This window comes from Peribacillus suis (assembly GCF_059384845.1).
The window spans coordinates 922,092-1,036,935 of record NZ_CM182019.1; the positions used below are offsets into that span (position 1 = coordinate 922,092).

Here is a 114,844-nt window from a genome sequence, read left to right on the forward strand (position 1 = left end):
ACCGATGTTGAAGAGAAAGCTAGTTTCTTTTTTAAGGGAGTCAACCTACCAAAAAATCACCATGGTTTATCAAGATCTTAGTATGGCGGCTGTCGGGTTCTTTAGGGCGCAGATTGTATTGAGTTTATTCACGTTCTTGATGGCCTATGCGGGACTATGGATCCTAGATGTGAAATACACCTTGATCTTGGCTCTTTTAATCGTCATCGTCGATATTCTCCCGATATTGGGAACAGGGTCAGTGCTCGTTCCTTGGGCTGTCATTGTATGGACGCAAGGAAATCATCACCTTGGCATTGGTCTAATCATCTTGTTCCTGGTCATAACCGTTGTCAGGAGGACCATTGAGCCAAAAATCTATTCAGCAAATATGGGTTTAACCCCGCTAGCGTCGCTTGTCAGTCTTTATTTAGGATTTAAAGTGCTGGGGGTAATCGGACTTTTCCTAGGGCCGGCTATCCTCATCGTTTATAATACATTGAAGAGGGCTGGTGTCATCAAGCTTCATCATTTTAAAATATGAGCCATTGTTAGAAATTCTTAATGGAGTTTACTGAATTGGACATATCTTTAACCGTTTTACCTTTTCCTTTACAATGATTGCAGTTCCGTGAAAAGAACTGTAGATAGCGAGTTTTGCCTTTCCCTTTGCATTGCTGGCAAATGGTTATAACTTTCATCAGTCTTCACTCCTTAATTATGATGATGTTTCTTTAACAGTATGAAACAAGAAAGGTAGAACTATACCTCAATCACTATAAATAGAGGGGGATTTCTTACTATAATATGAAAGTTTTTTGTCTCATGTACCATAATGAAAGTGAAATCATGGAAGATGCCATGATGTAGGGTAGAAAAAACCCCGTCCTAATAAACTAGGGCGGGGTTTTCCATTAAGAAACGATTTCAGTCTGCGACATTAAAGGAAATTCCTTTACTTCGCTTACTGCTTTTGCAGGTTTATAAATCTCGATATAGCTGATATGGTGGTCTTCCATTTCTTTTATTTTAAAATGGTAAGGTCCATAATTCAGAATATCGCCTTGTTTGGCTTCGTAGTTCTCGGTAAGAATCCAGCCACCCATCGTATCGATATCTTCATCGTTGATATCGATGCCAAGTAAATCATTTATTTCACTGACCAATACCTTTGCATCGATAATATAATGATTTTCCTTCACTTTACGAACGTCAGGGACTTCATCTAAGTCGAACTCATCCCGAATATCACCGACAATCTCTTCCAGGATATCTTCAACGGTCACTAATCCCGATGTGCCGCCATATTCATCCATGAGGATTGCCATGTGTACACGTTCTTTTTGCATCTTTAATAGTAAATCGTGGATGGGGATGCTATCGATGACACGAATGATCGGACGAACATAACGATTGATCGTAGATGTTGCCTGATTTTTCTTGTCTATCATTTCCGTGAAAAGTTCCTTGATATTGACCAGTCCGATGATATGGTCTTTATCACCATCGATAACTGGGTATCGAGTGAAGTTTTCTTCAGCCATGATGGAAAAAAACTGCTGTATGGTATCATCTTTGGAAATCGTGGCGATTTCGGTACGAGGAACCATGATTTCCTTTGCTATGCGATCATCGAATTCAAAAATTTTATTCACATATTTAAACTCAGATTGGTTAATTTCGCCGCTTTTATAGCTTTCTGAAACAATGATGCGAAGCTCTTCTTCCGTATGAGCCAAGTCATGCTCAGAAACTGCTTTTAATCCAAACATTTTTGTTAGCACTCTTGCAGAGCCATTAAGTACCCAGATGAAAGGATACATGACTTTGTTAAATCCAATTAGCGGTTTGGCAATGAATAATGTTACTTGCTCTGCTTTTTGAATGGCCATCGTCTTTGGTGCCAGTTCTCCCACCACCACATGAATGAAGGTGATCAAAGAAAAGGCAATCGCGATTGAAAGGATATGTGAAGCAGATTCAGGGATATTTAATTGAGTGAGAAGCGGGCCCAAAATACTTTCAACTGTCGGTTCTCCCAGCCACCCCAGTCCTAATGCCGTAACTGTAATTCCCAGTTGGCATGTTGACAGGTATTCGTCGAGATTGGATGTGACCTTCTTTGCTGCTAGGGCATTCGGCTTACCTTCTTCAATTAATTGATCGATCTTCGTGCTCCTCACTTTAACAATCGCAAACTCCGAAGCTACAAAAAATGCTGTTAAAGCAATTAAAATGGCAATAAGTACCAAGTTTATTATGTCCAAAAAGTCTCCCTTACATCGCCTATGAGACGAATAAGGAGTCCACCTCCTACATTTTTAAAATATACAAGTATATTTTTTTTGTCGTGCTAAATAGCTAAAACGTACTGGAGTCGTGCATGAAGGCTGCAAGTTTACACTCCGTTTTTAAATGAATAGAGTACTAGTATATGTGTATTAGCGATACGTAGACGGGAAATAGAAGAATTTTGCAAGGAAAATGCAATCAAGATTATTTAATACCGTGCACTTTTTCGCCAGGCAAAGCAGCGTCCGTCCGTCACAACGAACGTTCTTTAATGTCCCATCCAATCACCTCAGTTTAATTGATTTAAATACTTTCATTATAGAAAGAGTTAGTCATCCAGTCAAATTGCCTAATACTCGCAAAATGGTGGAAATGGCTTGTAAAAGGTTCATTTGTTTCACTATTTGACGGTTTTTGACCAATTCCTTTCCTATAACCATTATATAATGGAATATTCAGAAAATTAAAGGTCTATGCCTATAAAAAATAAAAAAGGCCTTTTATTAATTTTTAGCTTCTCTGTACATAGGATATAGGATTGGGACAAGATTATCCATTATAAAGGATGTGGGAGTCATGATGATCATCGAAAAGATGGCAGCCATACTGGCCGGAAGTATGCTTGTGGGTGTAGGAATTAATTTTTTTCTCATTCCTTATCACTTGTTGGATGGTGGCATGATTGGGATTGGTTTAATCATTCATTATTTTCTAGGGCTTCCAACTGGGTTAGGCGTTATTCTGAGCAGTATTCCCCTATATATATATGCTTGGTATTACGAAAAAAAACTATTCCTCAACAGTTTGCATGGCCTACTTTTCTCTTCGTTATGTATCGATATTTTTTCCGAGGCTGTCATCGATTGGAATCTTCCCATCTATATAAGTGCCATAATCGGAGGGGGATTAATCGGGCTGGGAATCGGGCTCATGCTCCGGTATGGTACATCAACAGGCGGGACCGACATGCTTGCACAGATCATTTCCAGGAAAAGCGGGCTTAATGCCGGCATGTTAATTTTCTTCATAGATGGATGTGTCCTCATTGTGGGCCTGAGCGTGGTGGACCTGACTGTGTTTTTCTATTCATTTTTGACCATCATCGCGGTGGCGATGCTGACTTCGGTAACCGTGATGCGGACCGCAACTTAATAGAATGTATATATTTCAGTTATCTGGGAAGGATGGTGTATAAAACGACCGTCTTATCGGTTAATTATGAAAAAGAAGGAAGTTTTCGATGAAGAAATTTTATTTGTCAGCCATATTATTGTTTGCGTTAGCAGGATGTCAGGAAACCGAAAAGCCAGAAGATAAAGAAGTGAGCAATGCCATACCTGAAACCATGGAGGCCACTATATCCGTTAAAGGGACATTAGTCTCCGGAAAAGAGGTCATCCTTGAAACCACAGTGAAGGAAGGAAGCCAACTTGTAAATGAAGCTGGTGAGGTTCTTTTTGAAGTGAGGAAATCCGGACAGGATAAACGGGAAATGTTAGATGCAAAGAATACGGGAAGCGGGACATATCAAGTGATGCACACCTTCAAGGAACAAGGGAAGTATCATGTAATTGCCCATGTAACAGCTAAAAATCAACATGTGATGCCGGAAAAAGAAGTGGTCATTACTGATAATGAAAGTGAAAACACCTCGGTACACCCAAGGTCGAATGTCTTGATCGAGTTTCATAACAATCCTGTGACGGCGGGGAACAGTTCCACCTTTGAAGCCAATGTGCATTTGGATGGGAAGGCTTTGACTGATGCAGATGTAAATTTTGAGGTGTGGAAAGAAGGCAGTGAAGAAAGTTATTTCACCAAGGCGAAAGAAGAGGGAAAAGGGACTTATCTAAATAAATTGTCCTTTGACGAGGCGGGAACTTATAAGATTCAGGTGCATGTGGAAAAAGAAGAAGTGCATGAACATCAGTTACAAACGATACAGGTTAATTGATGAGAATATCTACCCTTTTTGGCGAGTATTTATCCAGATAGGTTTTAGCCTTACTTTTAATGGGAACGTAAAGGATAACGAATACAGCAGGAAGGGAGGGTAAGCATGAAAAATGAAATAATCAACAAGTACAAAAATCTCGGGGTCCATATTCAAAAAACGAAATCACGTCAGGAGATTTTCACGAATATTTCTCACACTGATTCATCCTTACTCACCTTAGAGTTCGCAATTGCTTTTTCAAACGATGTACAAAAACAGGAAATAAAAGAATATTAATCACAAGGAGACCGGGAAAGACAAGCTGGTCTTTTTTTTGTTATCTAAAATCATATCCCAATCTGACTGTTCCTTTTTTCAGGAAAATGAATAGAACGGATTTTTCCGCAATAGGATAGAAGGACAACCAAGTCAAAATTAGCGGAAAAGGGAGTCATTACATGATGTCAGAGCTGATTATGAAGATACTGAATTGGTTTGCGGAGATGGGATATATCGGTATTTTATTGGGGTTGATGGTGGAAATCATCCCCAGTGAGCTCGTACTTGGATACGGTGGCTATTTGATCGGAATGGGTAAGATGAACTTTTTGGGTGCCGTTATCGCAGGTGTAGTGGGAGGTACGATTGCCCAATTATTCCTTTATTGGGCTGGTTATTATGGAGGACGGACATTCCTTTTAAAGTATGGAAAATATATATTCATTAAAGAAGCTCATATGATAATGGCCGAAGAATGGTTCCAACGGTATGGGGTGGGGGTGGTGTTCACAGCTCGCTTCATTCCTGTCGTACGACATGCCATTTCCATACCAGCTGGGATTGCCCGGATGTCCGCCTGGACATTCACTTTTTATACAGTGGCAGCCGTCATCCCTTGGACGATATTGTTCTTGTCATTGGGTCGGATTTTGGGGGAGAATTGGCAACAAATTAGAGAAATCACTGCACCTTATTTGATTCCTGTAGCAGGTTTTTCATTCATCTTGATCATGTTGTATATCATTTGGAAGAAAAAGAGCCCGCCGCCAATCGTGACGGTCAAAAAGGTTGGGTCTGATAAAAGAATATAAAAAAATGGCCCCGGTAAGAATACTAGGGCCATTTTTCTTATTCTTAATCTTGTGGAAGGTTCTCCTCAAGTGTCAGCTGTTCTACTTTTTTTGTCACTTCAATAAAACGGATGGCGTGTTCATCCATCTCAATGACTTTGAAACAGAAACCATCTTTTTCCATGATGTCGCCAACTAGTACATCATAATTTTCCGTTAAGATCCAGCCACCGATTGTATCTACATCCTCTTCATCCAGGTGAATGCCAAGTAAGTCATTCACGTCTTTTACTAGAAGTTTGGAATCCAAGATATAGTGTCCATCCTTGATCTTACGAATGGAAGGAACTTCATCGATATCGAATTCATCACGAATTTCCCCGACGATTTCCTCAAGGATATCTTCAACGGTGACGAGACCGGAAGTACCACCATATTCATCCATCAAGATGGCCATGTGAATCCGCTCTTTTTGCATTTTTAGCAGTAATGTGTGAATGGGTATATTCTCCATGACCCGAATGATCGGGCGGGTATATTGTTCAATGGTTTTGGACTGGATATCCCGGTCCTTAATTAGGTCAGAAAAAACTTCTTTCAGATTGACCAAGCCAATCACATGATCCTTATCACCTTCGACAACGGGGTAACGCGTGTATTTTTCCGTTTTGGCAACATCGACGAAACCTTGTACGGTTTCATCTTTGGAAATGGTAAGGATTTCTGTTCTTGGAACCATGATTTCCTTGGCTACCCGGTCATCAAAATCAAATATATTGCTTACATATTTGAATTCGGATTGATTGATTTCCCCACTTTTATAGCTGTCCGAAAGGATGAAACGCAATTCTTCCTCCGTATGAGCAAGCTCGCTTTCCGAAGCGGATTTGAAGCCGAATAATCCAACGACAAACCGAGAGGAATGATTCAATAACCAGATGAACGGAAACGCGATCTTATGGAAAAGGATCAGAGGTTTGGCGATGGCCAAGGCAACCTCTTCCGCTTTTTGTATGGCAACCGTTTTAGGTGCGAGTTCACCTACGACGACATTCAAGAAGGTCATTAGGGAAAATGCAATGATAAAGGACAAAATACCTGCCACTTTGTTCGGAATATGTAATAGCTCGAATAAAGGTTCTATCAATTTATAGATTGTCGGTTGCCCAAGCCACCCAAGTCCAAGGGCGGTCACGGTAATGCCGAGCTGTGTTGCAGATAGGTATTCATCGAGATCGGATGTCACCTTTTTTGCAGCTAAGGCTTTCCTGTTTCCTTCTTCTATCAATTGGTCGATTCGCGAGCTTCGTACCCTAATGATTGAAAACTCGGAAGCAACAAAAAAGGCGGTTAAAGCGATTAAGATAATGACTAAGGCTAAACTAAATATGTCCAATAGTGAGGGATGTAATTGAACCGTTTACTTTTACCAAACGGGTTAATTATCCCAGTCACCTCCCAAAAACAAAAATGAATAAAATGTATAATGACTGTAAAAAAAGTAGATGGAATGATCTTGAAATGAATGTCTTCGAGCTTTTATTTACCAATCTTTAGATTTATTCATCACGATTATACAAGTCACCTAATTATAGTATAAGGAACTACCAGGGAATCAGTCAAAAATTACACACTACATCCCCTTGATTTGGTGACTTTTACTTATGATTTTGTTTTTACGCGTATGGAGAATGTAGTTAAGAAGTCTGTTGAATGACAAGTCAAGGTGCCCTGATGCTTCAGGATGATTTCCTTGCAAACGAATAGTCCCAACCCTGTGCCCCTTTTTTTCGTTGTGATGAAGGGTTCAAAGATGCTAGGAAGCACCTCGGAAGGTATCTTTGGACCGTTATTAGAAATATTCAAGGTTAAGAAACCTGATGCGACCGAACCGGAAATGTCTATGGATGGATTTGGCGTTTCCGTAACCACATCCAGGGCATTCAATATGATATTGAGTAATACTTGCCTGAATTCCTCCTTGGAGCCGGCCAACTGGGCATCGCCCTCGATATTACAGGAGACGGTAGCATTTACTTCCAAGATGCTAGGGTATAGGAATTCAATCACTTCATCTACCAGGGGGGCGATTGGAAATATTTCATTTTGTGTAGTATCCGTTTCCCTCTTGGAAAGGTTAAGAAATTGTGTAATCCGATAATTAAGCTGATCCAATTCCTTTGAAATGATGTCCAGATACTTAATCTCTGGCTGTTCGGCTTGTAATAATTGAATGAAACCCATGATGGAAGTAAGGGGATTCCGGAACTCATGGACAAAACTTGATGTCATCTGGCCTAAAAGGGTCAAACGGTCTTTATGATTTGGATTGATCAGCTGATATTGCTCCGCAATCTGCTTCGTCTTTAAATCGGTATAACTGGATAAAGCGAAATAAATGAGTTTATCGAAGTACGCATTTATTTGGTGGATAACCGCAGATAGTTCTCCTTTGATGGCTTCGTAAGCGAGAAATTGATCAATGATGATCGATCTTCCGGTAGAGGTTATGGAAAAGAACATATCCATATTCAAATGCTGTTTAACCCGGCCGGCTGAAATCTTTTCCCCTAAATCCTTCAGCATATCATCTATGTTAGTATCTGTATTTTTCAGTTGTTTCATCAGTGAATTTAGAATTTTTTCTATTTCTTCTTCAAAATATTCTATATAGCCATCTGATAAATGCTTTAATCGCTCTTTCCATTCGGTAAGGATAGTAGTTTTATGAGAAGATAGGAAGTGAAGAGTCATTTCTCGATTCAATACCATTTTGCCCTCCATGTGTAGGAAAATGAATTTATCTTACTTAATTATGAATGAATTAGAATATAATTCCAAAATGTAATATATGGTTTTAATAATAACAGATTGAAAGCGTTCTTTAAATACTCATTCATGCGGTAAATGATTGGTAAAAGGGGAAAGGCTTTGTTTATATTAGGTAAACATTGTATTAATAGGGGGTTTACACATATAAAAAAGGCACCGTTCATTATTGACGGGTACCTTTTTTTTGAAATGTATAGGGTTCGATATGGACAATGACATGTTTGATGTCATGTTCCTTTAATAAGTTTTCTTCAACTTTCACTGTAATGTCATGACTTTGGATGACGGTCAAGAGCGGATTGACATGCACGGTTGTTTCAACCAGAATTTCATTCCCATGCATCCGAGCTTTAATTTCACTCATGTCTTTCACCCCATCCGTCAACAGGATGGTTTGACCTATTTGTTGGAGATGCTGTTCATCGAAACCGTCGGTCAAGGAAAGTGAAGCGTCGTGGAAAATATCCCAAGCCGTTTTGCAGATCATCAGACCTACCACTAAAGCCGCAACCGCATCCAACCAGTCTATGCCGATTGTGGTACCGATAATACCTACGAAAGCACCGATACTGACAAGAGCATCAGAACGGTTGTCCTGTGCGACAGCATGGATGGAGGCGCTGTTTATTTTTTTGCTTAAAGCCAAGTTGTAACGATAAACCCCGTACATGAAGATGGCGGAGAATAAAGCGACATAAGCTGTGAACATATTTGGTACAACTGTCGCGTCCTGCGAAAAGAATGATTCGATGGCGCTGTATATGACCTGTAATCCGACGGTGATCATAATGAAGGCGGCAACCAGAGAAGCTACGGTTTCAGCTCTCAGATGACCGTATGAATGATTATTATCAGGTGGTCGCCTTGATATTTTTAAGCCTATTAATACAGCGACAGAGGCAATGATATCGGTCGTGTTGTTTAAACCATCTGCCCAAAGTCCTTTCGAGTCTCCAAAGTAACCAAACGTTAATTTGAGGGCCGACAAGAATATGTATGCGGCTATACTGATATAGGCGCCCTTTTCAGCAGAAATTGAATGTTTATCCATGTCTTTTCCCCCTCGTGCAAAATAACCTTTATAAAGATATCAAATTGAACCCTAGTGAGTCTATAGAAAAATTGTCGTCTTTATCCATCTAACTTGGCATATGGCATGTGTATTGAGGCCATGTAAAGAAGTTGGCTGGATGAAAAAATATAACCAGTAATAGGGAAAAACGCTCGTGGATATAATAGTGTTATTTACTTGTCAATTAGAGAAACTAGTAGTATATTCTAACCGAGGAACAAAAATTAAATACTTCCACAAGGGGAGCCAAGATGGCTGAGAGTGAACGGTTGAGTTCAGACCCTATGAACCTGTTAGTTAGTACTAGCGTAGGGATGTGGTTTTGGATAGCAATACTGGGCATCCATTACCGCCCTGGTGTTGCTTTTTTGCATGCCGAAAAAGCGACACGGGACTCATGGGCACTTTTGCACGTGGAGAAGGGTGAGAGATGATGAAACATAAAACATTATTCATGACAGAGGTCGCGATTTTTTCTGCATTGGCATTACTGCTGGATATAGTATCCGGTTTTGTCTTTGCAAGGATATGGCCACAGGGGGGATCGATTTCCATTGCCATGGTACCGATATTCTTAATGGCCTATCGTTGGGGAATCAAGGGCGGAATGGCCACCGGTTTACTATTGGGGCTTTTACAGATTGCCACTGGTTTGGCATTTCTGGCAACGCCGCTTCAAGGATTTATCGAATATTTCCTTGCTTTTACCGCCGTGGGATTATCCGGGTTGTTCATGAATAAATTTGTGAATAACCGTAAAGGGGGAAAACGGTTAAGAGGGGATATATATGCGGTTTGTGGCATGTTTGTGGGGAGCTTCCTGAGGTTTCTTTGCCATTTTACAGCAGGTATCGTTTTCTTTGGGGAATATGCGCCAGACGGGCAACCAGTCGTCCTCTATTCCTTGATTTACAATGGGACATATATGCTGTTTAGTTTTATTTTATCAGCAATCGTGGTAATGGTGCTCTATTCGGCTGCTTCGAATGTCTTGTTGAAGAAAGCCATCTAAAGACAGACCTTTTAAAAGGGCCGGCTCGATTATGAGCCGGCCCTTTTCTCCATTATTTTGCAATAAATACCGAGCATGGTGCCTGCTTGGCTATGGAACTGCTGGTGCTTCCGAGGAAGAACTTTTCCAGGCCGCTTTTTGCACTGTTGCCGACGATGATTAAATCGGCGTTCGCCCGCTTTGCATAGTCACATATGCTATCCGTGGCATTTCCCTCTAAAATCTCGATATTTCCATTAACCTGGCATTCACTGAGCAACCTCATCATATTGCTTTCAGCCATCCTCACATTGTTTTCATGAACGGTGGGAGTATCGTTCATGTGCATTTGACTTTGTTGTTCTACTTCTGTTACGGGATGCGTTTGTGAAGGGTCGACATAAAATCCTGCTGCCGGTACGAACCCAGGAGCGGATGCACTCTCGATGATGCGGCTTTCACCTTTTGGATTCAGAACTTGAACAATGGTCAATTCAGCTTCCGGAAAGGCCTTTTTTAATGAAGCTCCATATTCCACTGCGCGGTTGCTCTCTTCATTTCCATCATAAGCGGCGACGATACGTTTTAATTGTTTCATCTAAGATCATCTCTCCCCATAATTTGTCATTATAGGTTATATACCCGTTTTTATTGGTTTCATGCCTTTTTCAGGTGTATATTGATTTATAAATGTGGGTAAAGGGTATGGAAAAAGAAAAGACTAGGCATGAAAGGGAGAAATATTGTAGGCACTTTGTATGGAAAAGGATAAGGGGAAAAATGTTGTGGAATTTGTTTTCCCTTTTAGCCATTGCAAGAGTTTTCTTTCATAAAAAGGGCAAAATATTTTTAATGGAGCATGTCGCATCTGGGAAAATGGGGGTACAAATGAGAGCGTTATTGAAAATAGGTCTTATAATTATATCAATCATTGTCGTAGTGGGAGCCGGTTTGTTCATATATTTTAAACAAACTGTGGATATAAGCAATCTCCAGGATCAACTTCAGCAACCGACCAAGATTTATGACGAGGATGGGAACTTAGCCAGTACCGTCACGGCTAATAAATCGGAAGGCGTCGCGATAGAGGAGATCCCGGAACATCTCATTCAAGCGGTCGTATCCATTGAGGATCACCGTTTTTATGAACATCATGGCATAGATTATCAAGCGATCATGCGTGCGATGGTGAAAAATGTCAAGGCGAAAAGCGTTGTTGAAGGTGGGAGCACACTTACCCAACAACTTGTAAAAATCACCATGCTTGAATCAGATCGGACCTTGAAAAGAAAGATAGAAGAGTTTTTCATCGCTCAAGAATTGGAACGTACGTATACAAAGGATGAAATTTTGGAAATGTATGTGAATCAAGTTTATTTTGGACATGGAGCATGGGGACTCAAAAAGGCAGCGAACATATATTTTTCAAAAGATGTTTCTGAGTTAACCGTCGCCGAAGGGGCTTTGCTTGCTGGGGTCATTAACTTGCCTTCCAAGCTTGATCCGTACAAAAATCCAGAAGGGGCGGTTAAACGACGGGATTTGGTACTGTCTAGAATGACCGAACACGGATATTTGACCGAAGAGGAAGCGGCTTCTGCCAAAAAGGATGAAGTATCACTACAGTTAGGTGAAGATACAGATCCTTTAAAAGGGAAGTATCCTTATTATATAGACCATGTCCTATCTGAAGCCTCCACCATGTATGGATTGGAGCTCCAGCAATTACTCACTAGGGGCTATAAAATATATACCACATTAGATCAACCGATGCAGCAGGCTGCCGAATCAGTCTATAGTCAGGATGCCAATTTCCCTTCTGGGACAAGCAATGACATATTGGTGCAAAGTGGGACGGTCCTTCTTCATCCTAAAACAGGCGGCATTAAGGCACTTGTTGGGGGGAGGGGCGAGCATCAATTCATGGGATATAATCGGGCGACGCAACTGAAAAGATCTCCTGGTTCGTCGATTAAACCGCTCGCTGTTTATACACCGGCAATTGAAGAAGGATATGAAATGACCGACTCTTTAAAAGACGAGAAGATGGAGTTCGGGAATTATGAACCATCGAATTTGAGCGGCACTTATAAAGGGGAGGTCCCAATGTATGAAGCCGTGATGAATTCCTTGAATGTACCAACCGTTTGGCTCCTGAATGAAATTGGAATCGACAAGGGGCTGGATGCGCTCAAACGGTTTGGGATTCCTTATGACAAAAAAAATGACCGAAATCTATCGATAGCCTTAGGCGGGATGGATAAAGGGGTGTCCCCACTCCAAATGGCAGGAGCTTATGCGGCGTTTGCAAATGAAGGAAAGCGAAACGAAGCGCATGCCATTATAAAAATAGAAGACACGGATGGGAAAGAAATAGCAGCCTGGAAGGAAAAGAAGACAAAGGTGGCTTCGAAGGATGTCGTCGATAAGATGAATGCGATGCTTCTTGGGACAGTTAACTATGGAACGGCTAAAAATGCCGCGGTCTCTGGCTATGAAATCGCAGGAAAGACAGGATCCACACAGGTCCCGATCGAAGGCATATCAGGTGTGAAGGATCAATGGTTCGTGGGATACACCCCTTCTTTAGTAGGAGCTGTATGGGCTGGCTACGATAAAACGGATAAAGAACATTATTTAACCACTAACAGCAGCCAGGGAAGTACACTCATCTTTCAAAAAATCATGGCTCAGGCCTTACAGAACGAAACGGCTGAATCATTTCATGCAGAAGACATCGGACCATTGATAGCAGAACAGCAGGAAAAGGAAGAAGAAGAGGAAAGGAAGCAATATTGGATTGATAAGGGGAATGAAATCAAGGAGGGGCTTGGTAAGTGGAAAACATGGGATTTTCCTTGGTGATGATATATTCCCAGTAAATGAAAAAAAGCTGTCATTATTGACAGCTTTTTTTCCCTCATTAAAAGATGAAATTTACAACTAAACCGATAACGACGATAGCCCCGATAATCATTAAAATGGTTCTCATATCTATACACCTCATTTATATGTAATTTTTTTTTCGTATATTAAATCCCAACGGTTTGGTTGGAGTGAAATCCTATTTTTTCATCATTTTCTTTACAAATGGCCTGAACCTTTTCCAGCATTGCATGTACATTTTGTCCTTCTAGGATCACTTTCATATCCACACACTCTTGTAGAATGAGAACGAATGATACAAATGTTGAAAGTTTTGTGGCATCGACCATTTTATGATTGCAGATAAAGTAGATGTTTCCTTTGAATTCTTTTGTCACTTGGTATAAGTTCATGATTTGACGCATGGATAATCGTGTATTTGTTTTAATATCAGCAGAAATTACTTTGTTCATGGTTGTTTACTCCTTTAATTTTTATATAATTAAATGTTTGTGCCGTAATACTTATAAGATAGAAAAACTAAGTTAAGTTCTTTTGAATTCATGTAATTGGGTTATGGTGTATATTTACCCGCGTATATCGTTTTGAAACCTATTAGAATATTTAAACTTGGAGGGAGTTTGGCCCTATGCTGACACTGATAAAGAATGGTGAGGTTTATACGCCGGAATACATAGGTAAGAAAGACGTTTTGTTGGTCGGAAAACAAATTGGCTTCATCGAGGATAAAATCGACGTCCCTGCCAATTTCGTTGAAATGCAAGTGATTGACGCGAACGGTCGAATCATTGTACCAGGTTTTATCGATGCACATGTTCATATCATCGGTGGCGGCGGTGAAGGGGGATTCAAAACAAGAACGCCAGAAATTCAGTTGACCGACGCGACGCTAGCCGGTATCACGACATTAGTCGGGGTCATTGGCACGGATGGAACGACAAGGACGATGCCGGACTTGCTTGCTAAAGCGAGGGCCCTAGAAGAAGAAGGGATTAGTTGCTTCGTTCAAACAGGTTCGTACCAAGTCCCGGTGAAGACCCTAATGGACAAGATTGAAGATGATTTAATCTTAGTGGATAAAATCATTGGAGTTGGTGAAATTGCCATTGCCGATCACCGTTCTTCACAGCCAACCGTGGCAGAGCTTGCAAAACTTGCGTCGCAGGCCAGGAATGGAGGACTTTTGTCCGGGAAAGCCGGTATCGTTAATATACATGTCGGGGATAGCCTGGATCATGTACAGGTAATCGAGGAAGTCGTCAGGACGACGGAAATACCGATTACACAGTTCTACCCTACACATATGAACCGGAACCCGCATTTGTTTGAGGCCGGGATACAATTTGCCAAAAAAGGCGGGTACATCGATTTCACGACAAGTACCATTCAAAAATTCCTGGATGAAGGGGAAGTAAAAGCAAGCACGGCAATAAGGAGAGCCCTCGACGAAGGTGTTGATATCCGCAACATCACGCTTACATCAGATGGACAGGCTAGCCTTCCGGCATTTGATGGCAACGGAAATATATCCGGACTGAGTATGGGGACCTGCATGTCGCTGTATGAATCGGTTGTCGATGCGATTATCGATGATGGAGTTTCGATAGAGGATTCCATCCGTGTGGTCACGGAAAATCCCGCGAATATTTTGAAGCTAACTAATAAAGGACGGGTGGAAACGGAAAGGGACGCAGATATACTGATTTTGAAAAAAGAGACCTTTGAAATAGATACCGTCATCGCAATGGGTCAGATTATGGTCAGTGAGGGCAAAGCGATGGTGAAGGGCACATTTGAAAAATAATTCATTGATTTCTCTTTCTTGAATTGGAATTTTTGGGTAAAATTAACCAGAAAGTCGGATGAAGGGGGATAGAAAGATAAAACTTTTTAACAATCGAAATTATACGAAATTATTTTTAGCGAACGTAACATCACAAATGGGCGGGACCATCGGCATGACTGCATTTATGTTTTATTTACTGGACCGCTTCACCAATCAGCCGATTTATGCGACGGTTACGGAATTAATGTATTCTTTGCCTACCCTTGCTGTTTTCTTACTGGTGGGGGTTTTTGCTGATAGATTGGACAGGCAAAAGATTGCTTTGTATTGTGATTGGATTTGCGCAGGGTTGTCTGTTTTATTCTTACTTTCGTTAGAGCTAGATGCTCTCATGGTATCGTTTGCCGTCATTTTTCTGAGAAGTGCCGTCAGGAATTTCTTTGTGCCAGCGGAGTCAGCGTTGATTCAAGGCATTTTGCCTAAAGAGGATTATACGATGGCGGCTGGTTTAAATCAGATGGTATCGAGTCTGTTCATGCTTTTCGGAAACGGAATCGGCATTTTTATCTATTGGTCAGTCGGCATCGAGGGAGCCATTATCTTCGATGTGAGCGGATTTATAATCAGTGGTTTCTTGATCCGTTCCTGTCGGATTTCAAAAGAAGTCAGACAGCCGAATGGAGTTTACAATTTGAAGGAACTGAGTGTAACAGGCGTTTGGGCAGATTTTAAAATTGGCTGGCAATATATATGGCAGTATAAGCTATTGTTCACGTTAATCAGCGGTTTTCTAGTATTTGGGATTGTGAATGGTGGATTTTCCGTGATGCAGGTTTTTATCTTGAAGTACAAACTTGAACCTGTTGATTATGAAAAGTATGCCGTCATCTTTGGTGTCATTTTCGGGACTGGAGTATTGCTGGGAAGCATCTTAGCTTCGGTACTGGCCAAAAAAATGAAGCTTCATCATATGATGGTCGTAGGCTTGCTGATATCGGGAGTGGGCACGGTGGCCAGTGGCCTTGTCGAAACAACCCTGCAATATATGATTGGGTTAGCTATCGTGGCTCTATCGCTTCCCATACTTAATGTGTCCCTTGGCGGGTGGCTGCCAAGCCTCGTTGCTCCCAAAATGATGGGGAGGGTCCAAGGATGGATCAACCCCTTGGTGATGTTATCGCAATCAATCACGTTATTCTTGATAGCCGTTGGATTCCCCACCTACATAGCAGTAGAAACGTTATATTGGGTAGTGGGAGGGTGTCTGATCTTCGTAGGCTTTCTATATATGGCCATCATACCGAAGTTCATCCATGAAAAGGCGCCAGAAGCTACTGTGATGATGAAGGATCAAGCGAAGTAATTAAGCAAGTAAGGAATGGAACAAGGAACTTCTTGTTCCATTTACCTTTTCTAAACGGTACAGGTTCAACTTCAATCCGAGAAAATGTCTTGCTAACTATCGGGGTTTATATAAAGAGCGCAAGGTTATGGGGGGAGACCATGAAATCGAAGCTAATCATCATACGAGGGAACTCTGGCAGTGGAAAAACAACGATAGCAAAGAGCCTTCAAAATCAGTTAGGAATAGGTACCCTATTGGTTTCTCAGGATACTGTTCGCCGGGACATGTTGAATGTTCGTGATAGAGAAGGCAACCTTTCAATTGATTTGATCCGTCAAATTACGGAATACGGAAAAGGAAAATGTGAATATGTCATTTTGGAAGGAATCTTACATAAAGATCTTTATGGTGATATGCTACATCACTTAATACGGTTCTATAACGGAAAGGTTTTAATTTGTTATTTTGATTTATCCTTTGAAGAAACCGTCAAACGTCACAACTCTCGTTCAAAAAAGATGGTGTTTGGAGAAGAGTCTTTACTTGCTTGGTGGAAGCCGAATGATTATCTAGGTATCAAAAATGAAATGATATGGACTAACGAAATGTCACAAAGTGATGTATGGACTCTGGTTATGGATCATGTAGAAGATTAATTGATGTAAAACGAGAATGAATATAAAAGCAGAGTGAATTCACTCTGCTTTTATATATGTATAGCGAAACGGTGTGTACCTTCTTACACTATATTCAACGCATGTACGAATCAACTGCAAATCCCAGAAATTGTGACTGAATGCAGACGTTATTTTAATCCCATCATGGCCCCGAAGTATTGTTGTGCAGTGGAAAAACAAATGAAGGCTATTAATTCTGATATTTCTTCGTCGCTGAATACTTCCTTTAATACTACAAAAAAACGTTCTTCTGTTTTCTCGCGTTGCAATAAAAATACCTCTGCAAAGGCGATTGCGTAGCTTTCTTTTATATCGGCCGGTGCCATTGGAATGCCTTTGGCCTGACAGTACGCACAGCCATTTCCATAGGCTAGAATTCTTCTGACATTTTCCTTCAATTGCTTTGTAAGCACTCCATCAGCAGAAATGGTTTCTGAGAGGTCATTCCAATTATGCGCAATTCCTTCGTTATGAAACAATTGCTGAAATGGACTTGTTCCAAATTGTGAACTTTTAATTCTTGGCATCGATATCTCCCCTTTGAGATAATCATAATCTAGAAGAAATGAAAAATTAATCGCATATGAAAAGTGATAGGAACAAAAAAATACTAGATGAATGGAAAATAAGGAGAATAGTATTCATATGAAATTAGACGATAAAGACCGCAGCATTTTAGCCGTACTGAAGAATGATAGCAGGGTTTCCATGAGAGAATTGGCAAAGAAAGTGGAGATGTCAGCACCCGCCGTTACAGAACGTGTCCGGCAAATGGAGTCTTTTGGTATCATCAAGGGTTATGGAGCCGAGATTGATTATAAAAAAATGGGCTTTCCGATAGAATGCATGATTGAAGCGACGGTGAAAAATGGGGAATATGACCGATTCAGAAAGTTTATCTTGGGTCAAGAAAATGTGGAATTTTGCTATCGAATCGCAGGAAAGGCTTGTTTCATGCTCAAAATTCGCTGTGAAAGCCTTCAAAGAGTGGAAGAATTCATTAATCTCGCCATTCCTTTTGCATCGACGGTGACGCATGTAATTCTTTCTGAAGTAGAGAGACTTTCTGAATGAAAAATTTTTTTACAAGTCAGTGAACGAATTCATTTCCTTAACCGTCATATAAGTAACAAGCTAAGGATCAGGGAGCAGGTGATGATAGATGGAAGAACGGGAGCTGATTAAAGCGGCGAAAAAGGGGGATGATCAGGCGTTAGCCTCACTATTTCAAAACACGTATCCTTTTCTGCTAAAATACTTGCTTAAATTGACTTATGATTTACAAACTTCAGAAGATGTAGCTCAGGAAACCTTTTCTAAGGCCATCGAGAATCTTTCAAGGTACAAAGGGACTTCCAAGTTTTCCACATGGCTGATTTCCATTGCGACTCGGGTTTACTTGGATCAGAAGCGGAAGGAGAAGCGAGAAGAGTCCTGGTTAAGACAAGAACAATCGGTCAGAAAGCTCAAATGGGAGACGCAGGCCAACAATCAAGCATGGGATGATGTAATGGAAGCATTGGGGAATGTAGAGGATGATCTGCGAATTCCAATCATCTTGAAGCATTATTACGGATTTTCTTACGAAGAGATTGCGAAAATCATCAAGATACCAGAAGGTACCGTGAAGTCACGTGTCCATATTGGATTAAAGAAGATTAGAAAGGAGTTGGTCAGTAACGATGAAAAAGAACCATCCGGTTTATCAAAACCACTCAGACAAGAGTGATCAAGAGACGGTTAGTCAAATCAAGAAAAGCTTGGAGGAATTTGACGATACGATTTCCATCGATGTCCCACAAGTATCTTTTTTTGAGCAAACCATTAAACGAAAGCGTCAAAAATCCAGAAGGGAATGGCGGAAAGAAGTGCTTATGTTTCTAGTGACGGCTGCTCTCATTCTCTGCTTCTTGTTTCTATCTTTATTTCATCAACCTGAAGTATTTCTCACATTACAAGTGTTGAGCGTGATTTTCATCGGCATATATACGTTTTATGTAAAAAGGAAGGTGGAAAGCAGTCATGGATAGAATGCAGATGTATGTATTGATTATGTGTGGGCTTATCTTGTTGGCCCAAAGCATATATTTATTCACCGATGCAAAGAAGAATGGTTTCAATCATTGGTTATGGGGCATTCTTGGTTTGATTCAAGCACCGGTTCCGCTAATTTTTTATTTAATCGTAAAAAAAATAAGAAAACGGGAAGAGGATGAGCTCAATGATTATCGTGACTACTAATGAAGTGCCAGGTAAAGAAATAAAGGAACTGAAGGGACTCGTTAAAGGGAACTCGGTCCAATCAAAGCATATCGGGAAAGATATTATGGCGGGTTTGCGGACCATTGTCGGTGGGGAAATTTCCGAGTATACGGAAATGATGAAGGAAGCTAGGCAAAAGGCCATTGGCAGAATGGTGGATGAGGCGAAGGAAAAAGGAGCGAATGCCATCGTTGCGATGCGCCTTGAAACATCCGCTATCATGCAGAACGCTTGTGAAATCATTGCCTATGGAACTGCCGTATATGTTGAATGAAGGTATTTATAAGTAATTAGTCATGGGCATTTAAGCTTATTTCTTTTGTTCCTTCTATTCCTATCGTATAATTCTAGATAGAAATATAAGGGGGAATGAAGAGTGGGGATTTATGAATTTTCTGCAGAGCGAATCAATGGACAGGAAGTTTCTTTAGAGAAGTATAAAGGTGAGGTCCTTATCGTCGTCAATACGGCAAGTAAATGTGGGTTTACCCCGCAATACGAGGATTTACAAAAGCTTTATGACCGATATAAAGATAAAGGATTGAACATTCTTGGCTTTCCTTGTAACCAGTTTGGAGAACAGGAACCAGGTCAAAACCAAGAAGTGGAAACATTTTGTCAGTTGAATTACGGCGTGAATTTCCCACTATTCAGTAAAGTGGATGTCAGGGGAAGCCAGGCACATCCATTATTTCACTATTTAACAATGAATGCGCCATTTACGGGACTTGTCGATAAGCCAGGCGGAAGAATGCTGCATGCAAAATTGCAAGCGGAGCATCCAGAGTTTTTGATAGATGATTCAATTAAGTGGAACTTCACGAAGTTCCTTATCGACCGCGAAGGGAATGTCGTGAAGCGTTTTGAATCGGTAGAAGCCCCATTTGATATGGAACAGGATATTGAAGCCCTTTTATAAAACCCTTATGGAAAAACGGCAGCGCTTGGATTCTTTCAGGCGTTTTTGTCGTTTTCACGTTAAAAATATCTGCATATGGAAATAAAGAGAAGGACGATGTGTTATCCTGCGTTTTATATGGAATAGACAATCGAGATTGAGGGTACTGGTAAAAGATAACTTTAGCGGAAAGAAGGGTGATGAACGTGGAAAATGAAAAGGCAAAACCCGAATTAGCTAATCAGGCGGTGGATGCCATTGAAAAAGTCGTGGGTACGTTTCCGGGTAATCGTCGAGCTCATGCGAGGGGGAATTACTATGAGGGCGTGTTTACCCCAAATGGTCAAGCCGCATTGTTAACTGACGCACCACATCTTCAGAATCAGGCAGTTAAGGCCACCATCCGATTCTCCAATAGTTCCCCGAACCCCAATCATACGGATGCCCATTCTCCCGTAAAAGGGATGGCTGTCAAGTTCCATTTGCCTGATGGGGAGGAAACAGATCTTATTGCTGTGACGATTCCTTTGTTCTTCGCGAAAAAACCAGAAGCGTTTGTTGAGATTCTTGAGTTTGTCAAATCGGCCAAAGATGGTTTCCCGAATTTGAAAGAACTCGCAACGATTGCGATGAAATACCCTGAAAGCAAAGCGGGTCTACAGATGATTAAAGAAATGCGTTCCCCTGCCAGTTATACAATGGCACGATACTTTTCCATACACGCCTATTATTTCGTGAATGAAAATGGGAAGCGCCAGGCCATCAAATATCAGTGGGAGCCGGATGCCGGGTTAAGTATGCTGGAAAAGGATGAATTGGCCAAGCTTCCACCAGATTTCTTGACTGAAGACATGGAAGAAAGGCTGAAACGAGGACCAGCCAGCTTTAATTTAAACATTCAAATCGGTAAGGAAAATGCCCCGACTGATGATCCTACCGTCGTATGGCCGGAAGATAGTCAAATCATTACGGTTGGGAAGTTATCCATCACAGGTAAATTGGACTCGCAGAATGAGGCAATCCGGTTCGATCCAACGAATGTGACGGATGGGATTGAGTGTTCGGAAGATCCCATCTTGAATTTCCGTCATAGCGCCTATGCCGTATCATATGACAGACGCACACATAACCAGTGAGTGGGCAGGCGAATTTGTGAATGTCCATGAAAAAAAGAGAAAATGCCAAGAAGGGATTTTCTCTTTTTTCATGATGAAACTACATTCTCCCCGATCTAAAGATGGTATAGATCATCAATAAGAACATGAGGGTTGCGACGACAAACCCGATTTCGATGGCCGGTATATTCCAAAGGATGTTTGCTTGGCCGGCAATGGCAGAGCCGACGATTAGACCGACCATGATGATGCTAAAGGCCAACAGGATTATACTGAAAGACAGCCGATTCGAGATTTGATCAAGTTTATGTAAGAAAACCTGGAGTTCGGGGATGTTGATGTCCAACCGTAACTTTCCTTTTTTGATGATATCTGAAACGTCCCTTATATCCTTAGGAAGCTCGGAAATTGCTTCTGCGGATTCAATAAATTGATTCCATGTTTTCTTTGCAAGGTTCTTAGGATGGAAACGCTCTTTCAATAGCCTTTCACCAAAAGGTTCTGCGGCTTTCATGATACTGAAGTTCGGGTCCAATTCTTCGACGATGGCTTCCATGGTGAGCAAAGCCTTGCCAAGCATCGTGAATTCGGGTGGAATCATGACCTTGTGTTCATTGGCCACGGAAAACAGATCATTGACTGCACCACCCAAGCTTATCTGGCTCAAGGGGATGTCATAATATTTATTCCGCAATTCATCAATATCATATCGTAACGAAGACATATCCGTTTCGTCCGTGAGAAGTCCCATATTGGAAAGGGTATTGATCAATCCAGTGGTGCTTCCTCGCTTTAGATTTATGACAAGGGAAGCAAACTGATACTTCATCTCTTCCTCAAGACGGCCGACCATACCGAAATCCATCAGAGACACTACATTCCCAGGTAAGATGACGATATTCCCTGGATGAGGGTCACCGTGATAAAAACCATCAATCAAAATCTGCTGAAGAATGGAATTGGCTAATCTATCCGCGATTATCCTGCGATCATATCCTTCTTCATCAAGCTGTTTGTAATGATTGATCTTTATGCCTTTGATGAAGTCCATCGTCAGGACCTTTTTGGTTGAGTAATCCCAGTGGATCTTCGGTATCTTGATACCTTGATTGTCGATGAATTGCTTGGCTATCCTTTCTCCGTTCCGCCCTTCTGAATTATAATCGAGTTCAGCTCGTAGAGACTTAGCGAACTCATCAATCATTTTTCTGATTTGATATCGCCTTGCCCAAGGTATCCGGGCTTCCATAAGCCTGGTCAAATCATCGAGGATTTCCAAATCCGTTTCCACGTTTGGCAAAATGTCGGGTCGTTGGACCTTGATGGCGACCACTTCCTGTGAGTGAAGCCGAGCAACGTGGACCTGACCGATTGAAGCGGTCGCAAGAGGGGTTTCTTGAAATTCAAGAAAAAGGCTTTCCAAGGAATCCCCCAATTCAGCTTCAACAATCTGGCGTGCTTTTTCAAAAGGGAAAGGTGTGACCTGATCCTGGAGCTTCTCTAGCTCGCGGACAATTTCTTCCGGTACAATGTCACGTCTGGTACTGGCAATCTGACCAAGCTTGATGAAAGTCGGGCCTAAACTTTGTAATATCTTATGTAGCCGTTCCCCGATCGACCGCAGGTTCAGGTTTTCTTCGGGTGCGACTTTCGATGTGGATTTTCCATCAGATAATCCCAATCGATAGATGAAATAACCCATGCCGTTTTTTAAAAAGGCATTCGTGATTTCCTGATACCGATGTGCATGTTTCAATCGCTTGCCAAACATTCATTTTCCTCCAGATCAAGGTTGTATGGATTGGTTTTTTTGTTCTAAAGCAGCTATCCGGCGCTCTAATGCCTGAACTTCTTCTCTTGTGGCCAAATTGAGGCCATTCAAAGCCTGGTTGACTTTCACTTTGACTGAATCATCGATTTGCTTTTGGGCCTGTTCTCCTTTTTCTACCCACTGTTTAATAAGGTCCTTTGATTCTTCTTTACTGATATCGCCTTTTTTTACCAGGGTATCCACCGTTTTCTCAATCTGCTCTTTCGTTGCTGCAGCAGCACCTATGCCTAAGGAAAATATGTGTTTTATTAAGTCCATGTTTACATTCCTCCAATATAAAGTTTTTTACACCTTAATCTCCAAGAGTAAACCATGCTTTTCTTCTATCATACATGAATCATGAACACTACTAAAATATTATGGGTCAGAGTATTCGAAATGATGGGAAGAATGTGTCTACAAGGTGAAAGGTGAACATGCACTAAAGATTTGTTAGAAACCGACTTGATACGGAGAACCATTCAATATGAAAGCCACTGACAAGATAAGTAGAATGAATGTCATTTTTTACGGTAGAGGTATTGCCATTCGGTTCCGAGCTCCCGGTTAAGCAGTCGTTCCATTTGTTCGAGTTCGTTTCTGCCAACAGGCTCATCGGCAGGTGTCCACTGAATGGTGTAAACAAAATAGTACTCTCTTATTTTTCTGAAGATGACGGGGGAGTTGGGGTATTGGTCAAAAATCGCTTTGATATTGTATCGTCTCATGTAGGACCATTTAACAAGCTGCATGTCGATTCCACCCTTTTCTGCTAGATGATATCTGTGGCCGAAAAGCCTGCCGGCCACAGACTGCATCAATTATTTATCGTTGAATAAGCCGAACAAGCCTTTTGCTATGCTTCCTTCATCGGATGACCCGCCATTTTGTGGCATCGCAGCAAACACACGGCTGGCCAGGCGGCTGAACGGAAGGGATTGAATCCAGACGGTTCCAGGACCCTTCAATGTCGCAAAGAAAAGACCTTCTCCGCCGAATAGCGCAGTTTTTACACCTTTGACGAATTCGATGTTATAATCCACCCCGCTGGTCATGGCGACTAGACAGCCGGTATCCACACGGAGTACCTCACCTGGGGCCAATTCCTTTTGGTGGATCGTACCCCCTGCATGGACAAAAGTCATTCCGTCTCCTTCGAGTTTTTGCATGATGAACCCTTCACCACCGAAAAAGCCTGTCCCAATTTTCCTCTGAAATTCGATTCCAACCGATACACCTTTCGCTGCCGCTAAAAAAGCATCTTTTTGACAAATGATTTTTCCGCCGAGCTCACTCAAGTCCATAGGGATGATCTTACCTGGATAAGGGGAGGCGAAAGAAACATGCCTTTTTTCATGACTTTCATTGGTAAAGGTGGTCATGAATAAGCTCTCGCCTGTAAGCAGCCTTTTACCGGCACCAAAAAGTTTTCCCATCATCCCTCCATCACTGCTAGATGACCCATCGCCAAAGATCGTTTCCATTTTGATTTGATCTTCCATCATCATTAAACTGCCTGCTTCGGCAATCACCGTTTCTTTGGGATCCAATTCGACCTCGACAAACTGCATGTCATCCCCGTGTAATTTGTAATCTATTTCATGATTATTCATTGTTTATCCTCCATTCTTATCTTATTTTCATTGTAAAAGAAATTCATCCAATCTTCCAATATTATTCAATGATTTGTTTTACGGAAAAAGAGGGGGCTGATTATCCAATAAGAGGGTGGGGCAGATGAAAGTAGAAAAATTGACAAAGAATGCACAAGTACCAATGTTTTTTAATGGTATGATTAAATGGAAAGTAAGTGAAAATATAGATATTGGAAATGGAAAATCAACTTAATAAAAGGGGTGGTTGGATGTTAGTCAAGGATTATATGATCAAAGAGGTATATGTGGCTCGCCCGAATTTTACATTAAAGGAAATCATGGGGCTCTTTATAGAAAATAAGGTTGGTGGGGTTCCTGTGGTCGATGATCAGGATAAGCTTCTAGGGATGGTATCGGATGGAGATATTTTACGTTACCTGGCACCCGCGGAAGAATCCGTCAAGGGATATTACACGTACATCACGATTTTGCCTGGCGAAAACCTGGACGAAAAGGTCGCCTCTAAAATGAATGATAAAGTCTCGCAAATTATTAAGAATAAGAAAATCACGAAGTTATCCCCGGAAGATCCATTGTCTGATTTGATAAAGGTTATATCTAAACACCACTTCAAGAAAATCCCGGTGGTGGATGAACATAATAAGGTTGTCGGGATAATTAGCAGGGGAGATGCGCTACGGGCCCTTTATAAAGAGTTCGTCCAAAAGCTATAGTATTAAGTATGAAAATGAAATGGCCTGCTCGGATGAGCAGGCCATTTTTGTCGATTCACCCGATTTGGATCACTCGGGATTTGAATCAACCGCCTTGTCTTTCTCTGTATCTCCTTTTAATCTTTTTTCCTTTAATTTGAAATAAGCATCCATCGCCCTTTCACCAATCCGCTTGTTGATATCATCTGCGGCGGAACCTTGGTAAACCCATGGTGCTACGACGGAAAACGCCACTTCTGGTTTATTGTGTGGGGCGTAGCCTACAAGCGTTAGATTGATAGTTGGTTCGGGTTCGCTATATTCATTTCTTCGAGGCCCGTCATAAAAGGCCTGGGCCGTCCCTGTTTTCGCAGCCGGGCGGTATGACTTGCCGGCAAAAGCACTATATGCCGTTCCACCAGGTTCCTGTGCAACCTGTCTAAAGCCTTCTTGGACACGTTGAATCCAAATTTCTTCCCCGCCCAGATCGTTTAAAACTTTCGGACTCACCGATTGAAATACAGATCCCAATTCCCCATGCTTATCGGAAGGATTCCTGATTTCCTTAACGACATGAGGCTCAAGTCTTTGTCCACCATTAGCAATCGTCGATACGTACTGTGCCAATTGCATCGGTGTATAGGTATCATACTGTCCAATGGATAAATCGAGTAGCAATCCATCTGTCGAAGTATCGACCCCTTTAAATCCTGCCGATTCATTGGGAAGGTCGATGCCCGTACGAACGCCTAAACCAAATTGGGCATAATGGTTTCTTAGTGTGGTAAAGGACCCACTCTTAAGACCTAACTTTTGATGTGGACTATAATGACCCCCGCCAATCTTGATTGCCGTTAGGAACATATAAACGTTCGATGATTTTTTTAATGCAGTTACATCTGATAGATACCCCAAGTTGCTATATGACTTTTTGGGTTTAGCCCCAGCCAGATAAAGTGGCTGGTCATACAAGGTTGTCCCGGGAGAGATGACCCCTGTTTGAAAACCTGTGTAAACCGTCGCCCCTTTTACAGAGGAACCCATCGTATAAGATGTGGTAATTGTTCCAAGGGCAAAATCGTTAATCTCGGTCACACCTGTTTTAGCGTTGTGCCCGTATTGTTTCCCGGACATTGCCAGGACTTCGCCAGTATTAGGATCCATTAAAACGACGAAGGCACGATCTAACAAATATGTATTACCCTTTGCTTTCGTTCTTCTTAACTCCGTTTCAATGATTTCGTCTACTATTTGCTGCAGCTCCATATCGATGGTCAGGACCAGGTCCTTTCCACTTTCTCCGTCAGTCACGGGAATCGTGTCAACCACTTCGCCTTTACTTAAGATGTTTTCCACTTTCGCCTTTTTCCCACGGAGGACATCTTCATATTGTTTCTCAATATAACTTTTTCCGACTCGATCATTCCGGGTATAGTCACGGGCTAGATAATAGTCTAGATTTTCGCTAGGAAGCCCTTCTTCGGAAGAGGACACTTTTCCGAGTACCGACCGCAACGTTTCATCATATTTATAGGTCCTATCCCAATCCGTCGTAACATCGACACCAGGGAGGTCGGATAAATGCTCACTGACCCTGGCGAATTCTTTTTTGGTCACGCCTTTATTCTTAACGATGGATGGGGTAAGTGCGTATCCACTATTAAACTCTCGAAAAATTGCGAGAACTTCCAATTCATCCTTGGTGAATTCTTTGATGTTTTCTTCGGTTATTCGCTCTAATTGAAGTTCATATAACTTTTTTTCTTTCCACTTATTTTCTTCGACTTTCTTCCGTTCCGCTTTTGTAATCAAAGCCTCCGCTTTTTTAGGATTTTTTAAGATCCAGAAATCCTTCCTATCCCGCTCCGTAATTTTTTTCGTATCCTTTTTTATCAAGGTAGCGAGGATTTCGGCCGTTTCTAGCATTTCTGCTGTCTTTGTATTTGGATATTTCGTATAGGTGATCGCATTAAGAGGATCATTATCGACGACTGGGTTCAAGTACCGGTCGTACATTTTACCACGGGGAACGGGGCTGTTGACCACATCATTTTCGGTTCGATCCACCTCGCGTAAATAATTATCTCCATAAACAATTTGAACGATACCCAGCCTTATAACCAGGGCGGAAAATAATATGAATATGAAAAAGAACATAAAGTTCAGTCGGAAAGGAATTGGATTCTTTTTTTTCTTTTCTTTCTTCATTTAGGTCATTCCCTTCTTAATCAAAAGTAAAAAATTCCTAAATCTAATGATATATAAAAACAGCCTATATATCTATGGTTATTCCATAAAATTATTTAATTAGAAAAAATAGGTCGGAAGAATAAGAGAATAACAGGATAATTCGGGAGGACGAGAAGAAAGAAGCAGAGGATGAGGGGGAGTATGTACCCTTTTAGATGGGGGCTGGAACGCCGCCAAATTAACTGCGAATTTCCCTTCTTAAGGAATTATAAGGAATATACGGAATGCGAGCAATGCCTAATTGGCTTCTTTTCCCTTTGGTGTTAGCGAATAACTCATACGGTCGGATACGCTGATTACTTCATTGAAATATCCGCAAAGTTCAAGCCACTTTTCAGGATAAATCGTGATAAAACGTTCCATTGTTTCGATTGAATGCAGGACAAGGCAATCAATTCGCTTTACTTGTTTATTCTGCAGGTTAAAGAGAAGTACATGAGGGATGGTGTAATACGGATAGAGCTGATATGGGTTCAGTATGACCGGGGAAATATTCTTTTCTTCTATATACTTGTCCGTCATGATTTTTTGGATTGCAAAACTCTCACTCGGATGTAAGTCTCCTATGGCGTGATTCGGATTTATCAGTACAATGCCTCTCATTTGGTTTCTCCCCTTCTTTTTGGTACTCATTGTTTCCAAATGATGGGGGTTGTATTCGTAATGAGAGGCATGGATTCAAATGAAAGATTTCAGTTCATTGATGGTCTTTAAGTGTTGGACATTTTCTAACACCTTGCTTGTCAGGTCCACCTTTTGAACAAGCGGCAAGTCTTGTAAATCATAAATGAAGGCTTCTTTCGTAAACCAATCAGTCCGGGGCAAAGGGAAAACCGGACGATCACTCCAGGCGGTGGGGAGGGTTGGGCTGTATACCTTCGATTCCACGCCGGAAATGGATGTAGAGGTATACACTTCATCCCAATAGTCTGCCCGGGAAGCGGTGTGGGGATGATTGGTTGCGAATTGCTCGACACCTTGGAGGATCATGGGGTGCTGAAAGAGAAGCTGGTATAGGGTCTTGCCGGTCTTGATTCGTTGAAGCGGATCAGCAAATCGCGAAACGGTCAGGCCGGTTAATGAATAGCGCTTTTTCTGGTATGCATAAGGAAAGAGCACCGTCGTAAAGCCTAAAAGTTCCTGTAGCCGGAAATCGAGCCTCCGGAGGATTTCACCATGACGGGAGCGTTTCAATACGCGTTCTTCCATCATCCTTTGTTCATTGATAATGAGGGCGTTTGTTAAAAGTGGAGAATGGGGCTCATGGATAAAGGATTCCCATATGGGGGCCATGAAGTTGGAGATATGGAAGATCCGCAAATATTTCCTTAAGGGAATATTTTTTTGTTTGGCCTTTTCATATAAAAGGAGCTGTGGAAAGGCATCGGCAAAAATGGCCGAATTTGCCCGTTCTAGGAAAAGGAAGAATTTTTGTCGATCCTCGCTGTTGAGAAGATGGGTCATGGAAGAACTGGCCAAGTCCGTCATATGATAGCCACCGTTCCTAGAAACCATATGAGCTAAAAAAGACCAATGCACCTCGGGGTTTCGCTTGTAATAGGAAAGGTAAGCTTGAGTCCTGGTCACGTTATTCCGGTTCTGGTCCGCAGTCTCGGCCCGGATGTTTTTTATAAGGGAGGATTCTTCAGGAAAGAAAATGATGGATTCTTCCGCAGGCTGCTTAAGCTCGAGTTCCAATCTGGATTTCAATGCATCGAAATTCCCGGCATCCAAGACGGGTTGAATCTTTTGTGGAGCTCCACCAAACAGCTTCTGCACATATTGCGAGAACATACAATCACCACGAATGTTTTTCGGTTAGTATATGCAGAGCAGTCAAGAAAGGGGCGTTGCTCCTGCAGAGCCATCGTACTAGATCAACGGTTCTTTTTCTTCTTATTCAAATACATGATGATATAGTAGACGACCCAGAAAAGCCCAACTGGAATGAAAGCTAACGGACTGTATTTTTCGGGAACGACAAATGCAATGAAAATAGATAGTAATAAAAATGGAACAGCCAGTAGTATATAGCTTCTCCAATTCATAGAATGAACCTCCTTTAGGGTTACGTTATCCCTATAGGATAAATGATTATTCAACAATAATCTAGAAAAGTCACAATTGACAAAAATATACACCCGTAGTAATCTTTAAAAACAAGTTAATTATTTCCAATGTATCTTTAAAAGGAGGAGGACGTCATGACGAAATTCGATAAGCAAAAAGAAGCAATGATCGTATATTTTCATACGTCAGCCTGGCCCGAAACATTGTCTATATAAGTAATAGACTTATATGTTTCTTTGGATAGCATGTGCGCAGGTTGTGGATATTCGCGGCCTGCTTTTTGATGCGTTTTCTTACGCATATTGAAAGCTTCTGCTAAATGATGCGGGAGCTTTTCCTGTTTAGAGAGCATGTGGGCAGGCCAGTATCCTTTCCGTATACACGTGTAAGAGGAGGAAGGTCAAGGGGGGCAAAGCTTTGGGATATCTGCTTCGAGCGGGAGAGCCAAATAGTGGCCAATCAACCTTGGTGGTGACTACATAAGGAGGAGGAATTCATGTTTGCGATATTCAAGAAGCTGAGCTGGTTCTTTAAAGAGCAGTGGCGGCGGTATACCTTGGCTATTATCTTTTTATGTTTGGTAAATGTAATGGAAGTCATCCCCCCACGGCTCATTGGGAATGCCATCGATGATATGAACAATGGCAATATGACCCAAGATGCCTTGGTGCGGTATGTTACTTATTTGCTTGTTCTTATGTGTGTCAGCTATTTATTTGGATACTTATGGAGTTACCTTTTATTTGGTGGCGGGAATTTGGTCGAAAGGAAGATCAGGTCAGGATTCATGGGGCATTTATTGAAGATGACACCGACCTTTTACGAGAAAAACCGTACTGGTGATCTGATGGCAAGGGCGACCAATGATTTAAAAGCCATCTCGCAAACGGCTGGTTTCGGAATATTGACACTGGTCGACTCGGTCGTCTTCACATTCATGGTCGTCATCATGATGGGCGTGACCGTCAGTTGGCAGCTAACGATCGCGGCTATACTGCCCCTACCCATCATGGCCCTCATGATGCAGATTTATGTGAAGAAAATTTATAAGCGATTTACGGATGCACAATCAGCATTTGGTGAGCTGAATGACAAAGTGTTGGAGTCCATTTCCGGCGTCCGTGTCATACGTGCATACGTCCAGGAAAGGGAAGATGAAAAGAGATTTGATGAGATGACGGAGAATGTTTATCGCAAAAACCTGGCAGTGGCAAAGATCGATGCCCTTTTCGATCCGACGATCACCATCATCATCGGCATTAGTTACTTAATCGGCCTTGGATACGGAGCGTACCTTGTTTTTCAACAAGCCATCACGCTTGGAGGCCTTGTATCATTCAATGTATACCTAGGCATGTTGATTTGGCCAATGATTGCCGTAGGCGAATTGATCAATGTCATGCAAAGGGGGAATGCATCTTTAGACCGTGTTCAAGATACCCTTTCCTATGAAGCCGATGTGAAAAATCCATTGAAGCCCGGGCAATCTTTGAACGGGGATGATATCGCGTTTCACCAAGTGAGTTTTACCTACCCTTCTTCAAAAGTGGTGAATCTGTCTGACATATCGGTTCAACTGGAACAAGGCCGCACTTTAGGGATTGTCGGTAAAACAGGAAGCGGGAAAACGACGTTCGTGAAGCAATTGCTGAGGGAATACCCACTGGGAAGCGGGGAAGTCGTATTTGCGGGAATGCCGATTGAACAGCTTGAACTCGGGGATGTCCGCGGCAAAATCGGGTATGTCCCACAGGATCACTTTTTATTTTCAAGGTCCGTGAAAGATAATATCCTCTTCGGAAAACTGGACGCCTCGGAAGAAGAGCTTGCAGAAGCAATCCGACTTGCAGATTTCGAGAAGGATGTAACGATGCTACCTAACCGGCTTGAAACGCTCGTCGGTGAAAAGGGGGTCGCTCTATCAGGAGGACAGAAACAGCGGATATCGATAGCAAGAGCCTTGATTAAAAATCCGGAAATCCTGATCCTGGATGATTCCCTTTCAGCCGTGGATGCTAAAACGGAAACGACGATCATCAAAAATATCCAAAATGAACGGGCGGGGAAAACGACAATCATCACGACCCACCGCTTATCGGCCGTTCAACATGCGGACCATATCATCGTCCTCGACAATGGGACGATTATCGAAGAGGGTACACATGCAAGTTTACTCAAGCAAGAAGGCTGGTATAAGGAGCAATATGAGCGGCAACAAGTTAATGAAGGAACGGAGGTCGGGGCATGAAGGTTGTAAAAAAACTCGTTCAATATGCTTCCTTTTACAAAAAAATAATCATCGGAGCACTGATCATGCTGGCCCTTTCCGTTGCCGCCGATTTAAGCGGTCCATTCGTCGCTAAAAAAATCATCGATTCTCATATAATGGGAATCGAATCATCTTGGCATGAAACGGAAAAAGGGCAAGATGCCGTGGAATACGAAAATCACTGGTACAAAAGGGATGCCTATTTTTCAAAAGGGGAAGAGAAAGGGAAAGAGGTCCGGGTGCTACAGGTCGGTAGCCAATTCGTCTTCGTCGATAAAGCGGTCCCGGTGGATGGGCGCCGCAGTTTAGATGGAAATACATTAGTCATTGAAAAAGGCGGAAAAGAAACGAGGTCGGCATTTGAACCCTTATCAACCCAGGAATTGATGGGGTTTTATCAACCGGAAATTCCAAGGATATTGGGACTCGTCGCTTTTTATTTCGGTCTAGTCCTCATTTCCTCCGTCTTTCAATACGGACAGAGCTTTTATTTACAGAAAGCCGCCAACCGGATTATCCAGCGGATGAGAAATGATATTTTCACCCACATTTCCCGTTTGCCAATCCGCTATTTTGACAATATGCCTGCTGGTAAGGTCGTTGCCAGGGTCACAAATGATACAGAGGCCATCCGCGAATTATATGTAACCGTCCTGGCCAATTTCTTTTCGAGTACGATCAACATCATCGGTGTACTCATTGCCTTATACATTTTGGATGCACGTGCGGGTCTCATGGGTCTCCTACTTGTTCCCATCATTATTATCTGGACGAAGGTATATCGTAAATTTGCCTCGAAATATAATCATATCATTCGGGAACGAGTCAGTGATATCAATGGGATGATCAATGAATCGATTTCAGGAATGAATATCATTCAAGCATTCGGACGTGAAAAGGAAACGAAACAGTCATTTGAAACCTTGAACCAAGATCATTACTTTTATCAAAACAAGATGCTTCATTTGAATTCCTTGACGGGGGGAAACTTGATTGGAGTCATCAAGGTTATCGCACTCATCGCATTTGTATGGTATTTTGGCGGGATGTCGCTTACAGCGACCTCAGCCGTTTCACTCGGGATGATGTATGCCATCGTCGACTTGATCAGCCGACTGCTTCATCCGTTACATGGAATCGTCAATCAGTTCGCGAACCTGGAACAGGCATTGGTTGCGGGGGAGAGGGCTTTCAGTCTGTTGGATGAGCCGGGCATTCAGGTCAGCGATCGAAACATTCCCAGATATAAAGGCAATGTGGCATTCGAACATGTATCGTTTGGCTATAAGGAAAATGAATATGTCTTAAAGGACATATCCTTTTCAGCTAGTCAGGGAGAAACGGTCGCATTGGTGGGCCATACTGGTTCAGGGAAAAGTTCCATCATGAATTTACTGTTCCGTTTTTATGACAGCAATGAGGGGACCATTAAGATTGATGGAAAGGATATTTTGGATATCCCCCATCAAACCTTAAGGGAACATATGGGGATCGTCCTTCAGGATCCTTACTTATTCACGGGAACGATTGCTTCCAATATCAGTCTAGGCCAGGAAAGGATCACAAGGGCCACCATAGAAAAAGCGTTAAAGGATGTTGGTGGAGATAAAGTGTTGCGGCATTTGCCATTAGGGCTTGATGAACCGGTGATTGAAAAAGGTGGGACATTGTCCTCGGGACAACGACAGCTGATTTCCTTTGCTCGCGCCCTGGCCTTCGATCCGGCGATTTTGATATTGGACGAAGCAACGGCGAGCATCGATACGGAAACAGAAGCCATCATCCAAGAAGGCATGGAAGTGTTGAAAAAAGGAAGAACGACTTTCATCATCGCGCATCGATTATCCACGATCAAGAATGCCGACCAGATTCTCGTATTGGATAAAGGGCGGATAGTGGAACAGGGGACACACGAAGGGTTGATGGAACAAAAGGGGAAATACTATCAAATGTATGAACTGCAGGCTGGACCTAATAAGGGGATGGCTGGATAGATTCATAATATGTAGGATGAGAAAGAAGAGGGGCATTTGCTCCTCTTCTTTCTCATTTGCTCATATAGATTACATTTCCTTGTAAACAAATTCTCGGTATTTTACAAACTCATTCTTCTTATTCTCGTTATTTAACCAATAGCTCAGTGCTCAATCCGATTATTTAGTAGAAACGGCCTGTCTTTCTGCACTTTTCTTAAGGGCTAAATCAAAGTCCCTGATCAAATCATCAGGATTTTCCAAACCGACGGACAAGCGAAGCAAGCTGTTCGTGATGCCGCGTTTTTCCCTTTCTTCTGCAGGCATGGCCGCATGGGACATTTTAGCCGGGTAAGATAGAATCGATTCGACGGCCCCGAGGCTTACAGCAAACACGGGTAACTCGACATGGTTTACAAACGAGCGAAAAATTTCTTCGCTTTCCAATTCGAATGATAGAACAGCTCCTGCTCCCCTGGCTTGATTTTCCTGGATGCCGTGTTGTGGGTGGTCGGAAAGACCAGGGTAATACACGTTTTTCACTAACGGTTGCTGTTTTAAATATTCCGCAATTCTTTCAGCACCTTTTTGAGAGTGCTCCATCCGGACGGATAGGGTTTTCAGACCTCTCATCACAAGCCAGGCATCCTGAACACCGAGCACCGCTCCAAAAGAGTTTTGGAGGGAACCAAGTCTATCGGCAAGGTCCGGGTCTTTTACGACGGCAAGGCCTGCTACGACATCACTATGTCCAGACAAAAATTTCGTTGCACTGTGCAGGACAATATCGGCCCCGAGGTTTAACGGCTTTTGGAGGGCAGGCGTCAGGAATGTATTGTCTACAAAGCTTAATGCGCCAATGCTTTTGGCGATATCACATACCGCTTTAATATCGGTTACTTTAAGCAAGGGATTGGAAGGCGTTTCAATATAGATTGCTCGCGTATTTGGCTGGATGGCCGCTTTTACACTCTCAAGATCCGTCATATCCACGAAGGTATGTTCGATGTTAAAACGGGTCAGCACGGTTGTTACCATTCGGAATGTGCCTCCATATACATCTTCAGAGATGACGATATGGTCACCGGCAGAAAGCAGGAGGAAAGCCGTTGAAATGGCAGCCATCCCGGATGAAAAAGCGAATCCGCGCGTGCCTTCTTCCAGTTCCGCAATGATATCTTCCAGTGCTTCTCGCGTCGGATTCCCGCTCCGGCTGTAATCGTATTTGCCAAATTGATCAATGTCGGTTTGATGGAAGGTGGAAGCATGCTGAATCGGAACACTCACCCCACCTGTTGTTGGATCGAATTTATGTTGGTTGTGTAGTAATTTGGTTTCAAAACTGAATTCTTGGTTTGTCATCGTATTGCCTCCTTTTTAACTTGAGCAAATGCCTGCTGCAGGTCTTCGATTAAATCTCCGCTGTCCTCGATGCCGACAGAGAATCGAAGGAGTCGATTGCAAACTCCATTTGCCGTTCTAACTTCAAGAGGCATATCGGCATGTGTCTGTGTCGCCGGATACGTGATGAAGCTTTCGACGCCACCAAGGCTTTCGGCAAATGAAATCAATGAAAGGGACTGTAAAAATGGGTTGACCACCGCTTCATCATTGACCCGGAATGAAATCATGCCGCCACGACCTGGATAGAGAACATCCGTTACACTTTCATGTTCCGTCAAATAATCAACGATAACCTTGGCGTTCTTTTCATGACGTTCCATTCTCAGTGCCAAGGTTTTCATCCCGCGCATCAACAACCACGAATCAAATGGGCTCAAGACCGCTCCCATACCATTATGGTGGAAAGCAAGGGACTCACATAACTCGGCGCCTTTTGCCACAATCAAGCCGGCCAACACGTCATTATGGCCACCTAGATATTTCGTTGCACTGTGAATCACGATGTCAGCACCAAGTAAGAGGGGCTGTTGGATGATCGGCGTGTAAAAAGTATTGTCAACAATCAATAGTAAATTGTATTGTTTGGCAAGAGCGGCGACGGCTGGAATGTCCGTTTGCTGCATAAGAGGGTTTGTGGGAGTTTCAATAAAGATGGCCTTTGTTTGAGGGGTGATTGCTTTTTCAATTTCCTCCAGGCAACATGTATTGACATATTCGCATTGTAGCCCCCATTTTTTAAAGCCATGCTCTAATAAACGATATGTACCGCCATATAAATCTTCGCTACTGATCCATGCATCCCCTGATTTGAATAAGGAAAGGATGGTGGCAATGGCAGCCATTCCCGAACTGCATGCATATCCTTGATCGCCATGTTCTAGTTTGGCGATCGATTGCTCCAATAGCTGGCGTGTAGGGTTTCCTGTTCGTGTATAGTCGAATCCTGTTGATTGACCAATTCCTTCGTGACGGAAAGCCGTCGAGAAGTAAACGGGCGGATTGACCGTTCCTGTCGCCGTTTCACTGCGGTTTCCAAGCTGAGCAAGATAGGTTTCTGTTTTGTACATAATTTTCACTGCTCCTTTTAGTTAAATAAAATAAAAAAAGTCTTCTTTAAGAAGAAGACTTGAATAAGTAGGATAGAGTCATTCTTCTTATCTTCCAAGTTACACAAACTTGTGGAATTAGCACCTTTTCATTGGTTTGAAACAAATGAAGGTTGCTGAGGTGTCATAGGGCCATTCCCTCTACCTCTCTCGATAAGAGTTTTGATTATTCAATTTCTTTTGAATTTACTATAAATATAGGATTCTGTCAAGGACATTCCTAATAGACGGTTATTTGGGACTAGCTATTATGGAACATGTATCAGATTTATCATTATAAAATTACGAATTCAACAGAGTAATAGAACCGGATTCAGATTAAACGGACTTTTCTGAAGGAATAGGTCATTTGTGTTCCGTTTTTTTTGCTTTACAATAATAAAGTTTGTACAATATATAGGGGATCATATAAAACGTCATTATTCATTACATATACATATTGTTTCTCAGTGGATAGTGCGAATATAGGAGGAGAACACATGGAATATAGAATCGAACGAGATACAATGGGGGAAGTAAAAGTTCCTGCTGATAAGTACTGGGGTGCACAAACGGAAAGAAGCCGTAATAACTTCAAAATCGGTTATGAAAAAATGCCGATTGAATTAGTTCATGCATTTGCTTACGTAAAACAAGCGGCAGCAAAAGTGAACTTTGAACTTGGCGATCTTTCAGAAGTGAAGAAGGATGCCATCGTTAAAATTTGTGGTGAAATCCTTGAAGGGACGCTTGACGAACATTTCCCACTTGTCGTCTGGCAAACAGGTAGCGGCACACAAAGTAATATGAACGTGAATGAAGTGGTCGCAAACAAAGGGAATAAATGGTTAGAGGGAAAAGGCGAAACTGAGATGCTTCACCCGAATGATGATGTTAACAAAGCGCAAAGCTCTAACGATACATTCCCGACAGCCATGCATATCGCAGCTTATATGGAAGTTGCCGAAAAATTGGTACCGGCCATTAAAGTGCTTCGTGACACATTCGAAGCCAAAGAAAAAGAATTCTGGGATGTCGTGAAAATTGGACGTACCCATCTTCAAGATGCGACACCACTAACTCTTGGCCAAGAAATCTCCGGTTGGAAAGCAATGCTTGATAAAGATTTGGCGATGATCGAAGAAAGTAGCCAAAAATTATTGAACCTTGCATTGGGCGGTACGGCTGTAGGGACTGGAATCAATACGAAAAAAGAATTCCCGGCACTTTCTGCTAAACAAATCGCAGCGGATACAGGACATTCATTTGTCACATCGGATAATAAGTTCCATGCTTTAACAAGCCATAACGAAATTGTTTATGCACACGGTGCTCTTAAAGCGTTGGCTGCTGATTTAATGAAGATTGCCAATGATGTTAGATGGCTGGCAAGTGGCCCAAGAAGCGGAATCGGTGAAATCGCCATTCCTGAAAATGAGCCAGGCAGCTCCATCATGCCAGGTAAAGTGAATCCGACCCAATGTGAAGCAATGACAATGATTGCGACACAAGTTGTCGGAAATGATGCTACAATCGGTTTTGCAGCAAGCCAAGGGAACTTTGAATTGAACGTTTTCAAACCGGTCATCATATACAACTTCCTGCAAACCGTTAAATTATTGACTGATGGCATTCATTCCTTCAATGATAACTGTGCGGTAGGAATTACAGCGAATGAAGATAAGATCAAAGAAAATGTTGATCGTTCTCTTATGCTCGTAACGGCATTGAACCCACATATCGGGTATGAAAAAGCGGCTAAAATTGCGAAAACTGCATTCAAAGACAACTCCACTTTGAAAGAAGCGGCGTTGAAACTTGAATTCCTAACGGAAGATGAATTCAAAGCATGGGTTGACCCTGCTAACATGGTCAATAAATAATCAACAGGTAAGCATCCTTCCTCGCATGTAGGGAGGATGTTTTAATGTGTTAAAATGATGGAATAAACGAATACTTAAACTAGATAAATCGAACAGGAGGAATGGTCATGTCTTTATGTCCACTATGCAATGGTCTTAGAAAAATGCATTTGGAATGCCCTAAATGCAGCAGTGACCTTGAAGATCAAGGGAAATTGATGGATTATGCCGATGATTACAGTGCTTATATGGATATTGATACATTGAAAAAAAATGACGGTTTTCCCGAATCCCTTCAAAAGGGACAATGCCCGCATATTATGAAGTGCCCCAACTGCGGACACGATGAAGTGATTTTGGTACAGGAATAGAGTTCTTGAATAATAGGGTGAGATCTAAGAATAATTAATGATCGAGACTTTTTCATAAAAATGAGAAGTCTCTTTTTTATGTGGATCATTTTTTCATGAAAAGGAGGTTACCTAAACTTGGATTTGGAAATTCATAGTGGAAAAATAGAGGGATAGTGGGCTTGTCTCGCCGTATAATGTTATGGTAGTGAGTTATTCGTCGAGAATGGAAAGTAGGGTGGTATCCTTGGCAATGCTCTTATTGGTTATGATTTACTTGGCTTTCATAAGCCTGGGTCTTCCAGATTCCTTACTGGGTGCTGCCTGGCCGGTCATGCAGTCTGATTATGACCAGCCACTGGAGACTGCGGGCTTACTTTATATGATTGTTGCAGCAGGGACCATTTTCTCAAGCCTGGCTAGCGGCTGGCTAAATAAACGACTGGGGACGGGAAAGGTCACGTGTATAAGTGTGGCCCTGACAGCGGTGGCCTTATTTGGCATTGCCTATTCTCCCTCTCTGGATTGGCTTATTATCTGTGCGATCCCTTTGGGGCTGGGTGCAGGAGCTATCGACGCTGCGCTGAATAACTACGTGGCGTTGCATTATAAAGCCCATCATATGAACTGGCTTCATTGCTTTTGGGGAGTGGGGGCAAGCATAGGACCCATCATGATGTCTTATTATATGGCTAATCAAGGCACATGGAGAGCTGGTTATGTAACCATTTCCTATATCCAGTTCACCCTAGCCCTTTTACTCGTGTTAACCCTTCCATTATGGAAGCTAGTCTCTCGGAGGGTGCCAATCGATGAAGGTAGCACAGTGAATCCGGATTACTTGGAAGAACGGGTATCCAAGGAAAGGCCGCTTAAAATCAAAGGAGTCAAGTATGCATTGTTCACGTTCTTTTTCTATTGCGGCGTTGAATCAACGTTAGGACTGTGGGGAAGCAGCTATCTTGTGAATAGCAAGGGAATGTCAGCTGCTTTGGCCGCTCAAGGAGTCTCTTTTTTCTATACGGGTATTATGCTAGGACGGCTTATAACAGGATTTATACTTTTGAAGGTCACCAACCATCAGCTGATGATCCGATTGGGACAGATTGCAGCACTTATTGGGACGGTACTCCTTATCCTGCCCTTGCCGGTTACGATGTCGCTTGTCGGTTTTATTATAGTCGGATTGGGCTTGGCCCCCATTTATCCTTGCATGATTCATGAGACCCCCGCCAGGTTCGGTAAAACCCATTCACCGTCCATCATAGGATATCAAATGGCTGTGGCATACACGGGGACCACCCTTTTGCCGCCCTTTCTAGGGTTAATTGCTTCGTACACTACGCTTGATGTATTTCCGTACTTTACTCTGGCTTATGTGATGGCCATGCTGTTCGGATCTGAAAAGTTGAATGGAATGTTGAAGAAGCGTTGGGCTAATTAAGATCCCTACTTTGGATGGGAGGACTACCTTATGAATCGTTATGAGTGATGAACATGAATGCCATATTATAAAGTCTTATTGCTTCGTGGTAGGCAGGCGATTAGACGCAGGATGATGAAGCTGAAAAAAGAAACGTGGAGCGGGTCGATAGAAGTGGATGAGGTAAGTTTTTGGAATAGAATAGTGCGGCGGATCGTCCATATATCGAGGAAAAGAGGAGTATAAAGGAGCATGTAATGTGAGTTTAGCGAGCTATATTGGGTGTAACGTGGAACTCCTTCCTTGTGAAGATGGGGAGCATAACGCCTTAATTCAGATTGGAGATTGTTTTTCAAGTAAGTACGACAAACAACATGTGAAAAAGTATCAATTCACGGCACAGTTTGTTTATGAAGTGTCATCCGACTGGGGAATTGAAATTTCAAAAGATATGAGTCCAAGCCAGTGTTTTGAATCAAAAAAGAAGCTTACAGCATTATGCGAAATGATGAATGACTATCTTGAAAAAGATGAGTATTTCGAATTGTATAGTTGCTGGGTAGGGGAGGAGAAAGAAAAACGAGTAGGTGAGTTAACGTTAAAAATGGATACTTTGAATGTTGATTCGATTGAAATGCCTGAAAAGACATTGGTTCGATTTGAGAAATAAGTTGAGGGAAGCCTTGGTCGATAAGGCTTCCCTCAGTTGTATGCAAATCAAAATCAAAAAGTAATTACTTAAGCCATCTTCGTTTGCTGGTTGCCTTCCATTTCTGATTCTTCGTCAAAAATGCGTTGCTCGGACTCTTTATCGAAGAAATGGGTTTTATTCATATCAAGGGCCAGGTCAATGGCATCACCAGCCTGGATGATATGTTTGGCATCCACCCGGGCAACAAAGTCCTGTCCTGCGAATGTCGAATAAAGCATGATTTCGGCACCCATTAGCTCGGCCACATCGACTTGAGCCGTGAAAGTTGAAGTAGGCGATGCGGAAATGAACGTTTCTTCGTTATGGAAATCTTCAGGCCGGATGCCAAGAATGATGTCTTTTCCGATATAGCCTTGATTACGAAGCGTATCCAATTTGAAAGGGGGCACCTCAAGTGTTTGCTCCCCAATTTGAATGAATCCATCCTGCAAGGTACCCGTAAAGAAGTTCATGGCAGGTGAGCCGATGAATCCGCCTACGAAGACATTTACAGGCTTTTCATAGACATCTTTCGGTGCGCCCACTTGCTGGATGATGCCATCCTTCATGACTACAAGCCGTGTGGCCATGGTCATGGCTTCTGTTTGGTCATGGGTGACATAAATCGTTGTTGTATTGATCCGTTTGTGCAGTTTAGCGATTTCTGCGCGCATTTGTACCCGAAGTTTTGCATCAAGGTTGGAAAGGGGCTCATCCATCAAGAAGACTTTGGCATCCCGGACAATGGCCCTTCCAAGTGCCACACGCTGGCGCTGCCCGCCAGAAAGGGCTTTAGGCTTCCGTTGTAAGAAGTCTTCAAGTCCAAGGATCTTGGCAGCATCATGGACGCGTTGCTTGATTTCCTTCTTCGGCGTTTTCCTTAGCTTCAGTCCAAAAGCCATATTGTCATAGACGGTCATATGAGGATATAAAGCGTAGTTCTGGAAAACCATCGCAATGTCCCGATCTTTTGGAGGCACATCATTGACCCGCTTGCCATCTATAAAAAGATCCCCTTGGGAGATGTCCTCAAGGCCGGCAATCATCCTTAAAGTGGTCGACTTTCCACACCCCGAGGGTCCGACGAAAACAATGAATTCCTTATCGGCCACGCTAAGGTTGAAGTCTTTAACGGCTGTCACCTTATTATCATAAATCTTGAAGATATGATCCAATACTAACTCTGCCATGAACTATTCCTCCTCTTAAACTCCTAAATTCGTAATGATATTTATAGTCTACTCTATCAATGCTGAAATAAATATGGGCACACTGCACAAAAGGGATAATTATCCTTTTTGCTCATTTAAGAGAATGAGGAGGTAGGCAGCCAAAGCATGCGGGAAATTCCGTACATCCAGTCCTGTTTTTTCAGCGAATTTATCTATCCTGTATTGCAGGCTGTTCCGATGGATATAAAGTTGTTTAGCTGCCGATGAGGCGTTGGAATTACATTCGATATACGTTTTAACCGTTTTGATCAATTCATAATCCTGCCGCATCTTGCCAAGCAATTCATTGATGTACCATCTTTTATCCATGTCAGTACAGGCATTCATGAGTGCGTAGGGGATAATATTGGGTAATTCCGTCACCTTAACATCGGATAGATGGAGCAAAGAAAGTGTGAAACATTTTCTCTCTTGTATCAGATGGTGATGAAGATCCTCATCGACAGGGTGAAATCGACCGGCATAGACCCTGATCTTCACGTAAAAGTCACTCTCGAGTGTGGATGAGATGGCGAGAAAATCATGCGTCGATAAGGGTTCATCCATGTCTGATTCAATTAAGGTTCCCGCCGTTCCATTCTCCCAGACCAGGATGGAATCGGATGGTACGAATGAGAGAATCGCTTCCTCGAAATGATCGTGTGAAAAATCCCCATGGGCAAGGTTAAAGTAGGTGAACCGGACATTCTCCCAGTTCGTTAGGGGCTGGGAGGCACGCGGCCCAAATAAAAAATCATTCCAAGTAGTTTGGGTAGTGGAGGTGTTTGGACTTTGGAGTGATGGAGTGTCAAAGAGTAGCGTAAGCAAACGGATTTCCTCCGCCGATATGTCTGAGCGGGGAATGCCAATTGTATGGCCGAATGGATCTTCCAACCAGAAATATGCCGAGATGTCCTGTGCATCTTTTTTATCTGAAAGGGAGTTCGGGAATGTATGTTTAAGCTTATTAAGCATCATGTTCACCTTCTTTCCATTCCATTATATCCAAAAAGGGCAAAGCGGAAAAGAAAACAATGACTGCGTTCATAGGTATTGTTAATCAGTAAAGGCCTGCCCCAGACAGGAGCAGACCCATACTTGCTGTTTCCTTATTTCATCCAATCAGGTTTACCGAAGCCTTGGAACTTGTCATCAATCACCTTTTCAAATTCGGCACTTTCTACAACTGATTTGATATCTTTTGCAAATTGGGCGTCTTTATCCTTAGTGTTTACAGCCACGACATTGCGATACGTATCTGGCATGTTTTCTAAAGCAAGAGCATCTTGAAGGTCCATTTTGGCGGCAATCGCAAAATTACCAGGAACGGCCGATAGGTCAACACTGTCCGTTGCACGAGGTAATTGTGCCGATTCCAGTGGTTCGAATTGAATGTTCTTCGGATTCTTTGTTACATCTTTCTCAGATATTCTTAATGGGTCAACATCCGGATCCACTTCAATCAGGCCCTCATCCAATAAAACTTTAAGTGCACGGGAGAGGTTGACTGGGTCATTGGGAACGGCGATGGTCGCACCATCTTTAATATCGGCCAATGATTTGTATTCCGTGGAGTAAATGCCCATCGGTGCCGTTGGAACAATAATAAGGTCAGAGAGTTCTAAATCATGTTCCTTTGCGAAATTATCCATATACACTTTATGCTGAAAGAGGTTGGCATCGATCGAACCATTACCAAGTGATTTATTCGGCTGGATATAATCACTGAATTCGACGATGTCCACTTTGTAGCCAAGGTCTTCAAGTCCGGGTTGTATGGCCTCTATGACCATGTCGGCATAAGGTCCAGTCGTTGCCCCAATTTTTAATTCTTTTTTGTCCTCCGTTTTAGTTGTCGCATCGTCATTTCCGCAAGCTGACAACCCAAGGGCTAATGCACATATAGATAATAATGAAGTGATTTTTTTCATGAAAAATTCCTCCTTGTTTAATGTAGTGTCATTGTCAATATTCATGAATCTAACGTTTGTTTACATAGTGAGAGGCCTTATCGCCTATCATTTGGATGATTTGGACAAGACAGATCAGAACGACCACCGTTGTGATCATGATCGTGTTGTCATAACGGTAATAGCCGAAACGAATCGCGAGGTCACCGATTCCTCCTCCGCCGATTGTTCCTGCCATAGCCGAGAAGCCGATGAGTGATATCGTCGTTAATGTCACGCCTTGGATGATTCCAGGCCTTGCTTCAGGAAGAAGCACATCCTTGATGATCATCCATGGGGAAGCGCCCACTGCAATGGCGGCTTCGATCACTCCCTTATCTATTTCCCTCAATGCAGATTCTACGATCCTAGCGAAAAAAGGAATGGCGGAGACTGATAGGGAAACGGAAGCCGCTAGCGGTCCAATCGTTGACCCGGTAAGGAATTCGGTTAAAGGAAGCAAAGCGACTAAAAGAATGATAAACGGAATCGAGCGGACTAGATTAACCACGAAACCGAGGGATCGATTCAACGTGATATGTTCAAAGAACAAATTCCTGGTCGTCGTAAACAGCAATACTCCTAGAGGCAGTCCAATCAGGAGGGCAACCGCAAGGGAAATTCCGACCATATAAATCGTTTCCAGAAAGGCTTTATTAAGGTCAGGTAAAATATTGATGATGGAATCAAGCAGTGACATGCTTTAACACCTCCACAGATTGGGTCCGGCTTATTATGTATTCAAGGGCTACTTGCACTTCTTCAGGCTCACCAATCAATTCGATGATCAAGATTCCTAGAGGGACATCCTGGATATATTCAATTTTCCCATGCAGGATATTCCCTCTGACAGAATAGTTTTGTAGAGTATCCGAGAGAATCGATTCACCAGCGGTTTGCCCTTCAAATTGTATTTTGATAATCGTTCCTTTGTTTTCCCTTATAAGGTGGGGAGGAAGTTCAAAATCCAACACGCTGCTGATGAACTGCTTAGTCAGTTCTTGTTTGGGTTGGGAAAATATTTCATAAACAGGGCCATCTTCGATAATTCGTCCATCTTGCATGACGGAGACACGATGGCACAGTTCCTTGACCACTTCCATTTCATGGGTGATCAACACGATGGTGATGCCCAGTTCTTTATTGATCTTTTTCAACAACTGTAAGATCGACTTCGTAGTGGTTGGATCAAGGGCTGATGTCGCTTCATCACATAATAGGACGGTAGGGTCATTCGCTAAGGCCCGTGCAATGCCTACCCGCTGTTTTTGTCCGCCACTGAGTTGAGCCGGATAAACATCTTTTTTATCACGAAGGCCAACGATATCCAATAGTTCCAGCACGCGGTTAGTAATGACCTCCTTTGGTTGATGGGCGGCTTTCAAGGCGAAGGAGATATTGTCAAAAACCGTTTTGGAACTGACTAGGGAAAAATGCTGAAATATCATGCCGATTTTCTGGCGTTGTTTGCGAAGATCCTGGCTTGATAAGGTTGTTAAGTCGACGCCATCGATGATGATGCTACCATTGGTCGGACGCTCAAGAAGATTCAGACAGCGAATCAATGAACTCTTTCCCGCGCCGCTATACCCGACAATCCCATAAACCTCTCCCGTTTGAATGGTTAAAGATACATTATCCACTCCGATAACTCGGGTATTCTTCGAGATATATTCCTTTCGAACTGAACGAATTTCAATCATGATGCTATCCTCCTTATACATAAAAAAGCTACCTCTATCATTCAGAAAGAGGCAGCGAAATTATATCCCGTCTTATCTTTCAGAATGGTATTTCATTCTGCAGGAAGGGGCACCATTCCCGATGTGGGGCGGTTGCCGGACGTCATAGGGCCTGGTCCCTCAGTCACTCTTGATAAGTTAATTACTATTTTAGTATTTTATTATTTTTTTAATATAATCTATATTATTTGTTAAATACAGTAATGTCAATTATTTTTTGAATTTTATCAAGATTATGAATCGAACGATCTACTTGCCCAGATTATAGTGGCCATTTGCTAAGTTACACGGAACGTCCCGGATCTTACATGGCCTGTCTGCGTAAGAATATGGACTTTGATCACTCCCATCATTAGAAAAAATATTATACTTGTAAAAAGTATGGAGAGATAATACATTTATTGTAAGTAAATTAGAAAATAAAGGATGATGAGTTTTTCCAAAAAAATGATTGGGGTGGAAAGTCATGCTGGAAATGAAAACGATAAATGATGTGGTTTGCGTAAAAGGGACACCGGAAGGAAACAAATCAGGCATGAGCGTGAATGTGTTCTTAACCGATGGCATGTTAGTTGATACGGGGGCAAAAATCTTGTTGAAGGAACTTACTCCATTCTTTGAAACCGCTGATTACGATATGGTTGCGCTGACGCATTATCATGAGGACCATACGGGTGGGGCCGCATGGATACAGGAACATAGGAACGTTCCCATCTATATTCATCCGATGTCCCTCGATATTTGTGCAAAGGATGCAGAATATCCCGATTACCGTAGAGTTTTTTGGGGAGATAGGGATGCCTTCAAGGCAGAACCATTAGGAGGGGTCGTCCATTCACGCACTCAAACATGGGAGCCAATCTTTACGCCAGGGCATTCGAGGGACCATATGGTTTACCTGAACCATAGTAATGGCATGCTGTTTTCGGGTGACCTGTTTGTAACGCCGAAAACGAAGCTAGTTTTAAGGGAAGAATCTATCCCGGTCATCATGGAATCCATCAAGAAACTGCTTCAGTATGATTTTAAAGAGGTCTTTTGCTGCCATGCCGGATATGTCCCGAACGGAAAGGAAATGTTTGAAAGAAAGCTCAGTTACTTGGAAAATCTGCGCGGTGAAATTCTGCGTTTGCATGATCAAGGATTGGAAGTCCATGAAATTCAGCAAAACGTGTTGCCTAATCGGTATCCGCTTATCGAGATATCCGGTCATGAATGGGATTCGGAGCATATCATTACATCGATCCTGAAAGAGAGTAGGGTGTATTCAGAGGACAGGAAGAAATGATGAATAAGAGGAAAGAGGATAGATAGGGCCCAAGAACAAGGCAGGAGCCTCATTGTAATCCTAGTGAAAATTTGATACAGTTAAACTGAAAAATAGTATTTCGTCTAGAAATGGGTGCAGATAAGAAAGTGTAGCTTATCTGCTTAAAAGGGAAGTCGGTTAGAATCCGACGCTGTCCCGCAACTGTAAATGAGAGCGATTCGAAGGAATGCCACTGTCTTTTTTGCAAGAAAAGATGGGAAGGTTCGAAAAGCGATGATCATGAGCCAGGAGACCTGCCCGTTTTTAGCACAACGCCAGAAACCTACGAGGATAGGGGGTGTTAAGTGCGAAAAATTAGCAAGAACATGCTTTCTTATTTTTGTAGAAAAATGGGGAATCATGGTCATTTTTGTTATGTTTCGTTTGCACTCTAACAACTTCTGAATGGGAAGTTGTTTTTTGTTTTTTACAAGTCCATATTGGACAATATTCAAAAAGAATCCTGTTAATTAGACAGGACAGCTATCATAGGGGGCCATATCATTGTTTGGTACAGTTGAGCATTTTACGGACTATTTAAAAGCGCAAATCATGCGTAACTTTTGTGTGGAAGAAATGATATCTTTAGATGATTGCCGAGCAAGCTTGATTGAGGAAATCCAGGTTCATGGCAAAAACGTAGAAGATAGGAAAGAATACGAAGCAAATCTTGAAAGAGCCTTTAGCCAAGTGAATCTAGAAATATTCGGCTATCAAGAAATCAAGTAAAGAGCCGCCCATAAGGGAAGCCCTTGTTTTCAATCTTTATTGATGTTCGGTTCCGTTTCATCATGAAAGTCATGGGCTTCCTCAATGTTCAAGGTGTCCGCGGCTTCATAGACGTTTCCGCCAGCAAGTCCTTCATTGATGATACGATCGATATCGAGATATACAGAATCCTTACCGTCATACTCGGTATCCTTCAGAAATGTAATCTTTTCTTTATCCAAATGAAATCCCTCCTTGGCTTTTTATTAGTGTTAGCCAAAGAGGGATTCTTTATTCTATTTAGTCGTACACGTGGTACACCATTAAATCATGAATCATGCCCTTGAGTTTTTCTTCCTCTGACTCTACAGGCGGATTGGTTAACCACTCAATGGACCCATCTTTATGATAGAGGGCTTGGACGGCCAATTTATTGAAGTAAAAGGAAATCTTCCAGCCAGGTAAATTCTTGTGCAACGGCTTCCATTGAAAATGCGTAATCATATGTATAACCTCCATATCGCTGTTTCTCATTTCATTATAATGGAAAAAGCAGGATGGAGGTTATTTTCTTATGTGATTCGGAAAAGTTAATTCAATGAACAGGTTTTTTAAATGTAGTAGGCGGCTCGCTTCAATTTCCTCTTCATCAAATTGCATGGGTTTTGAATTGACTTCATAAATGAATAGAGCACCGGATGTATCTTCCCCGATATCAATGGAGAATTCCCCAAGAAAGCCAAACTTCCTGGAGAGGATGATTCCACATCTTTGCGCAATGTTCGCCAACTTCCTGTTTAACGGCCTCGTTTGTAGCTGCTGATAGGGAAAAAGCTTTCCCCCCCTTGGTGTATGGGTTGTGATTTCCTGGGTTTGCGACATCCTCACGCCCTTGCCGGTCACTTTATAAAACCCATTTTCATAATGAACAAGAATACGGTAATCGTATCGGTGTCCATTCAGTTTCTTTGGAATGACCGCTCGTTGGGCCAGATACCCCCTCTTTTTGAGCGACGCCTTATTGGCTTCCCAAAACGCGGAGAAATCAGAATACAATTCCTGATGTTTCAGGCTATTGAATTGGAGGGTGCCATCAGGTTTTTCTAGCAGGGTGTAGATGCCCTTACCTTGGCTTCCTTTGCATGGTTTCAAATAAATATGTTTGTGGAAATGTAAGAAGTCCGCTAGTTGGGTAGGGTCGGATAGGTCTATGGTCGATGGAAGATGGCGGGCTAGAGATCCATCTTCCGTCAATGCTTCGTACATCAAGTACTTATCTAAAAAATGAGGGTTGAATAAAGTGATACGATGTTCTTTAAAAAAGGAAAGGAGTTCTTGAAAACTTTCCGATGCTTCGAATCCCCTTTTGGGAATGCGATTATAAACGATATCGGGCAGTGGTAATTTTACCTCATTCCATGTGTTCGTTTGTGGAGAAAAGATGAAGCCTTTCATGTAGTTGGAAAGCAAGGATTCAACCGTGAATACATAGGCCAATATCCCATGATTCGATAAATATTGAGATAAATTCTGAAAAAGTGTCAAATTCCCCCCTATACCTGATTCCTTCTTTGGATCTAGAGAGGTCAAGATACCAACGACTAGCACCCGGTTTCCCGGAAATAAAGTAATCGGAAAAAGTGTCTGATCCTGGGTGTCCTGCTTAAAAGGGATTTCCTCATTCGCGGCTCCCGCATATAGCTGCATATCTTCCTCGTTATGGCTCCATCTCTCAGAGGGAACATCATAAAAAATGTTCATTTCTGTGTACCAATCGTTTGTGAAATCGTCTGTTCGGTAAGATAAATGGCATAATCAAGGCTGAGCTTCCTGGTTAAAAGTTCAAATTCCTTTAACTTTGGATGGGAAAAGATAGAACGGCCTGGTTTAGAATTAGCTTCGAACATCCATACTTGCCCTTTTTTATCCAATCCGAAATCGAAGCCGATTTCTCCTATGATGCCATCTAGGTGCTCCTCGATGCTTTCACTTAATATAAGAGCGGCTTCTGATAGCTTTTCCTCGATCCGTTTAGCTTCTTCGTCATCTCCGTATAGTTCGGCAACCGTCTTGATGACCCCGCCGCTTTTAATATGGGTCGTCACACTGCCAGCCCCGGAAACTTTTGCGGCGATGGCCGTCACTTGCCAAACCCCATTGCTGTCCTTGTTCGTATGGACCCTGAAATCCACTGGCCGCTTTGAAGAGCGGATTAACGGGATGCCTTGTTGAACGATCAGGTTCTCAAGCGGTCGATTATGAAATACATGTTTGAGGATGGATTCGAGTGTGGAAAACTTTTGTAATTTGTTTTCCTGTTCCTCATTTTTATACCGGCAATAGTAGACATTTTCATGCTTATCATACAGAATTTGATGAATGCCGAGGCCAAGGCTACCATGAATGGGTTTGATATAGACTTGGCGATAATGCGACAGAAGCGTCTCGACGACGGATAGAGATTGAAAAGGGTAGGTCTCCGGTAAAAATGGCAAAGCCCGATCATCCGCATTCAACCGTTCGTAAACATCCCATTTATTGAAGAAACCAGGATTGTACCAAGGAATCTTATATTCCTTTTGGAACTTTTGCTTCACTTCCTTTGGCCCCTCACGGTTTTCCGTCATTCGGTTGGGAAGCCGGTCATATACGACGTTGGGAAAAGGGAATTCATTGATCTGCCAGTTTTCCTTCTCATATACATATCCTTTAATCGTTTCTTGATCCCAATTGATGACATTCTCACCGAAAACAAAGGGGATACAACCGGTTGTTTGACTGAGAGAAAGTAATTTCGAAAAAAAGCCGGAACGTTCCCCAAGCGGTTTATTGGAAATGCCTGTGAAGCCTGATGAGAAAATTCCAATGAGCGGGCCGATATGAAGGCTCTTCCCGTATATAAATAAATGAAGGGGAGTATCGATCTCGTTGAACATCAAAGAATCTGCAAGACTATTCGAGAGTACGATTGATTGCTTGATGGCTGGATTTGGCTTGACGGCTGCAGGGCAGGAATGCTGCCCAAAATAAATTAATTCGATATCCCCCAGTTCCCCAAGGTCAGACGGATAAAAAAGGACGTGGCCGGGGATGTTGGCAATCTCTGCAGGGTATGTCTTTCGCATGGGTCATTCACCTGCTTTCAGAAGATGTTCGGATAAATATTGGCAATATTTGAACGGGGCTTGATAAATTTCTTTCATGGACTCTGGTTGGAGTGTTTGGATGATTTTTCTTCCGGGCTTGGAGTTAATGTCCAAGATCCAAATTTTCCCCGCCTTATCGATGCCTAAATCGATTCCAAGTTCGAATAGCCTTTGAAAAGCGCCTTCCGTCTCCACAGGGAGAGTCCGGAGGATATGCTGGATGGTTTGTTCGACGGTTACCGGGATGGAATCAGGATTCTTTTTCATGAAGTCTTCAAGCGATAAGGCCTCTCCGCCAGTCGTCAGATTGGAAGTGATATGATCTTGTTTCCCAAGACGAATGCCCCGCCCCCGTTCCAGCCACTGGTTTTTTTCGTTTTTCTGAAGCAAAATCCGTAAGTCGAATGGTTCGTTCTTCTGGTTGCTCAATTCTAAATAAGGTTGACATAGGTAACTATAGCGAGTTAATAAGTGCTGTAGCCATTTATTCAGTTGCGATTTTGATTCGAATTGGCGGTCATATTTCGTTCCTTTTTTGGTCATGGAGACGGTTGTGCCTTCCTTAGTTTTCGTCAGAAGGTAAATGCCAAGACCGCCTGATCCAAACTCGGGCTTAATGATGATTTTTTCCAGGCGTTCCATGTGCTCGATTATTTGCTCAGGTGTCGTGACCCGCTCCGTCTCTGGGAAAAAGGCTTGAAGCAGGGGATTGGTTTTCAATGTTCGGTAAACATCCCATTTGCCAGGGAGGCCAAGCCCAAGAAAATTCGAGTTTTCTTTTAACCAATTTATTTTCTCACGTATATCATTGTGCTCACGGGAAATGCCATGAAAACAACGGTCATATACAAAATCAGGAAGGTCAAGTGAAGCAGGAAGCCAAACTTCTTTTTCCCCATCAAAGCGCTCGCCCTTGATTTTCTTCGAATCAACGTCCATATTTTCCGGTACGAACTTACAAACATTCATGCCAAGGGTTTTAGCCGTCTTGGCTAGCTCGGTGAAATAATGATTTTCTTGTGTATCTTTCGTGGACATTAGCCCTATTAACACGTGCCAGCAACTCCTTTTATGGATGGTCTTCACTCATTTATCGCATACATAAACTCAATAATCGACTTTACAGATGGCCGGAATGTTTCATAGGTACCTTGGAATTTTTTTGAGGGCTTCGAATTCACTTCTATGATCCAAGGATGCTTGTTACTATCAAGGGCTAAATCGATACCCAGCTCCCCGAATAATTCCGGATGGTTGTCATCAAGCGCAACTGCCGTCTTCTTGGCTAAACGGATGAGGCTTTGATATAAACGTTTGGCTTCTTGGTGATCCACGATCTCTTTTAAAAAGTCGAAACCGTTCTTCATGACACCACCTTGTGCGAGGTTGGAAACGATATTTCCCGAATCCCCGATTCGTGCAACCATGGAGGTGACCTTCCATTGATGCTGTCCGTTTTTATGAAGCAGGATGCGGAAATCCACTAATTTCTGATCGATCTCGAATAAGGAAATCCCCTTTTGAAGGATGTAAGCTTGATTCCGGCAAAACTTTTTCAAGGCTGAGAATAATTTCTCCTTCGTTTCGATAGTATGGATATTGTTTTCTGTTCCGGCATGCTCGATTACCCATCTGCCCGATGATTCGGTCAGCTTGCAGATATTCCGCCCCTTACTGCCTGTCGAGGGCTTTAGATAGCTTACTGGATGCTTATCTAAAAATGTCATGAAGGGTTCCTGTTCATTAAACAGCACCGTCTCGGGTAAATGTGGAAGCAGGGTATAATCTGAGAGCAGAAGCTCATGCACATCATGCTTGGAAAGGAACCGCCCGTTGAACATGGGAATGGCAAGGGATTTCAATTCCGATGAAAAGTTTTCGAATAGTGGTGTTCCTTCCACCTTCCGGGAGTGGATCCGATTGTAAAACACATCAGGAATGGGGAGCTCAAGGGTCTCCCACCCATTCGCCCCTGGCCAATATCCTGTAAGGATCCCGTCCGCAAGTGGCTGTGGTTTTGCCAAAAAGAAAGGAAAGCCTTTTTGATTACAATAGGCTATCATCTCCTGATAAAATGGTTCCATTTCACCGAATGTGCCGCTCTGCAAGGGCCCCTGGTTAATGAGGACGGCAAGGAAAGGCGCTATTTGCAACGTTCTCTCCTCTGCATGAAAGGAAACGGAGACCGGCCCCGAGAAGGGAGGCAGAGATAAGAATTGGTTCGTATCATGTGAGATCTTTATGGTGGATTCCGGTGAGGCGAATGTTTGGACAAGTACCGGGACAGAACGCCGTCCGGCAATGAGAGTAAGAGGTTCTCCATATTGAAGGTCCCATTCCTGAAATAGTTTTTCTTCGACAAACAACAGTGCCTTCTTTCTTGTAGCAGCTGAATTTACCGTAATAAAAACTTTTTGGTATTTCAAGGTCATAATAATTCCCCGTTTGCACTAAGTTTGATATCCTTTTATAATTAAATGATGGGCAAAAGTGGATATCACATTCTATGTTTTTCAAAGTAGAACGTGTCATATAGCCCCTATTTCAAGCAATAAAAGGAGAAAAACATCATGGATGAGTTGTGGGTAAAAATACTGTTTATGGTCGTTGTCGGTGCAGTCATAGGAGGGTTCACCAATTTATTGGCAATCCGCATGCTGTTCAGACCCTATAAGCCCATATTTATTTTTGGAAAGCAGGTGCCGTTGACACCGGGTTTAATTCCGAAGCGGCAGGATGAGTTAGCCAAGCAGTTAGGGAAATTGGTCGTCGAACATTTAATCACACCCGAGAGCATTCAAAGTAAGGTTATTAATGATGCCTCTATAAAGAATATGAAGATTTTCGTACAGTCAGAAGTGAAGAAGGCGTTGTCCACGGAAAAAAGTACGGCACAACTGTTGGACCAATTGGGGATGAAGAATTCTTCCCTGACAATGGAACAGCGTTTACAGACATTCGTCCTTGGTAAATACGAAACATGGGCAGCGGAAAACCGAGGAAAGAGTCTACAAGACATCATTCCTTTGAATATCCAGCAAAAAGCGGTGAAATCAATCCCGGACATTTCGAAATATATCGTAACGAAGGGGAAAGAATACTTCAACAGTGCCGATGGCAAGGGACGACTCGAAGAAATGCTTGATGATTTTTTCAAAGAGCGAGGAAAAATGATTAACTTGATTCAAATGTTTATCGGAAATGAAAAGTTGATCGATAAGATTCAGCCGGAGATCATTAAATTCTTTGATCAATCCCGGACGGTCGACTTATTATCGGTCATGATGGAAAAAGAGTTGAGAAACCTTGAAAAATTGGATATGGAGAAAGTGGAAGGATTAATTGGAAAAGACACGATCCGCACGCTGATTACAGAAAAAACGGGAGAATGGATTCCGGTCGCTTCCATCATGGAAAAACCGGTTCGTGAACTGACGGCTAGTTTTGCGGATACCATCGTCAACAAAGGTGTTCCGATTTTTGTTGAAAAAGCCGCGGACTATTTAATTGTCCATTTCCAGCCACTCTTCCAACGACTGCATTTGGATGATATCGTGGAGGAACAGGTATCTTCCTTTTCCGTTTCACGCTTGGAGCAAATGGTTGTCTCCATCACTAAGAAGGAATTATCGATGATCACATATCTAGGTGCCCTGCTTGGTGGAATCATCGGTCTATTCCAAGGATTTGTGACCGTTTTATTAGGATGACGTGTAATTAGTAAAGGGATTTGTTATAGTGGGAAAGGTGTAGGAATACAATGATTACCGGGAGGGGAAAATTTTATGAGTAACGTGTATGATGCAGCATATGAAATGGAAAAAGCGATTCGATCAAGCAATGAATATGCAGACTTGCAACGGTTATATGATTTAGTCAATTCAGACCCAGCTACGAAAGGGATGTTCGAAAACTTCCGTAACTTGCAGATGACATTGCAACAAAAGCAAATGATGGGGCAGGAAATTGATCCCGAAGAAGTGGCACAAGCTCAAAAAACTGTGCAACTTGTTCAACAGAACCCAACGATTTCTCAATTGATGGAAGCGGAACAACGGATGAGCATGGTCATTGCCGACCTTAACAAAATCATCATGAAGCCACTAGAAGATTTATACGGCCCAGCTGAACAACAATAATACCAAAAAAAACTCCTTTGCCTTATGGCGAAGGAGTTTTTTTGAAAAAGAAAGACAAACTGATCCTGTTCTACTCTACAAATTTTAGTCATAAATTTGAAAGAGGATATTACAGATGGGGGAGATCTACATGGTATATCGTCTATTAGCGGTTAACATTGATGGAACATTGCTTCAGTCCAATGGCCGTTTAAATAAATCGACCAAAGAGGCCATTGAGTATGTTCACGATAAGGGTGTCCATGTTGCACTTGTAACGTCAAGAAACTACCATTCTGCCAAAAAAGTGGCCAAAGCCCTAAAAATAAATCCAATGATTGTTGCCCAACACGGAGCTTTTGTCGGTGCATCCATCGAGAAACCCATCATGGTAAAAAGAATGTCAGAAGAATTGACCGTGGAACTCGTGCAAATGCTGGAGAAGACCAATTCCCAAATAATGCTCCATCATGAAAAGTACTCCCTTGGCAATCGAGTTAATCTCCCGGAAAACTTACTCGGTAAAACGGTCATGTATACGAATGACCAAAACATTTATGCCCAAAACTATGTGGATGACATAAGCGAAGAGCTTATGGATCATCCTATGTCCCCGACAAAAGTTGATATCATATTTACTGAGCAGAAAGATCAAGTGGAAATGCACAAACTGGTAAAAGACATGTTTCCGGAAGTTGAAGTGACTACAAATCCTGGGCACAGGCTGACAATCGTTCCGAGAGGTGTTTCAAAATGGAGTGGCGTTTTGTATTTAGCGGATCATTTAGGCGTGAAGCGGACCGAAATCGTATCGATTGGGGACGGACTGGATGATATAGAGATGATCGCGGGATCAGGTTTGGGTGTTGCCATGGGAAATGCGGACCCTGAAGTCAAAAAAGCTGCCAAATGGGTCACCCGCTCGAACGATGATGACGGGATTGCCTATATGTTGAAAGAGTTCTTCCGCAAGCAGCACCCGATTGGATTCTTACAGAAGATGAATATGCTCAAGTGAAAGATGCTGCTCCCTTCCATCATGGAGGGTTCTTTTTTTTGTTGATCAGGTTTATCTTTCCAATAAATAATTTCGTTCATTATCCGTAAACTAAGTAAATCCCTAAGGAAAGGAAGAATGTAATGGACGTTATTAATGCAAAAGAAGTACAAGTTGGCGATGAGGTGTTTGTCATTTATAATAATCCGCACGTTCCCTCAGTTTCAAACGTAAGGGCTGCAGAAATTGTGCAGCATCCGAAAGATCCTAATGCAGTCGCTTTATTCCTGAACGATACCTTTCATACGATTGAAGATGATGATGCATTATTTTCATCAGAAGCGGCTGCGGAACAAGCCTATAGTAATTTCATTAATGATCAATTGACATGAGAAAAGTAAGAAGCCCCCGCTTAGGATAGCGGGGGCTTCTGTTTATGTCATTTTGCAGCGTGAATCACACGTAGCATCGCATGAATTTGGCCCATATGGTAAGTTTCATGGAAGAGGGCAAGGTTCACCATTTCCCCATATGTTTCGAACCCTTTGAATGGTTCTTCGAGTTTTTCGGCCAAACGCTCTTCAGGAATGGCAAGAAGACGATCAAGCTGTTCTTTAAATTGCTCAATTAATACTTCAACAGAAGGGACTTCATCCGTCCAATCAGCAGGACTGGTTCCTTGAGCAAAGAATTCAGCGTAATTGGCGGGCAAGTTACCTGCTGTAGGATGGTCAAGCAAGAACTTTTCCGTTACAAATAATGTATGGCCAAGATGCCAGTGAATATTATTATTAAATCCTTCGGGTTGAATATCTGTCAGTTCAGGGGTAATCCGGTCGATGACCCTCTCGAAGAACTTACCTCTAATTAGGGAAAAACGTTTTTGTAATGGGTTCATGTTAGTAGCTCCTTCTAGTTGTCGCAATAAAAACGTCCACCGCCAACGACAATGGTACGCTTGTCAGCTTGTAATGAGATTTCAGTCTTTCTAATGATAATCTATTTATGAATTAAATCAAGTGATGCATTAGCGTGCTTTTCTTATTTCTGATAAAAGGTGGGGCGCCGCGTTTTGTTATCGTGCATCAATATAAATGAAAATATCCCTATCAAGGCTCGGACGAAGCCTTGATAGGGATAGGTTGAATAGCTATGAATGAACGATTAAGTAAGTACAACTTGTTTTTTGTTTTCTTGTTTCTCACCTAAATCGTTAAAATCATAAGCATATTCTATATAAATTTGATGCCAAATCATAAATACAATGATGGTCCATAACTTCCTGCTATTATCCTTTTTGCCAGCGACATGTTCCTGCATCAAGTCAAAAATCGCTTTTTTATTTAAAAGATAATCTGTGGGGCTAGTACGAATCAAATTGTTGGCCCAATCATACATTTCATCCTTTAACCAATGGCGGATAGGCACAGGGAAGCCTAATTTCTTCCGATTTAATACATGGTCAGGGACGATCCCCTCGGCTGCTTTACGAAGTATATATTTAGTCGTATTGTTTTTGATCTTTTGCTCTGAATGAATCTTTGTCGCGACATTAAACACTTCTTTATCCAAGAAAGGAACGCGTAGTTCAAGAGAGTGAGCCATCGTCATTTTGTCGGCCTTCAACAGAATGTCTCCTTGCAGCCAAGTAAGAATATCTAAATGCTGCATTTTCGTAACGGCATCATATGATCTGGATTGATTGTAAATGGGATCAGTCACGGTCGTATAGCCCAAGTTTGGTTTATATTCCGAAAGCAATGATTTCTTTTCACGTTCTTCAAATATTTTTGCATTACCGATGTACCTCTCTTGCAAAGGGGTGACACCACGTTCAATGAAGTTTTTCCCCTTCACTCCATCCGGTAAAATCCTACTCATCACTTTTAACAGGTGTTTGATCGGATTCGGGATATGGTTGAACATTTTCAATGATTGAGGTTCCCTATAGATATTATAACCACCGAAAAGCTCGTCCGCCCCTTCACCGGATAATACCACTTTTACATGTTTTCTGGCTTCACGAGCCACGAAATATAAAGGGACGGCCGCTGGGTCTGCCAGTGGGTCATCCATGTGCCAAATGATTTTAGGGAGTTCAGCAAGATATTCCTCAGGCGAAATGATATAGCTGATATTCTCTAGATTAAGAGCGTGGGCTGTTTCTTTCGCCACGTCGACTTCACTGAATCCATCCCGTTCAAAACCGACAGAGAACGTTTTTAGTTTGGGGTTGACCTCCTTGGCAAGGGAAACGATGATCGAAGAATCAATGCCTCCGGATAGGAACGATCCCACCGGTACATCACTTCGCATATGCACATTCACCGAATCTATTAAAACATCACGAATTTCCTTGGAAAGTTGTGTTTCGGATAGGTCCATCGGTTTGAAAGTCGGTGCCCAATATCGGCTGATATTCATCTTGCCACCTGGCTTTTTCGTGAAGCAATGGCCTGGCGCTAGTTTTTTAATTTGGCTTGTCATCGTATCGGGTTCAGGTACATATTGAAAGCTAAGATAGTGCTGTAAGGAGTCGGAATCTATCTTTCCTTCCATCGCTAGAAGAATACTCTTCTTTTCTGAAGCAAAATAAGTTAATTCTTCTTGTTCTGAGTAAAAGAAGGGCTTGATGCCAAACTGATCTCTGGCACCGAATATCGATTGCTCCACTTTATCCCAGATGACAAAAGCAAACATGCCTCTTAATTTGCTCACCATACGTTCCTTTTGGTCACTGAACAGGGCAATGATGACTTCTGTGTCCGATTCGGTAGTAAATTCATAACCTTTTTGGATCAGTTCTTCGCGTAATTCTATATAGTTATAGATTTCACCATTGAAGATGATCCAATACCGATCATTTTCATAAGAAAGGGGCTGGTGTCCACTTTCGATTCCTATGATACTGAGTCGTCTGAAACCAAAATTGACATACGCATCATTATAATAACCTTCATCATCCGGACCTCTATGTGTAATAAGCGTATTCATTTTATTTATTTGATCTTTCATGTCTATATTCATTTGATTGGGTTTTTGATGCATACAACCAACAAATCCACACATTTTGGGGGTCACCTACCTACTTAATAGTATTAATCTCTGATTCTCGTTTTTTTTAGGAATGATCCATGACTGACAGTAGTTCATCTACATTACATTCGAGGGAAGAGGAGATTGAAGAAAATTGAAAATCCATACATTTTTATCCTAAGATTAAATATTATTACAAACAATCTCATCATTATAATGGAAGAAATTACATTTTTCAACCGTTTCACCATTTTTTATACATCACACGCTGGATAAATTTTGTTTTGGTGTCTAGATTTGGATTCTTTTGTCTGGAATATGAAGGAAACGTAACGAGGAGTAAGTTTCCTACATGACGCGTGCTTGTGGTTTCTATAATAGAAAGGGTTAAAATAGAACGGCTTCTTATCGTGAAGATCGACATGGGCATGGGAAAAAATTGTGAATGGGATGATCGGAGGGAGTCGATCCATCGATTTGCTTTGATGACCATAATATAAAAAAGCCAGGCACCCGGATTTTCTGGAAAATCGGTGTGCCTGGCTTTTGAGTTATCAGTTAGAAGCTTGAACGAGAAGCTTCATCGCATGAATTTGTCCGATATGATTCGTTTCGTGTAAGACGACAAAGCTAATGAAGTCCTCCACTGTTTCCATCCCCTTGAATGGATTTTCCACTTTATCAGCATATTTTTCTTCTGGAATCGCAAGAAGGCGATCGAGTTGCTCCTCTAACTGTAGCTTCAGTGTATCAGTGGATGGGACATCCTCTGGCCAGTCAGCTGGCTTTGAACCATATCCGAATAGTTGTCCATAGTTGTCAGGTAGGTTACTGCCATTTGGAGAGTCCAATAAGAATTTTTCCGCTGCACTCAATACATGACCAAGGTGCCAATGGATCGTATTGTTGAATCCTGAAGGCTGGACATCCATAAACTCTGGCGATAATCCCTTGATTTCACTTAGTAAACTGCTCCGGGTGACTTTTAACTGGTTTTTTATGTAATTCAATTTATATTCCTCCACATCTTGTTAGAAAATTTCTTCTAAATAAAAGTATAACAAGGTTATGGATATTCACCAAGTTTGAGTGAAAGGGTTTTTACGTTTTTCATTTTTCTTCTTGAAATTGTCAGAAAATTATTTATAATGAGAATATGTTATAAAATCTTACATTTCTGTGTTATATATGTGGGTTGACTCGTTTGTAAATCAGTTCTTTTAGAATGATAGAAGGAGAGAAGTCATGCGTTTAACGGCAAGGGAACAGGAGAAATTAATGGTCGTGGTTGCAGCGGATTTAGCTAGAAGAAGAAAAGAGAGAGGAGTGAAATTGAATTATCCGGAGTCCATTGCCTTGATCACGTATGAAATCATGGAAGGGGCACGGGATGGACGCTCTGTTGCGGAGCTTATGCAATTTGGCCGGATGATTCTATCCAGTGAGGATGTAATGGAGGGGATCCCGGAGATGATCCACGATATTCAAGTGGAAGCGACGTTTCCGGATGGAACAAAGCTTGTGACGGTCCATAATCCAATTCAGTAAGGAGGCTGGGGCATGATACCAGGTGAATATATCTTGAAAAGAGATTCGATTGTGTGCAATGAAGGGAAGCTTGCGACAGGCATTTCTGTCATCAATCGGGGAGATCGACCGATTCAGATTGGCTCCCATTTTCATTTTTATGAAGTGAACAACGGGTTGGAATTTACTCGTGAAGAAGCCTATGGGAAACGGTTGAACATTCCTGCGGGAACGGCGGTCCGCTTTGAACCAGGCGATGAAAAGGAAGTGGAGCTGATTCCTTTTGGCGGCAAAAGGGAAGTGTACGGATTAAGCAATCGAACGAACGGACCGCTTGATGTGGAGGGTGAAGGATGAGTCATGAAATGTCACGGAGGCAATATGCCGACATGTTCGGTCCGACGACCGGGGATTTAGTCAGACTGGCAGATACAGAGCTTTTCATAGAAATAGAAAAAGATTTCACTAGATATGGAGATGAAGTGAAGTTCGGCGGGGGGAAGGTCATACGTGATGGGATGGGACAGCATCCAACAGCTGAAAGGGAAGGGGTCATGGACCTTGTCTTCACGAATGCAATCATCGTCGATTATACGGGCATCTATAAAGCGGATATCGGGGTGAAGGATGGGCAGATTGCGGCAATCGGTAAAGCAGGAAATCCCCTATTGATGGATGGGGTGACCATGACGATTGGTGCGGCGACTGAAATCATCGCGGCCGAAGGAAAGATCGTGACCGCGGGAGGCATTGACGCACATATTCATTTCATTGCACCCCAGCAAATAGAGACGGCATTATCGAGTGGGATCACGACGATGATTGGCGGAGGAACAGGACCGGCAACCGGAACGAATGCCACGACGTGTACACCCGGAGCCTGGAATATCCATAAAATGCTTGAGGCGGCTGAACATTTCCCCATGAATTTCGGTTTTTTGGGAAAAGGCAATGCCTCGGCAAAAGAACCACTCATCGAGCAGGTCAAGGCAGGGGCCATCGGGCTGAAATTGCATGAAGATTGGGGGACCACGGCAGCGGCCATCGATACAAGCTTGTCCGTCGCGGATGAATATGATGTCCAGGTAGCCATCCATTCCGATACCCTTAATGAAGGCGGCTTTGTCGAGGATACGATTGAAGCCATCAAGGGCCGTGTGATTCATACCTATCATACCGAGGGAGCGGGTGGCGGACATGCACCGGACATTATTAAGGCCGCGAGTTATCCGAATATTTTGCCTTCTTCCACGAACCCGACGCGCCCGTATACCATCAATACGCTGGAAGAGCATTTAGACATGTTGATGGTATGCCATCATTTGGATCCCTCCGTACCGGAGGATATCGCCTTTGCCGATTCCCGGATAAGGAAGGAAACGATAGCTGCTGAAGACATTCTCCATGATTTAGGCGTCTTCAGCATGATCAGCTCGGATTCTCAGGCAATGGGCCGGGTGGGAGAAGTCATCCTGCGGACATGGCAGACGGCGGATAAAATGAAAAAACAGCGGGGAAAGATGATGGAGGAGAAAGGAGATGGCGATAATTTCCGTGTGAAGCGATATGTCGCCAAGTATACGATTAATCCAGCCATCACCCATGGAATCTCCGATGTTGTCGGATCATTGGAAGAAGGGAAATTTGCAGATTTGGTGGTGTGGGACCCGGCCTTTTTTGGAGTGAAACCGGATATGATCGTAAAAGGGGGCATGATTGCGCACAGCATCATGGGAGACCCCAATGCCTCCATTCCGACCCCACAACCGGTTTTGTATCGTCCGATGTTTGCGAGTTTTGGGCAAGCCGTTTCTGGTACATCCATCACCTTTCTATCCAAAGCTGCTTATGAAGCGGGAATCCATAAGGAAATTGGGTTGAAGAAAATTGTGAAAACCGTCTCGAATATCCGGAATCTTACAAAGAAAGACATGAAGTTAAACGGGGAAACACCCGTCATCGAAGTGGATCCACAAACATATGAAGTGACGGTCGACGGTGATTTAATTACGTGTGAGCCGGCAGAAGACCTGCCAATGGCACAGCGATACTTTTTATTCTGAGGTGAATAGCATGATTGTCGAAAAGGTGATAGGAAACGTTGAGTCCATTCAAAATAAACCGAAACATACGGAACGGGTTTTTCTAGAAAGCGATGCTTTAAGAAAAAGAATTCAACGTGTGAAAACGGATCATGGCCATGAGATTGGAATAAGGCTCAAGGAAAACAAAGATTTAATGGATGGCGACATTTTGTATATGGATGAAAAGAATATGATCGTGGTTCAGACGATCGATGATGATATCTTAACCATCACGCCTACATCCGTCGGGCAGATGGGCAATATCGCACATCAATTGGGAAATCGCCATTTGCCGGCACAATTTGAGGGGGATGAAATGCTGGTTCAATATGATTATCTGGTTGAAGAGCTGCTTGCAGAGCAAGGCATTCCCTTTCGTCGTGAGAAAAGAAAGGTAAAACAGGCATTCCGTCATATCGGACATTCTCATGAATGAACGGTTGTTTCCGCTCATCCAGCTTTGTGATTCGAATTTTCCGTCTGGTTCGTTTTCCCACTCCTTTGGGATGGAGACCTATATACAGGAAGAGAGGATTCATGATGCACACTCTTTCAAAGAATTTTTAAAGGTCTATATCTTGAAGTCCTTATCTTATACCGATGGCCTGGGGTGCCGTATCGCATATGCACTCATTCTGGATCAAGATGAGGAAGGGATTTGGGATTTGGATGAAAAGCTATTTGCGAGCTGTTCTGCCAAAGAATCAAGGGAAGCCTCAAGAAGGATTGGGCAGCAGATGGCAAAGCTTTGTATGACACTGTACCCATCCGATATGTTGTCAATCTATCTAATCAAAATCAAAGAAAAGAAATGTTACGGTCATCCGGCGATCGTCTTTGCACTTGTTTGTACGGAGCTTGGCATTTCCGTGGACATGGCCATCACAGCTTGCCTGTATGCGGCCGTTTCTTCACTCATTCAAAATGCAGTCAGAGGAATCCCGTTAGGACAGACGGCTGGACAATCATTGTTGTTATGGACACATGGCATCATACAATCAGCGGTGGTAGTAATCAAGGAAATGACAGAGGATGAGCTTGGGAGGACGTTACCGGGATTGGAAATCTCCCAAATGAGGCATGAGCAATTACATGTAAGGCTATTTATGAGTTGAATAGAAAAGAGGTGAAAGGTTTGCTCTTAGAAGGGACAAACCGATTATGATGAAGCAGGTTGTAAAAATTGGTGTAGGTGGCCCGGTTGGTGCCGGGAAAACGATGCTCGTCGAAAAGTTGACGAGGGCAATGGCAAATGATTTCAGCATGGCCGTCGTCACGAATGATATTTATACGAAGGAAGATGCTCTTTTTCTCATGAAAAACGGTGTGTTGCCTGAAAATCGAATCATCGGGGTGGAAACGGGAGGCTGTCCGCATACGGCGATTCGGGAAGATGCTTCGATGAACTTCGCGGCGATTGATGAATTGGAGGACCTTCATCCTGATCTTGATTTAATTTTCGTTGAAAGCGGCGGTGATAATTTAGCAGCCACATTTAGTCCGGAGCTCGTGGATTTTTCGATTTATATCATAGATGTGGCCCAAGGGGAGAAAATCCCGCGAAAAGGCGGACAAGGGATGATCAAATCGGATTTGTTCATCATTAATAAAACGGATTTGGCCCCTTACGTTGGAGCTAGTCTTGAAGTGATGGAACGCGATACATTGGCAACACGCGGAAATAAGCCCTTCTTTTTTACGAATTTAAAAGATGAAAAAGGATTAGAGGATGTGGTGAACTGGATTAAATCCGAGGCCTTTTTCATAGGGTTAGAGCAATGAATTGGACCGGTAGCATCCGCTTGACGTCAGTACTGAAAAAGGGGCGGACGATTGTGAAGGACAGTTATCATGAGGGAGCTTTCAAACTGTCCCGTCCTGTTTTTCTGGATGAAACTTCACCCACCTACTTTCTCATTCATGTCGGGGGTGGTTATGTCGGAGGTGATTGCTACCAACAGTTTTTCTGTTTAGAAGAAGGAGCACATTTGACGTTGACGACCCAGTCTGCGACAAAGGTATATAAAACTACGGGAGAACCGGCAAGGCAGGAGACTGAAATGGTATTAAGAAAGGGAAGCTTCCTTACCTACGTTCAGGACCCGTTGATTGCATATGAAGGTGCACGGTATATACAAGATACGACCATACATATGGATAAAGGGTCAGGGCTACTGCTCACGGATATCTTCACCCCGGGATGGTCCAAGAGTGGCAAGGATTTTACATACGATTGGATTCGTTCGAAAATGAATGTGTTTTATGATGGGAAAAGGCTGATTATGGATCATGTATTATTGCAACCATCCGATCAGATGGAATCCATTTTGTTATTGGAAGGATACAGCCATTTTGGTTCATTATTGTTCATACATGATGGGCTAAGTGAGGACATGATAACGCAATTAGAAGAATCGCTATCTGATTTCGGGCAAAAGGCAAGAATCGGTTTTTCGAGATTGCCTATACGAGGACTGATGGTAAGGGTATTGGCGAATCAAACTCAGTTAATCGAGAAAATATTCGCCGTTTCCGAGAATCTTTTACGGAGCCTTGCATTGCAGAAAGATGTTGTGTTTTACCGTAAATACTAACTTATTAATAGACGGGATTGAGTGGTATGGAAATGAGTTTATTGCTAGTTTTAGGAATCGGATTTTTATTAGGCATCAAGCATGCTCTTGAACCGGATCACGTGATCGCTGTTTCGACCATTGCCAGCCGAAGCAAGAAAATCTGGAGGTCGTCGCTCGCCGGGGTGTTTTGGGGAATTGGTCATACACTGACACTCTTGGTTTTCGGTGTCGTCCTGATCCTGTTGAAAGATGAGATACCGGAAGCTTGGGCAATGTCACTCGAGTTTCTTGTGGGAATCATGTTGGTGTATCTAGGAATGACCACGATTTTTTCCTGGAAGAATGCTCATGAACATGACCATTTTGAAAGAAATACCTACCTGAAATCGATGTTCATTGGGGTCGTCCATGGACTTGCCGGAAGTGCCGCGATGGTCCTTCTTACGATGAGCACGATAGACTTTGCCTGGCAGGGAGCTTTATATATCATTGTTTTTGGGGTGGGGACCTGTTTAGGCATGCTCTTGTTTACGACCATATTGAGCATTCCGTTTGTGACTAGCGCTTCCTCAAAAAAAATGAATCGCTCTCTCGTTCGGTTGACGGGTGTGGTCAGTACGGTTTTCGGAATTTATTATATGTATAACCTTGGTGTGAATGAACAGCTATTTACGATTTGGTTTGGTTGATTCACTCAAATAATCGAGACGGAAACTTTCAGGCAATCAGCTTGGAGGTTTTTCCTCTTTCAGCTTGAACAATCCTATTATTTTCCATGGGTGAACGAGTATAATGACTATATGGGAAAGTAGTTTGCATAGGGGGTGGAGGTAATGAAGTGGAGATTAATTTTATTTGCACTATGCCTAGTATCATTAACGTTTGCTTCGGGTTGTTCTGATAGGGAAGAACGTATTTCAATCCAAAAACGAATAGGAAAAGATACATATAGATTTGAAGCCTATAAAGAAAACATAAATATGAAAAAGACTGTAAAAACAAAAGAAATTTTGGAAAATGTGACGTGGAAGGAAAATCCCATGGAGAAAGATGACCGGAAAGCAGACTTCATCTTCTACTTTAATGATCGCAACTTTGGGGATGAAATCCCTGTTTACTTTGTGTGGTTGGGTTCCGGTGAACATGCGCTGGAAGTTACGAAAGATGATCAAAACAAGTATGTGCAATTAAACGAAGAAGACTCTGCTGTCATCTTGGACTTACTACAATAACCGATTCTTACTATAAGAAATGGGGGAGGAAAACATGAAAAGTAAACATCCGGTTTTACATTTTCCCAAGACGGGCGTTGAGAAAATGATGGATATCGTTTCACTTCTCTTCATCGTAATCAACCTGGTTTATTTAATCAGTGTATGGAACACATTACCCGCCGAAGTCCCGATTCACTTTAATGGAAAAGGAGAAGTGGATGGATGGGGAGGAAGAGCGTTGATTTGGCTCCTTCCTACCATCAGCCTTTTTTTATGGGTTGGCTTGACGTTGTTGGAGAGGGTCCCGCACCTTTTTAATTACCCAATCGAAATAACCGAAAAAAATGCTGCATTTCAATATAGAAATGCTCGAATGATGAGTTTGTTTTTGAAGGTGGAGATCATCCTCTTTTTCCTGTATACGAGTTGGGAATCGGTTCATGTGGCGATGGGGAAGGAAGAAGGCCTCGGAACATTAGCTCTGTCCATTTTCCTGATCTTGCTTTTAGGTTCCGTCGCTTTCTTTGTAACCCAATCGGTCCGTAATGCAAAATAAACCGGGTCTGCCTTGATGAAGACCCGGTTTAAACACCCTGTTTTTAACGGAGTTCAGTGACCTTACTTTTTGAACGTAAAAGTGGCATCGTACAGCAGCGGAAAGAGCCACCGGATTTGATGATTTCACTTATATCGACTTCAATTACTTCATATCCCCGTTCTCGAAGCTGATTGTTGACCTTTTTATTGCAAGGAAGACTGAACAATTTCTTATTTCCGATGGAAAGAACATTCGTGCCCATTGTGAATTGTTCATCTCCGTTTACTTCGATCAGATCGTAACGTGAACCTAAAAAGTCTAGTTCCTTCTTGGTAAGGGCATCAGGGAAAACGAGAGCCTCGGTCGGTGAAAGAATATTGAATATGCAGTCCAAGTGGAGATACTTTTCAACGAAAGGAACCGGTATGACCTCGTATTCGGGTAATAGGCCTTGTAGTTCCTTAATGGCCTTCTCATTGGTTCTATCGCTAATTCCTATATATACCGTTTTTCCATCAAGAATAACATCACCACCCTCAATATTCCCTTTACTTACATTGAAATAACGGATTTCATTTAATTCAAGCCACAGTTTCAATAATAGTTCTTCTCCTGAACGTATCGCATTTGCCATTTCGGCAACATAAACAGTATTACCTATGGTAAAGCCGATATCCCTTGTGAAGACCTGTTCTGGATATGTAGATTGGGGTGGTAGTTTTATGACGTCTACTCCTTCATTCCTAAGTGCCGTCACAAAATTTGTATGCTGTTTCATCGCTAGTATCCTATCTATGTTTTCCTCTTTAAATTCTTTTTGAGTTTCATTGATGACTTCGCGTATTTCCATATACCTTGGTTCACAGACGATTACCTGAGAAAGGATAGAGTATTCACTTGTACAGGAAGCATCGAGTTCCTCATTAAGATTGTTAGCCATGGATTAACTCCTCTACATATCATTTATCTATACTTTACCTCTATTTTCTATAAAAAAAACAAAATAGAAGTCGATTTATAAAATAAAATGTAAAATCCTGATCAATTGAAAAAGGATTATTTTTGATGTGGTCGAATATATAAATGGAAGCGTTTTCTATATAAGGAGGAGATTGTTATGATGGACACTCCATTGATTATGACGCAAATCATTGAGAGAGCTGAAAAGTATTTTCCGAAAAAAGAAGTGGTCTCCCGTACGGACGGCGGAGTCCATACATTTACGTATGCAGAAACTGCCCAGCGGACAAGAAGGCTCACAAGCGTCTTCGAAAAAATGGGCATCAAGACCGGTGACAAAATTGGAACACTGGCATGGAATCATCACCGACATCTGGAAGCTTACTTTGCCATCCCTTGTCATGGAGCGGTCCTCCATACAATCAATATGCGTCTATCTCCTCAGCATATTTCTTATATCGTCAATAGTGCGGAAGATCGCCTTTTACTTATAGATCCAGATGTGATTCCATTACTGGAAATGATCAAGGATGAGCTGACTACGGTTGAGGGATACATCATCATGACCGATGAAGAGGTGCTTCCTGAGACTACTTTATCACCCGTCTATCATTATGAAACATTATTGGCTGAAGGAAATCCAGCACAGCCATTCATTAAGGATTTGGATGAAAACGCTCCAGCAGGTTTGTGTTACACATCGGCCACAACAGGGAACCCAAAAGGAGTCCTTTATTCACATAGAGGGATTTTATTGCACGCGATTGCATTGGGCCTGGCTGATTCGACGGCAATAAGCGAGCGGGATGTAGCGCTTCCGGTCGTGCCGATGTTTCATGTAAATGCGTGGGGCATGCCATTTGCAAGTGTTTGGTTCGGAACGAAGATGGTCTTGCCGGGACCGAACTTCACACCGAAAATTTTGGCGGAGCTCATTGAAACCCAGAAGGTCACAATTGCGGCCGGCGTTCCGACAATCTGGCTTGGGCTGTTGAAGGAGCTTGAGACGGGAAATCATGACACAAGTAGTATGCGCACCATTTTATGCGGTGGGTCGGCTGCCCCGAAAAGCATGATCAGGACATTCGAGCAAAAATACAATATCCCATTCCTTCATGCCTATGGAATGACTGAAACAAGCCCGCTTGTATTCGTTGCGAAACCGAAGAGCTACCAGGATGACCTGCCTGAGGAAGAACTTTATGACCTGAAGGCCAAACAGGGACTTGTCGCGCCCATGATTGAAATTAAAGTCGTAGGCCAAGATGGTGAAGTGAAGCCCGATGGAAAAGAGATGGGTGAGTTACTTATAAGAGGACCTTGGATTGCCGATGAGTATTTTAAGGATGAACGATCAGAGGAAACCTTTAAAGATGGCTGGCTCTATACCGGTGATGTCGTCACAATCGATGACGAAGGGTTTGTCAAAATTGTCGATCGGACGAAGGACTTAATCAAAAGTGGAGGCGAATGGATTTCCTCGGTTGATATAGAAAACACCTTAATGGCCCATGAAGGGGTTTTCGAAGCAGCTGTCGTTGCCATGCCGCACGAAAAATGGCAGGAACGGCCAGTCGCCTGTGTCGTTTTAAAAGACGGGTACAAAGACCAAGTGACGCAGGAAGACATCCTTGAATTTTTAAAACCACAGTTTGCGAAATGGTGGCTACCGGATGAAATCATTTTTATGGATGAAATCCCAAAAACGGGTGTAGGAAAGTTCTTGAAAAGGGCGCTTCGTGAACAGCTTAAGGATGCATACCTGCAAAGTTGAACGCTAAGAGAACCATGGATAGGAAAAAAATGAAGGAAAAGAGGAGGAAAATTAGTGAATATTGAATCGACTTCATCTACAGGTACTGTTTTAGTTACATGCACGGAGAGAACGGCGACGGTCACTTTGAATCGCCCAGAGTCCATGAATGCAATAAATCCAGCCATGCTAAACGACTTTATTTATGCCCTTAAGGAAGTGGGCGAGAATGAAGATATTGACGTCGTCATTTTAAAAGGGAATGGGAAGGCATTCTCTTCAGGTGGAGATATCAAGATGATGCTTGAATCCGATGAGGAAAATGGTTTTGATAGCCTCATGGATGGAATAAGTGAATTGGTTACAACCTTATATTTCATGCCTAAATTGACCATCAGTGAAATCCACGGTGCAGTGGCAGGTCTTGGCTTAAGCATTGCCCTTGCAACGGATTACCTCATTGCGGACTCACAAAGCAAGGTGGCCATGAACTTTATTGGTATCGGACTGATCCCAGATGGCGGAGGACACTTCTTCCTTGAACGCCGTCTTGGTGAAGTGGGGGCGAAGGAATTGATTTGGGAAGGAAAAGTCCTTACCGCCCATGAGGCAAAAGAAAAAGGCCTCATTCATGAAGTGGTGGAAGGGTCCTTGGAACAGGCGGTCGAGAAAAAAGTGCAGATCTGGCTGAAAAGTCCGGTACAGGCGATGATTAAAACGAAAAAGATCCTCAGTGAAAAAAATCGTCCCTTGTTAATAAAAATGCTTGAAATTGAAAAAGCGGCCCAAATGAAAATGCGTCAAACAGAAGATCATAAAGAGGGAATCCGTGCTTTTGTCGAGAAAAGGAAACCCGTTTTTATCGGGAAATGAAATCAGAGAGACCGTCAGGATGACGGTCTCTCTATTTTTATCCCATTCTTAGAATATCCAAAATATAAAAAAGCGCTTCCACTTTTCAACCGTTTAACGATGAAAGAGTAATAGTGCCCCTGCAGGTGAGGTGCAGCGGTGCGTTTGATCTTGATAATTTTTTTCATTCAGGATTTTTTGACCGATTTCTTTTGCCTGTTGATCACTTTCAGCAGTGAATGATTCGTCTAAAAGCTTTTCCCCTGTCGGTTCAAAAACGGTTAATTTGTATACTTTACTCATGTTAAAACTCCCCTTTTCTCATCAATGACCGTTCAATCATTTTTCTGTATAGCATATAACCTGTTAATGAAAATTTTATCATTTTATGTCATTTTTGACCATTATTATATAAGGACGTGGAACCTTTACCGAGAAGGCAAGGTAAAGGTTCCAATTTATGTGAATATCTTGGGTAACTAAATTAATCCTATAGAATATCAAGTATTTCCTTTACTAAACAAAAATTTATAAATGATATAATAATGAAGAAGTAAGTAAATGATGAATGTGAATGAGTTGAAAGGGGATTTTTAAGAAATGACTGTAAGAATCGTAAATAATGTTACTGAATTGATTGGGGATACACCAGTCGTAAAACTTAATCGTTTAACCGCGGAAGGCGATGCGGATGTATATGTCAAACTGGAATATTTCAATCCAAGCCGAAGTGTAAAAGATCGGGCAGCCTTTAATTTGATCCGTCAGGCTGAGCTGGATGGGCTAATCCAACCTGGGGCAACGATCATCGAGCCGACTTCAGGGAATACGGGAATTGGTCTTGCCATGAATGCTGCTGCCAAAGGCTACCGCGCGATCATGGTCATGCCGGATAATATGTCAAAAGAGAGAATCAATATACTGAAAGCCTATGGGGCGGAAGTGGTCCTTACTCCAGCGGCAGACCGGATGCCAGGTGCGATTCGAAAAGCGGAGGAGCTAGCCGCAGAGATTCCTAATAGCTTTATCCCACAGCAATTTGAAAATAAGGCCAATCCAGATATTCACCGGGTTACGACTGCAGTCGAGATATTGGACCAAATGGATCGGAATCTCGATGTGTTTATCGCAACTGCTGGTACAGGTGGAACAATTACAGGAACAGGTGAAGCTTTGAAAGAAGCGCTGCCTGAGCTAAAGGTTGTTGTCGTCGAGCCCCAAGGCTCACCTGTTCTTTCAGGAGGGAAGCCAGGTCCTCATAAGCTTGTCGGAACAAGCCCAGGTTTTGTTCCAAGCATTTTAAATACGGATGTCTTCGATGAAATCCTACAAGCAACGGATGAAAATGCCATATCGACAATGAAGGACATGGCTGCGAAGGAAGGTATTTTAATTGGGCCTTCAGGTGGTGCCGCTGTCTGGGGTGCCCTTCAGGAAGCGCGCCGCCTTGGAAAAGGAAAACGTGTACTGTGTATTGCACCGGATAATGGCGAGCGATATTTAAGCATGGATATCTTCAAATAAAAACAAAGACCGAATGGAGTGCATCTAAAAATGCCTGCGATTCGGTCTTTTTATTTATAAAATGGTCTATACTGTTTTCACCTAAATTAACTGGAATCATTCCTGTCATTAATATGGGAAAGTATGTTCTGGATATGATAAAATAAAAGTAAATAAATGTTAGGGGACGAGGTGGTTTGGTGAGTGCCGTTACGTTCATTCATGCGGCAGATCTTCATTTGGACAGCCCTTTTTCAGGATTGAGGGATTTGCCGGCATCCATATTAAAAGACATCAGGGAAAGTCCATTTAAGTCTTTTCAAAGAATTGTGGAGAATGCGATCTGTCGCCATGTCGACTTCATGGTGATATCAGGTGATTTGTTTGATGGGGAAAATCGGAATCTTCGGACACAGGTCCGTTTTCGGAGTGAAATGGAAAGACTTCAGCAACATGGGATTCCGGTTTTCATCGTTCATGGGAACCATGATCACCTTAATGGCTCTTGGATTAAGGTGGACTTTCCTGAAAATGTGCATATTTTTTCAGACGAAATGGAAGTCAAGCGGTTTGAAAAGATGGACGGAACGAAAGTCCATTTATATGGCTTCAGTTATCCACGGAGGCATGTAACGGAACGAATGATAGAATCGTATGTAAAATCAGAAGCTGCCGATTATCATATCGGCCTTCTTCACGGGAATTTAGAAGGAAATTCGGATCATGGAAACTATGCTCCCTTTTCATTGAATGAGCTTACTGAAAAGGACTTTGATTATTGGGCATTAGGTCATATACATAAGCGCCAGGTCGTTTCAGAATATCCACTTGTCATCTATCCGGGAAATATACAAGGGAGGAATCGGAAGGAGTCGGGTGTAAAGGGCTGTGTGTTGGTCGAAATGGACGGAGAAGAAAAAAGGCACTCCTTTATCGAAACTTCCGAGCTGATATGGGAAAGTGTACTGTTTAAAGTCCCGGCAACCGCTGGCTTTGATGATCTTTATAAGCAGTTCAAGGAGATGATCGGGCAAAAACGTTCGGATGATAAGGGTTATCTCATAGACATCCAGCTGGATGTCGAGGATCCTTGTGTCTTCTCACGTGAATTACTAGAAGATTTAACCCGTCTTTTACAGGAAGAGGAAGAGCAGGAGCAATCATTCGTGTGGATACATAAGATCACCCTTCAGCCATCTTCCTTACGTAAAGCGGGAAAAAGGCTGACACCTTTTACAAATGAAATATCCAAATTGACTGCTGATTTTGCCGATATAGAAAAGGTCCTAGCGCCACTTTATAAACAGGCTGAATCAAGGAGATTTCTCGATGCCTTGAGTCAGGAAGAGGAGCAAGAGCTCATGAATGAGGCTGAAAGATGGCTGTTGCAGGTATTTGAATCATAATGGTCAATTGAAGGAGGAAACCGATTTGAAAATTAAAGACCTCCATGTTTATGGCTATGGGAAACTGGAAAACCAGAGGTTCTTAGAAATGGGGCAGCTGCAGGTCTTCTTTGGGGAGAATGAGTCAGGTAAATCCACAATCATGTCATTCATACACAGTCTTTTATTTGGTTTTCCGACAAAGGTTCAAAATGTTCGGCGATATGAGCCTAAACTTCATGCCAAGTATGGCGGGAGACTCACGCTTATTACAAAAAAAGATGGTGAAGTCATCATTGAACGGGTGAAGGGGAAGGCAACGGGAGATGTGAAAATCACATTCCAGGACGGGAGAACCGGAGGCGAAGAAGAGCTCAATGAAATTCTTCATGGCATGGATAAAAACTATTATCAGTCCATCTTTTCTTTTGACCTTCAGGGGTTACAAGGCTTGTCAGCCCTTAGTGAAGGGGACATGAGTAAATATTTACTTTCGGCAGGCCTGATAGGGAATGATCGGTTGCTGGAGGCTGAAACGAAGCTACAGAAGGAGATGGATCTCCGGTTCAAACCTTCCGGGCAGAAACCACTATTAAACGTGAAAATAAAAGAGCTTAAGGAATTGGAGAAACAAGTCAAAGCTGCCGAAGTGGAACAACAGTCTTATACTGTTTTGTGCCAAGATGAAATCGAGCTGAATAGTCAACTGGCCAGCTGTCTGGAACAAATCCAAGAGATGGAGAGAAAACTTGTTGAATCGAGATCTTTTTTACGAATTAAGCCATTATTCGAGGAACGCCGGGAAATTGAAGCAAGATTGAATGACATCGGGGACATGAATTTTCCTTCGGATGGTTTGAGGCGGTTAGAGCAGCTGCAAGCCGTTGAAGTTCCATTAAATGCTCAACTGGCGGCCTTGAATGAGAAGGTGCGTAAAATCGAAAGGGACCTTATGCAAAATGAAAGTGGTTCGTTCCTTAGAAAGCATAAAGAAAAGGTCGAATTTGCCATCGAACAAGGGGCGATGCTGGATAAGCTAGAGCTGGAAATAAGGAAAGTAGAACATGAAATTCAAGCTGAAGTAAAAAAAATCGAAAGGATTAAGCAGGATTTATTTTGGGATGCTGCTGATCAACATATCAGTAAGCTTGATACCAGTACGTTCATGAAAGAAAAAATAAAGAGAGCGGAAAGGGAAAAGCATCATTTGCACCAAAGTGAAAATCTGCTTGATGAAAAATATAGTCGGCAAAAAGTGGGTCTGGACACGACGGAAGCACGGATGAAGGAGTTAAAGTCAAAGCTTATGCCTTCGGAAAAAAGAAACGAGTTGGAAGCCATCGTCAACAAACGACAGGATTCCAACTTTGACGAAGTGAAAAGGCAATTTCTTGATGAGCAAATTTCAGAGCTGGAGGGCCAACTAGACTCCCGGAAGAAGCGACAGGATCATCATAAGCGCTTCCACTTACTAACTGGCGGATTGATTGTCCTCATATGTGTGATTGCGATAGGAAGCTTCGTCAAAGGCCAGAGCCTAGGCGGATTTATTTTACTGAGTGCAGCCATTGTATTGGCTGTTTCTCGGTTCCTTTCCAAAGGTGACGATAGTTTGGTTGGACAGTCTGCGCAACTTGAGCAAGCGAAAAGGAAACGAGCAGCGTTGGATCGGGTCGATAAATCTCACAGAGACATGAGTGCAGAGACGATGGGGCAGCTCCTCAAACAAGATGATGACCTTCAAAAACAGCTGGACCATGAAATGTTTAAATATAAAGAACGGGAGGATGCCTTCGAATCCACCATCCAGGAATATGCCGCATGGGAGGAGAGAAAGGCACAGCTACAAGAAGCCGTGAATGCCATCATGACTTCTTGGGGCTTCCCGCATTCAGGTTCGGACGTCAATCTGGAGTCTACCTTTGACGAGTTGGTGAAGTGGAAGGCAGCAGTTGAAAGAAAGAATGAATATATCGAGACCCATCGCTTATTAAAAGCCGATTTCCATAGTATATCGGATGCATTATTTGATTATTCCTTACAGATCGGCAAAGAGCCATCCACATGGAGGGAAGCCATCCTAACGTTGAAAAAGGAAGTCCACCTCATGGCGGAACAAACAGCCAAGTTGGTGCAATGGAAGCAGGTACTTAGAGATTTAATGAGTGAAAAAGAAAGCCTGATGCTGGAAAAAGACTATCTTGAAAAGGAGAAGGACCAGCTATTTACGAAAGCTAAGGTGGATAGTGAAGAAACATATCGTGAAAAAGCCATTTTGGCTGATGAAAGAATTATGCTGCAAAAGCAATGGGAATTACTCAACATTCAATTGAGCCAAGTGGATATGCAACCGGAACGAATCCAAACACTTTCCGAACAAGGAATCAGCGTTTATTCGGTTGAAAACTTGGAACAAAGACGGAAGGATCTAGTAAAGGAAAAAACAGTTTTACTGGAGAACCAAGCTGATACCCGATATAAGATCAAACAGTTGGAGGCAAATGGCGTTTATGAGGAGTTGCTGCATCGTTTCCATGAAGCAAAAGCCACTTTTAACGAGGAAGCAAAGGGATGGGCAAAATTGGCATTGGCTAAAGGCTTATTAAATAAAACCCTGGACCGATATAAAAGGGAACGGCTTCCAAAGGTAATCGCGGAAGCGGAGCGACATTTAGTTTTTCTAACGAATGGTCGCTACCAAAGAATCATCCTGGAGCCAAAAGGTGAAGGGTTACGTGTAGAGCGGAGCGATGGGTTGAATTTCGAGGCCGAGGAAGTCAGCCGGGGAACGGCTGAGCAGATTTATGTATCCTTAAGGCTAGCACTTGCCGATCATACTTTTGCGGATGATCCTTTTCCCCTTATCATCGATGACAGTTTTGTTAATTTTGATGGGAAGAGGACAAAACGGATGCTTGAGCTGTTGAATAAGGTATCCCAAAGGCGTCAAGTTTTATTTTTTACGTGTCATGATCATAATTTGCACCATTTCGAGGGAAATGACGTGATTCATCTGTCCAAGCAAGTTTTGACTCCAAAATGATCATATTTTATCCTCCCCGACATAAAATGAAAAAAACCTATAATAAAGAGAGTGAACGAATTTGGACATGCATGATTTTTTGAATCGATATGATGCTTCGCTACAGTTACTCATCGAGGATGAATTTCCTGACAGACGGTGTGTTGGCGGGAAGTATTCGGTTTCGAAACATACCATCACGTTATATAAAAAAGATATCGAAATCCAATTGCAACGTTTACTTGGTTCCCTCGAAAGGCTTGAGGAATATGTATGGATCATCTTTGCCCATGAGATGGGCCATGCATTGGACCCGGACCTTTCCATGTTGAGCATGGAATTAGTTGGTCCGAGTAAACGGGAAACGCTCTATCAAATAGAACTCAATGCCTGGAACATTGCAGGTGAACTGATTCCATTCATCGATCAAGGCTTATTTAGTAGAGTTAGGGATGAGTCGCTGAGCTATTGTACAAAAGACGTACTTGTTGGTTGAAAACCCTCCGGAATTGGAGGGTTTTTTGATTTCACATCGACTCATGACTTCGAATGGAGATAGTTGAAGGGTCTTCGGGATTCCTATGGACGCGTATGTCGGTTTCCAGTATATAAGCTGAAGGATCTGAGCGTAAATGAAGGCATCTTTCTTTTTTTTAATTGACATTGAGAATCATTTTCATTAAACTAGGATTAATAGACTAAAAGGGGAGTAGTATAATGAGTCCATCTCTTAAAACCCAGTCTTTATCATGTGGTAATGCTGAAAAATCAATTATAAATGGAATGAATATAGAAATGCCTCAACCTCATAAGGTGTCACCATCAATCGAAGAAGAGCTGCAAACGTATCGGATTTCCTTTAAAGAGGAGATAAACAATCCAAGAAACGTGGAGGATATAGAAGAATTGATTGGTTATGCAATAATCCGCTCTGGAGCAGATACTCCTAGGGTTGCCGCTTCCATGTGGTTCAGGCGTTATGCATTTTTTATTACGGCACAATTGTACATGATCAGTAAGCATCGGCTTGTTTGGAATGGTTCGCTTTCTGATTTGGCCATTCTGGATGATCCTGCAGATGTGCAATGGTTTCCAAAATTCTGGCTGAAAGAAAATAGTTGGAGCGATGTTCCGGAGAAGGAAAGCCAACAAGCATTACATACTGTATTAAATAAATTTGGCGCTGATGTCATAGTCCCACTTTCTAAATCTACTAAAGTATCAAGACTTATACTTTGGGAAAATATATGGGGGTATACGGTCTGGATGTATTCAGAGTTGTTGAAGCAATGTGATATCAAAGAAAGAGTGGAAGCCGATATCGAAAATCTGCTGGATGATGAAATCTGGCTGGGGATGGAAAAGCGGTCACCATTCAAACGCTTCATCGGGGAAAAGACGGTACCTGAATCCATGAATTCTTATAAGCGTGTGACATGCTGTTTATATTATCAAATCGAAGGTCAAATGAAATGCCCTTATTGTCCCAATAGTAACTGTTGAATGATTTGTCTAGGAACCAGGCTGTAAGTAAAGCCTGGTTTTCTTATGTGCACTTTAATAGAAACTAAACGCACTAACCAAATTGGTATGTTATAATGTTGATATTTAATTGAACGGAGGCAGTCGCATGAACAATGGGATCATTCATTATGGAATTGGTGAAGTAGTAGATATATATATGTACATCAAAACGAGTACAAAGGCGGTTGCGAGTAATGGCAAGCCATTTTTGACGCTGATTTTGTCTGATAAAACGGGTGAAATCGAGGCTAAACTCTGGGATGTATCAGAGGCTGATGAAAAAACGTACAGTGCCGAGGCTACGGTGAAGGTACAAGGAGAGGTTCAGAATTATCGCGGTCGGAGTCAATTGAAGATTCGTCATCTTAGACTGACTACGGATGCTGATGGCGTCACAAAAGGCGATTTGATTCAAACGGCACCTCTAAGTCAGGAAGAAATGATGGAGACCATCACCCAATTCATCTTTGAAATGAGAAATCCGAATATCCAAAGAGTGACTAGGCATCTGGTCAAGAAGTATCAGGAAGAACTCTTAACATTCCCTGCTGCCACTAAGAACCATCATGAGTACATGTCGGGCCTAGCTTACCATGTCGTGTCCATGCTGGGGCTTGCAAAGGCCATTTCAGGCTTATATCCATCCCTTGATAAGGACCTTCTATATGCCGGGGTCATTTTACATGATCTAGGTAAAGTCCATGAGTTATCGGGTCCTGTGTCAACTGTTTATACGGTTGAAGGGAACCTGCTTGGCCATATCACGATCATGGTGAATGAAGTGGGCAAAGCTGCAGAAGAACTTGGAATCGATACCGAAGAAATAATGATTTTGAAACATTTAGTTTTGAGTCATCATGGAAAAGCGGAATGGGGAAGTCCGAAACCGCCTATGGTGAGGGAAGCGGAAGTCCTTCATTATATAGATAACATGGATGCCAAAATCAATATGATGGATCGGGCCCTTGAAAAAGTGAAACCAGGGGAATTCACCGAAAGAGTCTTTGCACTGGATAATCGTTCATTCTATAAACCAACCTTTAAATAATGAATATGCTTCTTTCCTAACCGGGAAAGAAGCATATTTTTTTATCTCCTGCATATGCTCTAGTAAAACGATGGGGGATCTTGAAAGGAGAATGGACATGCCAATATGGATCTGGTTCGTGTTTATTGGAATCATTGTCAGTGCCGTTATGTCAATATGGACAGCGAGGAAAGAACGCATGATAGACGAAGCGTGGATTGAAAAGGAAGGGCAGAAATATATAGACCGTATGATAGAGGAAAGAGAGAAACGAAAAGAGGCCTAAGATAATAGTAAAAAGCGACAGGGGGTGGTCCCTGTCGCTTTTTAGTGGTGACTATTATTTTTCTGTAGCAGTTTCGGATGTGATGGAATCTTTCAATTCTTTATCCTTGACCTTCACGTCTGCTTTTTTAATTTCGGAATCTAAAATATTTTGAACTTTAGTTTGGTCAATTTTAGCCACTTTTAGTTTATATTCAAGATCCTTTTTCATATCTTTATACGATTCTTTTTCTTTCTTATCCTGCAATTGGATGATATGGTAGCCAAATTCAGATTTTACTGGCTTGGAGATTTCGTCTTTTTTCAGCTTAGCTGCAGCTGTTTCGAATTCCGGAACCATTTCACCTGTACTGAACCAACCAAGATCTCCACCCTTTGCAGCCGTTCCTGTATCAGTGGAATATTCTTTCGCAAGTGCGGCGAAGTCTCCACCCTTGTCCAATTTAGCTTTGACTTCTTCAGCCGTTTTCTTGTCTTTCACAAGAATATGTCTGGCTTTAAGGTCTGGTTTGTAGTTTTCGTAAGCTTCTTTCACTTCCGCTTCCTTCACGTTAATGTCCGCGATGGCCGCTTTTTCTTGAAGCATGCCGATTCTAAGTGCACGCTTAAGATCTGCTTCACTATTATATCCAGATGAAGCTAAAGCCGAGTCGAAGTTTTCGCCCATTTGATCTTTAAGCTCTTTTACTTTAGCTTTAACTTCTTTATCCGTTACCGTGTATTTATCTGAAAGAACCTTTTCGTATACCATTTCCTGAAGGACTTGGTCACCGTATCTGTCTTTCATCACATTGTAAAACTCTTCTTTTGATATATCTCCAGCTTTTGATTCCACTACTGCTTCTTTGTCGCTGTTGCATGCTGTAAGTCCGATCAGTCCAGCAGCTACGGCAACCGATAATGCCCACTTCTTCATTTAGTAACAACTCCTAATTTTTAAGTTTCTTTTTTTTGTAATTATTCGATTATCCACAAAACTAACTATAACATATTTTGGCTGTTTTACAAAAAATAATATATTGATGTACCTTTAAGAATTTCAAAAAAACTGGGTGTATGCCCACCCATATCCTGAATCCCTACATATGATAAATCGAAGACAACAATGGAGGTAGTTTTATGGGTAATCGATATGGCAGTGGGTTTGCTTTATTGGTTGTTTTATTCGTCTTATTAATGATTGCTGCGGTCGCATATTGTTAGCCGAACACAACATTAATATGAAAAGTGCCCACTCCTTTTGGAATGGAGATGAATAGGATAGGGTAGCCGCTCATGAAATTTACACATGGTGAATAAACCTGATGAAATGTATTTTTTTTACGGGTTATAAGAGTGTGCATGAAAGTAATCTTAATCTGGAATGGGAAGGAGGAAGATCAATGTCTGGAGGAGTTGGTGGGGGCTTTGCCCTAATAGTCGTTCTTTTCATCCTATTAGTAATCATTGGCGCATCCTGGTTATAAGAAAAGACAAAAAAGACGAAGCCGTGTGCTTCGCCTTTTTCTTTATGTGGATAGAAGCGTTGGAATACCACATTAATGCAGGTATGTAATGATTATTATCAGTATATACGCAAGGGCTTCCCTTTACACATATAAAACTTCAATATAGGAGGATAATAACAAAATAGTGATCAACACATTAATGGTCCTGAATACTTTAGGTTGCTTTTCTTCAGAGATTTCCTTTTGAATACATAAAGAGTTTGTCATTCTATTAATATTATAAAGAATCACAATAGCAAAAATAATAAACCAGAACGAGATCAAAAAATCCCTCCTTGCATAACATCATGTATAAATACGATACCAAATATTAATGAAAAAAGATACCTAAAAATCTTGGTAGCGTCGGAAGGAGGCAATATTCATTTTTGGACTAGGATATCGTATCCTTCTCCGTGCTCCTCAATGAAGGATCGCCCGGGTGATCCTATCAGGTTCTTGACATAAATGAAATCCGACACGCACAAACCTGTATGCAAAGATAGTAAAATGGTGAAATAATGGGTGTAGTGTGGGAAAGCCACGGCGCAACCGATAAAAATAAAGGACATGATGAAAAAGGGTAGAACCAAGGTGATAAGATAGAGATTTTTCCGAATTGGGTGATGCACGTATACTTTGCATGTAAGTACGAGATGCCACCTGAGGGACCATGATGTTTTTACCTTTTTACATATTAATCTCATAGGTAAGTAGTGTAATAATTTGTGAACAGGATATAATAAGAGCAATAAGCTAAAAAATCCCATCGTTTGATCGTCATACAAAATGACATGGGGTGAAAATACGCTTAATAATGTATATATTAAAACAAATGACATCATTATAGTGAAAACTGTAAATAGGAGTAGACGGCAACTCCCATACTGTTTTGAAAGGTCAATTGTTTTCCATGAATTCATGTTGAAATCAGCCTCCATAGACCCTTAAATTTACTTACATACATTACGATGAATGAATGGAAAAAGCAATAGGTTTTATGGATTTTGTTTTTAGATAAAAAAGGATGGAGTTTCCAGGCTCAGGATTGGTGGGGCATTTCGTGGAGTAACGAAAATTAACAGAAAAAATAATAATGGATTTTGTATGCATATGCTAAATAATGATTGATTGGGGACTATAGAATGAGAAGTGTAAATGAGGAAATCGAAATACTCCGTTTTCACCAGCGACTGCTACTAAAGTTAATTCATAATCCACAGGCAAAATTGGATTATCTTTTCGTGGAAAAAAATTTCACGAAGAGGGAAGCCGAAGAATTACATGCCTTATGTGATGTATTGAGCAAACGCTTTGAAATAGAAAAAGCGGAAGGGTACATGAATTTTCGACCGCTTTTTAGTCAACTGGAGAAAAATTTGAATCCCAAAACAACTATAAAAGAATGCATTGAGGCTTGCCTCTCACAAGGTATATATGTATCGTTCATGAAGGAAATGGCTAAAATGTGAGATTAAACGGCCTCAGTTTCTTTCTCTATCTTTTTTTTTGTAATTTTGCCCTCCACGTCAGTAAAGTCCCGATCGATGTTAGCAAAGGATTTTTCGAATATTTCCATGAAATCTTCCCCATAGATATTACGGATGACAGCCATCATCTCAATCATTTCGGGGAACTTACCGTAAAGTTCACGAAGGGGCATCGCTCCGGAGAAAGCGGAGTTATTACTTGGTTCATAAGTCTCCATTAAATCAAGTATGACTTTTTCTCCCTCATCGGTGATTTCGATATACGTGTTTCTTTTATCATTCTCTTTTTTTGAGAACGTCAAGAATCCACGTTCTTCCAATTTCTTAGAAAAGTTAAAGGCAGTAGAAACATGCATGACCCCAAACTTGGCCACATCGGAAATGGAAGAGCCATTAAGATGATAGGCAATCCATAGAATGTGGTGCTCATTAATGTTTAAATCATGAGGCTTAATCCATTGTTGCCAGTCTTTTTCAATTGATTTCCATAAAGCTTTACTTAATTGAGCGATTCGCTGACTGAATATCATTGCTTCTTTCATAGAATAATTTTTATTCTGCATCTTATGGGCTCACCTACTTATCAGATTCTGTATATATTATTATGACAATAAAATAAAAATTAATAAAGAGAATATTAGCAAAATTTTTAGAAAATTTAATAATTGCCAATGAATTCTCCATTTTTCCCTAAAATAAGATGTATTTTTATGGTAAAAATGGAGATTCGACAATGTGCTTCCTTTTGCCTTCAGTTTTTAGAAGAGGGTATGGTTGTTTCCAATTCTCTTAAAGATTCCTCTATTTCTTGAACATTCCTCAATAACTCCGTTTTATTCGGTTCGATGTCCTGCTTCCAGTTCTCTATGACGACTTGTACATCCGAAATGAAAGTTTTCACCGTTTCTTTGCTAATTTGAGTCGCTTCCATCGTGTCCTCTTTAATATTCAGCAATTTAACCTTCAACTCTTCAATCGTTGTTTTAATTTCATCGGAATTTGTTTTAATGCGACTCCGTAGGTCTTTCCCTGAAGTTGGTGTAGAAAGTAATGTGGCTGCACCCGCTACAACTGTTCCGGTAATAAAGCCGATCAATAATGATTTTGCCTTCATTTAGAATCACCTCATTTTATAATTATTCATTTCGCTTAACATGGCCTAAATCCCTGCTAGGAAAAACATCAATTGGAAATTATGTTATATAGGGATATAAATGCTATTGATAACAAAATACCATAATTTTCTTCCTTATGGAAGAGGATCTACCATTTTATCTTTATATCACAAAAATATTTTTTTAAACTTCTTTCTTTCAATAATGATAGGGAAACCAAGCGTGAAGACTCTGGAAGTTTACATATAAAGGGAAGTTCAGCATATAGATAATAAAAAAACATGCTGTCGGCTCTGTTGATGGCATTGGTGGGTTTACAATGAAAATGATATTTTTATTAGGTCTACTATGCCTGTGCGGGATGGGGTATTTTTTAGCAAGAGCAAAACATCCAGGGAGTTATCCCCCTAAGAGGGTGCTTCAGTCCAATGCAGTCATGCTGGGGGTCCCAGGTGCCTTTCTGCTTTTGGTCTGGTTATTATGGGTGCTTGTTCATTAAGTGCCCGAGTGGTTTTAGGATGAGTTGGCGAAATCTAGTGGGTGTTGGTTCGAATCCATATAGGAGTGTAAAAAAAAGCACCGGGCATCCGGTGCTTTTTAAAGTATGTTAATCCTGCTGATTAAGCATGAACGGGTATCTTTGTTTTTTTTACAATGCCATTCACAATTGGATAAATAACGATGATTGCCACTGTGTTAAGCAGTACGGCAGGAAGTACGACAGCTCCGAATAGTGCAACGAAAGGTCCTGGCAAGGAAACGATGTAATAAGCCGAACCAAGGAAGACAGCACCAGATATGATGGTTCCTAAGGCAGTCAGGATACTCACGCTGATAACGGAAGTTGAAAACTTCCTAATCCCGATGAATAAAAGGTAAAACAAAAAGGCTGTGACCAACTTATCGATGATATTGGGGATTTGTCCTCCAGGGAATGTCGTTGTCATGGCAGAAATGGCTCCAGCAGCCAGGGCGACGATGAATACATTCTTTTTCTCGGGAAACAGTACAATCGCCAAAAACATCATCAGCAACATCATGTCAGGCTTCATTCCTAAGAAGAATCCAGGAATGATAAAATGGAGGGCCGCTCCAATCCCAATTAATAGGGACATCGACACAAGGGTTTTCGTTTTCATTTACTCATCTCTCCTATTCTCATCTCAACTAAATTTCTTCAACAATGCACTATTGCTTGTTGCAAGAAGTTTAAAATATTATATCATAGGACCTAGCCTTTTAGAAGTCAAAATTACCTACATATCAAAGGGCTTGAGTTTCTTTTGCGCTGTAAGATTCTTGGAACTTTTTCATGAACGCAGCAAGTTCCAGACAATGGGAAAGTGGAACGGCATTATAAATGGATGCCCTGCAACCTCCGATGGAGCGATGTCCGTTAAGCCCTACGAATCCAGCTTCTTTTACTTCCTTTAGGAACTGCTTTTCAGCTTCTTCTGTTGGAAGCGTGAACGTAACATTCATATGTGAACGGCTATCGGAAAGGGCGTGTCCTTTATAGAAGCCATTGCTGTTATCAATGGTATCGTAGATGGCTTTAGCCTTTTCTTCATTGATTTGTGCGAGTTTTTCAACACCGCCTTGTTCTTTTGCCCAATCCAATACAAGGGATAATAAGTAAATGGCCAATGTTGGCGGTGTGTTGTATAAAGAGTTACTTTTAGAATGAATAGAATAATTAAGCATGGAAGGAATCTTGTCATTATCAGTTATTAAATCTTTACGGATAATCACGACCGTGATTCCTGATGGTCCCAAGTTTTTCTGTGCTCCCGCATAAATGATGCCGAACTTACTAACATCAATTTTTCTGCTAAGGATATCGCTCGACATATCAGCCACGAGTGGGACGCTTCCTGTTTCAGGGAATTCCTTCCATTGAGTGCCGTAGATGGTATTGTTGCTTGTAATGTGCAAATAGGCAGCATCTTCATTGATTTCGATATCAGTAACTTTGGGAATGAACGTATATGTATCATCTTTAGAAGAGGCAACGACCGCTGTTTCCCCAACTTTCTTGGCTTCCTTTAAAGCCTTTTCCGACCAAGAACCAGTCAGGACGTAATCTGCACGTTTCCCATCTTTCAATATATTCATCGGAACCATGGAAAATTGGAGGCTGGCTCCACCTTGTAAAAGCAAGACTTCGTAATTGTCCGGAATTTCCATGATTTCTTTCAGCGTTTGGATCGCGTGATTGTGGATTTTTTCGAATTCTGCGCTTCTATGACTTAATTCCATGACAGACATGCCAGAATCCTCGATATTCAACCATTCATTTTGAGCTCTTTGTAAAACTTCCAATGGAAGGGCGGCAGGCCCCGCGTTAAAATTACGTGCACGTTTCAATGTGTGTTCCTCCTATACAGTAATGTGTGAAAGTATGTAAGACTATATATATCCTAACAGAAAACGAATTTAAATAGGAGGAAAATTTAGAATTTTTAGTGTGGGAAATCATTATGTAAAAACATGTAAAAAATAGGCCCCTAAAGGAATCAGGAACCTATTTGGTCTTGGCATTTCCCGATATAAACAAAAAAGGGAAATGTTATTTGATGTGTTGCGAAATGGAATCGGCAATTCCTTTTAAAGCTTCAGGAGTATACTCGCTTGTATGGGTTTTCCAAACGGCACCGAATCCATCATGCTCACCATGGCGTGGAATCAAGTGCATATGGAAATGGAAGACGGATTGTCCGGCGGCCTCTCCGTTGTTGTTTAGGATATTCAATCCTACAGGCTCGAATTCCTGTTTCATGGCACGGGCAATTTCCGGTACGACTTCAAACAGATTCTTGGCGATCTCAGGTGTTAACTCATAAATGTTTTCCTTATGTACTTTCGGAATCACCAGTGTATGTCCTTTTGTTACTTGGCTGATATCAAGAAAGGCAAGTACATGTTCATTTTCATATACTTTCGTACTTGGAATCTCTCCATTGATGATTTTGCAGAAAATGCAATCGCTCATATAAAACACTCCATTCACTATTTTGGTTAATCGTACCATAGCATGATTCCCCAGGAAAAGAAAAAACATAAAAACAGGATGCAACGAAAACGTTGCACCCTGCCTGTTTGAAAAAGGGGAAGTGGGCTTCAATTATATATTCGCATTAGCATCTAAATTCTCTGCGACAAACACCTCATCTACAATAGAGTAAAATTTTGATCATCTGATTAGAGATTCTGCATTCAAACCAACCATCTCCTATATCTTTAAAGTTTTTTCAACTTCCAAAGTATATTCGATAATGAATGAATGATTTTTCAGCTTTTACGTGCAAGAGAACCATCTCCTTGCTCGAAACGATTTTAATAATGAAGCTTCTGGTATCGTTCAGTTATACGTCTTTGACTGACACCTCATTTACAATTTTGAATGTGAATAAATTGTAATGGAACTTCTGGGTATTTCAGTGTTATACGTCTTTAACTGACACCTCATTTACAATATGACGTGAATCACTTGCAATGACTAGCCCCTTCTTCCTTAATTATGATGGCCCAGAAGTAAGAAAAATATAATTGGTTATTTTAGGAAATTTTAAATTGGGTGCACTCGACTATATAAAAACAGGAGAATTTGGTAAAATGGTAAAAAGAACGTTTATATAGAAAGGATCGTTTATATGTCCTTATTGGAAATTAAGCAACTAGTTGGGGGATACACGAAATTACCCGTACTGAAAGGAATAAGTTTCGATATTCAGCCTAATGAGCTTGTTGGGTTAATCGGACTCAACGGTGCTGGGAAAAGTACGACGATAAAACACATTATTGGACTCATGGAGCCTAAAGGTGGAAGTGTCTCGATTCATGGAAAAACACTTGCCCAAGATCCTGATACATATCGGAAACAATTTACATATATTCCGGAAACGCCTATTTTATATGATGAATTGACACTTGAGGAACATTTGAAACTAACGGCCATGGCTCATGGTCTGGAAGAATCCGAGTATAAAGAGAGAATGACCGGTCTCTTGAAGGAATTCCGCATGGAGAAAAGGCTTAAATGGTTTCCGGCCCATTTTTCTAAGGGCATGAAACAGAAAGTCATGATTATGTGCGCCTTTTTAATACAACCATCATTATATATCATCGATGAGCCATTTGTTGGACTGGATCCACTAGGCATTCAGTCTTTGCTTGATTTGATGAGGAAAATGAAGGAGAGTGGGGCAGGTATATTGATGTCGACGCATATCCTGGCTACTGCGGAACGTTATTGCGATTCTTTCATCATCCTGCACAACGGAGAAATACGGGCAAAAGGTAATTTGGAGCAGCTTCGCGAACAATTCTCCATGCCTGGAGCCACGCTTGACGATTTATACATCCAGTTAACGAAGGAAGAGAACGGTCATGAATAGTCAAGGTCTCTGGAAGGAACGGTATATTCTCTACATCCAGGAAATGCAAAAATACCTTCGTTACATTTTTAACGGCCATCTCGTTTTCGTGATGGTGTTGGTTTTAGGCGGTTTGGCTTATTATTACAGTGACTGGGTGAAAACACTGGATGGTGATTTTCCGGCTGAACTGATCATGGCCTTTGTGTTGGGCATCCTTGTAACTAGAAGTCCCATCAATACATTCTTAAAAGAACCGGATACCGTGTTTTTACTGCCGCTTGAAACGAAGATGAAAAGCTACTTCAAAAATTCTCTGATGGTCAGTTGGGTCATGCAAGGATTTTTGCTATTAATCATGTTAATCGTATTCGTACCATTGTATGCAAAAGTTACGGGTGCAAGCGGTAAGCAGCTAGGGTTCATACTCGTTGTGTTACTCGTATTGAAGTATCTGAATTTGTCCATGTGCTGGCATGTGCTGAAGTACCAGGATGTATCAGTGAGCCACTGGGATTCGATTCTCCGCCTGGTACTTAATGGCGTCATACTTTACTTTGTATGTTCCAGAGCCCATATCCTATATGTACTGGTCACCTTCGTATTACTGTTTGGCCTATATCTGTATTACCGCAGTGCCACCAAAAGCCTTGTTTTGAAGTGGGAACGTTTGGTGGAACTTGAAAACAAACGGATGACATCCTTTTACAGAATCGCGAATATGTTCACGGATGTTCCTCACTTGAAAGGGAAGGTAGCACGCAGGAAATGGATGGACTGGCTTTTAGCTTTCATCCCATACGGTGAAAAATCCACCTATAATTACCTGTATGCCCGCACATTGCTTAGATCGAATGATTATGTAGGTCTATGCATACGGTTAACGGTAATAGGCGGCATCATTCTGATGGTGTTTACTAATATCTGGGCGCATTTAATCGTCACTTTCTTATTCCTATTCATGACAGCCCTTCAGCTTTTACCAGTTTGGAAGGTGCATGAATGGAAAGTCTGGGTCTCCTTATATCCATTGCCCGCAAAAATGAGGGAAACCGCAGTCATTAAACTTATATCCTATTTCCTTTTATTTGAGGCTGTACTGTTTTCCCTCATCCTTTTAATAAAAGGAGAATGGGTTTCCACTTTAGCCGTATTGGTTCTAGGGATCATCTTCATTCTGGGATTCAAAAAGTACGCCACCAAAAAAATCAAGAACTTTTAAACGCGAAGCTGATTTTTCTTTTGAAAAATCAGCTTCATTTTTTAGAAATTAAAGCTAAAACTTGTATGGACGGTATATACATGAAATATGGAGGTGGGAAAAATGGATGCATACGAGCAAAAGGCGCTATCTGAACTCGCCTCATGGACAAAGAAAGTCAATAAGAAGTCAGGCAAGTTTGAGCGGGTTTCCAAAAAGGTTCAACTCAAAGTGAATAGTTATATCCCGACAAAGGTTCATAAAATGATTTCCGAGAGCATTAGAAGCATGGTGGGGGCTGTGTTGTCAGGATCTAAGTATATATCCAAAGAAAAAAACGTCATACTGTTATCTTTGCAACAAAAAGAAGAGTGGGTAAAAGAAAAGGTAACGAGCCATCGTAGAACGGCGGTCATTGAAGGGGTGGGGACGGGTGCGGCAGGCCTATTGGTTGGGATGGTCGATTTCCCCCTGCTATTAAGCATAAAAATGAAGCTATTATTTGAGATTTCCCGCCTATATGGATTTGACCCAAACGAATATGAAGAACGATTGTTCATCCTTCACGTCTTCCAAATGGCTTTTTCAAGCGAGAAAAAGAAAATGGAGACTTTAAGGGTCATACAGGACTGGAATAGGGGCAATCACCCGGAAATCAATTGGCAGGATTTTCAGCAAGAATATCGCGATTATATTGATGTGGTCAAAATGTTCCAGCTTGTTCCGGGGTTTGGCGCGGCCGTCGGTGCCTATGCCAACCACCATTTACTTGAACAGCTTGGGGAGACGGCGATCAATTGTTATCGGATTCGTCTTTTATCCAGTAAAGAATGATTAGAGTACCCGTCGGTTTCTATTTAAAACTTCGTTTCACTTTTATGAACAGACATGAATATAGTTATTTTTCATACTATATATTGAGGTGAAAACATGCCAAGAGTAACATACCGAAGTTCGGATGTAGATTTAATGGCAAGGATGATGAGGGCAGAGGCCGAAGGTGAAGGGCTCCAGGGAATGTTATATGTCGGGAATGTCATTGTGAATCGTGCTGTAGCAGATTGCTTAGACTTTAAAAATGTTAGAACAATCCCTGAAGTCGTCTATCAGGTTCAAGGAGGAAATTATTCTTTCGAAGCGGTTCAAAAAGGAAATGTATTTTATCAAAGATCGAGAGAGGCTGAAAGAAGATTAGCAAAAAGGAATTTGGAAAGTTGGAGAGAACACCCAGCGAAATATGCTCTTTGGTACTTCAACCCATATGCTGCGTGCCCTCCAACATGGTATGACCAGCCTTTCACCGGCCAATTTAAAAATCACTGTTTTTATGAACCAAAACCTGGAACATGTGAAAGTGTTTATATGGGATAGTTTTTGGATGTTCCGTCCATGTTACAGTTTTTTAAAGAACACGCTTGTAGGTGCTTCATTTCGTGCAAAAGGGAACCCCTGGAATTAATGGGGTTCCCTTTTGCTGTTCGGATAAGTCAATGCCAATCCTTTATTCGCAATAGTGTCTTGTTCTTTTCGTGGTTGTTTTTTCTTTTGATAAGTGACTGCCGCGGTACCTAATGTCTTGGCAGCTATAAGCATGGCCCGTTCATCAAAGTCGAATAGGGGATGATGGTGTGGATAAGTAGGGTCTTTTCGTGGTTGGGCACCAGTAAAGAAGAATGTTCCTTTGACATTCTGTAAATAATAAGAAAAGTCTTCACCTGTCATGTTTGGCTCAACTTCCTCTAGGAATTGGACTTCTTTGATTGAGCTGGTGCAATCGATAAGGAACCTGGTCTCCTCTTCATGGGTGACGACCGCTGGATAGCCTTGATGGAATTGGTAGTCATAGGTGCAATCGGAAGAAAGGCAAATCCCTTTAACGACCCTTTCTATTTCTTCACGAATGAAAGAACGGACATCTTCTTTGAAAGTTCGGACTGTCCCAACTATCTTTGCTTTGTCTGCAATGACGTTAAAGGCATTATCCGCGACGAAGGAACCGATGGTGATGACGGCTGAATCCAATGGGTTAATGCGACGACTGACGATTTGCTGTAAAGCGACCACGAGCTGGGAGGCAGTCACGATGGCATCCCGTGTATTATGAGGTTGTGCACCATGTCCTCCTTGACCTTGTATCAGGATTTCAAAACGGTCGGCTGCCGCCATTAGCGGTCCATATGCGTATTGAATGGTTCCTGTCGGGGCCGTTGCCCATAAATGAGTACCGAAAATCACGTCCACCCCATTTAAACAGCCTGCTTCGATCATTGGTTTAGCCCCGCCAGGAGCATACTCCTCTGCATGCTGATGGATAAAGACATATTCACCTTCCAATTCATCCTTCAGTGCATAAAGGGTCTTGGCAAGAACCAGAAGAGTCGCGGTATGGCCATCATGTCCACAGGCATGCATGACGCCAGGAACGGTGGACTTATAAGGAACTTCCTTTTCATCCTGAATGGGAAGTCCGTCAAAATCGGCTCGCAATGCAACGGTCTTACCGGGTTTACTACCATAGATCTTTGCCACTACTCCGTTTCCCCCGACGTTGGTTCGAACATCTATCCCTAGTTTCCGATAAAACTCGGCGATAAAGGCAGCTGTTTTGGTTTCATGAAAGGAGAGCTCAGGATATTGGTGAAGGTATCGTCGGATCGATACCATCTCCCCGTAGGACTCCTCGAGAAGAACATCTAATTGTTCAATCATCACAAACCTCCTAATCATTGGATTATTTGTAAATAGTATATCATAATTAGAGGGAGTAAAAGGGAAATCGGTCATACATAAAGGAGCATTTATGATGATTAAATATTCGAAGCTTGCTGCCATACTAATATGCTTGTTCATTTTCATTATGATCATGAACGAAGTAGAAAAAGGAGTCATATTACCCTTTGACAGTACTATTTCGAGAATCTTTACAGGGGTGGATACTACATATTGGTTTCCTTTTTTTAAAACAATCACTTATCTCGGCTCATCCATTTTTATAGGTTGTGGCAGTCTTGTTCTCGTTCTATATTTATGGTTTGGAAAGAAGGATTACACGGCAATGGCAGTCGTCTCGATAGGAGTAGCTGGAGGCGACCTCTTAAAGAGATTGATAAAGAAATGGATCCAAAGAGATCGTCCTGAATATAGCTTGGTGGAAGCTCCGGGTTTCAGTTTTCCAAGCGGGCATTCCATGGTAGGGATGATCTTTTACTGTATGGTTGCTTATTTCACCATTAAAGCAATAAAGTCCAAATCACTGAAATGGGTAGCCGGCATTGGATTTCTTTTGCTAATCCTTCTCATCGGAATGAGCAGGATCGCCCTTAGAGTCCATTTTCCTACCGATGTCTTGGCTGGCTTTGCCCTCGGGGTGGCGTATAGCGTAGGTTGTCTATCCATATATCAATGGTTTAAGAGGAAAGAGGTTAGGGGAAAAGAGGGGCCTTGAAACCAGGGGCAAGGGTGATTCGTCCGTTTTTTGCCAGTCTTAAAAAAGAAAAGGCCGATACCCAAAAATGGGTGGCCTTTTCATGTATGGTTGATGCCTATTCATCGGAATCCTTCACTAAAGTGTATTGGGTCAGATAGGCTTCGCCTGAGAACATTTTCTGGCTTGAATTGGTTACCGGGGAATTGGATCCATTATTATGGAAGGCTTGCTCGAAGGAGCTTGAGTTCTTCCAACTTAAAAAATTCGTTTGTTTTTCCCAAATGGTCAAGATGACGTATGTTTCGGAATGGATTGGCCTTAGGATACGAAGGGCGACAAGGCCAGGTTCCTTTTCAATGAAACCAGAAATATTTTTAAAGCGATGCTCGAATACAGGACGGCCCTCTTCGCTGACAGGGATATTGTTCATGACGACATACCCGTTTTCAGGAAGTTCGCCCGTGCCACCCACGACTTCGTATTTACGTGGCGAGGCAAAAATGGTTTTACTTGTTGTCTCATGTAAGAGAACGGTAGTTTCCGCATTTTGCATGAGCAATATTTTTTCAGCTGGATGCTTATCTTTTTTTATTTTCATGAAATTGAATGTGCCTGATGTGATGTATATATTCATATTTTCCCCTCCGGTAGTTAATAGTAGTCTCTATACCCATTTTACCCAACAGGTAATGTTTTTACCATGATCCTTCAACTGGTTTTGTCACTTCGTTTGCTCAGGTTTTTATCGAAAAAGGTCGAATTTCTGACAAATACTTAGGTTGGCTATACTTCTATATTAGAAAAAGCTATAGTTTAAGGAGATTCAATTTGAAATTCAACTACCATCTGATATTCTATGTAAGTGATACATAAAAAAAGGAACGTTGAGTGTGTGAAAGGTGGATATTAATGAGTATGGATATTAAGAATGATACATTTTTAAAAGCTGCTAGAGGAGAGAAAACGGATCATGTGCCAGTTTGGTATATGCGTCAGGCAGGTCGTTCACAGCCGGAATACCGTAAATTGAAGGAAAAGTATTCTCTTTTTGAAATTACACATCAGCCGGAATTATGCGCTTTTGTAACAAGATTGCCTGTTGAACAATATGATGTGGACGCAGCGATTTTATATAAAGATATTATGACACCGCTACCAGCATTGGGCGTGGATGTTGAAATCAAGTCAGGAATTGGTCCAGTCATTTCCAATCCGATACGATCATTGAAAGATGTTGAAAAATTAGGGGAATTGACTCCGGAAGAAGATATTCCTTATGTACTGGATACGATTAAATTATTGACGAACGAACAATTGACTGTCCCATTGATAGGGTTTTCTGGTGCACCGTTTACGATCGCTTCCTATATGATTGAGGGTGGTCCATCGAAAAACTATAATAAGACGAAAGCATTCATGTATTCCGAGCCAAAAGCATGGTTTGCGTTAATGGACAAGTTAGCGGAAATGATCATTGTCTATGTGAAGGCACAGATTAAAGCTGGCGTTAAAGCCGTGCAAATCTTCGACTCATGGGTAGGTGCTTTAAATGTCGAGGATTATAGGGTGTTCATCAAACCTATCATGAATCGTATATTCACTTCGTTACGTGAGGAAAGTGTACCGCTAATCATGTTCGGTGTCGGGGCAAGCCACTTGGCATTGGAATGGAATGACCTTCCTATCGATGTAGTAGGACTGGATTGGAGATTACCTATTTCACAAGCAAGGGAAATGGGCATTCAGAAAACGGTTCAGGGGAACCTGGATCCTGCCATTTTATTATCATCATGGGATATCATAGAGGAACGTGCTAAAGAAATCCTTTATCAAGGTATGCAACAGGATGGCTATATCTTCAATTTGGGACATGGAGTATTTCCTGATGTGAACCCGGAAACATTGAAGAAGTTGACCGCTTTTATACATGAATATTCATCAAGCATGAAAAAAGGCTGAGCGAATCATTTGAAACGTAATGGCTGAAAGATGCAAAATAGATTGATCGAAATTTTCTAAAGAGGTGTAATTTCATGACAACGAAAAAAATGGGCCTTTTAGTCATGGCTTATGGAACTCCGTACACAGAAGAAGATATTGAAAGATACTATACGCATATCCGTCACGGAAGAAGACCGAGTGATGAATTAATGGATGATCTTAAAGGGAGATATAAAGCAATTGGAGGTTTATCCCCCCTTGCAAAGATTACAGCAGGACAAGCTGAAGCGCTTGAAAAACAATTGAACTCCATCCAGGACGACATTGAATTCAAGGCTTATTTAGGCCTTAAGCATATCGAACCATTCGTCGAGGATGCGGTTAAACAAATGCATGATGACGGCATCACGGAGGCGGTCAGTATCGTATTGGCTCCCCATTTTTCAACTTTCAGTGTGAAGTCCTACAATGGACGGGCGCAGGATGAAGCGGCCAAATATGGCATAAACATTCAATCCGTTGAAAGCTGGTACGATGAGCCGAAATTCATCCAGTATTGGGTGGATCAATTAAAAGGCGTAATCGGGAAAATGACGTCAGAAGAACGTGATAATTATGCGTTGATCGTTTCGGCACACAGTCTTCCGGAAAAGATTTTACAATTGGGCGACCCATATCCGAAGCAGCTTGAAGAAACGGCAAAATTGATTGCCGAGGGCGCAAGTGTCTCCAATTATGCGGTAGGTTGGCAAAGTGCTGGACAGACGCCAGAACCTTGGCTTGGCCCTGACGTTCAAGATCTTACAAGAGACCTTTATCATGAAAAAGGATTTAAGGCTTTCATTTACATTCCTGTAGGATTTGTAGCGGAGCATCTTGAAGTCCTATACGATAATGATTATGAGTGTAAAGTGGTTACTGAGGAAATCGGGGCTGGATATTACCGTCCTGATATGCCAAATGTAAAACCGGCATTTATCGATGCCTTGGCTACCATTGTTTTAAATAAGCTGGATGAGAAATAATTATTTTTAAAAAGAGGGCGATGAATGGTGGATCAGCCTATAAAAACGATTGCCATAATCGGCGGAGGGATAACCGGACTTGCTTCAGCTTATTATCTTCAAAAAAGGTTGAAGCAGGAAGGTCTTCCTCATGAAGTGCTTTTAATAGAAGCTGACCCTCGCTTGGGCGGGAAAATAAAGACCACCGTAAAGGATGGCTTTATCATCGAAAGAGGACCAGAATCATTTCCAGCCCAGAATTCACATGTAGTCCGCCTGGCGAGAGAAGTAGGTATGGAGGAACAGCTTGTAAGCATGAAGGATGGCAGTCTTTCCGTGTTAGTACGGGAAACGCTCTATCCTTTACCAAAGGGTACTTTAATAGGAATTCCGATGCAACTTGCTCCCTTTTTAAGGACCCAATCCATCAGTCTTTTCGGAAAGTTGAGAGCTGTGGCGGATTTAATCCTGCCTCGTTCTAAAGAAAAGAAAGATCAGTCATTTGGCGGTTTCATCAGAAGACGACTGGGTGATGAGGTATTTGAGAACCTAACAGAACCGGTCTTATCGAACATTGTTGCGGGGGATCTGGACGGAATCAGCCTAATTTCCACGTTTCCTGATTTCTACGAAACCCAGCAGAAACATCGTAGTCTCATCATGGGCTTGAAGAAAAATACCGCTTCCAAGGAATATTCCACGACAAGAAGAGACCAGCAAACCTTTAAGGCAGGGATGGAGTCGTTCATTCAGGCGATAGAAGGAAAACTTGCCCCTGAAACTTTCCTTAAAGGCGTAAGGGTAAGGGAAATTGACAAAGTGAACGATGAATATGTCATTCAATTGAATAATAATTCTACGGTTCATGCCGCCTCAGTCATTGTGGCAACGCCCCATCAGGCTAGCTATAACATGTTTGCGAATTACCCCTACTTTGATATGCTAAGGGAAATGTCAGCCATCAGTGTGGCTACAATCTCTTTGGCATTCGATGAAGACGCATTTAATGTGGAATTAATGGGTAGCGGTTTTGTGGTGTCACGAAACAGTGATTATACAGTTACTTGCTGTTCATACACTCATAAGAAGTGGCCACATATGGCACCGGCCGGAAAAATTCTACTTCGCTGTTACATCGGACGCTCCGGTGATGAAACGGTGGTGGACTTATCAGATGAAGAAATCATAAGGATTGTATTGGATGATCTGAACAAAACGATGTCGATCACCAGGGAGCCTGACTTTGCATTGATCAGCCGATGGAAAAAGACCATGCCCCAGTATACGGTCGGTCATAAAGAAAAGGTTGAACAGTTAAAGGAAAGCATCAGAACTGAACTACCCGGTGTCTTTCTTGCCGGCAGTTCTTATGATGGTTTCAGTTTGCCAGACTGCATCGGTCAATCCGAGAAAGTGGTGAAGGAGGTCTTTGACTTCATTCAACAAGTCGATGCCACTCCCATAAAAACAGTGTCTGTCCATTGATGGGTAGTCACTGTTTTATTGATAAACGGGAAGGCCAGTGAATCATATATTGGTAAATCGATTGAATTACAAGAGATGTTTTGGTAAGATATAATAGAACTTATTGACCGTTTCTTTATTTTGGTCAGATTTGGGGTGAGGAATGTCTGTTGATCGTAAAAAATTGATTTTAGAAGCTGCTACTAAATCCTTTTCTCTCTTTGGATACAAGGCAACGACGATGGATCAAGTAGCTAAAATTGCCAATGTAGGTAAAGGTACGATCTATACCTTTTATAAGAATAAAGAAGAGCTGTTCAAAGAAATTGTCCAACGGATGATAGAGGAAATGAAGTATGAAGCTGAACAATCCTTCGATCAAGAATTACCCTTCTTCGAGAATCTGCATAGAGCTGTGTATCGTATTCTGGAATTCAGGCAGGAACATCAATTATCCTTGAAACTTCTTCAGGAAGAAAGGGAAATTGGGACGCCGGCTGTTCAGGATATGGTGAATGAAATGGAAGAGGCCATAGTGTCGTATATTAAAGAAAAACTAATAGCGGCGATTAAAAAGGGTTACATTCAGGACTGTGACCCGGAGATAACCGCTTTCCTCATGTTAAAAATGTATCTTGCCCTCATTTTTGATTGGGAACGGTATCATGAACCATTAGGGAAAGAAGAAATTGCCGAGTTATTCAAAGTATATTTATTCAAAGGGTTATCAGTTACTTGATAATTCTTTTTTTGGCTTTTGACCTTCATACCTGTGTTCATATGTTGTAAAAGAACAGATAAAAAGACGATTCCAAAAAAGGAATCGTCTTTTTATCTGGGGATAGGTCAGTTGGTGTAACCCTATATGGATCATCCTACTGGATGGTAAAACACTTAAACTCTCATTCTCCAGTAAGGCAATGATCACATTGGTTTCCGTAACATTCGTGCTGTTCTTCAATTTTCTTTCCACAATCCACACACTGCTTTGGAGGTAAGTTTCTAAAGAACTCTACGCTACTTTGAATCATGAACATCATCTCCTGAATTTTTTTATTAATCTGATTTCTATAGATTTATTGTATTATAACAGAGTGATAATGTCAACTAATGTTTTATAACATATATGAAAAAGATGAAATGAGGGGGAGAATAGTTTATATTTATGGGGAAGTCATGAGAGAATAAAGGAGTGCCAAAGATGAAAATCACCGTAATTGGCTGCTGGGGCGGCTACCCAGCTAAAAATGAGGCAAGTTCCGGCTATTTGCTTGAATATGAAGATTTTCGCATTCTACTCGATTGTGGAAGCGGTGTTTTATCGCAGCTACAAAATCACATGAAACCTGAAGAACTTGATGCGGTCGTGCTATCACATTATCACCCAGATCATGTAGCGGATATTGGTGTCTTACAGCATGCGGCACTAATACAGCAAATCTTGGGCAGTGAGAAAAGGACCATTCCTATATATGGCCATGATTTGGATACTACGGAATTCGAAAAGTTAACATATAAGGATATTACAAATGGAGTGGCCTATTCCACTGATGAACCTTTAACGATTGGACCGTGCACTTTTACTTTTATGAAGACGAAACATCCTGTGCCATGCTTTGCCATGAGAATCGAAGCTGAAGGTCATGCCCTTGTTTATACGGGGGATAGTGCCTATATGGATGAATTGGCTGAATTTGCGAAGGACGCCAATGTTTTATTGTGTGAAAGTAATTTTTACAGCAACATGGACGGCACGAAGGCTGGTCATATGACGGCAAGGGAAGCGGGAATGCTCGCCGATAAGGCCGACGCCCAACTTTTGTTGTTGACCCACCTCCCACATTATGGAGACCTCAACCAACTCAAAAAAGAGGCTTCCGAGGTTTTTAAACGGGAAATTGCTATAGCCAAAAGCAATCTTGAATTTCAATTATAAAAATATTTGAACGAACAAATGGATGAAGAACGCCGACAAGGGGGAGCTACGTTGCTTTTTATTGATAATAAAGGTATTACAGATCCACAGATTAATTTAGCTATTGAAGAATATGCGCTCAAACACTTGAATATTGATGAAACTTTTCTTTTATTCTACATAAACCGTCCGTCCATCATTATCGGGAGGAACCAAAATACGATAGAGGAAATCAATTCGGATTATGTTGAAGAAAACGGGATTACCGTTGTCCGCCGACTTTCAGGGGGAGGGGCTGTTTATCATGATTTGGGGAATCTTAATTTCAGCTTCATCACGAAAGATGATGGGGACAGCTTTCATAATTTCAAAAAATTCACTGAGCCGGTCGTTCAGACGCTCGAAAAATTGGGAATACATGCTGAACTAAGCGGACGTAATGATATCCTCGCCGAAGGAAAGAAAATTTCCGGTAATGCGATGTTTTCAACGAAAGGCAGGATGTTCAGTCACGGTACCTTGCTGTTTAATTCGGAAATGGACCACATCGTTTCGGCCTTGAAGGTGAAGAAAGATAAAATTGAGTCAAAGGGCATTAAATCGATTAGGAGCCGGGTTGGAAATATTGCCGACTTTCTTAAAGAACCGATGTCAGTGGAAGAATTCCGTTCTTTCCTTTTGAAGAATATTTTTGAAGATAGTGAAGTCATTCCGGAGTACGTTCTAACAGAGGACGACTGGAAAAGAATACACGAGATCTCAAAAGAAAGATATCAAAACTGGGAATGGAACTACGGGAAGTCCCCTAAATTCAATGTGCAGAATTCTCATAGATTCCCCGTTGGATCGGTGGATATCCGTCTAGAAGTGAGCAAGGGAATCATTAGGAACTGCAAAATTTATGGTGACTTTTTCGGAGTGGGGGAAGTTACGGATATCGAGCAAAAACTGATCGGCGTCCGGTATGAAAAGGAATCGATTAATCGTATTTTAGATGAAATTGATGTCCACCATTATTTTGGCAATGTAACAAAAGAAGAAATTTTAGCACTCATCTTTTAATGATTACAAAAGCTGTCCTCGTAAATGGGGACGGCTTTTGTGTCTATTTATGACAATAATTGCTTAAAAATGGATAAAATTGTTGATGTTGGTTCTTTCTTTTACTATAATAAAAATGTATTTAGTTTGCGTTAAAAATGAATGACTGCTCATTCATGCTATGTACACAGGGGGAGGGAGAACGATGAATTTATCTGAACAGCTTCATCAAACAGCTTTAATAAAGGCTGATAAGCCAGCTTATTACTTTATGGATCAATCCACTTCATATAGAGAACTGGATGCGGCCGTATCAAAGTTTGCAGACGAACTACATAAGCTTGGTGTCTCAAAAGGTGATAATATTGCCTTGCTTCTCGGCAATTCTCCACATTTCATTATTTCGATGTATGGCGCACTACGAACAGGGGCCACTGTCATACCTGTTAATCCAATCTATTCGCCAGATGAAATCGGGTATATATTGAATAACGGTGATGTCAAGGTAGTGGTGGCTTTAGACAAGCTTTCACCATTATTGGAGAAGTTGAATCCGATTCTTTCAAGTGTTGAGAATTACGTCATTTGTGAAACGCAACCAGATAATGGGGAGATGAGTAAACTTAGCATTTACCCTAAAATGAAATCGTTTACACAGATGATAGCATCAGGGGATGTCCAGTTCAAAGGACCCGATTTAGATCCGGAAGACACAGCCATTATTCTATACACATCGGGTACTACTGGAAAACCAAAAGGAGCCATGCTTTCCCATAAGAATATCTACTCGAATGCACACGATACGGGTGAGTACTTAAACATTACGGAAGATGACCGTGTAGTGACAACGTTGCCCATGTTTCATGTATTCAGCCTGACTGTCGTCGTGAATGCCCCATTACTAAGCGGGGGCACACTGTTGATCGTTCCACAATTCAGTCCGAAGGAAATTTTCAGGCTAATCAAAAAATATGAGGCGACGGTCTTTGCTGGTGTTCCTACCATGTATAATTTCCTGCTTCAATATCCTGATGGTACGGCTGAAGAACTTGAATCATTACGTTTTTGCATTTCGGGAGGCTCGGCTTTGCCTGTATCCCTTCTTGAATCCTTCGAGAAAAAATTCAATGTGAATATCTCAGAAGGGTATGGTTTATCCGAAGCTTCTCCCGTAACCTGCTTCAACCCCTTGGATCGCCCAAGGAAAGCAGGCTCGATTGGAACCAATATAGTCAATGTCGAAAATAAAGTCGTGAATGAATTAGGAGAAGAAGTAGGGGTCAATGAAGTTGGCGAGTTAATTGTCAGAGGGCCGAACGTAATGAAGGGGTATTATAAAATGCCAGAGGAATCGGCTGCCGTTTTAAAAGATGGCTGGCTTTATACCGGAGACTTAGCCCGTATGGATGAAGAAGGGTACTTTTTCATTGTGGACCGTAAAAAGGAACTCATTATTGTCGGTGGATATAATGTTTACCCGCGTGAAGTAGAAGAGGTTCTGTATGCCCATCCCGAAGTCGTGGAAGCGGCAGCGATAGGTGTTCCAGATCCGAATCAGGGCGAAGTCGTCCAATGCTTTGTAGTGAAGAAAAATGACGCGTTGACCGAGGAAGAATTACTTGCTTATTGTTTAGAGCATTTAGCCAAGTATAAAGTTCCGGCCAAAATCGAGTTTATAGACGAGCTCCCGAAAAATACGACAGGCAAGATTTTGCGTCGTAGCTTAAAAGCCCATGTAACCCAAGTATGAATGATACCTAATTAGATAGGAGACAATGGCCTTATGTGCTATTGTCTTCTTTTTTGTACAGCCGATTTGACTAGTAAAAGCATAAATTATATGAAATGAGCCTTTATCTTGCTTATTTTTTTCAAAAGAGATATTATGGTTATTAAAAATTTCCCTAGATGAAAGGAGAAGAGGAAGAATGAGAGATGTAAAACTTTTAGATATTTTCACCCACCCCATTGCTCAAAAATACCTGAACCGTTCAGGAATGGCCCATGCGATAGCCGTATCCTATCATGCATTTCATATGGCAAAAGAATACAATGTGGATCCTGATATCGCCGCAAAGGCCGGACTTCTGCATGATATGGGCCACTTCACATGGTACAGCAATGGAAAATGGGACTATGACCTGTATAAACAGAACGACATCCATCCAATCAAAGGGGCTGAGAGAGCCCATAAGTTGTTAATCCGGCTTGGAGAAAACCCGATTAAAGCCAAGACCATTTCCCTCGCGATCCTATTTCACACCGATTCATTTTTACCTTCAAATGATATAACTCGAACGCCACTTCAGCAGGTCGTCAAATGGGCCGATGAGAAAGATGAAGAAGAAGGCGGAAAACACCATTACCGAAAAATTGATTTCCTGCGTGCAAAAGAAAGCATCATTCAATTAGACACACTAATTGATGAAGAGGAAAGGAAAAAGCTATCATCCTAAGTATCGACGGATGATAGCTTTTTCTATTACAGAAAGTAAGTTTATGATGAATTCAAGTGTTCGGAGTCATCGGCATTTTCATCTTTCTTTTGAGTGGGATGATCTTATTCGACTTCCTTCATAATGGCTTGATATACCTCATCTTTATCAAAATCATATTCCCCCATGCCGAAAACTTCAACAACACGATTATCAGCATCTAGTAAATAAGTGGCCGTACTATGAACGAATTCCCCGGTCCCCGAATCCCGAAATAGAAAATCGAATTGATCCGTGAGTTTTTTCGTATCCTCGGGTGTACCCCGTAAGAACTCCCACCCTTCCGTTTTGTTCATTTCAAACGCTTGGGCATATGATTGCATTTTATCTATGGTATCCATTTCCGGATTAAACGTAACGGTCAAAAACTCCACTTCCTTCCCAAAAATATCCTGATTCACAAGTTCATCCCGAATTTTTTGCATTTGATCGGTGGTGTTTGGGCATAAATCTGGACAATCAAGGTATATGAATTCTAATAGGCGAACTTTGGGCTTTAAATTGGAGAAGCTGTATGTACCCCCGTCATGGGTATTCATTGTAATTTCTTCGGGAAACGCCATTTTTGCCTGGCGGTACTCTGTAAAATAGTAGATGCCCGATCCAATTCCAATGACCAATAATGTAGTGAAAATAATATAAATCTTTTTCATCGTATCTTCCACCTCGAGTCTGATATTCTATCTTCACTATACAGGATGAAATTCCTATAGAAGGAATAAAATTGGGTGTAATCATGAACATTTATGGACAATTATTTATCAAAGGGATTGGAAATACGGTTCTAACCTGTCCATTTTGGATTAAACTATAAAAAAGGCACGATTGTTTTAAAGGAGGGGCTTCATGGTAAGGAAATGGGCTGGAAGAGCAATTCTTATATATATCCTTTTTGTAGCCGTTATGTTTTGGTATATATTCTATGGTGCAGATACGGCAATCCCTCAGGCATTGCGCGGTACGGCGGCCGATCCTGCAGAATTTCTAAGCGCCAGGGAGCTTCAACTTAGTGAGGAGTATTCCGGGCTGCGAAACTTCATCTTTTTTGTTGCGACTCCCTATGAATGGCTAATGTATTTTTTCATGCTTTTATTTGGACTTTCAAGGGGTTTTGAAAAATCGGCTACCACGATTTCTAAACGAAAAGGAATTCAAACGACCATATATCTATTTTGGCTCTCATTGATTTCCTATGTAGCGTTGTTTCCAATCAGCTTCATGGGCTATCAGATGAGTAGACGGTATCATATAAGCACTCAGAGTTTTTCTTCATGGATGAAAGACGATATCATCGATTTTTGGGTAAATTTCGGTACGATGTTCATCATCGTTTCCGTGCTATATTGGCTGATGAAAAAAAGTGCAAAGAAATGGTGGCTTTATGCCTGGTTACTATCCATTCCCTTTACCTTATTTCTCATGTTTGTCCAACCGGTATTAATCGACCCTTTGTATAATGATTTTTATCCACTGAAAAATAAAGAGTTGGAAACTGAAATCTTAGCGCTTGCAAAGCGAGCAGATATTCCCGCAGAACATGTATACGAAGTGAATATGGCAGAAAAAACAAATGCTCTCAACGCCTATGTAACGGGAATAGGTTCGAACTCCAGGATCGTTCTTTGGGATACCACATTAAACAGGCTGGACGAAGATGAAATCTTGTTCATTATGGCACATGAAATGGCTCATTATGTGGAGAAGCATATTTATATCGGGATAGCAGGATATATCGGCATGACATTGGTGGGGCTATGGCTGACAGCAAAAATCATGAACTACGTCATAAGGCGATGGGGCCATTTACTTAAGGTACGATCCGTTGATCGAATCGCTTCATTGCCTCTTTTTCTCTTGATTATCTCTGTACTGCTGTTTGTTTCCAGCCCGCTATCGAACTATGTATCCCGTTACCAGGAAACGAGAGCGGACCGGTATGCGATTGAAATGACAGAAGACCATGAGGCTGCCATCACTTCATTCCAGGAACTTACGAGGTCAGGGCTTAGCCAGGTGAACCCTCCGCTCCTGGTAAAATGGCTTCGTTATTCACATCCCACGATGCTTGAAAGAATATCTACGATAGAAAATGAGGAAACAACGGGTGATTGAAAGCTAGCTTAACAGGCTGGCTTTTTTTCTTGCCTAACTTCAGGAAAAAGGAAAATTTTGAGTTTATTTTCAGAAAAAACTATCATTTTATAAATTTACCGTTCTCTACTATAATAAATGAAAATTCCCAGTGCGTTTTTAAGGAGACCAGCTATGTATAATATAATTTTAATCACGTTAGGATCAGTGCTTGTTGCCTTAGCCTATAATTTATTCTTGATTCCCCATTTAATTTTGAGCAGCGGACTCAGTGGAATTGCGATCATGTTAGGAATCATCACCCCAATCAATACAGGGGTATTGAATTTTATATTGAACCTTCCGCTACTCATTGTGGGCTATTTAAAGTTGGGGAGACGTTTTATTACTTATACGATATTATCAGTTGTCGTGATATCGGTGAGTTTGTATGTTATACCGATTCATGGCGTTTCGACTGAGCCAATATTATCTTCTTTGTTCGGGGGAGTCATTTCGGGCGTTGGCATCGGCATTATCTTTCGTGCTTCAGGGTCATCGGGAGGATTTGATATCATTGCCATGCTCCTGGCTAAGAAGAGGGACTTCCCGCTTGGGACATTGCTATCAGGGATGAATGCGGTTGTGGTGATTGCTTCTGGATTCAAGTTTGGATGGGATGCGGCATTATACACATTGATTTCGATTTACGCGGCAGGCAAAGTGATCGATACGATCCATTCCAATCATATTAAATTGACGTTAATGATCGTCACAAAAAAAGGTGATGAGATGAAGGATCGGCTACTTACTAATTTATACCGTGGCATTACGGTCATGGACGGGCAAGGTGCCTATTCGGGTGAGCAGAGCAAAGTGATGATGACGGTCATTACACGCTATCAGTTAACCGATGTGAAGGCGATGATCAAAGAAGTGGATCCGGATGCCTTCGTTAATATCACGGAAACGACTGAAGTCATGGGAATGTTTCATAAAGAATGATAAACGGATAAAAGCCCCCCATATAAGGGAGGCTTTTTTGACTTTATATTTCACATGGCTGCTTAATTTCCAAATTGTTTCAATAGAGTATTCATTTCATTACTCAGTTTTAGGAATAGAGGTTTGTCTTTAGTATCTAGAGCAAGATCGATTTCTTTTGCCAGGATATTTTTTTTAGTAGTGAGAATGGATTCCATTATAATCATATCGATTAACATTTCCTGAACGGCAGCATCATTTTTAACTTCACTCATGGATAAAGACTTCACTGACTCTGAATATGATTTATCATTTTTCAAAGTAACCACCCCTGACCCTTTTTATTAGTATATGGATTTAGAGATGTAAAATCAACAGAAAATTTAAAATAATTAGAAAAATATAAATGTGTCGTTAAAATGACGAGGTAACACGGCTACTAAAAGAATTCTTAATTTTTTGTGAACTTAAATGTTACCTGTATTATTTATGCTATTATAGTGGAGAATTTAACAAGTTTTCGGATAAATCTTTCATGTGGAAGTCATCATCCTTTTTTGCAAAGTTGATATTCCATAAAAATAAATGAGGTAGAGGTGGATGTAATTTGAATGAAAGCACTCAGGGATTAATCGAGGAATATGAAATCACCCCGTATACACTTATGGTCATGCCCATTAATTATGGAAGTAAAATTTACTCCCGGATCATTGAATTGGAAGATGAGTTCATTTCCCCATTCAAGCCTTTGGATATAATCAAGAAAAGCTGTGAGTACTTTGGCTCCAGCTATGGAGGAAGGAAAGATGGTACAAAACAACTCATAAATATCACCCATAAGGCACCGATAGCAATCGATCCAACCAGTTCCATTTTCTTCTTTCCGACTACATCTCCCTTGCGCCCCCAATGCACCTGGTTAGCACATGAACATGTAGTCTCCTTTGTCCGACTCAATTCCAAGCAGACCACCGTCACATTCAGGAACAGGAAAACATTCGACATAGATGTATCAAGCAGTTCATTTGAAAATCAGCTGCACCGGACCTCCTTTTTGAAATCCAAGTTGATTCAAAGGATTGAGGAAACGAAAAGGAAATCCTTTTACTTATTTACCGAAACGGATGGTCTTAAAGCTTCGGAAATGACATCGAAATATCCATTGCTAAAATAATCAGTGTGTTCAGGAAAAGGCGTTGTTTCTCTAGTGGAGGCAATGTCTTTATTTAGGTTATTTTCAAAGGGGAGGAGGACCTCCTTCGATTCATGATAAAGAATAGGGGGTGAAAAAATATTTACTAAAGGGGGAATCTTTGGTAATATTTAGCCTTAGAATAAGGATGGAGTGTTACAGCAATGTATAACAGAATGTACGGAAAAGTCGAATCGCTAGAAAGTTTAGTAAATATGGTACCTATAATTAAAGCTGCTGTGCCTTCTGATTTGTCGATTGCCATATGTGATTTAGAGAAATTCATTGCTTATTTTCCAGGTGAAAGTATAAATATGCATATCCAAAAAGGGCAGCCGTTAAATCCAGAAGAACCCCTCGCCGTGGCATTGAGTGAGGATAAACCATTAAGGGCTGATGTACCAGCTGATTTTTATGGGTTCGAGTTTACTGGAACGGCCGTGCCCCTACATGATAAAAATAATCAAGTCATCGGTGGCATAGCTATCCAGTTACGCAGGCAAAGTGAACTAAGAACGATTGCGGATCAAATTTCTGTATCGCTGAGCCAGGCCAATGAGCGGATTACGGATATTGCAAAGGGATCCTATACCTTAGCGGATGTTTCCAACCAACTTCTTACATCTTCCGAAAAAGCCGAAGAGGACGTTAAAAATACGGATGAGATCTTGTCAATGATTAAAAGGGTGGCGACCCAAACCAATTTATTGGGATTAAATGCCGCCATAGAGGCCGCACGAGCTGGTGAAAAAGGCAAAGGGTTTGAAGTGGTGGCTAAGGAAATCAGGAAGTTTTCTAAAGAAACTGTCGCATCCACGGAATTGATTCGTGAAAAACTTGTGCAAATCCAAGAAGTGACCAAACTGATGGGGACCTCGATTAATCGAATAGCTTCCGTGGGTCAAGAGCAGGCTGCTTCCATTCAGGAAATTTCAACTTTTGTAGAAGAAATCAAAAAGATGTCTGATGAGCTCAATCAATTTACCGATAAGTTATAAGAGGAAGTCAACAGCTTTTGTTGGCTTTTTATTTGTTCACCGAAAAAAGCAGGGGTGTTAAATTTTTTCAGGTTTATACACCCTTTCAAAAAAGTAATAACACAGAATCTCTTCCGTTTTATTACGAAGGCGGGGATTGAAATAGTTATGATGCTCTTCATACCCTTTATATAAAAAGCAATACATCGTGAATGATTCGTCGCCGTTTAATTTGCTTACCTTGATATTCCCCTTGCGCAAATAGCGACGAACCTCGACGAGATCCTCCTGGACTGACTTTAGAGCACGCTCAATAAGTTTTGAATAGGGCCTTTTTAATTTAAACGGACTTGATTCGATGACCTTGAGATCCCGGTTTAAGATTGTAATCACCATGGGAAGGTAGATGGCTTTTTCAATCATATTTCGGTCAGCCTCTGGAATACGGGTCATCATGACCGCCCCTTTCTAATTAACGTTCTCTTATTTTATGTATGTCGGATAATTTATAGAACGTACGTTCTGTTTAATATCCTAACTTAAGTGGATTTGATATGCAAGCGCTTTTGTCAATCACGTGAAATTTTCGTTAATAAGATTATGATTTCCTGAGTTAGGGAAAGTATGATGATAGATGGGTAATTATTCTTGCAATTTAAGAAGAAAGTGTTATATCTAAATTAGAACGGTTTTATTATGTGATGCTGCTTGAATAGAAAGCAAGCCAAGGGAGATAGTCATGAATTTGGATACTATATTTGAGTGGATTACTCTTGAACATATATCAGGGCTTATTCAGCAATATCGTTCATTCGGCCCGATTCCAGGAATTTTGTTGCCGATGTTAGAAGCGTTTTTGCCTTTTTTACCTTTATTTGTATTTGTCGTGGCCAATGCTACAGCTTTTGGCCTATGGTGGGGTTTTTTATTTTCTTGGATTGGGGCGGTAGGTGGAGCGTTTCTGGTCTTTTTTGTTTTTAGACGATATGGACAGATGAGATTCTTCCGTTTTCTTCAGAAACATAAACAGGTGCAAAGATTGATGAACTGGGTGGAAAGCCATGGTTTCAGTCCATTGTTTCTCTTGCTTTGTTTCCCCTTCACGCCATCTGCCCTCGTTAATATCGTTGCAGGGCTCTCGAAGGTTAGCACGTTACAATATGCGCTGGCGGTAATCGGCGGAAAGGCAGTGATGATCTTTACGATCAGTTTCGTCGGATACGATATTGTATCATTGATTCAAAAACCATTACGTACCGTGATTGTCGGAATCATCATTTTCATCCTTTGGGTTGTCGGAAAAAGATTGGAAGTAAGGCTAAATAAAAGCATGAAAAAAGAAGAAGGGAAATAACTTAGAATATACAAGTAGTAGGGGTTGGGGAATCTGAGAAAATCAAAAAATCATTCTGTATCCGACTGGATAAAATCAGGCGTGCTAGCCTTTATCATTTACATCTTGATCCGTACCTTTTTCTTTTCAAGCTATGCCGTAGAAGGGGAGTCCATGCAACCTACACTGGGTGAAGGTGATAAACTCATTGTAAATAAAGTGAAATACCAAATCAGCGATATCAATCGATTTGATATTATAGTTTTCCATGCGCATGTCGGGGAGAATTATGTAAAACGGGTAATAGGTGTTCAAGGAGACGATATTCGTTATGAGGATGATTGGCTATACATAAATGGTAAGAAAGTGACTGAGCCTTACCTTGATCATTTAAAGGTAGGATACCCGGGCCAGGATTTTACGGGTGATTTTACATTGAAAGAATTGACGGGCAAATCCATAGTTCCTGATGGCAAGCTTTTCGTTATGGGTGATAATCGACTCGAAAGTGAAGATAGCCGGCACCTAGGTTATATTTCAATGGATAAGGTAGTAGGCAAAGTCGATGTAAGATATTGGCCAATACAAGATTTCAATGTGGATTTTATAGGTGAATGACTGTGGGAGCCCTCGATAGGAAGGGCTTTTTTTTTGAACGGAATACGAACGTATGGTTGGTGTTCGTCGTTAGAAAGCGGTAAACTATAGGGAAAAGAGACATAATTGGAAGAAGAATCGTGTCAAAAAATAGACAGTATTTCTGGTATGATAGGTCTAGAGATATTGAAATAAAAAGGGGGGGAACAGATGTCACTCCGGTTTTTAATTGGAAGGTCTGGCACAGGTAAAACATCGAAGGTATTGGATGAAATCCGCAACGGGCTAATGGAGAATCCTGAAGGGAATCCGATCATCTATCTGGTTCCTGATCAGATGACATTTTTATCAGAATATAAATTAATTAAGACGCCGGGACTCGAAGGAATGATTCGGACGCAAGTATTCAGTTTTAGCCGGCTTGCATGGCGAGTTCTCCAGGAGACAGGTGGCATGAGCCGAATCCATTTGGACAGTGTCGGCGTTAATATGTTGATACGGAAAATCATGGAGGATAAAAAAGATGAATTGAAAATGTTCCGCCGATCAGCGGACAAGCAAGGATTCGTCTCCCAGATGGAGCAGATGCTTGCCGAATTCAAGCAGTACTGCATCCAGCCGGGTGATATTCGGAGGTATTTGGACGAAAAGTCACCGGGTGGTGGTGGAGTACAAGATAAATTATCTGATCTTGAGCTCATTTATCAGTCATTTGAGGATGAAATGATCGGAAAATATTTAGATTCAGAGGATTATTTCACTTTACTGATAGAAAAAATGGCAGAGTCTTCGTATATAAAAAATGCAGATATCTATATAGATGGTTTTTACAGTCTGACGCCACAGGAATTAATGATCGTGGAGGAAATGATGAAGCTATGTAAGAGTGTGACCATCGCATTGACGCTCGACCAGCCTTATAGGCAATTTGCGCCGGATGATCTGCATTTGTTCAGGCAAACGGGAAATCTCTATAACCAACTTTATCAAGCGGGACAAAGAACGGGGGTCTTTATCGAAGAGGACCACATTCTGAACAGCACGGCGAAGTTCAATCGAAATCCTGGGCTGAAACACCTTGAAACATATTTTGCGCTTCGTCCCGCACAAAAGTACGATCAGCCATCTGGTGTAACGATTGCTCAGGCCGTTAACCGAAGAGCGGAGATTGAAGGGGTGGCTCGGAACATCCTGACGCTTGTCAGACAAGGTCAGTGCCGTTTTCGCGATATTGCGATTCTAATGCGAAATGGGGATGCGTACGAAGATATCCTCCAGACGGTCTTCCGTGATTATCAAATTCCGCTTTTCGTCGATTCCAAACGGACGATGCTCAATCACCCATTGATTGAGCTGATCCGGTCAACACTTGAGATCATCAATGGGTTCTGGCGTTATGAACCGGTCTTTCGTGCCATTAAGACCGAACTTCTATTTCCCCTGCAACAAAGTCATGACAGAATGCGCGAACAAGTGGACAAACTTGAGAACTACGTGCTTGCCAGGGGAATCAAAGGGGCTGGATGGACCACAAAAGATCGTTGGACCTACCGTCGCTTCCGTGGATTGGAGCTTGAGGACCGTCCCCAGACGAGTAAGGAAATGCAACTGGAGCAAGAGCTCAATGATTTGAAACACCTATTTACAGAGCCCATCATTAAGCTATCAAAACGGGTGAAGAAGTCGGCGAATGGAAGAGAATTGTGCGAGGCCCTTTATTTGTATTTGGAAGAATTGCATGTACCGGAAAAATTGGAAAAGATGAAGCTTGAAGCAGAAGAGGATGGCGATCTGGTGTCAGCCAGGGAACATGAACAATCGTGGAATGCAGTTGTTGATTTGCTTGACCAATTCGTGGAACTGTTAAGTGAAGAGGAAATCTCGATGAAACAGTTTGCAATCATTATAGAAGCAGGTCTGGAATCATTGGAATTTTCCTTAGTGCCACAGGCAATCGATCAAGTCCTTGTCGCTAATCTGGACCTGTCCCGATTGGATGACGTGAAGACGGCTTTCGTCATTGGCCTGAATGAAGGGGTCTTACCAGGAAAAGCCGTTTCTGATGGAGTGTTTTCCGATAGTGACCGCGACATGCTTTTGGCGAGCGGGCTTGATGTTGCTCCAAGTTCAAAAGTTCGTCTTTTGGATGAGGAATTCACGGCCTATAAAGCCTTCACTACACCTTCGGAATCCCTTTATTTATCTTATCCACTCGCTGATGAAGAGGGAAAATCCCTTCTCCCGTCCTCTTATTTAAAACGAGTGAGGGATGTATTGCCTCATGTGAACGAGGCTTTTTATATGAACGATCCATCTGATCTGCCTGCCGGGGAACAGGTGAAATATGCAGCGAACTCAGAAGTGGCCCTGTCTTATCTGGCTGCGCAATTACAGTTGAAAAAACGGAACTACCCAATCCATCCGCTTTGGTGGGATGTCTATAATTCCATCATGGAGGACGAGACGGTTGGACCGACAGCCACTAAGGTGCTATCGAGTCTTTTTTACCAAAATAAAACCATGAAACTATCAGAGGAAACGAGTAAGCAATTATATGGCGAAACTATTCTGACTAGTGTATCGAGAATGGAAATGTTCAATAGCTGCCCGTTTTCCCATTATGCCGCACATGGCTTGAAACTAAGGGAACGACAGGTTTTCCGTTTGGACGCACCGGATATCGGTGAGATGTTCCATGGGGCGTTAAAAATGATTTCGGATTATTTAAATGAGCATGATATCCCGTGGTCTTCTTTGACCAAGGAGCAATGTTTGGAGTTGGCTAGGAAAGCGGTGGAACAGCTTGCACCAAAGCTCCAGAATCAAATCCTGCTAAGTACGAACCGCCATCATTACTTGCGCAGAAAGCTGGAGCATGTGATTGGCCGGGCTTCGATTGTCTTGAGTGAACATGCCAAGGTTAGTGGGTTTGCCCCAATCGGTTTGGAACTGGGCTTCGGAAAAAATGGAGAACTGCCCCCACTTTCGTTCACTTTGAAAAATGGGACGAAAATGGAATTGATTGGTCGGATAGACCGTGTTGATAAGGCCGATGAGGATGAGGGTGGCGTCTATTTGCGTATCCTTGATTATAAATCGAGTGAAAAGGAATTGAACATGAGTGAAGTCTACTATGGGCTTGCCCTGCAAATGCTGACCTATCTCGATATCGTCGTTTCACAATCCCAATCGCTTATCGGTAAAGAGGCGATTCCAGCCGGCGTCCTTTATTTCCATGTTCATAATCCGGTCGTGAAATCAAAAGGCATGCTTAGCTTGGATAAAATCGATGAAGAAATTTATAAGAGTTTTAAAATGAACGGCCTAGTATTAGATCAAACCAACGTAATCAAGATGATGGACACGTCCCTTGATATAGATACTTCCAGTAAATCGGATGTCATACCTGCCGGATTTAAAAAAGACGGTTCTCTTTTAGCAGCCTCTAAAGTGGCCAGCCGTGAAGACTTCTCCTTGCTTAACCAGCATGTTCGAAAGGTCTATCAAGAGTCAGGTGACCGAATGGTCGACGGGGATGTTGGCATAACCCCATATAAAATGAAAGAAAAAACGCCATGTACTTTCTGTTCATTCAAATCCGTCTGCCAATTCGATCAGTCGCTCGAAGAGAATCAATTTAGGAATTTGCCACAGAAAAAGCAAAATGATGTTCTCGATTTATTAAGGGGGGAGGGTGAAAGATGAGTAAAACGATGATTCCCGCCATTCCTGAAGGCGTGACATGGACAGAAGAACAATGGAAAGCAATTTGGGCGAAAGACCAGGATATTTTGGTGGCCGCCGCTGCAGGCTCCGGGAAAACAGCGGTGCTTGTCAACCGGATTATCCAAAAGGTCATATTGGAAGATAATCCAATCGATGTGGATGAGCTATTGGTGGTGACCTTCACGAATGCATCGGCCGCCGAAATGCGCCATCGAGTTAGTGAAGCATTAGAAAAGGAAATCAATGAAAATCCCCATTCACAGCATTTGCGTAAGCAGTTAAGCCTGATTAACCGTGCGTCCATTTCCACGCTTCATTCTTTCTGTTTAGAAGTGATCAGGAAATATTACTATTTGACGGATATTGATCCTGGATTCAGGATTGCCGATTCCACGGAAGCGCAGCTTCTGCGCGATGAAGTGATGGAAGAACTTTTCGAGGAGCAATATGGCCAAGGTGACAATGAAGCATTCTTTAAATTGGTCGATGCCTTTACAAGCGATCGAAACGATGATGCACTGCAAAATATTGTCCGGTCATTGTATGATTTCTCCCGTTCGAATCCAGATCCCGATCAATGGCTAAATCATGCAGCCCAGATGTATGATCTGGCGGAAGGGGCAGGGATAGATGATCTTCCATTTATCGAGTCCCTACAATTCGATATTGGTTTGCAGTTGGATACGGCAAAGGATTTGTTGGAGCGATCTCTAGAATTGACAAAGGTTCCGGGTGGTCCTGCTCCAAGGGCAGAAAACTATTTAGCCGATCTTGATTTGGTCGCGAAACTGGCCCGCGTGAAAGATTCTTCCTGGAATGCTCTTTATGAAGAAATTCAAAACGTGAAGTTTGGAACGGCAAAGCGTTGTACGGGAGAAGATTTTAATAAGGAAATTGTGGATGAAGCCACGAAGCAACGTGATAAAGCGAAGAAAATTATTAAATCTCTGCAAGAAGAGCTTTTTTCACGTAAGCCTGAAAGCTATCTACGTGATATCCGGGAATTGAAGGGGTATGTCGATACACTCATCATGCTCGTAAAACAGTTTGAACAAAGGTTCTTTGCTGCAAAGTCCGAAAAGAACTTGGTCGATTTTGCCGATTTGGAGCATTATTGCCTTGATATTTTGACGGGTGAAACCATAGATGGGGAACGCACGCCGTCAGAGGCCGCCATTGAATATCGGAATCAATTCAAAGAGGTGCTTGTCGATGAGTATCAAGATACGAATCTAGTTCAGGAATCCATTTTAAGATTGGTGACGGCAGATGGTGAATATAGTGGAAATCTGTTCATGGTGGGCGATGTTAAACAATCGATTTACCGTTTCAGGCTTGCTGAACCGAATTTGTTCCTTGGAAAGTATGCGCGCTTTACCCATGATGGCGCTGATTCGGGATTGCGAATTGATCTAAACCGTAATTTCCGGAGCCGGAGAGAAGTGCTTGATGGGACGAATTTCTTGTTTCAGCAACTAATGGGGCTGACTGTCGGTGAGATTGATTATGATGAGGATGCGCAATTGAAAAAAGGTGCGCCATATCCCGAAGATAAGGAATATCCCATTGAACTTCATTTAATTGATGGAGCAGCAGATACAAGTGAAGCCAGACAGGATAACGAGGATTCAGAGGTAGGTTTTGAAGCCGAGGAATTGGAAAAAGCGCAACTGGAAGCTAGGATGATGGCGAGGCTCATAAAGCAGGCCATAAACGAGAAACAGCAAATCTATGATACGAAAACCAAGCAATACCGTTCTGCAACATACCGTGATATGGTCATTCTTCTTCGTTCTATGCCATGGGCTCCGCAAATTATGGAGGAATTCAAGAAGCAAGGGATTCCTGTCTATGCCAACTTGTCCTCTGGATACTTTGAAGCTACCGAAGTTGCTATCATGATTTCT

Annotated in this window: 122 protein-coding genes and 4 riboswitches (2 of these 126 only partly in view); of the genes, 75 read left to right on the top strand and 47 right to left on the bottom strand. The window is 41.8% G+C overall.

All coding sequences use genetic code 11. The features are described from left to right. Window positions 1-523, top strand: the 3' end of a protein-coding gene (gene ytvI, locus AC503W_RS04530) for a sporulation integral membrane protein YtvI (RefSeq protein ID WP_402990271.1). Its footprint begins 524 nt before the window's first position; the window shows 523 of its 1,047 coding nt (coding positions 525-1,047); its start codon lies beyond the left edge, outside the window; its stop codon occupies window positions 521-523. Window positions 524-893: 370 nt separating this feature from the next. Here the strand turns inward: ytvI and AC503W_RS04535 are convergent, their stop codons facing one another. Further along, complete coding sequence (locus AC503W_RS04535; protein ID WP_402867628.1) at window positions 894-2,246, bottom strand: hemolysin family protein; 1,353 nt, start codon at window positions 2,244-2,246, stop codon at window positions 894-896. Between the two features lie 601 nt (window positions 2,247-2,847). Between AC503W_RS04535 and AC503W_RS04540 the strand changes: the two genes are divergently transcribed. From AC503W_RS04540 to uptA, 4 genes are all read left to right on the top strand, one after another. Continuing rightward, window positions 2,848-3,423: a YitT family protein gene (locus tag AC503W_RS04540; protein WP_494916229.1), complete on the top strand. Its 576-nt coding sequence runs from the start codon at window positions 2,848-2,850 to the stop codon at window positions 3,421-3,423. Between the two features lie 88 nt (window positions 3,424-3,511). Further along, complete coding sequence (locus AC503W_RS04545) at window positions 3,512-4,225, top strand: FixH family protein (RefSeq protein WP_407407554.1); 714 nt, start codon at window positions 3,512-3,514, stop codon at window positions 4,223-4,225. A gap of 105 nt (window positions 4,226-4,330) precedes the next feature. After that, window positions 4,331-4,504, top strand: coding sequence for an Lmo0850 family protein (locus AC503W_RS04550; protein WP_407407556.1), 174 nt, complete (start codon window positions 4,331-4,333; stop codon window positions 4,502-4,504). A gap of 164 nt (window positions 4,505-4,668) precedes the next feature. Beyond that, complete coding sequence (gene uptA, locus AC503W_RS04555; RefSeq protein ID WP_494917269.1) at window positions 4,669-5,298, top strand: undecaprenyl phosphate transporter UptA; 630 nt, start codon at window positions 4,669-4,671, stop codon at window positions 5,296-5,298. A 43-nt stretch (window positions 5,299-5,341) separates the two neighbouring features. Here the strand turns inward: uptA and AC503W_RS04560 are convergent, their stop codons facing one another. The 3 genes from AC503W_RS04560 to AC503W_RS04570 form a co-directional block, all read right to left on the bottom strand. Further along, complete coding sequence (locus AC503W_RS04560; protein ID WP_402955541.1) at window positions 5,342-6,673, bottom strand: hemolysin family protein; 1,332 nt, start codon at window positions 6,671-6,673, stop codon at window positions 5,342-5,344. Window positions 6,674-6,939: 266 nt separating this feature from the next. Beyond that, window positions 6,940-8,049 carry a histidine kinase N-terminal domain-containing protein gene (locus AC503W_RS04565; protein ID WP_494916231.1) on the bottom strand — a complete coding sequence of 370 codons (1,110 nt, stop codon included), beginning with the start codon at window positions 8,047-8,049 and terminating at the stop codon, window positions 6,940-6,942. A 223-nt stretch (window positions 8,050-8,272) separates the two neighbouring features. Further along, on the bottom strand, window positions 8,273-9,160 hold the full coding sequence (locus tag AC503W_RS04570; RefSeq protein ID WP_402990265.1) for a cation diffusion facilitator family transporter: 888 nt from the start codon (window positions 9,158-9,160) through the stop codon (window positions 8,273-8,275). A gap of 250 nt (window positions 9,161-9,410) precedes the next feature. Next, a riboswitch (TPP riboswitch) is annotated at window positions 9,411-9,513 on the top strand. Window positions 9,514-9,611: 98 nt separating this feature from the next. On the opposite strand from AC503W_RS04570, the gene thiT reads away from it, so the two are divergent. After that, window positions 9,612-10,193, top strand: a complete 582-nt coding sequence (gene thiT, locus AC503W_RS04575) for an energy-coupled thiamine transporter ThiT (RefSeq protein WP_402867636.1) — start codon at window positions 9,612-9,614, stop codon at window positions 10,191-10,193. A 52-nt stretch (window positions 10,194-10,245) separates the two neighbouring features. Here thiT and AC503W_RS04580 read toward each other — a convergent pair whose 3' ends face one another. Continuing rightward, window positions 10,246-10,770, bottom strand: a complete 525-nt coding sequence (locus tag AC503W_RS04580; protein WP_402867637.1) for a universal stress protein — start codon at window positions 10,768-10,770, stop codon at window positions 10,246-10,248. A gap of 290 nt (window positions 10,771-11,060) precedes the next feature. On the opposite strand from AC503W_RS04580, the gene AC503W_RS04585 reads away from it, so the two are divergent. Then, window positions 11,061-13,037 (top strand): transglycosylase domain-containing protein, encoded by a 1,977-nt coding sequence (locus tag AC503W_RS04585; RefSeq protein ID WP_403079792.1) that lies wholly within the window; start codon window positions 11,061-11,063, stop codon window positions 13,035-13,037. A gap of 167 nt (window positions 13,038-13,204) precedes the next feature. On the opposite strand, the gene AC503W_RS04590 is transcribed toward AC503W_RS04585, so the two are convergent. Next, on the bottom strand, window positions 13,205-13,510 hold the full coding sequence (locus AC503W_RS04590; protein WP_402867639.1) for a hypothetical protein: 306 nt from the start codon (window positions 13,508-13,510) through the stop codon (window positions 13,205-13,207). A 176-nt stretch (window positions 13,511-13,686) separates the two neighbouring features. On the opposite strand from AC503W_RS04590, the gene iadA reads away from it, so the two are divergent. The 3 genes from iadA (at window position 13,687) to AC503W_RS04605 (ending at window position 16,845) form a co-directional block, all read left to right on the top strand. Beyond that, on the top strand, window positions 13,687-14,862 hold the full coding sequence (iadA, locus tag AC503W_RS04595) for a beta-aspartyl-peptidase (RefSeq protein ID WP_494916233.1): 1,176 nt from the start codon (window positions 13,687-13,689) through the stop codon (window positions 14,860-14,862). Window positions 14,863-14,920: 58 nt separating this feature from the next. Next, window positions 14,921-16,207, top strand: coding sequence for an MFS transporter (locus AC503W_RS04600; RefSeq protein ID WP_494916235.1), 1,287 nt, complete (start codon window positions 14,921-14,923; stop codon window positions 16,205-16,207). Window positions 16,208-16,347: 140 nt separating this feature from the next. Beyond that, on the top strand, window positions 16,348-16,845 hold the full coding sequence (locus AC503W_RS04605) for a kinase (RefSeq protein WP_494916237.1): 498 nt from the start codon (window positions 16,348-16,350) through the stop codon (window positions 16,843-16,845). A 149-nt stretch (window positions 16,846-16,994) separates the two neighbouring features. On the opposite strand, the gene AC503W_RS04610 is transcribed toward AC503W_RS04605, so the two are convergent. Further along, a complete protein-coding gene (locus tag AC503W_RS04610; protein WP_494916238.1) occupies window positions 16,995-17,393 on the bottom strand; it encodes a carboxymuconolactone decarboxylase family protein in 399 nt (132 codons plus the stop codon). A gap of 118 nt (window positions 17,394-17,511) precedes the next feature. Here AC503W_RS04610 and AC503W_RS04615 point away from each other — a divergent pair, with 118 nt between their 5' ends. The 7 genes from AC503W_RS04615 to AC503W_RS04645 all read left to right on the top strand — a co-directional run bounded on the left by AC503W_RS04615 (window position 17,512) and on the right by AC503W_RS04645 (window position 21,162). After that, the gene (locus AC503W_RS04615) at window positions 17,512-17,940 is read left to right on the top strand and encodes an Lrp/AsnC family transcriptional regulator (protein WP_402955571.1); all 429 of its coding nucleotides are present in this window, start codon (window positions 17,512-17,514) and stop codon (window positions 17,938-17,940) included. A gap of 88 nt (window positions 17,941-18,028) precedes the next feature. Continuing rightward, window positions 18,029-18,595, top strand: coding sequence for an RNA polymerase sigma factor SigY (gene sigY / locus AC503W_RS04620; RefSeq protein ID WP_402867644.1), 567 nt, complete (start codon window positions 18,029-18,031; stop codon window positions 18,593-18,595). After that, window positions 18,549-18,896, top strand: coding sequence for a YxlC family protein (locus tag AC503W_RS04625; protein ID WP_407407175.1), 348 nt, complete (start codon window positions 18,549-18,551; stop codon window positions 18,894-18,896). The genes sigY and AC503W_RS04625 overlap by 47 nt, the downstream gene beginning before the upstream one ends. After that, a complete protein-coding gene (locus AC503W_RS04630) occupies window positions 18,889-19,107 on the top strand; it encodes a sigma-Y antisigma factor component (RefSeq protein WP_402955581.1) in 219 nt (72 codons plus the stop codon). The genes AC503W_RS04625 and AC503W_RS04630 overlap by 8 nt, the downstream gene beginning before the upstream one ends. Then, complete coding sequence (locus tag AC503W_RS04635) at window positions 19,088-19,402, top strand: YbjQ family protein (protein ID WP_402867647.1); 315 nt, start codon at window positions 19,088-19,090, stop codon at window positions 19,400-19,402. The genes AC503W_RS04630 and AC503W_RS04635 overlap by 20 nt, the downstream gene beginning before the upstream one ends. Window positions 19,403-19,504: 102 nt before the next feature. Then, the gene (locus tag AC503W_RS04640) at window positions 19,505-20,047 is read left to right on the top strand and encodes a glutathione peroxidase (protein WP_402955584.1); all 543 of its coding nucleotides are present in this window, start codon (window positions 19,505-19,507) and stop codon (window positions 20,045-20,047) included. A 185-nt stretch (window positions 20,048-20,232) separates the two neighbouring features. Continuing rightward, a complete protein-coding gene (locus tag AC503W_RS04645) occupies window positions 20,233-21,162 on the top strand; it encodes a catalase family peroxidase (RefSeq protein WP_407407178.1) in 930 nt (309 codons plus the stop codon). A 79-nt stretch (window positions 21,163-21,241) separates the two neighbouring features. Here AC503W_RS04645 and AC503W_RS04650 read toward each other — a convergent pair whose 3' ends face one another. The 4 genes from AC503W_RS04650 to AC503W_RS04665 form a co-directional block, all read right to left on the bottom strand. Further along, window positions 21,242-22,912, bottom strand: a complete 1,671-nt coding sequence (locus AC503W_RS04650) for an ABC1 kinase family protein (RefSeq protein WP_402955590.1) — start codon at window positions 22,910-22,912, stop codon at window positions 21,242-21,244. A 15-nt stretch (window positions 22,913-22,927) separates the two neighbouring features. Continuing rightward, window positions 22,928-23,230 carry a phasin family protein gene (locus tag AC503W_RS04655; protein WP_494916246.1) on the bottom strand — a complete coding sequence of 101 codons (303 nt, stop codon included), beginning with the start codon at window positions 23,228-23,230 and terminating at the stop codon, window positions 22,928-22,930. Window positions 23,231-23,472: 242 nt separating this feature from the next. Further along, a complete protein-coding gene (locus tag AC503W_RS04660; protein ID WP_494916249.1) occupies window positions 23,473-23,703 on the bottom strand; it encodes a protein YuzH in 231 nt (76 codons plus the stop codon). A gap of 69 nt (window positions 23,704-23,772) precedes the next feature. Beyond that, window positions 23,773-24,564, bottom strand: coding sequence for a TIGR00266 family protein (locus AC503W_RS04665; protein ID WP_402867653.1), 792 nt, complete (start codon window positions 24,562-24,564; stop codon window positions 23,773-23,775). A 251-nt stretch (window positions 24,565-24,815) separates the two neighbouring features. Between AC503W_RS04665 and AC503W_RS04670 the strand changes: the two genes are divergently transcribed. Further along, window positions 24,816-25,280, top strand: a complete 465-nt coding sequence (locus AC503W_RS04670; protein ID WP_402955599.1) for a CBS domain-containing protein — start codon at window positions 24,816-24,818, stop codon at window positions 25,278-25,280. 69 nt (window positions 25,281-25,349) lie between these two features. On the opposite strand, the gene AC503W_RS04675 is transcribed toward AC503W_RS04670, so the two are convergent. The 4 genes from AC503W_RS04675 to AC503W_RS04690 form a co-directional block, all read right to left on the bottom strand. Continuing rightward, entirely contained in the window at window positions 25,350-27,467 is a 2,118-nt protein-coding gene (locus tag AC503W_RS04675; protein ID WP_494916254.1) for a peptidoglycan D,D-transpeptidase FtsI family protein, read from the bottom strand. Window positions 27,468-27,746: 279 nt separating this feature from the next. Continuing rightward, on the bottom strand, window positions 27,747-28,112 hold the full coding sequence (locus AC503W_RS04680) for a hypothetical protein (RefSeq protein ID WP_494916256.1): 366 nt from the start codon (window positions 28,110-28,112) through the stop codon (window positions 27,747-27,749). Between the two features lie 75 nt (window positions 28,113-28,187). Then, on the bottom strand, window positions 28,188-29,303 hold the full coding sequence (locus AC503W_RS04685) for a DUF2515 family protein (RefSeq protein WP_494916261.1): 1,116 nt from the start codon (window positions 29,301-29,303) through the stop codon (window positions 28,188-28,190). An 83-nt stretch (window positions 29,304-29,386) separates the two neighbouring features. Next, a complete protein-coding gene (locus tag AC503W_RS04690) occupies window positions 29,387-29,557 on the bottom strand; it encodes a hypothetical protein (protein WP_402867658.1) in 171 nt (56 codons plus the stop codon). Between the two features lie 518 nt (window positions 29,558-30,075). On the opposite strand from AC503W_RS04690, the gene AC503W_RS04695 reads away from it, so the two are divergent. Together AC503W_RS04695 and AC503W_RS04700 are read left to right on the top strand one after the other, a co-directional pair. Next, window positions 30,076-31,827: an ABC transporter ATP-binding protein gene (locus AC503W_RS04695; RefSeq protein ID WP_402867659.1), complete on the top strand. Its 1,752-nt coding sequence runs from the start codon at window positions 30,076-30,078 to the stop codon at window positions 31,825-31,827. After that, a complete protein-coding gene (locus tag AC503W_RS04700) occupies window positions 31,824-33,842 on the top strand; it encodes an ABC transporter ATP-binding protein (protein WP_494916264.1) in 2,019 nt (672 codons plus the stop codon). The genes AC503W_RS04695 and AC503W_RS04700 overlap by 4 nt, the downstream gene beginning before the upstream one ends. Before the next feature lie 159 nt (window positions 33,843-34,001). On the opposite strand, the gene metC is transcribed toward AC503W_RS04700, so the two are convergent. Both metC and AC503W_RS04710 read right to left on the bottom strand, forming a co-directional pair. Beyond that, window positions 34,002-35,183 (bottom strand): cystathionine beta-lyase, encoded by a 1,182-nt coding sequence (metC, locus tag AC503W_RS04705; protein ID WP_402867661.1) that lies wholly within the window; start codon window positions 35,181-35,183, stop codon window positions 34,002-34,004. Beyond that, entirely contained in the window at window positions 35,180-36,292 is a 1,113-nt protein-coding gene (locus AC503W_RS04710) for a methionine biosynthesis PLP-dependent protein (protein ID WP_402955619.1), read from the bottom strand. The genes metC and AC503W_RS04710 overlap by 4 nt, the downstream gene beginning before the upstream one ends. Window positions 36,293-36,376: 84 nt before the next feature. Continuing rightward, window positions 36,377-36,491: riboswitch (SAM riboswitch) on the bottom strand. A gap of 319 nt (window positions 36,492-36,810) precedes the next feature. Here AC503W_RS04710 and fumC point away from each other — a divergent pair. The 5 genes from fumC to AC503W_RS04735 all read left to right on the top strand — a co-directional run bounded on the left by fumC (window position 36,811) and on the right by AC503W_RS04735 (window position 40,615). Then, window positions 36,811-38,193, top strand: coding sequence for a class II fumarate hydratase (fumC, locus tag AC503W_RS04715; protein WP_494916267.1), 1,383 nt, complete (start codon window positions 36,811-36,813; stop codon window positions 38,191-38,193). Window positions 38,194-38,300: 107 nt separating this feature from the next. Further along, window positions 38,301-38,543 carry a hypothetical protein gene (locus AC503W_RS04720; RefSeq protein ID WP_402867664.1) on the top strand — a complete coding sequence of 81 codons (243 nt, stop codon included), beginning with the start codon at window positions 38,301-38,303 and terminating at the stop codon, window positions 38,541-38,543. Window positions 38,544-38,769: 226 nt separating this feature from the next. Further along, window positions 38,770-39,966: an MFS transporter gene (locus AC503W_RS04725; protein WP_494916269.1), complete on the top strand. Its 1,197-nt coding sequence runs from the start codon at window positions 38,770-38,772 to the stop codon at window positions 39,964-39,966. A gap of 57 nt (window positions 39,967-40,023) precedes the next feature. Then, window positions 40,024-40,191 (top strand): hypothetical protein, encoded by a 168-nt coding sequence (locus AC503W_RS04730; RefSeq protein WP_407407197.1) that lies wholly within the window; start codon window positions 40,024-40,026, stop codon window positions 40,189-40,191. 13 nt (window positions 40,192-40,204) lie between these two features. Further along, window positions 40,205-40,615, top strand: a complete 411-nt coding sequence (locus tag AC503W_RS04735) for a hypothetical protein (RefSeq protein ID WP_494916271.1) — start codon at window positions 40,205-40,207, stop codon at window positions 40,613-40,615. 68 nt (window positions 40,616-40,683) lie between these two features. Here AC503W_RS04735 and AC503W_RS04740 read toward each other — a convergent pair whose 3' ends face one another. The 5 genes from AC503W_RS04740 to AC503W_RS04760 all read right to left on the bottom strand — a co-directional run bounded on the left by AC503W_RS04740 (window position 40,684) and on the right by AC503W_RS04760 (window position 45,499). After that, entirely contained in the window at window positions 40,684-41,826 is a 1,143-nt protein-coding gene (locus AC503W_RS04740) for an ABC transporter ATP-binding protein (RefSeq protein ID WP_494916273.1), read from the bottom strand. A 99-nt stretch (window positions 41,827-41,925) separates the two neighbouring features. Further along, window positions 41,926-42,825, bottom strand: coding sequence for a PucR family transcriptional regulator (locus AC503W_RS04745; protein ID WP_494916274.1), 900 nt, complete (start codon window positions 42,823-42,825; stop codon window positions 41,926-41,928). A gap of 131 nt (window positions 42,826-42,956) precedes the next feature. Next, on the bottom strand, window positions 42,957-43,778 hold the full coding sequence (locus tag AC503W_RS04750) for a MetQ/NlpA family ABC transporter substrate-binding protein (RefSeq protein WP_403123518.1): 822 nt from the start codon (window positions 43,776-43,778) through the stop codon (window positions 42,957-42,959). Between the two features lie 49 nt (window positions 43,779-43,827). Continuing rightward, window positions 43,828-44,496: a methionine ABC transporter permease gene (locus AC503W_RS04755; RefSeq protein ID WP_402867670.1), complete on the bottom strand. Its 669-nt coding sequence runs from the start codon at window positions 44,494-44,496 to the stop codon at window positions 43,828-43,830. Beyond that, window positions 44,483-45,499: a methionine ABC transporter ATP-binding protein gene (locus AC503W_RS04760; protein WP_494916276.1), complete on the bottom strand. Its 1,017-nt coding sequence runs from the start codon at window positions 45,497-45,499 to the stop codon at window positions 44,483-44,485. The genes AC503W_RS04755 and AC503W_RS04760 overlap by 14 nt, the downstream gene beginning before the upstream one ends. A gap of 69 nt (window positions 45,500-45,568) precedes the next feature. Continuing rightward, a riboswitch (SAM riboswitch) is annotated at window positions 45,569-45,678 on the bottom strand. Between the two features lie 326 nt (window positions 45,679-46,004). On the opposite strand from AC503W_RS04760, the gene AC503W_RS04765 reads away from it, so the two are divergent. Both AC503W_RS04765 and AC503W_RS04770 read left to right on the top strand, forming a co-directional pair. Continuing rightward, window positions 46,005-46,826 carry an MBL fold metallo-hydrolase gene (locus AC503W_RS04765; protein ID WP_407407208.1) on the top strand — a complete coding sequence of 274 codons (822 nt, stop codon included), beginning with the start codon at window positions 46,005-46,007 and terminating at the stop codon, window positions 46,824-46,826. A 95-nt stretch (window positions 46,827-46,921) separates the two neighbouring features. Further along, a riboswitch (cobalamin riboswitch) is annotated at window positions 46,922-47,123 on the top strand. A gap of 228 nt (window positions 47,124-47,351) precedes the next feature. Beyond that, the gene (locus tag AC503W_RS04770; RefSeq protein WP_402867673.1) at window positions 47,352-47,576 is read left to right on the top strand and encodes a hypothetical protein; all 225 of its coding nucleotides are present in this window, start codon (window positions 47,352-47,354) and stop codon (window positions 47,574-47,576) included. Between the two features lie 29 nt (window positions 47,577-47,605). On the opposite strand, the gene AC503W_RS04775 is transcribed toward AC503W_RS04770, so the two are convergent. The 6 genes from AC503W_RS04775 to AC503W_RS04800 are packed head-to-tail and all read right to left on the bottom strand — an operon-like array spanning window position 47,606 to window position 53,133. Further along, on the bottom strand, window positions 47,606-47,797 hold the full coding sequence (locus AC503W_RS04775; RefSeq protein ID WP_402867674.1) for a hypothetical protein: 192 nt from the start codon (window positions 47,795-47,797) through the stop codon (window positions 47,606-47,608). Between the two features lie 58 nt (window positions 47,798-47,855). Continuing rightward, a complete protein-coding gene (locus AC503W_RS04780; protein ID WP_402867675.1) occupies window positions 47,856-48,059 on the bottom strand; it encodes a YheE family protein in 204 nt (67 codons plus the stop codon). Window positions 48,060-48,119: 60 nt separating this feature from the next. Beyond that, window positions 48,120-49,262: a YheC/YheD family endospore coat-associated protein gene (locus tag AC503W_RS04785; protein ID WP_494916279.1), complete on the bottom strand. Its 1,143-nt coding sequence runs from the start codon at window positions 49,260-49,262 to the stop codon at window positions 48,120-48,122. A 50-nt stretch (window positions 49,263-49,312) separates the two neighbouring features. Next, window positions 49,313-50,680 (bottom strand): YheC/YheD family endospore coat-associated protein, encoded by a 1,368-nt coding sequence (locus AC503W_RS04790; protein WP_402867677.1) that lies wholly within the window; start codon window positions 50,678-50,680, stop codon window positions 49,313-49,315. 3 nt (window positions 50,681-50,683) lie between these two features. After that, the gene (locus AC503W_RS04795) at window positions 50,684-51,754 is read right to left on the bottom strand and encodes a YheC/YheD family endospore coat-associated protein (RefSeq protein WP_402867678.1); all 1,071 of its coding nucleotides are present in this window, start codon (window positions 51,752-51,754) and stop codon (window positions 50,684-50,686) included. 29 nt (window positions 51,755-51,783) lie between these two features. After that, window positions 51,784-53,133, bottom strand: coding sequence for a YheC/YheD family endospore coat-associated protein (locus tag AC503W_RS04800; protein WP_494916282.1), 1,350 nt, complete (start codon window positions 53,131-53,133; stop codon window positions 51,784-51,786). A 138-nt stretch (window positions 53,134-53,271) separates the two neighbouring features. Between AC503W_RS04800 and AC503W_RS04805 the strand changes: the two genes are divergently transcribed. From AC503W_RS04805 to AC503W_RS04820, 4 genes are all read left to right on the top strand, one after another. Beyond that, entirely contained in the window at window positions 53,272-54,411 is a 1,140-nt protein-coding gene (locus AC503W_RS04805) for a DUF445 domain-containing protein (protein WP_494916284.1), read from the top strand. A gap of 75 nt (window positions 54,412-54,486) precedes the next feature. Beyond that, window positions 54,487-54,840 carry a YlbF/YmcA family competence regulator gene (locus tag AC503W_RS04810; protein WP_402867681.1) on the top strand — a complete coding sequence of 118 codons (354 nt, stop codon included), beginning with the start codon at window positions 54,487-54,489 and terminating at the stop codon, window positions 54,838-54,840. A 130-nt stretch (window positions 54,841-54,970) separates the two neighbouring features. Then, window positions 54,971-55,837, top strand: a complete 867-nt coding sequence (locus AC503W_RS04815) for a Cof-type HAD-IIB family hydrolase (RefSeq protein WP_402867682.1) — start codon at window positions 54,971-54,973, stop codon at window positions 55,835-55,837. 122 nt (window positions 55,838-55,959) lie between these two features. Then, entirely contained in the window at window positions 55,960-56,208 is a 249-nt protein-coding gene (locus AC503W_RS04820) for a transcriptional regulator SplA domain-containing protein (RefSeq protein WP_402867683.1), read from the top strand. Window positions 56,209-56,255: 47 nt separating this feature from the next. Here AC503W_RS04820 and AC503W_RS04825 read toward each other — a convergent pair whose 3' ends face one another. The 3 genes from AC503W_RS04825 to AC503W_RS04835 all read right to left on the bottom strand — a co-directional run bounded on the left by AC503W_RS04825 (window position 56,256) and on the right by AC503W_RS04835 (window position 59,862). Beyond that, window positions 56,256-56,714, bottom strand: a complete 459-nt coding sequence (locus AC503W_RS04825) for a DinB family protein (protein WP_402867684.1) — start codon at window positions 56,712-56,714, stop codon at window positions 56,256-56,258. 266 nt (window positions 56,715-56,980) lie between these two features. Beyond that, complete coding sequence (gene asnB / locus AC503W_RS04830) at window positions 56,981-58,885, bottom strand: asparagine synthase (glutamine-hydrolyzing) (RefSeq protein ID WP_402990187.1); 1,905 nt, start codon at window positions 58,883-58,885, stop codon at window positions 56,981-56,983. Window positions 58,886-59,406: 521 nt separating this feature from the next. Continuing rightward, entirely contained in the window at window positions 59,407-59,862 is a 456-nt protein-coding gene (locus AC503W_RS04835) for a DinB family protein (protein ID WP_402867686.1), read from the bottom strand. Window positions 59,863-60,097: 235 nt separating this feature from the next. Here AC503W_RS04835 and AC503W_RS04840 point away from each other — a divergent pair, with 235 nt between their 5' ends. From AC503W_RS04840 to AC503W_RS04885, 10 genes are all read left to right on the top strand, one after another. Next, window positions 60,098-60,400, top strand: a complete 303-nt coding sequence (locus tag AC503W_RS04840) for an urease subunit gamma (protein ID WP_402867687.1) — start codon at window positions 60,098-60,100, stop codon at window positions 60,398-60,400. A 12-nt stretch (window positions 60,401-60,412) separates the two neighbouring features. Then, window positions 60,413-60,736, top strand: a complete 324-nt coding sequence (locus AC503W_RS04845; protein WP_402867688.1) for an urease subunit beta — start codon at window positions 60,413-60,415, stop codon at window positions 60,734-60,736. Continuing rightward, a complete protein-coding gene (gene ureC / locus AC503W_RS04850; RefSeq protein WP_402990178.1) occupies window positions 60,733-62,442 on the top strand; it encodes an urease subunit alpha in 1,710 nt (569 codons plus the stop codon). The genes AC503W_RS04845 and ureC overlap by 4 nt, the downstream gene beginning before the upstream one ends. A 10-nt stretch (window positions 62,443-62,452) precedes the next feature. Beyond that, window positions 62,453-62,899 carry an urease accessory protein UreE gene (gene ureE, locus AC503W_RS04855; protein WP_494916287.1) on the top strand — a complete coding sequence of 149 codons (447 nt, stop codon included), beginning with the start codon at window positions 62,453-62,455 and terminating at the stop codon, window positions 62,897-62,899. Then, window positions 62,892-63,578 carry an urease accessory protein UreF gene (locus tag AC503W_RS04860; protein ID WP_494916289.1) on the top strand — a complete coding sequence of 229 codons (687 nt, stop codon included), beginning with the start codon at window positions 62,892-62,894 and terminating at the stop codon, window positions 63,576-63,578. The genes ureE and AC503W_RS04860 overlap by 8 nt, the downstream gene beginning before the upstream one ends. A 49-nt stretch (window positions 63,579-63,627) precedes the next feature. Continuing rightward, the gene (gene ureG / locus AC503W_RS04865; protein WP_402867692.1) at window positions 63,628-64,245 is read left to right on the top strand and encodes an urease accessory protein UreG; all 618 of its coding nucleotides are present in this window, start codon (window positions 63,628-63,630) and stop codon (window positions 64,243-64,245) included. Next, window positions 64,242-65,057, top strand: a complete 816-nt coding sequence (locus tag AC503W_RS04870) for an urease accessory protein UreD (protein WP_402867693.1) — start codon at window positions 64,242-64,244, stop codon at window positions 65,055-65,057. Before ureG ends, AC503W_RS04870 begins: the two co-directional genes overlap by 4 nt. Window positions 65,058-65,083: 26 nt before the next feature. Next, the gene (locus AC503W_RS04875; RefSeq protein ID WP_407407221.1) at window positions 65,084-65,728 is read left to right on the top strand and encodes a HoxN/HupN/NixA family nickel/cobalt transporter; all 645 of its coding nucleotides are present in this window, start codon (window positions 65,084-65,086) and stop codon (window positions 65,726-65,728) included. A gap of 144 nt (window positions 65,729-65,872) precedes the next feature. Then, window positions 65,873-66,271 carry a hypothetical protein gene (locus AC503W_RS04880; protein WP_403123539.1) on the top strand — a complete coding sequence of 133 codons (399 nt, stop codon included), beginning with the start codon at window positions 65,873-65,875 and terminating at the stop codon, window positions 66,269-66,271. A gap of 34 nt (window positions 66,272-66,305) precedes the next feature. Then, complete coding sequence (locus AC503W_RS04885) at window positions 66,306-66,809, top strand: DUF1648 domain-containing protein (protein ID WP_402867696.1); 504 nt, start codon at window positions 66,306-66,308, stop codon at window positions 66,807-66,809. Between the two features lie 43 nt (window positions 66,810-66,852). On the opposite strand, the gene AC503W_RS04890 is transcribed toward AC503W_RS04885, so the two are convergent. Then, complete coding sequence (locus AC503W_RS04890) at window positions 66,853-67,731, bottom strand: dimethylarginine dimethylaminohydrolase family protein (RefSeq protein WP_494916292.1); 879 nt, start codon at window positions 67,729-67,731, stop codon at window positions 66,853-66,855. 177 nt (window positions 67,732-67,908) lie between these two features. Here AC503W_RS04890 and AC503W_RS04895 point away from each other — a divergent pair, with 177 nt between their 5' ends. Continuing rightward, window positions 67,909-69,525, top strand: a complete 1,617-nt coding sequence (locus AC503W_RS04895) for a long-chain fatty acid--CoA ligase (protein WP_494916294.1) — start codon at window positions 67,909-67,911, stop codon at window positions 69,523-69,525. 60 nt (window positions 69,526-69,585) lie between these two features. Then, complete coding sequence (locus tag AC503W_RS04900; RefSeq protein WP_427688111.1) at window positions 69,586-70,377, top strand: enoyl-CoA hydratase; 792 nt, start codon at window positions 69,586-69,588, stop codon at window positions 70,375-70,377. Window positions 70,378-70,470: 93 nt separating this feature from the next. Here AC503W_RS04900 and AC503W_RS04905 read toward each other — a convergent pair whose 3' ends face one another. Beyond that, window positions 70,471-70,659 carry a YhzD family protein gene (locus tag AC503W_RS04905; protein ID WP_427651667.1) on the bottom strand — a complete coding sequence of 63 codons (189 nt, stop codon included), beginning with the start codon at window positions 70,657-70,659 and terminating at the stop codon, window positions 70,471-70,473. A gap of 297 nt (window positions 70,660-70,956) precedes the next feature. Here AC503W_RS04905 and cysK point away from each other — a divergent pair, with 297 nt between their 5' ends. The 7 genes from cysK to AC503W_RS04940 all read left to right on the top strand — a co-directional run bounded on the left by cysK (window position 70,957) and on the right by AC503W_RS04940 (window position 79,103). Further along, complete coding sequence (gene cysK, locus AC503W_RS04910; RefSeq protein ID WP_402955726.1) at window positions 70,957-71,880, top strand: cysteine synthase A; 924 nt, start codon at window positions 70,957-70,959, stop codon at window positions 71,878-71,880. Window positions 71,881-72,059: 179 nt separating this feature from the next. After that, on the top strand, window positions 72,060-73,265 hold the full coding sequence (locus tag AC503W_RS04915) for a metallophosphoesterase family protein (RefSeq protein ID WP_494916297.1): 1,206 nt from the start codon (window positions 72,060-72,062) through the stop codon (window positions 73,263-73,265). 25 nt (window positions 73,266-73,290) lie between these two features. Then, complete coding sequence (locus AC503W_RS04920) at window positions 73,291-76,287, top strand: ATP-binding protein (protein ID WP_494916298.1); 2,997 nt, start codon at window positions 73,291-73,293, stop codon at window positions 76,285-76,287. A gap of 67 nt (window positions 76,288-76,354) precedes the next feature. Then, window positions 76,355-76,762, top strand: coding sequence for a hypothetical protein (locus AC503W_RS04925; RefSeq protein WP_402956034.1), 408 nt, complete (start codon window positions 76,355-76,357; stop codon window positions 76,760-76,762). A 221-nt stretch (window positions 76,763-76,983) separates the two neighbouring features. Continuing rightward, complete coding sequence (locus tag AC503W_RS04930) at window positions 76,984-77,769, top strand: (2Fe-2S)-binding protein (RefSeq protein ID WP_402955732.1); 786 nt, start codon at window positions 76,984-76,986, stop codon at window positions 77,767-77,769. Window positions 77,770-77,896: 127 nt separating this feature from the next. Beyond that, entirely contained in the window at window positions 77,897-78,838 is a 942-nt protein-coding gene (gene yhaM, locus AC503W_RS04935) for a 3'-5' exoribonuclease YhaM (RefSeq protein WP_402867705.1), read from the top strand. A 97-nt stretch (window positions 78,839-78,935) separates the two neighbouring features. Continuing rightward, on the top strand, window positions 78,936-79,103 hold the full coding sequence (locus AC503W_RS04940) for a sporulation YhaL family protein (RefSeq protein ID WP_402867706.1): 168 nt from the start codon (window positions 78,936-78,938) through the stop codon (window positions 79,101-79,103). Between the two features lie 54 nt (window positions 79,104-79,157). Here the strand turns inward: AC503W_RS04940 and AC503W_RS04945 are convergent, their stop codons facing one another. Continuing rightward, entirely contained in the window at window positions 79,158-80,018 is an 861-nt protein-coding gene (locus tag AC503W_RS04945; protein ID WP_402867707.1) for a peptidylprolyl isomerase, read from the bottom strand. 203 nt (window positions 80,019-80,221) lie between these two features. Here AC503W_RS04945 and AC503W_RS04950 point away from each other — a divergent pair, with 203 nt between their 5' ends. Together AC503W_RS04950 and AC503W_RS04955 are read left to right on the top strand one after the other, a co-directional pair. Beyond that, window positions 80,222-80,305, top strand: a complete 84-nt coding sequence (locus AC503W_RS04950; protein WP_402868524.1) for a YjcZ family sporulation protein — start codon at window positions 80,222-80,224, stop codon at window positions 80,303-80,305. Between the two features lie 179 nt (window positions 80,306-80,484). Then, window positions 80,485-80,568: a YjcZ family sporulation protein gene (locus AC503W_RS04955; protein WP_402868526.1), complete on the top strand. Its 84-nt coding sequence runs from the start codon at window positions 80,485-80,487 to the stop codon at window positions 80,566-80,568. Window positions 80,569-80,691: 123 nt separating this feature from the next. On the opposite strand, the gene AC503W_RS04960 is transcribed toward AC503W_RS04955, so the two are convergent. Continuing rightward, window positions 80,692-80,874, bottom strand: coding sequence for a hypothetical protein (locus tag AC503W_RS04960; RefSeq protein ID WP_402867708.1), 183 nt, complete (start codon window positions 80,872-80,874; stop codon window positions 80,692-80,694). 98 nt (window positions 80,875-80,972) lie between these two features. Further along, on the bottom strand, window positions 80,973-81,530 hold the full coding sequence (locus AC503W_RS04965) for a DUF3267 domain-containing protein (protein WP_402867709.1): 558 nt from the start codon (window positions 81,528-81,530) through the stop codon (window positions 80,973-80,975). A 204-nt stretch (window positions 81,531-81,734) separates the two neighbouring features. Between AC503W_RS04965 and AC503W_RS04970 the strand changes: the two genes are divergently transcribed. After that, entirely contained in the window at window positions 81,735-82,061 is a 327-nt protein-coding gene (locus AC503W_RS04970) for a DUF1878 family protein (protein WP_402867710.1), read from the top strand. Window positions 82,062-82,063: 2 nt separating this feature from the next. Here AC503W_RS04970 and AC503W_RS04975 read toward each other — a convergent pair whose 3' ends face one another. Both AC503W_RS04975 and AC503W_RS04980 read right to left on the bottom strand, forming a co-directional pair. Further along, window positions 82,064-82,642 (bottom strand): HTH-type transcriptional regulator Hpr, encoded by a 579-nt coding sequence (locus tag AC503W_RS04975; RefSeq protein ID WP_402867711.1) that lies wholly within the window; start codon window positions 82,640-82,642, stop codon window positions 82,064-82,066. A gap of 188 nt (window positions 82,643-82,830) precedes the next feature. After that, window positions 82,831-83,193: a YtxH domain-containing protein gene (locus AC503W_RS04980; protein WP_402867712.1), complete on the bottom strand. Its 363-nt coding sequence runs from the start codon at window positions 83,191-83,193 to the stop codon at window positions 82,831-82,833. A 320-nt stretch (window positions 83,194-83,513) separates the two neighbouring features. Here AC503W_RS04980 and yhzF point away from each other — a divergent pair, with 320 nt between their 5' ends. Continuing rightward, window positions 83,514-83,693, top strand: coding sequence for a membrane protein YhzF (gene yhzF / locus AC503W_RS04985; protein WP_402955735.1), 180 nt, complete (start codon window positions 83,514-83,516; stop codon window positions 83,691-83,693). A 121-nt stretch (window positions 83,694-83,814) separates the two neighbouring features. Here the strand turns inward: yhzF and AC503W_RS04990 are convergent, their stop codons facing one another. The 3 genes from AC503W_RS04990 to AC503W_RS05000 all read right to left on the bottom strand — a co-directional run bounded on the left by AC503W_RS04990 (window position 83,815) and on the right by AC503W_RS05000 (window position 86,186). Beyond that, the gene (locus AC503W_RS04990) at window positions 83,815-84,333 is read right to left on the bottom strand and encodes a tryptophan transporter (RefSeq protein WP_402867713.1); all 519 of its coding nucleotides are present in this window, start codon (window positions 84,331-84,333) and stop codon (window positions 83,815-83,817) included. A gap of 124 nt (window positions 84,334-84,457) precedes the next feature. Then, complete coding sequence (gene serC, locus AC503W_RS04995; RefSeq protein ID WP_494916300.1) at window positions 84,458-85,561, bottom strand: 3-phosphoserine/phosphohydroxythreonine transaminase; 1,104 nt, start codon at window positions 85,559-85,561, stop codon at window positions 84,458-84,460. A 202-nt stretch (window positions 85,562-85,763) separates the two neighbouring features. Continuing rightward, window positions 85,764-86,186, bottom strand: coding sequence for an HIT family protein (locus tag AC503W_RS05000; RefSeq protein WP_402955763.1), 423 nt, complete (start codon window positions 86,184-86,186; stop codon window positions 85,764-85,766). Window positions 86,187-86,847: 661 nt separating this feature from the next. Here AC503W_RS05000 and AC503W_RS05005 point away from each other — a divergent pair. The 4 genes from AC503W_RS05005 to AC503W_RS05020 all read left to right on the top strand — a co-directional run bounded on the left by AC503W_RS05005 (window position 86,848) and on the right by AC503W_RS05020 (window position 90,142). Next, window positions 86,848-87,591, top strand: a complete 744-nt coding sequence (locus AC503W_RS05005; RefSeq protein ID WP_402990130.1) for an ABC transporter ATP-binding protein — start codon at window positions 86,848-86,850, stop codon at window positions 87,589-87,591. After that, complete coding sequence (locus AC503W_RS05010) at window positions 87,584-88,792, top strand: ABC transporter permease (RefSeq protein WP_494916303.1); 1,209 nt, start codon at window positions 87,584-87,586, stop codon at window positions 88,790-88,792. Before AC503W_RS05005 ends, AC503W_RS05010 begins: the two co-directional genes overlap by 8 nt. Before the next feature lie 102 nt (window positions 88,793-88,894). Then, window positions 88,895-89,605 carry an EcsC family protein gene (locus AC503W_RS05015; protein WP_494916305.1) on the top strand — a complete coding sequence of 237 codons (711 nt, stop codon included), beginning with the start codon at window positions 88,895-88,897 and terminating at the stop codon, window positions 89,603-89,605. 96 nt (window positions 89,606-89,701) lie between these two features. Continuing rightward, complete coding sequence (locus AC503W_RS05020; protein ID WP_402867719.1) at window positions 89,702-90,142, top strand: cell wall hydrolase; 441 nt, start codon at window positions 89,702-89,704, stop codon at window positions 90,140-90,142. Window positions 90,143-90,226: 84 nt separating this feature from the next. On the opposite strand, the gene AC503W_RS05025 is transcribed toward AC503W_RS05020, so the two are convergent. Continuing rightward, the gene (locus tag AC503W_RS05025; protein ID WP_494916307.1) at window positions 90,227-91,480 is read right to left on the bottom strand and encodes a M20 family metallopeptidase; all 1,254 of its coding nucleotides are present in this window, start codon (window positions 91,478-91,480) and stop codon (window positions 90,227-90,229) included. A gap of 91 nt (window positions 91,481-91,571) precedes the next feature. On the opposite strand from AC503W_RS05025, the gene AC503W_RS05030 reads away from it, so the two are divergent. Beyond that, window positions 91,572-92,216 (top strand): phosphatase PAP2 family protein, encoded by a 645-nt coding sequence (locus AC503W_RS05030; RefSeq protein ID WP_494916309.1) that lies wholly within the window; start codon window positions 91,572-91,574, stop codon window positions 92,214-92,216. A 97-nt stretch (window positions 92,217-92,313) separates the two neighbouring features. On the opposite strand, the gene AC503W_RS05035 is transcribed toward AC503W_RS05030, so the two are convergent. After that, on the bottom strand, window positions 92,314-92,832 hold the full coding sequence (locus tag AC503W_RS05035) for an antibiotic biosynthesis monooxygenase family protein (RefSeq protein WP_407406190.1): 519 nt from the start codon (window positions 92,830-92,832) through the stop codon (window positions 92,314-92,316). 281 nt (window positions 92,833-93,113) lie between these two features. On the opposite strand from AC503W_RS05035, the gene hemE reads away from it, so the two are divergent. The 4 genes from hemE (at window position 93,114) to AC503W_RS05055 (ending at window position 97,346) form a co-directional block, all read left to right on the top strand. Beyond that, window positions 93,114-94,157 (top strand): uroporphyrinogen decarboxylase, encoded by a 1,044-nt coding sequence (gene hemE, locus AC503W_RS05040; RefSeq protein WP_494917273.1) that lies wholly within the window; start codon window positions 93,114-93,116, stop codon window positions 94,155-94,157. A 74-nt stretch (window positions 94,158-94,231) separates the two neighbouring features. Next, window positions 94,232-95,164 (top strand): ferrochelatase, encoded by a 933-nt coding sequence (gene hemH, locus AC503W_RS05045; RefSeq protein WP_494916311.1) that lies wholly within the window; start codon window positions 94,232-94,234, stop codon window positions 95,162-95,164. 24 nt (window positions 95,165-95,188) lie between these two features. Then, a complete protein-coding gene (gene hemY, locus AC503W_RS05050) occupies window positions 95,189-96,628 on the top strand; it encodes a protoporphyrinogen oxidase (protein ID WP_494916312.1) in 1,440 nt (479 codons plus the stop codon). A 142-nt stretch (window positions 96,629-96,770) separates the two neighbouring features. Beyond that, on the top strand, window positions 96,771-97,346 hold the full coding sequence (locus AC503W_RS05055; RefSeq protein WP_402955787.1) for a TetR/AcrR family transcriptional regulator: 576 nt from the start codon (window positions 96,771-96,773) through the stop codon (window positions 97,344-97,346). A 163-nt stretch (window positions 97,347-97,509) separates the two neighbouring features. On the opposite strand, the gene yhfH is transcribed toward AC503W_RS05055, so the two are convergent. Continuing rightward, window positions 97,510-97,638 carry a protein YhfH gene (gene yhfH / locus AC503W_RS05060; protein ID WP_402867726.1) on the bottom strand — a complete coding sequence of 43 codons (129 nt, stop codon included), beginning with the start codon at window positions 97,636-97,638 and terminating at the stop codon, window positions 97,510-97,512. A 170-nt stretch (window positions 97,639-97,808) separates the two neighbouring features. Between yhfH and AC503W_RS05065 the strand changes: the two genes are divergently transcribed. The 4 genes from AC503W_RS05065 to AC503W_RS05080 all read left to right on the top strand — a co-directional run bounded on the left by AC503W_RS05065 (window position 97,809) and on the right by AC503W_RS05080 (window position 102,019). Beyond that, the gene (locus AC503W_RS05065) at window positions 97,809-98,543 is read left to right on the top strand and encodes an MBL fold metallo-hydrolase (protein WP_494916315.1); all 735 of its coding nucleotides are present in this window, start codon (window positions 97,809-97,811) and stop codon (window positions 98,541-98,543) included. Window positions 98,544-98,594: 51 nt separating this feature from the next. Next, window positions 98,595-99,584, top strand: a complete 990-nt coding sequence (gene lplA / locus AC503W_RS05070) for a lipoate--protein ligase (RefSeq protein WP_402868530.1) — start codon at window positions 98,595-98,597, stop codon at window positions 99,582-99,584. 184 nt (window positions 99,585-99,768) lie between these two features. Continuing rightward, entirely contained in the window at window positions 99,769-101,313 is a 1,545-nt protein-coding gene (locus AC503W_RS05075; protein ID WP_403123557.1) for a fatty acid--CoA ligase family protein, read from the top strand. Between the two features lie 178 nt (window positions 101,314-101,491). Continuing rightward, entirely contained in the window at window positions 101,492-102,019 is a 528-nt protein-coding gene (locus AC503W_RS05080) for an HD domain-containing protein (RefSeq protein WP_427592191.1), read from the top strand. Window positions 102,020-102,123: 104 nt separating this feature from the next. Here AC503W_RS05080 and AC503W_RS05085 read toward each other — a convergent pair whose 3' ends face one another. Next, entirely contained in the window at window positions 102,124-102,711 is a 588-nt protein-coding gene (locus AC503W_RS05085) for an SCO family protein (RefSeq protein WP_427687888.1), read from the bottom strand. Window positions 102,712-102,904: 193 nt separating this feature from the next. Between AC503W_RS05085 and AC503W_RS05090 the strand changes: the two genes are divergently transcribed. Then, window positions 102,905-104,170, top strand: a complete 1,266-nt coding sequence (locus AC503W_RS05090; RefSeq protein WP_494916317.1) for a M48 family metallopeptidase — start codon at window positions 102,905-102,907, stop codon at window positions 104,168-104,170. Window positions 104,171-104,323: 153 nt separating this feature from the next. Continuing rightward, window positions 104,324-105,133: a YitT family protein gene (locus AC503W_RS05095; protein ID WP_402867732.1), complete on the top strand. Its 810-nt coding sequence runs from the start codon at window positions 104,324-104,326 to the stop codon at window positions 105,131-105,133. Window positions 105,134-105,195: 62 nt separating this feature from the next. Here the strand turns inward: AC503W_RS05095 and AC503W_RS05100 are convergent, their stop codons facing one another. Next, window positions 105,196-105,432 carry an IDEAL domain-containing protein gene (locus tag AC503W_RS05100; protein WP_494916321.1) on the bottom strand — a complete coding sequence of 79 codons (237 nt, stop codon included), beginning with the start codon at window positions 105,430-105,432 and terminating at the stop codon, window positions 105,196-105,198. 287 nt (window positions 105,433-105,719) lie between these two features. Between AC503W_RS05100 and AC503W_RS05105 the strand changes: the two genes are divergently transcribed. Beyond that, window positions 105,720-106,286 carry a competence protein ComK gene (locus AC503W_RS05105; protein ID WP_402867734.1) on the top strand — a complete coding sequence of 189 codons (567 nt, stop codon included), beginning with the start codon at window positions 105,720-105,722 and terminating at the stop codon, window positions 106,284-106,286. A 182-nt stretch (window positions 106,287-106,468) separates the two neighbouring features. Next, window positions 106,469-107,302: a methyl-accepting chemotaxis protein gene (locus tag AC503W_RS05110; protein WP_403123564.1), complete on the top strand. Its 834-nt coding sequence runs from the start codon at window positions 106,469-106,471 to the stop codon at window positions 107,300-107,302. A gap of 57 nt (window positions 107,303-107,359) precedes the next feature. Here AC503W_RS05110 and AC503W_RS05115 read toward each other — a convergent pair whose 3' ends face one another. Further along, a complete protein-coding gene (locus AC503W_RS05115; RefSeq protein WP_402867736.1) occupies window positions 107,360-107,734 on the bottom strand; it encodes a YhjD family protein in 375 nt (124 codons plus the stop codon). A gap of 286 nt (window positions 107,735-108,020) precedes the next feature. Here AC503W_RS05115 and AC503W_RS05120 point away from each other — a divergent pair, with 286 nt between their 5' ends. From AC503W_RS05120 to addA, 4 genes are all read left to right on the top strand, one after another. Then, window positions 108,021-108,635: a TVP38/TMEM64 family protein gene (locus tag AC503W_RS05120; protein ID WP_402867737.1), complete on the top strand. Its 615-nt coding sequence runs from the start codon at window positions 108,021-108,023 to the stop codon at window positions 108,633-108,635. 33 nt (window positions 108,636-108,668) lie between these two features. Continuing rightward, entirely contained in the window at window positions 108,669-109,232 is a 564-nt protein-coding gene (gene lepB / locus AC503W_RS05125) for a signal peptidase I (RefSeq protein ID WP_494917275.1), read from the top strand. A gap of 189 nt (window positions 109,233-109,421) precedes the next feature. Next, a complete protein-coding gene (addB, locus tag AC503W_RS05130) occupies window positions 109,422-112,916 on the top strand; it encodes a helicase-exonuclease AddAB subunit AddB (RefSeq protein WP_494916327.1) in 3,495 nt (1,164 codons plus the stop codon). Next, a protein-coding gene (addA, locus tag AC503W_RS05135) for a helicase-exonuclease AddAB subunit AddA (protein ID WP_494916331.1) crosses the window boundary here: on the top strand, window positions 112,913-114,844 show its 5' portion. 1,806 nt of this gene lie beyond the right edge of the window; the window shows 1,932 of its 3,738 coding nt (coding positions 1-1,932); its start codon is at window positions 112,913-112,915; its stop codon lies off the right edge, out of view. The genes addB and addA overlap by 4 nt, the downstream gene beginning before the upstream one ends.

Bases quoted from the DNA above. Each gene is read 5' to 3' on its own strand.
- AC503W_RS04940 (WP_402867706.1), top strand. From the start codon at position 78,936: ATGCCAATATGGATCTGGTTCGTGTTTATTGGAATCATTGTCAGTGCC.
- AC503W_RS04755 (WP_402867670.1), bottom strand. From the start codon at position 44,496: ATGTCACTGCTTGATTCCATCATCAATATTTTACCTGACCTTAATAAA.
- AC503W_RS04880 (WP_403123539.1), top strand. From the start codon at position 65,873: ATGAAGTGGAGATTAATTTTATTTGCACTATGCCTAGTATCATTAACG.
- AC503W_RS04810 (WP_402867681.1), top strand. From the start codon at position 54,487: ATGAGTAACGTGTATGATGCAGCATATGAAATGGAAAAAGCGATTCGA.
- AC503W_RS04870 (WP_402867693.1), top strand. From the start codon at position 64,242: ATGAATTGGACCGGTAGCATCCGCTTGACGTCAGTACTGAAAAAGGGG.
- ureG (WP_402867692.1), top strand. From the start codon at position 63,628: ATGAAGCAGGTTGTAAAAATTGGTGTAGGTGGCCCGGTTGGTGCCGGG.
- AC503W_RS04955 (WP_402868526.1), top strand. From the start codon at position 80,485: ATGTCTGGAGGAGTTGGTGGGGGCTTTGCCCTAATAGTCGTTCTTTTC.
- AC503W_RS04750 (WP_403123518.1), bottom strand. From the start codon at position 43,778: ATGAAAAAAATCACTTCATTATTATCTATATGTGCATTAGCCCTTGGG.
- AC503W_RS04630 (WP_402955581.1), top strand. From the start codon at position 18,889: ATGGATAGAATGCAGATGTATGTATTGATTATGTGTGGGCTTATCTTG.
- uptA (WP_494917269.1), top strand. From the start codon at position 4,669: ATGTCAGAGCTGATTATGAAGATACTGAATTGGTTTGCGGAGATGGGA.
- AC503W_RS04780 (WP_402867675.1), bottom strand. From the start codon at position 48,059: ATGATTACGCATTTTCAATGGAAGCCGTTGCACAAGAATTTACCTGGC.
- AC503W_RS04665 (WP_402867653.1), bottom strand. From the start codon at position 24,564: ATGAATAATCATGAAATAGATTACAAATTACACGGGGATGACATGCAG.
- AC503W_RS05065 (WP_494916315.1), top strand. From the start codon at position 97,809: ATGAAAATCACCGTAATTGGCTGCTGGGGCGGCTACCCAGCTAAAAAT.
- AC503W_RS04745 (WP_494916274.1), bottom strand. From the start codon at position 42,825: ATGATGCTTAATAAGCTTAAACATACATTCCCGAACTCCCTTTCAGAT.
- AC503W_RS04965 (WP_402867709.1), bottom strand. From the start codon at position 81,530: ATGGAGGCTGATTTCAACATGAATTCATGGAAAACAATTGACCTTTCA.
- addB (WP_494916327.1), top strand. From the start codon at position 109,422: ATGTCACTCCGGTTTTTAATTGGAAGGTCTGGCACAGGTAAAACATCG.
- AC503W_RS05120 (WP_402867737.1), top strand. From the start codon at position 108,021: ATGAATTTGGATACTATATTTGAGTGGATTACTCTTGAACATATATCA.
- AC503W_RS05020 (WP_402867719.1), top strand. From the start codon at position 89,702: ATGCCAAGAGTAACATACCGAAGTTCGGATGTAGATTTAATGGCAAGG.
- AC503W_RS04545 (WP_407407554.1), top strand. From the start codon at position 3,512: ATGAAGAAATTTTATTTGTCAGCCATATTATTGTTTGCGTTAGCAGGA.
- AC503W_RS04950 (WP_402868524.1), top strand. From the start codon at position 80,222: ATGGGTAATCGATATGGCAGTGGGTTTGCTTTATTGGTTGTTTTATTC.
- AC503W_RS04650 (WP_402955590.1), bottom strand. From the start codon at position 22,912: ATGTTTGGCAAGCGATTGAAACATGCACATCGGTATCAGGAAATCACG.
- AC503W_RS04990 (WP_402867713.1), bottom strand. From the start codon at position 84,333: ATGAAAACGAAAACCCTTGTGTCGATGTCCCTATTAATTGGGATTGGA.
- AC503W_RS04840 (WP_402867687.1), top strand. From the start codon at position 60,098: ATGCGTTTAACGGCAAGGGAACAGGAGAAATTAATGGTCGTGGTTGCA.
- AC503W_RS04690 (WP_402867658.1), bottom strand. From the start codon at position 29,557: ATGAATTGGAGAAGCTATATACTACTGGCTGTTCCATTTTTATTACTA.
- AC503W_RS05095 (WP_402867732.1), top strand. From the start codon at position 104,324: ATGTATAATATAATTTTAATCACGTTAGGATCAGTGCTTGTTGCCTTA.
- iadA (WP_494916233.1), top strand. From the start codon at position 13,687: ATGCTGACACTGATAAAGAATGGTGAGGTTTATACGCCGGAATACATA.
- AC503W_RS04815 (WP_402867682.1), top strand. From the start codon at position 54,971: ATGGTATATCGTCTATTAGCGGTTAACATTGATGGAACATTGCTTCAG.
- AC503W_RS04905 (WP_427651667.1), bottom strand. From the start codon at position 70,659: ATGAGTAAAGTATACAAATTAACCGTTTTTGAACCGACAGGGGAAAAG.
- AC503W_RS04540 (WP_494916229.1), top strand. From the start codon at position 2,848: ATGATGATCATCGAAAAGATGGCAGCCATACTGGCCGGAAGTATGCTT.
- AC503W_RS04720 (WP_402867664.1), top strand. From the start codon at position 38,301: ATGTCTTTATGTCCACTATGCAATGGTCTTAGAAAAATGCATTTGGAA.
- AC503W_RS04625 (WP_407407175.1), top strand. From the start codon at position 18,549: ATGAAAAAGAACCATCCGGTTTATCAAAACCACTCAGACAAGAGTGAT.
- AC503W_RS04655 (WP_494916246.1), bottom strand. From the start codon at position 23,230: ATGGACTTAATAAAACACATATTTTCCTTAGGCATAGGTGCTGCTGCA.
- AC503W_RS04800 (WP_494916282.1), bottom strand. From the start codon at position 53,133: ATGACCTTGAAATACCAAAAAGTTTTTATTACGGTAAATTCAGCTGCT.
- AC503W_RS05025 (WP_494916307.1), bottom strand. From the start codon at position 91,480: ATGATTGAACAATTAGATGTTCTTCTCGAGGAGTCCTACGGGGAGATG.
- AC503W_RS04945 (WP_402867707.1), bottom strand. From the start codon at position 80,018: ATGAAGAAGTGGGCATTATCGGTTGCCGTAGCTGCTGGACTGATCGGA.
- yhfH (WP_402867726.1), bottom strand. From the start codon at position 97,638: ATGATTCAAAGTAGCGTAGAGTTCTTTAGAAACTTACCTCCAAAGCAG.
- AC503W_RS04875 (WP_407407221.1), top strand. From the start codon at position 65,084: ATGGAAATGAGTTTATTGCTAGTTTTAGGAATCGGATTTTTATTAGGC.
- AC503W_RS04785 (WP_494916279.1), bottom strand. From the start codon at position 49,262: ATGCAGCTATATGCGGGAGCCGCGAATGAGGAAATCCCTTTTAAGCAG.
- sigY (WP_402867644.1), top strand. From the start codon at position 18,029: ATGGAAGAACGGGAGCTGATTAAAGCGGCGAAAAAGGGGGATGATCAG.
- AC503W_RS05075 (WP_403123557.1), top strand. From the start codon at position 99,769: ATGAATTTATCTGAACAGCTTCATCAAACAGCTTTAATAAAGGCTGAT.
- metC (WP_402867661.1), bottom strand. From the start codon at position 35,183: ATGACAAACCAAGAATTCAGTTTTGAAACCAAATTACTACACAACCAA.
- AC503W_RS04845 (WP_402867688.1), top strand. From the start codon at position 60,413: ATGATACCAGGTGAATATATCTTGAAAAGAGATTCGATTGTGTGCAAT.
- AC503W_RS04565 (WP_494916231.1), bottom strand. From the start codon at position 8,049: ATGGTATTGAATCGAGAAATGACTCTTCACTTCCTATCTTCTCATAAA.
- AC503W_RS05000 (WP_402955763.1), bottom strand. From the start codon at position 86,186: ATGAGCGATTGCATTTTCTGCAAAATCATCAATGGAGAGATTCCAAGT.
- fumC (WP_494916267.1), top strand. From the start codon at position 36,811: ATGGAATATAGAATCGAACGAGATACAATGGGGGAAGTAAAAGTTCCT.
- hemY (WP_494916312.1), top strand. From the start codon at position 95,189: ATGGTGGATCAGCCTATAAAAACGATTGCCATAATCGGCGGAGGGATA.
- AC503W_RS05085 (WP_427687888.1), bottom strand. From the start codon at position 102,711: ATGAAAAAGATTTATATTATTTTCACTACATTATTGGTCATTGGAATT.
- AC503W_RS04930 (WP_402955732.1), top strand. From the start codon at position 76,984: ATGAGTCCATCTCTTAAAACCCAGTCTTTATCATGTGGTAATGCTGAA.
- thiT (WP_402867636.1), top strand. From the start codon at position 9,612: ATGATGAAACATAAAACATTATTCATGACAGAGGTCGCGATTTTTTCT.
- AC503W_RS04805 (WP_494916284.1), top strand. From the start codon at position 53,272: ATGGATGAGTTGTGGGTAAAAATACTGTTTATGGTCGTTGTCGGTGCA.
- AC503W_RS04615 (WP_402955571.1), top strand. From the start codon at position 17,512: ATGAAATTAGACGATAAAGACCGCAGCATTTTAGCCGTACTGAAGAAT.
- AC503W_RS04890 (WP_494916292.1), bottom strand. From the start codon at position 67,731: ATGGCTAACAATCTTAATGAGGAACTCGATGCTTCCTGTACAAGTGAA.
- AC503W_RS04970 (WP_402867710.1), top strand. From the start codon at position 81,735: ATGAGAAGTGTAAATGAGGAAATCGAAATACTCCGTTTTCACCAGCGA.
- AC503W_RS04825 (WP_402867684.1), bottom strand. From the start codon at position 56,714: ATGAACCCATTACAAAAACGTTTTTCCCTAATTAGAGGTAAGTTCTTC.
- AC503W_RS05030 (WP_494916309.1), top strand. From the start codon at position 91,572: ATGATGATTAAATATTCGAAGCTTGCTGCCATACTAATATGCTTGTTC.
- AC503W_RS05080 (WP_427592191.1), top strand. From the start codon at position 101,492: ATGAGAGATGTAAAACTTTTAGATATTTTCACCCACCCCATTGCTCAA.
- AC503W_RS04675 (WP_494916254.1), bottom strand. From the start codon at position 27,467: ATGAAGAAAGAAAAGAAAAAAAAGAATCCAATTCCTTTCCGACTGAAC.
- AC503W_RS04610 (WP_494916238.1), bottom strand. From the start codon at position 17,393: ATGCCAAGAATTAAAAGTTCACAATTTGGAACAAGTCCATTTCAGCAA.
- AC503W_RS05090 (WP_494916317.1), top strand. From the start codon at position 102,905: ATGGTAAGGAAATGGGCTGGAAGAGCAATTCTTATATATATCCTTTTT.
- AC503W_RS04685 (WP_494916261.1), bottom strand. From the start codon at position 29,303: ATGTTCTCGCAATATGTGCAGAAGCTGTTTGGTGGAGCTCCACAAAAG.
- AC503W_RS04790 (WP_402867677.1), bottom strand. From the start codon at position 50,680: ATGCGAAAGACATACCCTGCAGAGATTGCCAACATCCCCGGCCACGTC.
- AC503W_RS04760 (WP_494916276.1), bottom strand. From the start codon at position 45,499: ATGATTGAAATTCGTTCAGTTCGAAAGGAATATATCTCGAAGAATACC.
- AC503W_RS05010 (WP_494916303.1), top strand. From the start codon at position 87,584: ATGAATAGTCAAGGTCTCTGGAAGGAACGGTATATTCTCTACATCCAG.
- ureE (WP_494916287.1), top strand. From the start codon at position 62,453: ATGATTGTCGAAAAGGTGATAGGAAACGTTGAGTCCATTCAAAATAAA.
- AC503W_RS04925 (WP_402956034.1), top strand. From the start codon at position 76,355: ATGCATGATTTTTTGAATCGATATGATGCTTCGCTACAGTTACTCATC.
- AC503W_RS05115 (WP_402867736.1), bottom strand. From the start codon at position 107,734: ATGACCCGTATTCCAGAGGCTGACCGAAATATGATTGAAAAAGCCATC.
- AC503W_RS05035 (WP_407406190.1), bottom strand. From the start codon at position 92,832: ATGAATATATACATCACATCAGGCACATTCAATTTCATGAAAATAAAA.
- AC503W_RS04605 (WP_494916237.1), top strand. From the start codon at position 16,348: ATGAAATCGAAGCTAATCATCATACGAGGGAACTCTGGCAGTGGAAAA.
- AC503W_RS04590 (WP_402867639.1), bottom strand. From the start codon at position 13,510: ATGAACAAAGTAATTTCTGCTGATATTAAAACAAATACACGATTATCC.
- ureC (WP_402990178.1), top strand. From the start codon at position 60,733: ATGAGTCATGAAATGTCACGGAGGCAATATGCCGACATGTTCGGTCCG.
- asnB (WP_402990187.1), bottom strand. From the start codon at position 58,885: ATGTGTGGATTTGTTGGTTGTATGCATCAAAAACCCAATCAAATGAAT.
- hemH (WP_494916311.1), top strand. From the start codon at position 94,232: ATGACAACGAAAAAAATGGGCCTTTTAGTCATGGCTTATGGAACTCCG.
- AC503W_RS04820 (WP_402867683.1), top strand. From the start codon at position 55,960: ATGGACGTTATTAATGCAAAAGAAGTACAAGTTGGCGATGAGGTGTTT.
- AC503W_RS04730 (WP_407407197.1), top strand. From the start codon at position 40,024: ATGCCATATTATAAAGTCTTATTGCTTCGTGGTAGGCAGGCGATTAGA.
- AC503W_RS04980 (WP_402867712.1), bottom strand. From the start codon at position 83,193: ATGAAGGCAAAATCATTATTGATCGGCTTTATTACCGGAACAGTTGTA.
- cysK (WP_402955726.1), top strand. From the start codon at position 70,957: ATGACTGTAAGAATCGTAAATAATGTTACTGAATTGATTGGGGATACA.
- AC503W_RS04700 (WP_494916264.1), top strand. From the start codon at position 31,824: ATGAAGGTTGTAAAAAAACTCGTTCAATATGCTTCCTTTTACAAAAAA.
- AC503W_RS05110 (WP_403123564.1), top strand. From the start codon at position 106,469: ATGTATAACAGAATGTACGGAAAAGTCGAATCGCTAGAAAGTTTAGTA.
- AC503W_RS05005 (WP_402990130.1), top strand. From the start codon at position 86,848: ATGTCCTTATTGGAAATTAAGCAACTAGTTGGGGGATACACGAAATTA.
- AC503W_RS04680 (WP_494916256.1), bottom strand. From the start codon at position 28,112: ATGAGAGGCATTGTACTGATAAATCCGAATCACGCCATAGGAGACTTA.
- AC503W_RS04710 (WP_402955619.1), bottom strand. From the start codon at position 36,292: ATGTACAAAACAGAAACCTATCTTGCTCAGCTTGGAAACCGCAGTGAA.
- AC503W_RS04660 (WP_494916249.1), bottom strand. From the start codon at position 23,703: ATGCAGCTTGTTAAATGGTCCTACATGAGACGATACAATATCAAAGCG.
- AC503W_RS04580 (WP_402867637.1), bottom strand. From the start codon at position 10,770: ATGAAACAATTAAAACGTATCGTCGCCGCTTATGATGGAAATGAAGAG.
- yhaM (WP_402867705.1), top strand. From the start codon at position 77,897: ATGAACAATGGGATCATTCATTATGGAATTGGTGAAGTAGTAGATATA.
- AC503W_RS05015 (WP_494916305.1), top strand. From the start codon at position 88,895: ATGGATGCATACGAGCAAAAGGCGCTATCTGAACTCGCCTCATGGACA.
- yhzF (WP_402955735.1), top strand. From the start codon at position 83,514: ATGAAAATGATATTTTTATTAGGTCTACTATGCCTGTGCGGGATGGGG.
- AC503W_RS04740 (WP_494916273.1), bottom strand. From the start codon at position 41,826: ATGGCAGAGTTAGTATTGGATCATATCTTCAAGATTTATGATAATAAG.
- AC503W_RS04670 (WP_402955599.1), top strand. From the start codon at position 24,816: ATGTTAGTCAAGGATTATATGATCAAAGAGGTATATGTGGCTCGCCCG.
- AC503W_RS04975 (WP_402867711.1), bottom strand. From the start codon at position 82,642: ATGCAGAATAAAAATTATTCTATGAAAGAAGCAATGATATTCAGTCAG.
- hemE (WP_494917273.1), top strand. From the start codon at position 93,114: ATGGATATTAAGAATGATACATTTTTAAAAGCTGCTAGAGGAGAGAAA.
- AC503W_RS04550 (WP_407407556.1), top strand. From the start codon at position 4,331: ATGAAAAATGAAATAATCAACAAGTACAAAAATCTCGGGGTCCATATT.
- AC503W_RS04635 (WP_402867647.1), top strand. From the start codon at position 19,088: ATGATTATCGTGACTACTAATGAAGTGCCAGGTAAAGAAATAAAGGAA.
- AC503W_RS04895 (WP_494916294.1), top strand. From the start codon at position 67,909: ATGATGGACACTCCATTGATTATGACGCAAATCATTGAGAGAGCTGAA.
- AC503W_RS04695 (WP_402867659.1), top strand. From the start codon at position 30,076: ATGTTTGCGATATTCAAGAAGCTGAGCTGGTTCTTTAAAGAGCAGTGG.
- AC503W_RS04600 (WP_494916235.1), top strand. From the start codon at position 14,921: ATGAAGGGGGATAGAAAGATAAAACTTTTTAACAATCGAAATTATACG.
- AC503W_RS04585 (WP_403079792.1), top strand. From the start codon at position 11,061: ATGAGAGCGTTATTGAAAATAGGTCTTATAATTATATCAATCATTGTC.
- AC503W_RS04765 (WP_407407208.1), top strand. From the start codon at position 46,005: ATGCTGGAAATGAAAACGATAAATGATGTGGTTTGCGTAAAAGGGACA.
- AC503W_RS04860 (WP_494916289.1), top strand. From the start codon at position 62,892: ATGAATGAACGGTTGTTTCCGCTCATCCAGCTTTGTGATTCGAATTTT.
- AC503W_RS04570 (WP_402990265.1), bottom strand. From the start codon at position 9,160: ATGGATAAACATTCAATTTCTGCTGAAAAGGGCGCCTATATCAGTATA.
- AC503W_RS04885 (WP_402867696.1), top strand. From the start codon at position 66,306: ATGAAAAGTAAACATCCGGTTTTACATTTTCCCAAGACGGGCGTTGAG.
- AC503W_RS05055 (WP_402955787.1), top strand. From the start codon at position 96,771: ATGTCTGTTGATCGTAAAAAATTGATTTTAGAAGCTGCTACTAAATCC.